Source organism: Paenibacillus tepidiphilus (assembly GCF_008635795.1).
Classification (GTDB): domain Bacteria; phylum Bacillota; class Bacilli; order Paenibacillales; family Paenibacillaceae; genus Paenibacillus_AQ; species Paenibacillus_AQ tepidiphilus.
In genome coordinates this window covers 173,014-284,698 of sequence record NZ_VWRQ01000007.1, presented here as the reverse complement: position 1 = coordinate 284,698, position 111,685 = coordinate 173,014, and the positions used below count along the sequence as shown (strand labels likewise).

92 protein-coding genes, 1 pseudogene and 1 riboswitch (1 of these 94 cut by a window edge) are annotated in these 111,685 nt (G+C 52.4%); of the genes and pseudogenes, 70 read left to right on the top strand and 23 right to left on the bottom strand.

Annotated features, from left to right (window positions below; genetic code table 11):
• Window positions 1–632: 632 nt before the first annotated feature.
• From sdhB to F1379_RS11925, 7 genes are all read left to right on the top strand, one after another.
• A complete protein-coding gene (gene sdhB / locus F1379_RS11955; RefSeq protein WP_150269783.1) occupies window positions 633–1,397 on the top strand; it encodes a succinate dehydrogenase iron-sulfur subunit in 765 nt (254 codons plus the stop codon).
• A gap of 833 nt (window positions 1,398–2,230) precedes the next feature.
• Window positions 2,231–3,034, top strand: coding sequence for a DUF3891 family protein (locus F1379_RS11950; RefSeq protein ID WP_162551136.1), 804 nt, complete (start codon window positions 2,231–2,233; stop codon window positions 3,032–3,034).
• A gap of 60 nt (window positions 3,035–3,094) precedes the next feature.
• Window positions 3,095–3,826 carry an ion channel gene (locus F1379_RS11945; RefSeq protein WP_239004645.1) on the top strand — a complete coding sequence of 244 codons (732 nt, stop codon included), beginning with the start codon at window positions 3,095–3,097 and terminating at the stop codon, window positions 3,824–3,826.
• 52 nt (window positions 3,827–3,878) lie between these two features.
• Window positions 3,879–4,787: a metallophosphoesterase gene (locus F1379_RS11940; protein WP_150269778.1), complete on the top strand. Its 909-nt coding sequence runs from the start codon at window positions 3,879–3,881 to the stop codon at window positions 4,785–4,787.
• A 35-nt stretch (window positions 4,788–4,822) separates the two neighbouring features.
• Window positions 4,823–5,365, top strand: a complete 543-nt coding sequence (locus F1379_RS11935) for a GNAT family N-acetyltransferase (RefSeq protein ID WP_150269776.1) — start codon at window positions 4,823–4,825, stop codon at window positions 5,363–5,365.
• A gap of 208 nt (window positions 5,366–5,573) precedes the next feature.
• A complete protein-coding gene (locus F1379_RS11930; RefSeq protein WP_162551135.1) occupies window positions 5,574–6,755 on the top strand; it encodes a copper amine oxidase N-terminal domain-containing protein in 1,182 nt (393 codons plus the stop codon).
• The gene (locus tag F1379_RS11925; RefSeq protein WP_150269772.1) at window positions 6,752–7,504 is read left to right on the top strand and encodes a nitroreductase family protein; all 753 of its coding nucleotides are present in this window, start codon (window positions 6,752–6,754) and stop codon (window positions 7,502–7,504) included. The genes F1379_RS11930 and F1379_RS11925 overlap by 4 nt, the downstream gene beginning before the upstream one ends.
• A 93-nt stretch (window positions 7,505–7,597) precedes the next feature.
• Here the strand turns inward: F1379_RS11925 and F1379_RS11920 are convergent, their stop codons facing one another.
• Window positions 7,598–8,407, bottom strand: a complete 810-nt coding sequence (locus F1379_RS11920) for a histidinol-phosphatase (RefSeq protein ID WP_150269769.1) — start codon at window positions 8,405–8,407, stop codon at window positions 7,598–7,600.
• 43 nt (window positions 8,408–8,450) lie between these two features.
• Window positions 8,451–9,350 carry a LysR family transcriptional regulator gene (locus F1379_RS11915; protein WP_150269767.1) on the bottom strand — a complete coding sequence of 300 codons (900 nt, stop codon included), beginning with the start codon at window positions 9,348–9,350 and terminating at the stop codon, window positions 8,451–8,453.
• A gap of 388 nt (window positions 9,351–9,738) precedes the next feature.
• Between F1379_RS11915 and F1379_RS11910 the strand changes: the two genes are divergently transcribed.
• The 5 genes from F1379_RS11910 (at window position 9,739) to F1379_RS11890 (ending at window position 14,656) form a co-directional block, all read left to right on the top strand.
• Window positions 9,739–10,194 carry a chemotaxis protein CheX gene (locus tag F1379_RS11910; protein ID WP_150269758.1) on the top strand — a complete coding sequence of 152 codons (456 nt, stop codon included), beginning with the start codon at window positions 9,739–9,741 and terminating at the stop codon, window positions 10,192–10,194.
• 29 nt (window positions 10,195–10,223) lie between these two features.
• On the top strand, window positions 10,224–11,000 hold the full coding sequence (locus F1379_RS11905; RefSeq protein WP_150269756.1) for an SDR family NAD(P)-dependent oxidoreductase: 777 nt from the start codon (window positions 10,224–10,226) through the stop codon (window positions 10,998–11,000).
• Between the two features lie 155 nt (window positions 11,001–11,155).
• On the top strand, window positions 11,156–12,694 hold the full coding sequence (locus tag F1379_RS11900) for a DEAD/DEAH box helicase (protein WP_150269754.1): 1,539 nt from the start codon (window positions 11,156–11,158) through the stop codon (window positions 12,692–12,694).
• Window positions 12,691–13,437 (top strand): ABC transporter ATP-binding protein, encoded by a 747-nt coding sequence (locus F1379_RS11895; protein WP_150269752.1) that lies wholly within the window; start codon window positions 12,691–12,693, stop codon window positions 13,435–13,437. Before F1379_RS11900 ends, F1379_RS11895 begins: the two co-directional genes overlap by 4 nt.
• Window position 13,438: 1 nt before the next feature.
• Window positions 13,439–14,656, top strand: coding sequence for an ABC transporter permease (locus F1379_RS11890; protein WP_150269750.1), 1,218 nt, complete (start codon window positions 13,439–13,441; stop codon window positions 14,654–14,656).
• A 330-nt stretch (window positions 14,657–14,986) separates the two neighbouring features.
• Here the strand turns inward: F1379_RS11890 and F1379_RS30305 are convergent, their stop codons facing one another.
• The 3 genes from F1379_RS30305 to F1379_RS11880 form a co-directional block, all read right to left on the bottom strand.
• Complete coding sequence (locus F1379_RS30305; protein WP_209443706.1) at window positions 14,987–15,097, bottom strand: YjcZ family sporulation protein; 111 nt, start codon at window positions 15,095–15,097, stop codon at window positions 14,987–14,989.
• A 1,225-nt stretch (window positions 15,098–16,322) separates the two neighbouring features.
• A complete protein-coding gene (locus F1379_RS11885; protein ID WP_150269748.1) occupies window positions 16,323–17,627 on the bottom strand; it encodes an aminotransferase class I/II-fold pyridoxal phosphate-dependent enzyme in 1,305 nt (434 codons plus the stop codon).
• Window positions 17,628–17,774: 147 nt separating this feature from the next.
• Window positions 17,775–18,389 carry a pyridoxamine 5'-phosphate oxidase family protein gene (locus tag F1379_RS11880; protein ID WP_150269746.1) on the bottom strand — a complete coding sequence of 205 codons (615 nt, stop codon included), beginning with the start codon at window positions 18,387–18,389 and terminating at the stop codon, window positions 17,775–17,777.
• A gap of 127 nt (window positions 18,390–18,516) precedes the next feature.
• On the opposite strand from F1379_RS11880, the gene F1379_RS11870 reads away from it, so the two are divergent.
• From F1379_RS11870 to F1379_RS11855, 4 genes are all read left to right on the top strand, one after another.
• Window positions 18,517–20,373 carry an aminotransferase-like domain-containing protein gene (locus F1379_RS11870; RefSeq protein ID WP_239004644.1) on the top strand — a complete coding sequence of 619 codons (1,857 nt, stop codon included), beginning with the start codon at window positions 18,517–18,519 and terminating at the stop codon, window positions 20,371–20,373.
• 75 nt (window positions 20,374–20,448) lie between these two features.
• Window positions 20,449–21,234, top strand: a complete 786-nt coding sequence (locus tag F1379_RS11865; RefSeq protein WP_150269744.1) for a helix-turn-helix domain-containing protein — start codon at window positions 20,449–20,451, stop codon at window positions 21,232–21,234.
• Window positions 21,235–21,414: 180 nt separating this feature from the next.
• The gene (gpmA, locus tag F1379_RS11860; RefSeq protein WP_150269742.1) at window positions 21,415–22,164 is read left to right on the top strand and encodes a 2,3-diphosphoglycerate-dependent phosphoglycerate mutase; all 750 of its coding nucleotides are present in this window, start codon (window positions 21,415–21,417) and stop codon (window positions 22,162–22,164) included.
• Between the two features lie 209 nt (window positions 22,165–22,373).
• The gene (locus F1379_RS11855; protein WP_150269740.1) at window positions 22,374–22,766 is read left to right on the top strand and encodes an RDD family protein; all 393 of its coding nucleotides are present in this window, start codon (window positions 22,374–22,376) and stop codon (window positions 22,764–22,766) included.
• A gap of 105 nt (window positions 22,767–22,871) precedes the next feature.
• On the opposite strand, the gene F1379_RS11850 is transcribed toward F1379_RS11855, so the two are convergent.
• The 3 genes from F1379_RS11850 to F1379_RS11840 all read right to left on the bottom strand — a co-directional run bounded on the left by F1379_RS11850 (window position 22,872) and on the right by F1379_RS11840 (window position 27,123).
• Window positions 22,872–24,926, bottom strand: a complete 2,055-nt coding sequence (locus tag F1379_RS11850) for a methyl-accepting chemotaxis protein (protein WP_150269738.1) — start codon at window positions 24,924–24,926, stop codon at window positions 22,872–22,874.
• A 222-nt stretch (window positions 24,927–25,148) separates the two neighbouring features.
• Window positions 25,149–25,940, bottom strand: coding sequence for an archaetidylserine decarboxylase (asd, locus tag F1379_RS11845; RefSeq protein WP_150269736.1), 792 nt, complete (start codon window positions 25,938–25,940; stop codon window positions 25,149–25,151).
• An 88-nt stretch (window positions 25,941–26,028) separates the two neighbouring features.
• Entirely contained in the window at window positions 26,029–27,123 is a 1,095-nt protein-coding gene (locus F1379_RS11840) for a YheC/YheD family endospore coat-associated protein (protein ID WP_150269734.1), read from the bottom strand.
• A gap of 783 nt (window positions 27,124–27,906) precedes the next feature.
• On the opposite strand from F1379_RS11840, the gene F1379_RS11835 reads away from it, so the two are divergent.
• The 5 genes from F1379_RS11835 to F1379_RS11815 all read left to right on the top strand — a co-directional run bounded on the left by F1379_RS11835 (window position 27,907) and on the right by F1379_RS11815 (window position 37,296).
• Window positions 27,907–33,723: a WIAG-tail domain gene (locus F1379_RS11835; RefSeq protein WP_150269732.1), complete on the top strand. Its 5,817-nt coding sequence runs from the start codon at window positions 27,907–27,909 to the stop codon at window positions 33,721–33,723.
• A gap of 210 nt (window positions 33,724–33,933) precedes the next feature.
• Window positions 33,934–34,782, top strand: a complete 849-nt coding sequence (locus tag F1379_RS11830) for a glycosyltransferase family 2 protein (protein WP_150269730.1) — start codon at window positions 33,934–33,936, stop codon at window positions 34,780–34,782.
• Window positions 34,779–35,783 carry a glycosyltransferase family 2 protein gene (locus F1379_RS11825; RefSeq protein WP_150269728.1) on the top strand — a complete coding sequence of 335 codons (1,005 nt, stop codon included), beginning with the start codon at window positions 34,779–34,781 and terminating at the stop codon, window positions 35,781–35,783. Before F1379_RS11830 ends, F1379_RS11825 begins: the two co-directional genes overlap by 4 nt.
• Entirely contained in the window at window positions 35,780–36,517 is a 738-nt protein-coding gene (locus F1379_RS11820) for a glycosyltransferase family 2 protein (protein ID WP_150269726.1), read from the top strand. Before F1379_RS11825 ends, F1379_RS11820 begins: the two co-directional genes overlap by 4 nt.
• A 47-nt stretch (window positions 36,518–36,564) precedes the next feature.
• Window positions 36,565–37,296 carry a sugar phosphate nucleotidyltransferase gene (locus tag F1379_RS11815; RefSeq protein ID WP_150269723.1) on the top strand — a complete coding sequence of 244 codons (732 nt, stop codon included), beginning with the start codon at window positions 36,565–36,567 and terminating at the stop codon, window positions 37,294–37,296.
• Window positions 37,297–37,348: 52 nt separating this feature from the next.
• Here the strand turns inward: F1379_RS11815 and F1379_RS11810 are convergent, their stop codons facing one another.
• Both F1379_RS11810 and F1379_RS11805 read right to left on the bottom strand, forming a co-directional pair.
• Window positions 37,349–38,245, bottom strand: a complete 897-nt coding sequence (locus F1379_RS11810; protein ID WP_150269721.1) for an AraC family transcriptional regulator — start codon at window positions 38,243–38,245, stop codon at window positions 37,349–37,351.
• Between the two features lie 67 nt (window positions 38,246–38,312).
• Entirely contained in the window at window positions 38,313–38,651 is a 339-nt protein-coding gene (locus F1379_RS11805) for a winged helix-turn-helix transcriptional regulator (RefSeq protein WP_150269719.1), read from the bottom strand.
• Between the two features lie 145 nt (window positions 38,652–38,796).
• Between F1379_RS11805 and F1379_RS11800 the strand changes: the two genes are divergently transcribed.
• Window positions 38,797–39,714: a DsbA family protein gene (locus tag F1379_RS11800; protein WP_150269717.1), complete on the top strand. Its 918-nt coding sequence runs from the start codon at window positions 38,797–38,799 to the stop codon at window positions 39,712–39,714.
• Window positions 39,715–39,894: 180 nt separating this feature from the next.
• Window positions 39,895–41,988, top strand: coding sequence for an alpha-L-rhamnosidase-related protein (locus tag F1379_RS11795; RefSeq protein WP_239004643.1), 2,094 nt, complete (start codon window positions 39,895–39,897; stop codon window positions 41,986–41,988).
• 152 nt (window positions 41,989–42,140) lie between these two features.
• On the opposite strand, the gene F1379_RS11790 is transcribed toward F1379_RS11795, so the two are convergent.
• Entirely contained in the window at window positions 42,141–42,671 is a 531-nt protein-coding gene (locus F1379_RS11790) for a GNAT family N-acetyltransferase (RefSeq protein ID WP_162551134.1), read from the bottom strand.
• Between the two features lie 213 nt (window positions 42,672–42,884).
• On the opposite strand from F1379_RS11790, the gene F1379_RS11785 reads away from it, so the two are divergent.
• From F1379_RS11785 to F1379_RS11735, 11 genes are all read left to right on the top strand, one after another.
• Complete coding sequence (locus tag F1379_RS11785; RefSeq protein ID WP_420850492.1) at window positions 42,885–43,178, top strand: nucleoside-diphosphate sugar epimerase; 294 nt, start codon at window positions 42,885–42,887, stop codon at window positions 43,176–43,178.
• Between the two features lie 30 nt (window positions 43,179–43,208).
• Window positions 43,209–43,550, top strand: coding sequence for an alpha-helical endospore appendage domain-containing protein (locus tag F1379_RS11780; RefSeq protein WP_150269708.1), 342 nt, complete (start codon window positions 43,209–43,211; stop codon window positions 43,548–43,550).
• The gene (locus F1379_RS11775) at window positions 43,547–43,849 is read left to right on the top strand and encodes a hypothetical protein (protein ID WP_239004642.1); all 303 of its coding nucleotides are present in this window, start codon (window positions 43,547–43,549) and stop codon (window positions 43,847–43,849) included. The genes F1379_RS11780 and F1379_RS11775 overlap by 4 nt, the downstream gene beginning before the upstream one ends.
• 4 nt (window positions 43,850–43,853) lie before the next feature.
• Window positions 43,854–44,264, top strand: coding sequence for a hypothetical protein (locus tag F1379_RS11770; RefSeq protein ID WP_150269706.1), 411 nt, complete (start codon window positions 43,854–43,856; stop codon window positions 44,262–44,264).
• Between the two features lie 210 nt (window positions 44,265–44,474).
• Window positions 44,475–44,996 (top strand): GNAT family N-acetyltransferase, encoded by a 522-nt coding sequence (locus F1379_RS11765; protein WP_150269704.1) that lies wholly within the window; start codon window positions 44,475–44,477, stop codon window positions 44,994–44,996.
• A gap of 136 nt (window positions 44,997–45,132) precedes the next feature.
• Window positions 45,133–45,231, top strand: a riboswitch (purine riboswitch).
• Window positions 45,232–45,303: 72 nt separating this feature from the next.
• The gene (locus F1379_RS11760) at window positions 45,304–46,641 is read left to right on the top strand and encodes a 5'-deoxyadenosine deaminase (RefSeq protein ID WP_150269702.1); all 1,338 of its coding nucleotides are present in this window, start codon (window positions 45,304–45,306) and stop codon (window positions 46,639–46,641) included.
• A gap of 391 nt (window positions 46,642–47,032) precedes the next feature.
• Window positions 47,033–47,620 carry an RNA polymerase sigma factor gene (locus tag F1379_RS11755; RefSeq protein WP_239004641.1) on the top strand — a complete coding sequence of 196 codons (588 nt, stop codon included), beginning with the start codon at window positions 47,033–47,035 and terminating at the stop codon, window positions 47,618–47,620.
• Window positions 47,620–48,828: a hypothetical protein gene (locus F1379_RS11750; RefSeq protein WP_150269700.1), complete on the top strand. Its 1,209-nt coding sequence runs from the start codon at window positions 47,620–47,622 to the stop codon at window positions 48,826–48,828. Before F1379_RS11755 ends, F1379_RS11750 begins: the two co-directional genes overlap by 1 nt.
• Before the next feature lie 740 nt (window positions 48,829–49,568).
• The gene (locus F1379_RS11745; RefSeq protein ID WP_338046146.1) at window positions 49,569–51,470 is read left to right on the top strand and encodes an LTA synthase family protein; all 1,902 of its coding nucleotides are present in this window, start codon (window positions 49,569–49,571) and stop codon (window positions 51,468–51,470) included.
• 9 nt (window positions 51,471–51,479) lie between these two features.
• Window positions 51,480–52,907 (top strand): glycan biosynthesis hexose transferase WsfD, encoded by a 1,428-nt coding sequence (gene wsfD / locus F1379_RS11740; protein WP_150269698.1) that lies wholly within the window; start codon window positions 51,480–51,482, stop codon window positions 52,905–52,907.
• Between the two features lie 170 nt (window positions 52,908–53,077).
• Complete coding sequence (locus F1379_RS11735; protein ID WP_150269696.1) at window positions 53,078–53,251, top strand: aspartyl-phosphate phosphatase Spo0E family protein; 174 nt, start codon at window positions 53,078–53,080, stop codon at window positions 53,249–53,251.
• Between the two features lie 559 nt (window positions 53,252–53,810).
• Here F1379_RS11735 and F1379_RS11730 read toward each other — a convergent pair.
• Window positions 53,811–54,575, bottom strand: a complete 765-nt coding sequence (locus tag F1379_RS11730; protein ID WP_150269694.1) for an AAA family ATPase — start codon at window positions 54,573–54,575, stop codon at window positions 53,811–53,813.
• Window positions 54,576–55,111: 536 nt separating this feature from the next.
• On the opposite strand from F1379_RS11730, the gene F1379_RS11725 reads away from it, so the two are divergent.
• The 11 genes from F1379_RS11725 (at window position 55,112) to F1379_RS11675 (ending at window position 66,662) form a co-directional block, all read left to right on the top strand.
• A complete protein-coding gene (locus tag F1379_RS11725; RefSeq protein WP_420850491.1) occupies window positions 55,112–56,209 on the top strand; it encodes a CgeB family protein in 1,098 nt (365 codons plus the stop codon).
• Window positions 56,210–56,241: 32 nt separating this feature from the next.
• Complete coding sequence (locus F1379_RS11720; protein ID WP_150269690.1) at window positions 56,242–57,375, top strand: CgeB family protein; 1,134 nt, start codon at window positions 56,242–56,244, stop codon at window positions 57,373–57,375.
• A gap of 444 nt (window positions 57,376–57,819) precedes the next feature.
• On the top strand, window positions 57,820–59,421 hold the full coding sequence (locus F1379_RS11715; RefSeq protein WP_162551133.1) for a glycosyltransferase family 4 protein: 1,602 nt from the start codon (window positions 57,820–57,822) through the stop codon (window positions 59,419–59,421).
• A gap of 161 nt (window positions 59,422–59,582) precedes the next feature.
• The gene (gene wecB, locus F1379_RS11710) at window positions 59,583–60,677 is read left to right on the top strand and encodes a non-hydrolyzing UDP-N-acetylglucosamine 2-epimerase (RefSeq protein ID WP_150269685.1); all 1,095 of its coding nucleotides are present in this window, start codon (window positions 59,583–59,585) and stop codon (window positions 60,675–60,677) included.
• Complete coding sequence (locus F1379_RS11705; protein ID WP_150269683.1) at window positions 60,667–61,653, top strand: polysaccharide biosynthesis protein; 987 nt, start codon at window positions 60,667–60,669, stop codon at window positions 61,651–61,653. Before wecB ends, F1379_RS11705 begins: the two co-directional genes overlap by 11 nt.
• On the top strand, window positions 61,650–62,489 hold the full coding sequence (locus tag F1379_RS11700; protein ID WP_150269681.1) for a dTDP-4-dehydrorhamnose reductase family protein: 840 nt from the start codon (window positions 61,650–61,652) through the stop codon (window positions 62,487–62,489). Before F1379_RS11705 ends, F1379_RS11700 begins: the two co-directional genes overlap by 4 nt.
• On the top strand, window positions 62,486–63,454 hold the full coding sequence (locus F1379_RS11695; protein WP_150269678.1) for an NAD-dependent epimerase/dehydratase family protein: 969 nt from the start codon (window positions 62,486–62,488) through the stop codon (window positions 63,452–63,454). The genes F1379_RS11700 and F1379_RS11695 overlap by 4 nt, the downstream gene beginning before the upstream one ends.
• Window positions 63,451–64,167 carry a glycosyltransferase gene (locus tag F1379_RS11690; protein WP_150269676.1) on the top strand — a complete coding sequence of 239 codons (717 nt, stop codon included), beginning with the start codon at window positions 63,451–63,453 and terminating at the stop codon, window positions 64,165–64,167. The genes F1379_RS11695 and F1379_RS11690 overlap by 4 nt, the downstream gene beginning before the upstream one ends.
• A gap of 135 nt (window positions 64,168–64,302) precedes the next feature.
• Entirely contained in the window at window positions 64,303–64,878 is a 576-nt protein-coding gene (locus tag F1379_RS11685; RefSeq protein ID WP_150269674.1) for a class I SAM-dependent methyltransferase, read from the top strand.
• Between the two features lie 27 nt (window positions 64,879–64,905).
• Entirely contained in the window at window positions 64,906–65,628 is a 723-nt protein-coding gene (locus F1379_RS11680) for a glycosyltransferase family 2 protein (RefSeq protein WP_150269672.1), read from the top strand.
• Complete coding sequence (locus tag F1379_RS11675) at window positions 65,625–66,662, top strand: glycosyltransferase family 4 protein (protein ID WP_150269670.1); 1,038 nt, start codon at window positions 65,625–65,627, stop codon at window positions 66,660–66,662. The genes F1379_RS11680 and F1379_RS11675 overlap by 4 nt, the downstream gene beginning before the upstream one ends.
• Before the next feature lie 71 nt (window positions 66,663–66,733).
• Here F1379_RS11675 and F1379_RS11670 read toward each other — a convergent pair whose 3' ends face one another.
• Window positions 66,734–67,807 (bottom strand): glycosyltransferase family 4 protein, encoded by a 1,074-nt coding sequence (locus tag F1379_RS11670; RefSeq protein WP_150269667.1) that lies wholly within the window; start codon window positions 67,805–67,807, stop codon window positions 66,734–66,736.
• A 209-nt stretch (window positions 67,808–68,016) separates the two neighbouring features.
• On the opposite strand from F1379_RS11670, the gene F1379_RS11665 reads away from it, so the two are divergent.
• The gene (locus F1379_RS11665) at window positions 68,017–68,952 is read left to right on the top strand and encodes a YhcN/YlaJ family sporulation lipoprotein (RefSeq protein WP_162551132.1); all 936 of its coding nucleotides are present in this window, start codon (window positions 68,017–68,019) and stop codon (window positions 68,950–68,952) included.
• 142 nt (window positions 68,953–69,094) lie between these two features.
• Here the strand turns inward: F1379_RS11665 and nagA are convergent, their stop codons facing one another.
• Genes nagA through F1379_RS11650 form a run of 3 tightly spaced genes read right to left on the bottom strand, consistent with a single transcriptional unit; the run spans window position 69,095 to window position 71,960 of the window.
• Window positions 69,095–70,297, bottom strand: coding sequence for an N-acetylglucosamine-6-phosphate deacetylase (gene nagA / locus F1379_RS11660; protein WP_150269663.1), 1,203 nt, complete (start codon window positions 70,295–70,297; stop codon window positions 69,095–69,097).
• On the bottom strand, window positions 70,285–71,013 hold the full coding sequence (nagB, locus tag F1379_RS11655; protein WP_150269661.1) for a glucosamine-6-phosphate deaminase: 729 nt from the start codon (window positions 71,011–71,013) through the stop codon (window positions 70,285–70,287). Before nagB ends, nagA begins: the two co-directional genes overlap by 13 nt.
• Complete coding sequence (locus F1379_RS11650) at window positions 71,010–71,960, bottom strand: MurR/RpiR family transcriptional regulator (protein ID WP_150269658.1); 951 nt, start codon at window positions 71,958–71,960, stop codon at window positions 71,010–71,012. The genes nagB and F1379_RS11650 overlap by 4 nt, the downstream gene beginning before the upstream one ends.
• Window positions 71,961–72,339: 379 nt before the next feature.
• Here F1379_RS11650 and F1379_RS11645 point away from each other — a divergent pair, with 379 nt between their 5' ends.
• Window positions 72,340–72,534 carry a helix-turn-helix domain-containing protein gene (locus tag F1379_RS11645; protein WP_150269656.1) on the top strand — a complete coding sequence of 65 codons (195 nt, stop codon included), beginning with the start codon at window positions 72,340–72,342 and terminating at the stop codon, window positions 72,532–72,534.
• Window positions 72,535–72,657: 123 nt separating this feature from the next.
• Here the strand turns inward: F1379_RS11645 and F1379_RS11640 are convergent, their stop codons facing one another.
• Window positions 72,658–74,394 (bottom strand): ATP-binding protein, encoded by a 1,737-nt coding sequence (locus F1379_RS11640; RefSeq protein WP_150269653.1) that lies wholly within the window; start codon window positions 74,392–74,394, stop codon window positions 72,658–72,660.
• The gene (locus F1379_RS11635) at window positions 74,369–75,481 is read right to left on the bottom strand and encodes an SIR2 family protein (RefSeq protein WP_150269651.1); all 1,113 of its coding nucleotides are present in this window, start codon (window positions 75,479–75,481) and stop codon (window positions 74,369–74,371) included. Before F1379_RS11635 ends, F1379_RS11640 begins: the two co-directional genes overlap by 26 nt.
• A gap of 298 nt (window positions 75,482–75,779) precedes the next feature.
• Between F1379_RS11635 and F1379_RS11630 the strand changes: the two genes are divergently transcribed.
• On the top strand, window positions 75,780–76,775 hold the full coding sequence (locus tag F1379_RS11630; protein WP_150269649.1) for a restriction endonuclease: 996 nt from the start codon (window positions 75,780–75,782) through the stop codon (window positions 76,773–76,775).
• Window positions 76,776–76,893: 118 nt separating this feature from the next.
• Here the strand turns inward: F1379_RS11630 and F1379_RS11625 are convergent, their stop codons facing one another.
• Entirely contained in the window at window positions 76,894–77,229 is a 336-nt protein-coding gene (locus F1379_RS11625) for a helix-turn-helix domain-containing protein (protein ID WP_150269647.1), read from the bottom strand.
• Between the two features lie 100 nt (window positions 77,230–77,329).
• Between F1379_RS11625 and F1379_RS11620 the strand changes: the two genes are divergently transcribed.
• The 4 genes from F1379_RS11620 to F1379_RS11605 all read left to right on the top strand — a co-directional run bounded on the left by F1379_RS11620 (window position 77,330) and on the right by F1379_RS11605 (window position 86,716).
• Window positions 77,330–77,512, top strand: coding sequence for a hypothetical protein (locus F1379_RS11620; RefSeq protein WP_150269645.1), 183 nt, complete (start codon window positions 77,330–77,332; stop codon window positions 77,510–77,512).
• Window positions 77,509–78,990 (top strand): recombinase family protein, encoded by a 1,482-nt coding sequence (locus F1379_RS11615; protein WP_150269643.1) that lies wholly within the window; start codon window positions 77,509–77,511, stop codon window positions 78,988–78,990. The genes F1379_RS11620 and F1379_RS11615 overlap by 4 nt, the downstream gene beginning before the upstream one ends.
• Window positions 78,968–80,566 carry a recombinase family protein gene (locus F1379_RS11610; RefSeq protein WP_162551131.1) on the top strand — a complete coding sequence of 533 codons (1,599 nt, stop codon included), beginning with the start codon at window positions 78,968–78,970 and terminating at the stop codon, window positions 80,564–80,566. Before F1379_RS11615 ends, F1379_RS11610 begins: the two co-directional genes overlap by 23 nt.
• 372 nt (window positions 80,567–80,938) lie before the next feature.
• Complete coding sequence (locus F1379_RS11605) at window positions 80,939–86,716, top strand: DUF4011 domain-containing protein (protein ID WP_150269640.1); 5,778 nt, start codon at window positions 80,939–80,941, stop codon at window positions 86,714–86,716.
• 131 nt (window positions 86,717–86,847) lie between these two features.
• On the opposite strand, the gene F1379_RS11600 is transcribed toward F1379_RS11605, so the two are convergent.
• On the bottom strand, window positions 86,848–87,612 hold the full coding sequence (locus F1379_RS11600; RefSeq protein WP_150269638.1) for a hypothetical protein: 765 nt from the start codon (window positions 87,610–87,612) through the stop codon (window positions 86,848–86,850).
• 378 nt (window positions 87,613–87,990) lie between these two features.
• Here F1379_RS11600 and F1379_RS11595 point away from each other — a divergent pair, with 378 nt between their 5' ends.
• From F1379_RS11595 to F1379_RS11570, 7 genes and pseudogenes are all read left to right on the top strand, one after another.
• Window positions 87,991–89,568 (top strand): recombinase family protein, encoded by a 1,578-nt coding sequence (locus tag F1379_RS11595; protein WP_150269636.1) that lies wholly within the window; start codon window positions 87,991–87,993, stop codon window positions 89,566–89,568.
• A gap of 164 nt (window positions 89,569–89,732) precedes the next feature.
• Entirely contained in the window at window positions 89,733–90,455 is a 723-nt protein-coding gene (locus F1379_RS11590) for a hypothetical protein (protein ID WP_150269634.1), read from the top strand.
• Window positions 90,445–91,098 (top strand): methyltransferase domain-containing protein, encoded by a 654-nt coding sequence (locus F1379_RS11585; RefSeq protein WP_162551130.1) that lies wholly within the window; start codon window positions 90,445–90,447, stop codon window positions 91,096–91,098. Before F1379_RS11590 ends, F1379_RS11585 begins: the two co-directional genes overlap by 11 nt.
• 190 nt (window positions 91,099–91,288) lie before the next feature.
• Window positions 91,289–92,173 carry a hypothetical protein gene (locus tag F1379_RS11580; protein ID WP_150269630.1) on the top strand — a complete coding sequence of 295 codons (885 nt, stop codon included), beginning with the start codon at window positions 91,289–91,291 and terminating at the stop codon, window positions 92,171–92,173.
• A 157-nt stretch (window positions 92,174–92,330) separates the two neighbouring features.
• Entirely contained in the window at window positions 92,331–93,470 is a 1,140-nt protein-coding gene (locus tag F1379_RS30300; protein WP_239004640.1) for a hypothetical protein, read from the top strand.
• A gap of 18 nt (window positions 93,471–93,488) precedes the next feature.
• Window positions 93,489–93,587: pseudogene (locus F1379_RS30295) on the top strand (LuxR C-terminal-related transcriptional regulator); the annotation flags it as partial.
• 216 nt (window positions 93,588–93,803) lie between these two features.
• Entirely contained in the window at window positions 93,804–94,565 is a 762-nt protein-coding gene (locus tag F1379_RS11570) for a SagB/ThcOx family dehydrogenase (RefSeq protein WP_150269628.1), read from the top strand.
• 218 nt (window positions 94,566–94,783) lie between these two features.
• On the opposite strand, the gene F1379_RS11565 is transcribed toward F1379_RS11570, so the two are convergent.
• The 3 genes from F1379_RS11565 to F1379_RS11555 all read right to left on the bottom strand — a co-directional run bounded on the left by F1379_RS11565 (window position 94,784) and on the right by F1379_RS11555 (window position 95,847).
• The gene (locus F1379_RS11565; protein WP_150269625.1) at window positions 94,784–95,173 is read right to left on the bottom strand and encodes a pepsin/retropepsin-like aspartic protease family protein; all 390 of its coding nucleotides are present in this window, start codon (window positions 95,171–95,173) and stop codon (window positions 94,784–94,786) included.
• Window positions 95,170–95,430 carry a hypothetical protein gene (locus F1379_RS11560; protein ID WP_150269623.1) on the bottom strand — a complete coding sequence of 87 codons (261 nt, stop codon included), beginning with the start codon at window positions 95,428–95,430 and terminating at the stop codon, window positions 95,170–95,172. Before F1379_RS11560 ends, F1379_RS11565 begins: the two co-directional genes overlap by 4 nt.
• 231 nt (window positions 95,431–95,661) lie before the next feature.
• Window positions 95,662–95,847, bottom strand: a complete 186-nt coding sequence (locus F1379_RS11555) for a hypothetical protein (RefSeq protein WP_150269621.1) — start codon at window positions 95,845–95,847, stop codon at window positions 95,662–95,664.
• A gap of 348 nt (window positions 95,848–96,195) precedes the next feature.
• On the opposite strand from F1379_RS11555, the gene F1379_RS11550 reads away from it, so the two are divergent.
• The 11 genes from F1379_RS11550 to F1379_RS11500 form a co-directional block, all read left to right on the top strand.
• Window positions 96,196–97,626: a spore germination protein gene (locus tag F1379_RS11550; protein WP_239004639.1), complete on the top strand. Its 1,431-nt coding sequence runs from the start codon at window positions 96,196–96,198 to the stop codon at window positions 97,624–97,626.
• Between the two features lie 12 nt (window positions 97,627–97,638).
• Window positions 97,639–98,721 (top strand): GerAB/ArcD/ProY family transporter, encoded by a 1,083-nt coding sequence (locus tag F1379_RS11545; protein ID WP_150269616.1) that lies wholly within the window; start codon window positions 97,639–97,641, stop codon window positions 98,719–98,721.
• On the top strand, window positions 98,714–99,814 hold the full coding sequence (locus F1379_RS11540) for a Ger(x)C family spore germination protein (protein WP_150269614.1): 1,101 nt from the start codon (window positions 98,714–98,716) through the stop codon (window positions 99,812–99,814). The genes F1379_RS11545 and F1379_RS11540 overlap by 8 nt, the downstream gene beginning before the upstream one ends.
• 165 nt (window positions 99,815–99,979) lie before the next feature.
• Window positions 99,980–100,570 (top strand): RNA polymerase sigma factor, encoded by a 591-nt coding sequence (locus F1379_RS11535; protein WP_162551129.1) that lies wholly within the window; start codon window positions 99,980–99,982, stop codon window positions 100,568–100,570.
• The gene (locus tag F1379_RS11530) at window positions 100,548–101,669 is read left to right on the top strand and encodes a DUF4179 domain-containing protein (protein ID WP_150269609.1); all 1,122 of its coding nucleotides are present in this window, start codon (window positions 100,548–100,550) and stop codon (window positions 101,667–101,669) included. The genes F1379_RS11535 and F1379_RS11530 overlap by 23 nt, the downstream gene beginning before the upstream one ends.
• A gap of 287 nt (window positions 101,670–101,956) precedes the next feature.
• Window positions 101,957–102,997: an ABC transporter substrate-binding protein gene (locus F1379_RS11525; protein WP_239004638.1), complete on the top strand. Its 1,041-nt coding sequence runs from the start codon at window positions 101,957–101,959 to the stop codon at window positions 102,995–102,997.
• Window positions 102,978–103,766, top strand: a complete 789-nt coding sequence (locus tag F1379_RS11520) for an ABC transporter ATP-binding protein (protein WP_150269607.1) — start codon at window positions 102,978–102,980, stop codon at window positions 103,764–103,766. Before F1379_RS11525 ends, F1379_RS11520 begins: the two co-directional genes overlap by 20 nt.
• The gene (locus F1379_RS11515; RefSeq protein WP_239004637.1) at window positions 103,763–104,509 is read left to right on the top strand and encodes an ABC transporter permease; all 747 of its coding nucleotides are present in this window, start codon (window positions 103,763–103,765) and stop codon (window positions 104,507–104,509) included. Before F1379_RS11520 ends, F1379_RS11515 begins: the two co-directional genes overlap by 4 nt.
• Window positions 104,510–105,020: 511 nt before the next feature.
• Window positions 105,021–107,552, top strand: coding sequence for an alpha-L-arabinofuranosidase C-terminal domain-containing protein (locus F1379_RS11510; RefSeq protein ID WP_150269603.1), 2,532 nt, complete (start codon window positions 105,021–105,023; stop codon window positions 107,550–107,552).
• A gap of 80 nt (window positions 107,553–107,632) precedes the next feature.
• Complete coding sequence (locus F1379_RS11505; protein WP_150269601.1) at window positions 107,633–109,072, top strand: ABC transporter substrate-binding protein; 1,440 nt, start codon at window positions 107,633–107,635, stop codon at window positions 109,070–109,072.
• 96 nt (window positions 109,073–109,168) lie between these two features.
• Window positions 109,169–111,685 carry the 5' portion of an extracellular solute-binding protein gene (locus F1379_RS11500; protein WP_162551128.1) on the top strand. 480 nt of this gene lie beyond the right edge of the window, so only the first 2,517 of its 2,997 coding nucleotides appear in the window; the start codon lies at window positions 109,169–109,171; its stop codon lies beyond the right edge, outside the window.

Genomic DNA, 111,685 nt, shown 5'->3' with positions numbered 1-111,685 from the left:
TGAAGACATGAAGGCTTGAATTTCAGCGCGCAGGATGGATTCTAGGTTATCTTTAACAAACTCAGTAACAAGATTTTCAAATAGATTATTTAGCAGGTTTTCGGGTACAATAGTCATCGAGTAGGGTCCCTTCTTGGTGGTGTCGTAATCCCGAGAATACCCTACTTTTTTGTTGCCTGACTAGGCTCCAAATCTTGGTACACAACTTATTTTACGCCATCCCAATAGGACGGTTTCTCCAATAATAGATGTACAAAATGCAATTAAAGTCCGGAATGTACAGATTTAGGCGTGTTTAGTTGTACAAAGTGCAACTATCCGGGATATCGGCTTGGCAGGCCGCCTTGATTGCGACGTGTGGCTGATGTGCAGACGCTTTGCCAACGCCGGTATAACGTAGCGGCTTATCCGAAGCGAAAGGCAATGTTACTTAAAGGATGAGATCGCCGGATGGTGCTACTGTGGAGGGCTGACTGTATTTCGTGCAATAGAATCGGTTAGTAACAAGCAGTTTTTGTACGAAGTAATTCTTGAAGCAATGCTCACAAAAACTAAGCCTATGCTTTCGAAGCAGTTTTGTACGAAGTAATCCTTGAAGCAACGCTCACAAAAACTTTTAGGAGGGAACAGATATGGCGGAAACTGCTGCAGCTCCCAAAAACGTAAAGTTTATCATCACCCGCCAGGACGCACCGGAAAGCGCACCTTATACGGAGGAGTTCGATCTGCCTTACCGGCCGGGGATGAATGTGATAAGCGCACTGATGGAAATCCAGCGCAATCCGGTGAACGCCAAAGGCGACGACACGGTTCCGGTATGCTGGGATTCGAACTGTCTGGAGGAAGTCTGCGGCGCCTGCTCAATGGTGATTAACGGCAAGCCGCGGCAGGCTTGTGCCGCGCTGATTGACCAGTTGGAGCAGCCGGTGCGAGTGGAACCGATGAAGACGTTCCCCGTCGTACGCGATCTGGTCATCGACCGCAGCCGTATGTTCAATGCGCTGAAGCGGGTTAAGGCCTGGATTCCGATCGACGGCACCTATGATCTGGGGCCAGGACCGCGTATGGCTGAGAAGAAGCGCCAGTGGGCTTACGAGCTGTCTAAATGCATGACCTGCGGCGTGTGCCTGGAGGCTTGTCCGAATGTGAACGAGAAGACCGACTTTATCGGTCCGGCTGCCATTTCCCAGGTGCGCCTGTTCAATGCCCATCCTACCGGCGAGATGAACGCCGACGACCGGCTGGAAGCGTTGATGCAGGACGGGGGCATCGACGGCTGCGGCAACTCGCAGAACTGCGTGCGGGCCTGCCCGAAGGGCATCCCGCTGACTACTTCGATTGCCGAGATCAACAAGCAAACGACCAAGCATATGTTCAAGCGCTGGCTCGGCGTTTAATTGCCTGAGCAGCAAGCAAAGTAGTATCCAGAGGCCATGCCCACCCGCATACGCGGCGGGGCATGGCTTTTGCTGCTGCGTGGCGAGCGCACTGCTGGCCACTCGGTGCCCGTGGCCAGCAACTCCGGGCACTGCCGCGCCGCCGCCCGGCGGGCTCCCCGCTGCCGCGCCGCCGCCCGGCGGGCTCCCCGCTGCCGCGCCGCCGCCCGGCGGGCTCCCCGCTGCCGCGCCGCCGCCCGGCGGGCTCCCCGCTGCCGCGCCGCCGCCCGGCGGGCTCCCCGCTGCCGCGCCGCCGCCCGGCGGGCTCCCCGCTGCCGCGCCGCCGCCCGGCGGGCTCCCCGCTGCCGCGCCGCTGCCCGGCGGGCTCCCCGCTGCCGCGCCGCCGCCCGCCGTGCTCCCCGCTGCCGCGCCGCGGTCAGCTGTGCCCGCCGCCGCCCGCTGGGCACACCGCGGCGCCCGCCGGTCTCACCGGGCGCACCGCGCCTCGGCCTGCCTGGCTTTCGCCCTCGCCCTCACCGGGCGCACCGCGCCTCGGCCTGCCTGGCTTTCGCCCTCGCCTTCACCGGGCGCGCCGCGCCTCGGCCTGCCTGGGCTACCGCCCTCGCACTCACCGGGCGACACTGCCCGCGCCTGTTTCTAGCCCGCGCCGAAACGGGTACATGTATGGAACATACTTTACATACATAGGCGGCTTATTCCTTAGCCGTGCCTGGAAGCACCGGCGCATAACGGTGCTCCGCTGAGGCCGGGAGCATCCAGGGCGCAAACATTTTTAGCGCAATATGTTATAATCTCCATATCCATTAGGCAGCCGCAATCAGGGAGGAATGGCAGTGATTTGTCGTGAGCAGGACGAAGCGTTTGTAATGGTGAAGCAGCATGAGCACGGAAGAATTGCCGGGGAAATCGCTGCAGCCTTCCGGCTGGAGCAGGTTCCGGCCGGCCACCGCCGGGAAGAGGTGCTGTGGGCCGTAGCCAACCATGACCGGGGCTGGATCGATCTGGACGAAACCCCTTTTTGGAACGATGCGGAGGGGGCGCCGTACAGCTTTATTGATTTTCCCGTGGTGCCCAAGCTGACCTTCTACCGCAGAGGGCTGAATGAAATCGAAGAGGTCACTGCTTATGGCGCTCTGCTGTGCAGCAAGCACTTCGAGCGTCTGATCGTCGTCTCCGGCGAAGACACACCGGAGCTGACCGCCTACCTGGAGGATGAGGAGCAGCGCCGGTCGCGTATTCAGCGCGAGCTGGAGCAGCGGCGCCCCATCGGCGAAGAGGAGCTCTACTACGATGCACGGCTGCTGCAGTTCTGCGACGATCTTTCGCTGTATCTTGTGCTGAACGAGCCGGGCAGTCCGGAAGCGGCGGAGCATCCATGGTTTAAGGACGGTTTCTCCGGCAGTGAAGAATTCGGCTTCACCATGGGGCGGGCGATTACGGCCAAGTGGAGGAACGGGCGCGAGCTGGAGCTGGACCCGTTTCCGTTCGCAGAGAGCGTGCAGGTGTCTGTGACACAGCGCCGGGTGCTGAAGCGGGAAATCGCCGCCAAGGGCATTGCGCAGGCTTATGCCGAGTCGCCGGAAGAACAAGTGATGTGTACTCTCACAGGACCGGTAGCACCGGAATCGGACCGGTAAGACAGACAGCTGCCGAACCGCGGCTGCCAGGCGCATGTGAAGAACAGGAGTGTATCCGCAATGGGCATGACTTGGTGGATGTGGATGTTGAATCTGGCGATTTTCGGCCTGATGGCGGCGTTGTTTTACCGTATGAAGATGAGCTGGGTCGGCAAAGGCGTACTGCTCGCTCCCCTGCTGATCTATGTCCTGGTATCCGTGGAGGATTTGCTGAACTGGATTGACCTGGGGGATATTGTACCCGGAGACAGGGGACTGCGCGGCCTGATTTTGCTGTTCGTGCTGGCCTCGGTGATCTTCTATATCCACTTCATTTTTCATGAAATCAAGGAATCGAACAACCGCGAGGTGCATATCAAGCAGACGCTGCTCCGGATCAGTATCGCGGCGATTACCTGCATTATTTTTTTTACAGTCGTATATACATCGATATATAAGCTGTTCGGCCAAACCTCCTTTCAAGGAGAAGGAATGGGCGATGATCTGCTGAGCCAGTTGATTACCTTCCTCTATTTCAGCGTGGCTACCTTTACAACGGTCGGCTATGGTGATATCGCTCCGATAGACAACACCTCCCGGCTGGTGGTTGTGATGCAGATCAGCTTCAGTTTTATTACAGTGGCTTATGCCTTATCCATGCTCGGCCTGTTCCGCAAAATCCTTGGCCCCGGCTCCGAGGAAGAGATTGAAGCGGAGATTGATGTGAACATCGAAACGAAGAGCAGTGACGGCAAGTCCGGGGATTGTCCAAAGGAACAAACTGAGCATGTGGAAATCTCGTCAAAAAAATAAAGCCGGCGCAACAACTGGACTTTAGATATACGTTTGAAAGGAGAATCTCCCTATGACCCATCCATCCTCCGGGGCTTCTCCCGATTCCGGCGCGGGGCAGTCCCCGCCGGCACCCGGTAACAGACGCAAGATCACCCGCCGCCAGTTCCTCGCCCGCGGTGCGGGCACGGTAATAGGTGCCGGTCTGCTGACCGGCGGATATGCCTGGCAGGGTGAGCCGAACTGGCTGGATATTACCCGGCTGGAGATGCCGATTAAGCAGCTGCCGTCCGCCTTTGCGGGCACGCGGCTCGTGCATTTCAGCGACGTGCATCTGGGCTTCAACAAGGATTCCCGGGATCTGGCCCGGCTGGTCAAGCATATCAAGGAAGCGGAGCCTGACCTCATTTGCTTCACGGGCGACATCGTCGACAGCTTTGCCGAGGATCTTGAAGAGAGCGTGCCGCTGCTGAAAGAACTGACCGCCAAGCTGGGGAAATTCGCGGTGCTCGGCAACCATGACTACAAGAATACCGAGCTTCTGACCCTGCTGCTGAACAAAGCCGGCTTCAATGTGCTGCGCAACCAGTCTGAGATTATAGAGCAGGGCGGTGCACGGATGGCCATTGCCGGTTTGGATGATATGCTGCACGGCAAGCCTGACCCGGAAGCGGCGCTCCGCGGTATTCCGGAAGGCACTTGTACCGTGCTGCTGATGCATGAGCCCGATTATGCCGATGTGGCGGAGCCCTACCCGTTCCATCTCCAGTTATCCGGACACAGCCACGGGGGTCAGATCCGCCTGCCTATTATCGGTGCCGCCTATACCCCATATGGGGCTCAAAAATACATAAACGGGTTATATTATACTTACCATCGCGCAATGCCGGTCTATGTCAACAGAGGCTTCGGTGAGACGTATATGCCATTCCGGCTGCTCTGCCGGCCGGAGCTGACGATACTTACATTGCGCCGGGACTAATCCTGTTTATCATCCCTCAGAAAAGAGGATAGCCAATGAGCACTTATGAGGCGGCAGCTTTTCCGGTCCGGCAGGGACCGAGGGTTGAACTGAAGCAGCTGCGGGCAGAAGAAGGCGGGCGGCTGATGGAGCTGTTCGCACAGCCCGAGGTCGCGCCGCATATTATGCTGCACCGCAAGAATGGGCCGCTGCGCAGCCAGTTGGATATGCTGGTCTACCGGATGCTGCAGGGTTCCGATCCCCGGGCGCTGCATAGCGGAATTTATGTGTGCGGCGGTCAGGAGATGATCGGAACAGTCTCGCTGCAAAGCTGGAACAGGCATGAACGGACTGCCGTGCTGGGTTACATGCTTGACCCGGTATGGTGGGGGCAGGGCCTCGCGACCGAAGCGGTCGGACTTCTGCTGGACTACGGACGGCGGGAGCTGGGCCTGATGCGGGTGGAGGGGCGCTGCCGCGGAGGCAATATCCGCTCCGAACGGGTGATGCTGAAGAACGGGCTGTCCCTGGAACGAATCCTGCCGATGCCGGGCAGCTCGGGCGATGTAATGAAAGTATTCACATTGTTACACAAATGAAATAAAGCCGTTATCAAACTCTAACAGTGTCCGGTTAAACTAAATACATGACCCCCTTTTGAAAATATAACTGCTGTTGGGACCCGAGCAATCGGGTCCATTTTTTTGCGCAGAAATCCGTTGTCCTTACAGGACGTAACAATGTTTATTGTAAAATATGGAATCCCGCTGTATGATCGGCTTCATTCGGACATTGGAGGGTGATGACATGAAATGGCCTGGACGGGGTTTATTCTATGGTTTGGTGCTACTAAGCTGGGTATTAACTTGTGCGGCCGGACCTGCCGGCGCCTCCCCGTCTTACCGTTACTTCATGAACGGAACGGAGATCTCCGGGGGGATTCGGAGCGGGGGCATGCATCTGGTACCGCTAAAATCCGCATTTGAGTCACTGGGTTACGAGGTGAGCTGGGAACAGAAGTCCCGTACGGCAACGCTGTACATTCCGGGCCAGACCATTGAGGTGAAGGCGGATCGGGGGCAAGTGAAGGTTAATGGACAAATGGTGCCGCTGGAGCGCAGCCATCTGGTGCTGAAGAAGGGAACATTGATGATCGCCGTCAAAGAGGCGGCACAGTTGACCGGCTCCCGTCTTACCGTAGAGGAGAACGAGCTCCGTCTTGAATCGGAGAACCGCTTTATTTACGGCAAGCAGGGTCAAGCCGCGTTCTGGATCGGCGGGAGCGGAGAAATTTACAGCAGGGCAGGAAGCGGCGAGCCGAGGCTAATCGGTAAGGTGAATGTGGAGCTGAAAGAGTGGCGTTATGCCAAGATGAGCATCCAGCCCATCGCACAGAGCGGTTCGTCTATCGTTACCGCTACCGCTTTTTCGGGCGAGCCGCTGATCTTCAGTGTAACGGTGAAGCTGTTCGTGCATAACAGTCAAGTTCTGCATTCTGCGGTATCGGGGGGAGATGGAAATCCGCGGACTGCAAAGCAGGGCGGGCTGTGGGTCTTTGCCGAAGGCGGCAGTATCCGGTATATTAATGATCGTGGCGCTGTCGTGCATAGCTATAATATCAACGAATGGCTTGGCCGGGACCATTATTCGCTGGAGGGGTTCGCCGGTGAGCGCCTGCTCCTGATCCGTGCGGAATCCAGTCAGCTGCTATGGGTGGTTGATCCGTTGGCGAAGCGCGGTGTGCTCCTGTATCAGACGATTCTGGGTTCAGAGGAGCAGGCCTCCATTGAAAAAAATACAGACACCGCAGATATGCACTACGGCGACAATCTGTATCTGCGCTCGGCTCAGGATGGTTTGCTGACCTTTTCGTATTTCAGTTATTTGCAGGGTGCACAGGAGAGCGTGCTGGCGGTTAGGATCGCCGATTTGCAGGAAGCACTGGCTGAACAGCCGGAAACAACCGACATAGGAGGGGGATTCCCATGAACGAGAATGAAGTGCTGAATACATTAATGAATCACCGTTCTTACCGAAAATATGCGGCGAAGCCGGTGGAGCCGGACAAGCTGCGCCGCATTGCCGAAGCAGCACAGGCAGCGCCTTCCTGGGTGAACGGGCAGCAGATGACGATTATATTCGTGCATCAGGAATCGCACAAGGAGCGGCTGGCAGCATTGAGCGGCAATCAGCGGCATGTAGCCGAAGCGCCGGTATTTCTGGTCTTCTGCCTTGATTTCTACCGTACCAGGCTGGCTTGCGAGCTGGAAGGCCAGCCGTATGAAGCGGCGCGCGACGTGGATGCGCTGCTGGTCGGCGCCACCGATGTCGGCATCGCCATGGGGAATGCTATTGCGGCTGCGGAGTCGCTCGGGCTCGGAATTATCCCGATCGGCGGCATACGCCGCAATACAGCGGCCGTCATTGAGCTGCTGGAGCTGCCGGAATATGTCTTCCCGGTCGCCGGCTTATGCGTCGGCTACCCGGGTGAGGAATTGCCAAAGAAGCCGCGCCTGCCGCTTGAAGCGGTCTGCCATGAGGAGCGGTATAACCGGGATACCCAGGGTTACATCGCAGAATACAATGCTGCCTTCCGCGAGTATCTGAAGGCTGTGGGGCAGACGGAGCGGGACTGGAGCGCGGTCATCGCCCATTTCTATTCGCTCAATCCGCAGTACGGCGACGCCGGGCAGACATTACCCCGGCAGGGCTTCACCTGCGATAATCTGCAGAAATAATACAAGCCGCAGTTATCTCCCCGGAACGTGGAAGGAGCTGTTCCAAGTGCCCTTAACATGGCATTTGGACAGCTCCTTCTTGTTGTCTTAAGGTTATATCGCTACAGTCTGCTTCTCTTGCTGCTTATAGTACACCCAATGCGTAAATCCGATCTCCTTCAGGCGGGCGGCTACAGCCTCACGCTGATCGGCGACACGGGAGGGCTTGTGCGCATCAGAGCCAAAGGTAACATCAACGCCATAATGCAGCGCGCGCTCCAGTATATCATCCGACGGGTACCAGCCGCCGCACAGCTTGGTGCCGCCGGAGGTGTTAATCTCAATGGCGACGCCGCATTCACCGATGACGCGCAGTGCTTCATCCACTTCGGCGGCGGCGGGAATCTCTGCGAATGCCGGGAAGTTGCCCTTCATGGCATCGATATGGCCGAGAATCTGGAACATGCCGCTGCGCGCCGACTGGGTAATCAGCCGGTAATACTCGGCCTTCACCCGCTGCTTCTCCTGCGGGCCGAGTCCTTTCCAGCGGCCTTTGTTAAAGATGCTGACCTCATCAACGCTATGTACAGAACCGATGATATAGTCAAAAGGATAGGCGGCCAGCGTGTCCCGGTACAGTCCTGCATGCGGCTCAAAGTAATCGGACTCGATGCCCAGCAGCACGTCGATGCGGCCGGCATATTCCCGCTTCAGGGACAGCACCTCGTCGACATAATGGGCCAGCTCGGCCTTGGCCATGGCGATATGGGGGAAGGCCTGCTCCTCGGGGCTGGCGAAATAAGGCGTATGGTCAGAAATGCCTATGACTTCAAGCCCGGCGGCCATGCCGGCTTCAATATAATCCCGGATACTTCCGTCGGCATGGCCGCAGCGGAAATGATGGGTATGCAGGTCGAAATTCATGGATGGTCACATCTCCTTTGGCCTTTGTGGGTTACGATTAAAATTATTTTCCTCTGAATTGTGTTTCGTTCATGCCTTTCAAATCGCTCAGGAACTGCCGCATGGCAGAGGTGACATATTTGCCGGCTTTGGTAATGACGCCGACGGGATGGCTGACTTCCAGCTCGGCAATGGGGATGATCTTCAGGGTCCCGCTGCGGACTTCGGACATGACCGACTGCCTGGATATCACAGCGGCCCCCAGGTCAAGCTCGACCATCCGCTTCACTTCCTCGCTGCTCGTCAGCTCCATGATGACCTGGGGCTGAATACCATGGTGTGCCATTACATCATCGGCGAAGCGGCGGCCCACGGTGTCCGGGGACAGCAGGATCAGCGGGATCTGTCCAAGCAATCCGACATCGCCGGAGACTGCCTCCGCCAGCGGATGCCTTGGTGATACGACAAGCTCAAAGGTGTCATAATACAGCACGGAGGTGGTCATTCCCGGGCTGTCGCCGATCAGGTAGCCGATGCCGACATCGACCAGGCCGTTCTCGACATGCTGGTATATTTGTGACGAAGACATCGAGGAAATCGATGTTTTGATATGCGGGAACTGGTCCTGAAAGTAAGATAAAACGCGCGGTAAAATTTGAATGGCAATGGAGGTGGTCGTACCTAGAACAATGTGCCCTTGGGGGTTCTCATCAAGATCTGCAAGGCGCTGCTTCAATTCTTCGACGATGCCCACAATCTGCTCCGCGTGAGTCAGGAACACCTGGCCCCTGTCGGTCAGGGTCACCGGCTGATTCCGGTCGACGAGCTGGGTTTTGAACTCCTCCTCCAGACTTTTAATTTGGGCCGATACCGCCGGCTGGGTCAAATTCAGCAGCTCACCCGCTTTGCGGAAGCTCATGGTTTTGGAAATAGTTATCAAGGTCTCAAGTTGGCTGATATTCATGGACTTCCCCCTTTGGTCCTGCCAAGATGGTCCCGCGTTCACGGCCATCTCGAAAGGGCGTCTTAAAATAAATAATGGTGTTTCGAACCGAATCATGACAGGATTTCCGTGAATATAAAAAATGACGGTATTGCTGGGGCGACTCAATTTAACAAGGCCGATCCTGCGGGATATTTCCGGAATAGCTTACGCCGGGTGTTGTTATTTTATTAAATTATAGGAGATTCCATCCGGCAGAGCAATGTTGGACAGGAAAGTCGCCGGGAGAATCCTTCGACAAAGGGCTTAATTTTTGGTGAATAATACCGATATATGAAGTATAATTAATCATTATTGATGGGACTTTAGGTTTACGACAAAAGGACGGTAGAGGAGGGACAGCACTTTCATGAAAGCAGAAGTCATCAATCCATTTCTAGAATCTGCACGAATTGTAATTGAGCAGGTGATACAGGTCTCGCCATCCACCGGTAATCTGGGTGTTAAGGACATTGAACTGATCGACAATCATATATGGATTCAAGTGGGAATGACCGGCCAGTTAAGCGGAGATATTATTTTTGGATTGGCCGAGCAGGTAGCGCTGAAGATGGTGTCGGCCATGATGGGCGGTTATGTGATTACGGAAATGGATGAAATGGGTCAGAGCGCAATCTCCGAGCTGGGCAATATGATCAGCGGCAATGCCAGCACCATTCTCTCCAATCAGGGCGTAGCGGTGGACATTACTCCGCCGAAGCTGGTGAAGACCGAAGGGATGTCTGTTCTGCCGCGCAAGGCGCTGAGCATTCCGCTCGTAATGGAAGGCATCGGAGAACTCGATATTCAGGTGATGATCTCTTAAACCGGACAGTCAGGAGCTGATGGTCATTCATGCAGTTACAAGATAAGGTCGTCGTCATTACGGGGGCTTCCAGCGGAATCGGGGCGCTGACCGCGCAGCTGCTCAGCAGACGCGGCGCAATTCCCGTACTGCTCGCCCGTTCGGAGGAGAAGCTGCAGCAGGTGGCAGCCGAACTTCCGGGCGTATTTGGACTGTACGTCTGCGATGTGCGGGACGAAGAGATGGTGAACCGGGTGTTTGCAGATATTCTGAGCGCCTATGGCAGAATCGACATCCTGCTCAACAATGCGGGGTACGGCAAATTTGCTGATTTCACGGAAATGGAGTCAGCGGAGTTCGACGATATGATGGACGTGAACTATATGGGGATCGTCCGCTGCACCAAGGCTGCCGTTCCGCATATGCTGGCGCGCGGCAGCGGCCAGATTGTCAACGTGGCCTCCATGGCCGGCAAGATCGGCTCTTCCCGGGCCGTCGCCTATACCGCCACGAAGCATGCGGTGCTGGGCTTCACCAATGCGCTCCGCCAGGAGCTTCGCAAGCGCGGCATTGTAGTCTCGGCCGTCAATCCGGGACCGATTGCCACCGATTTCTTCAAGATTGCCGATCCTTCCGGCAGCTATGAGAAGAATGTGGCCCGGATGATGATGACGCCGGAGCATGTGGCGGAGAAGATTGTGCAGCTGATGGAGAAGGGCAAGGAGGAAGTGGACCTGCCCCGGCTTGCGGCCATCGGCATCCGGCTGTACGGCTTATTCCCCCGGCTTGCCGATAAACTTACCTATAATGCGATGAACCGGAAATAGCGGGTCCCGCGGCATTCCGGCAGCGGAGAGCCGTTGCCGGGAAGCATTGCCCGGCGGACAGCGTTACCGGCACGGCCTTCCATTTGGTGGAGAGGCCTTTTTGGCATATAATGAAGATAATCTATTATTTCAAGCGAAAAGGATGAACTCTTGTTATGAATAAAGCTTCTTTTGCGGCCATCGGCATCCAGGACGATCTGGTTGCCAGGCTGTCGGAATTCGGCATTACCGCACCATCCCCGGTTCAGGAGCAGACCATTCCGCTGCTGCTCGCGGGAAGAGACGTGCTTGCCGCGTCCCAGACAGGCACCGGCAAAACCTTGGCCTACCTGCTGCCGCTGCTTCAGGGCATCGACCCGCAGCAGAAGGTGGTGCAGAAGCTGATCCTGGCGCCGACCCAGGAGCTGGCGATGCAAATCGTCCGCGAGGCCGAGCGCTACGGCGCCCACCGCGGCATCAAGACGCAGGCGCTGATCGGCGGGGCGGCGGTCAAGCGCCAGATCGAGAAGCTGCGCGAGCATCCGCAGCTGGTGGTCGGGACTCCCGGCCGCATACGGGAGCTGATCGGGCTGCGCAAGCTGAAGATGCATGAAGTCGGCACGATCGTTCTGGACGAGGCCGACCAGATGTTCCAGCTCAGCGGAGCGGGCGAGGTGGCGAAGATCGTAAGCAGCGCACTGCGTACACGCCAACTGGTTATGCTCTCAGCCACACTGGGCGAAGAGACCCGGAATCTGGCGGCCAGGGAGATGAAGAATCCGGCCGAGATCGGCATCGATCCGGGAGTGATGACCGCCGAAGGGCTGGAGCATATCTATGTGGTCACTGAAGAGCGGAACAAGATCGATATGCTGCGCCGGGTCATCCGCGCGTTCAACCCGAAGCGGGCGATTGTGTTCGTGAACGCTACCGAAGACATCGCCGAGGTAGAGGCCAAGCTGAATTTCCTGGGGCTTCCGGCCGCGGCATTGTACGGGGATGCCGACAAGGTAACACGCAGCCATGTGCTGAACCGCTTCCGTGACGGCAAGTTCCGCGTCCTGGTGGCCAGTGATGTGGCAGCCAGAGGGCTGGACATCGAGGATCTGGCGCTGGTGGTCAGCTACGATCCGGCATTCGACGCCGAGCATTATGTGCACCGGGCCGGACGGACCGGGCGGATGGGCCGGCGCGGCCTGTCAGTCTCGATCGTCACGGAGCAGCAGACGTTCATCATGCGCAAATTCGCGCGCGAGCTGGATATCCGGCTGGAGCAGCGCGAGCTGTTCGCCGGCAAGGCAGTCGCCGCGGATGAAGCGCGGGCAGACCGCGATGCCGGCAGGGGCCGGGAGAGCGGCGGAGGCCCGCGCCGCGATGGCCAGCCGCCGCACGGTGCCGGCAAGCCGGCGCGGATCTCCGGCGCGCAGCCGGAGCCTGGCAGCGCCCGGGACGGGCGGCGGGCGGAAGCTGCGCCCGGCGGTGAAGCGCGGCCGCAGCAGCGCCGCGGCGCGGGAGCTGCGCCGGCCGGACGCGGGCCGGCGGCAGCGGGCCGGGGAAGTGCGGCGCCAGGCGGACGCGGGGCAGCTGCGCCAGGCGGACGTGGGGCAGCTGCGCCGGGAGGCAAGAAGCGCAGCGCCGAGAGCGAGAAGATCCGCAAGAATAAAGGTGCGCCGAAATGGCTCAAGAACAAAACCACGGGAGGCGATGGCCGATGAACACAGCCCCGGTGCTGGAAATCTCCGACCTCAGCGGCGGCTATAGCCTGAATAAGCCAGTGCTTCACGATGTGGCGCTGACCGTACAGCCCGGCGAGATGGTCGGGCTGATCGGACTGAACGGGGCGGGCAAGAGCACGACCATGAAGCATATTCTCGGCCTGATGTCGCCGCATAAAGGTGAAATTATGGTGCAGGGCAAGACGCGCGCCAAGGACCCCGAGAGCTACCACAATGCCCTGAGCTTCGTGCCCGAGGCTCCGCTTCTGTACGAAGAAATGACGGTGCGCGAGCATGTGGAATTTACGGCCAGGTCCTACGGCGTCGACAGCGCCGACTATGAGACCCGCAGCCTGCAGCTCGCCAGATTGTTTAATATGGAAGACAAGATGGATACCCTGTCTGCCCATCTGTCCAAGGGCATGAAGCAAAAGGTAATGATCATGTGCGCCTTCGTGGCCCGGCCGGCGCTGTATGTCATCGACGAGCCTTTTCTCGGGCTTGACCCGCTGGGCATCCGTTCCTTGCTCGATTTCATGATGGACCTCAAGCAATCGGGAGCTTCGATTCTGCTCAGCTCCCACATTCTCTCCACCATTGAGAATTACTGCGACCGCTTCGTGCTGCTGCATCACGGCAGGGTCATTGCCCAGGGAACGCTGGCCGAGATGAATGCCGCAGCGGGCGGCCGGTCACTGAATCTGGAGCAGTTGTTCTACGAGCTGGTTCAGGGAGGGAAATGAGATGGACCTGAAGGAGCTCCGCCGCAAGCGGCGCAGCAGGTTCATGGGAAGCCTGCTGCCTTATATGGGCTACATTATTCAAAGCGGTGTAGCCATGGTATTTATTCTGGTGCTGATTATCTTCTCCGCCTGGTATACTTCACTGCTGCGCGATGTTCCGGAGGGCCTCCCGATCCGCTGGATCATGCTGGTGCTGCTCGCCCCGGCAGCGGTGCACAGCGGATTCCGGACCTATCTGCAGCAGCCGGACACGATCTTCCTGCTTCCGCAGGGCCACCGGATGCGCGAGTATTTCGCTCCGGCATGGGTGAGCGGGAATGTCTGGAAGCTGCTGCGGCTGCTGGTTGTGCTCATCACTTTGTGGCCGCTGTACATACGTTCAGAATCTGCACCCCGGGACCTGCTGGCCACCGCACTGGTGCTGGCGCTGGTCAAGCTGCTGGCCAGCTATGGGCTGTGGCGTGAGCTCGCGATGCAGTCCCGCACTGCCGCAAGCGGGTACCAGCTGTTGCGCTGGGCCGTCAGCACGCTGATGGTAGCAGCCTGGCTGTGGCAGACGCCGCTGAAGGCTCTCATCTTCATCGCATTGCTGGGTGCGGCGTATGCCGCTTCGCTGGCGGTGCCGAAACGGCTGTCCGTTCCATGGGAGCGGCTGATCGCCACGGAACGGAATCAGGGCGCGAGAGCGCTGATGGTGCTCGGCTGGTTCGTGGATGTGCCGGGACGGGAGCAACGGGTGTACCAGCGGCGTTATCTGGCCCGCTGGGGAGGGGGCCTTCCCTGGCGCAAAGAGAATGCCTACCGCTTCCTGCTGACCAAGAGCTTCGCACGGGGCGACATCTTCGGCATTGTGCTGCGGATCGCACTGCTTGCCCTGCTGCTGGTCTGGTGGAACCGGGCCAGCTATATCGGCAGCGGCATCTATGTATTGTTCATCTTTCTGCTTGGTATCCAGCTGTCGGCGCTGCGCAAGCTGCACAGCGAATCGTTCTGGCTGACGGTCTATCCCTTGCCGGAAGGCAGCAAGGGCCGCAGCAGTGTAGGGTTTATCAGCCGCTTCCATCTGGTGCTGGCCCTGGTGACCGGTTTGCCGCTGCTCTTCACGCTTAGTACACGGCTGCTGCCGGCCCTTGGCACGCTTGCTGCCGGACTATTGGTATGTTACCTGTTCCGCAATCATTTGCAGCGCAAAGAAGCCGCGCCGGACGAAGACCTGTAGCTTCCGCCGGAGCGACTGGTCACCGCTGATTGCGGCGGTGCAATGTAAAGACGCCTTGAGGAGAATTACTCCGTCAAGGCGTCTTTGTGTAAGGATAAGAAAGTATATCTTCCATGCTGTACTTTATTCTTAGCTTTCTCGCAGAAACGGTTACCGCCCAGTATAGGACGGTAACCGTTTCTACTTGTCCCGCTCTGGCGGGAGGGTGCCACTGTATACCAAGAAGTATGCCCTGCATACTTGCCGGATTGTAGGCTGCCCAGGGAATGCTGTCAACACTGGGAAGGGGAGAGAGCTATGTCAGCTCCCTCCCGGGAATTTCATTCCCGGTTAGACAAACAGTGAACGGCTGATGATGACAAGCAGAATGAAGAGAACCAGGATTGCACCCGTGCTTGTAAATCCGCCGTATCCGTATCCGCCTCTTACTTCTTCGCTCATGTTCATTCCCCTTTCTCGTGAGTGGTGTGCTGTACTTGAGTACACCGTATTGTATGTGCGGAGGGCTAAACGTGTATAGGCTGGTGCCGCACGAGGGGGCGAAAAAAACAAACTGGGCGCCGGAGCCGCCAACTGGCAGGATCATAGCCTATATGAACGAGGATATGTACCGGAGAATCGTTGCAGCAGAGATCAAAGTTAGAATGCATAACGTCACAGTTGGAAAATCGCCACCTAATTTCACTTGTTTGGAGAGAATTACAAGTCTTATTGGATAAACGCTACTTAATATGGGCCGAAATCGACTTCTACACTAAAACCGGACAAATTAAGTAGCGATAATCGAACTAGACTGCTGAAATCCGCAAAAATGGCAATATTAGTGTGCGAAAATCAAACTAGTGCATTGACCGCATCAAATTGTAGCTATGCACCATCTATTTGCGAGTAAGGCTGGAGACGTCCGCACCTACATCTCTTTCCCGTGAACAGGCCGACAAACAGCACAGTCCGGTTAATCAATCCTATTGTAGGCGAAAAATCGACCATAATGGGCTACCGTATAGGTAAATAGGGCAAACGTAGTTGAAAAATCGACCACAATGTCTTGCCGTGGAGGAAAACACACCCATTATAGTCGAAAAACCGACCACAATGGGCTGCAGTGAAGATAGACAGGGCAAACGTAGGCGAAAAACCGACCATAATTCACAAACCAAGCACACCTAACGAAAAGCAGGACAGTACCTTAAAGTTCTCATGTTGCTCTTGTTCAGGGTTAGTGAAAATCCCCACCTAATTTCACCTGTGCGCTAGTGTTTGCATCGCCGAATTGGCTGCTTAGAACGGTTCCAGCAAGAAGTGACTGCATGGGAAGTGAAACGAAACCAGGCTCAGAAATCAGTGCAATGGCACTTTATAACCGAGCAAACTAGAGGGGAATTAAAGCACTTATGTCCTGGAATTTGAATTGGTCAAGGTACTAGTATCAGAGCTCGACCGCCCAGCAGCAGGAGTGAAAAATAAAGGGAGTTACCCGCTATTATTGAAATATTCCCATTTCAATAAGGTAGAGGGAAACTCCCGTTACATTAAGCCATAATTAATTATGCCAATCGTCCCGATCTTATTCAAAGCTTCCATTCAAAGCTTCTATTCAAAGCTTCTAGTCAAAGCTTCTATTCAAAGCTTCTAGTCAAAGCTCCTATTCAAAACTCCTGGCCGCTTAAGCCTTCTCCAAGTCCCGGATACCGGCATATACCATGTCGAACAGGTCTTCAAGCTGTTCTTCCTCAATGCAGGAGAACGCAATGCGCAGGTCGGTCTCGCCGAGGGCGATGGTACCGAGGCCGTAGTTGTGGATCAGGTGAAGCCGCAGCGCTTCGGCGGATACGGTATGCAGCTTCAGGCACATGAAGTACCCGGAGTTGAATGGATAATACGTCCATACGTCGTCGCCGTATTTTCCGCTGTCCAGCAGGGCTTTCACTTTGTTCGCGCGGCCCTTCATGATCTGGAACTTCTCTTCCTTCTGGGCCGGGAAGTCCGGATTCTTGAGTGCATCCAGCACAAAGGTCTGGGACGGATGGGAGCCGCTGGAGATGGTGGCGCGGATAATGCCAAGCGTCTTCTGCTCAAGCGCGGCCAGCAGATCCTTGTCTTCCGAAGCGAAGGTTATGAAGCCGACGCGGAAGCCCCACACGAATTCCTCCTTGGTTGCGCCGTCCACCTTCACGGCAAGCACACGCGGATGGAGACCGGCCAGACGTCCGAACAGCGATTCCTTCAGCGAATTCTCGAAGAACAGACCGAAATAGGCGTCGTCGCTGACGACAACCACGTTGACGCCTTCTTCCGCAGCGCGGAGAATGGCGGCCACGATGGCCTCGCCTTCTTCAAGGCCCGGGGTGTAGCCGGTAGGGTTGTTCGGGAAGTTGAGCAGCACAACAGCTTTGCCGCCGCGGTCCTTCTGGGCCAGCAGCGCTTCCAGCAGCCCGTCGCTGTTGAATTTCATATCTTCGGTGAACAGCGGGTAGTTCACCAGCTCGCCGAGCCGGCGGATGCCGAAGGTCAGTTCGTAGTTCTCCCAGTTCTTGTCCGGATAGATGATCGCGTCGCCCGCTTCGACGAACAGATCGGCCACAATGCTGAGCCCGTGGGTCAGAGCGTTGGTCGCAACAGGATTGCCGAAGGATTTGCCTTCCAGGGACGGATTCTCGCGGAGCATCTTTTCCCGCCACACGGTACGCAGCTCCGGTTTGCCGGCAGGCGGCGCATAGCCGTATAAGTCTTTGGGGCTGTATGCGGAGAGCTTATCCTGAATTACGGCAAGATGCATTGGCATCCCGTTCTCCGTAGCGATTCCGATCGTCGCGTTGTATTTCTTCGCATGGGCCGTCGCTTCTGCGGATTGACTCAGGATACCCTCTTTCGGAAAATAAATCGCTTTGCCCAGGCTTGAGAGCATGTCATATACATGCGGGTTGCCTGCCTTGATGCTTTCGTTCAATTGACCAGCCAGTGGATTCATCAGTGGTTTCATCCTTCCGGGATTTATCTGGGATATACGTTAACATTGCCTAACATTATATCACCGCACTGCAGAGCCGTCACTGATCAAAGCCGCCTTTTTGAAAATTGTTTTGAGAAAATTTGCAGCACGGCAAAGCTGGACTTTTCAGCTGTGAAAAGGGCAATACCGCTTCATCATTTCAACCGTCTCCGCGTCGCGCTCCCCGCCCCGTTCCTCCAGCCTGCGGATAATGCCGGAGCGTGCCTCTTCCTGCAGATTCTGGCCGAACTTGAACTTGGCCGTCAGCTCGTCAGGCACGATGCGGACGACCGCCACCGCCTTGAGCGCCGGGCGGTAGCGCGGGTCCTCGGGGTCAATCGGCGCATAGCCGCCCTCAGGCTGCAGCTTCTGCATGAACAGCGACATGGCGGCCGCCTTTTCGGCCAGATCCAGTACCTTCTCGGCGCGGCCGAAGGCGGTGACGCTCTTGAAATACGCGGTGGCGGGACAGGCCATCTCCGGGTCGCTGAAATAGGAGGGAATCAGCGCGAACTCATCGGCCACGGTGAAGCAGACCTGCGGGCGCCCGGCGATGGCCTCCATTTTGCCGCCGGCATGGCTGCCGTGGAAATAGAAAATGCCGTCTTTATAAACAAAATTTAGCGGCGTTACCCGCGGATTGCCCAGCTCGTCGCCTGTGCCAAGGAAGCCGAAGCTCATTTTATCCAGAAACGCTGTAAGCTCCTGCTCATCTTCTACCTTAAATTCTTGTCTGCGCATGATGCAAACACGCCCTTTCCGTAAATTGCATTCAGCATAATCAATAAATTGACAAAGAAAAAGGACCGGTTTACATTATTTTTATTGGTCCACTTACTGAAACCTGCCGCAGGAGAGAAGGGGAAGGATGAACTTTACACTCGCGTTCGACCAGTATCTGGCGGTGTACCGCCGCAAATACCTGGCTCTGTACCATGCGCTTCGCGCGGCTATTCTCGACGGCACCCTGCCGGGCGGGACCCGGCTGCCTTCTACCCGCAAGCTTGCGGAATACTACCAGGTGTCGCGGGGCTCGGTCTCGCAGGTGTACGACATGCTGCTGGCCGACGGCTATATCCAGGCCGAGATCGGCCGGGGCACCTTTGTCTCGCCGCACAGCTTCTTTCCGGCCGCCGGGGCGGGAGAAGAAGCAAAGTTAGAGGAAGCCGGAGCATCCGGCGGCGGCCGCTGGAACACGCCCGCAGAAGAGGCCGGAGCGTCCGGTGACATAGGCGGGAAGACTGGGCCGGAGGGCGCAAGCGTACCCGGCGGAAGCGGCCGGCGCACAGCGCAACAGGCCGGGACGTCCCACGGCAGTGCCGGGTATCCGGTGACGCACGGCTGGAGCACGGCGCAACAGGGCGCCAGGATGTCCCTCGCCAGCGGCGGGTATCCGGAGACGCCCGGGCGGAGCACAGCGCAACAGGGCGCCGGGACGTCCCCCGGCAGCGGCGGGTATCCGGTGACGCCCGGGCGGAGCACAGCGCAACAGGGCGCCGGGACGTCCCCCGGCAGCGGCGGGTATCCGGAGACGCCCGGCCCAAGCGGAGCGGCGCCCGCCGCCATCCGGCTATCAGCCTGGGGAGAGCGGCTGATGCAGCGGCAAGCGCCGCTCCGCGAAGCAGCGGCGGAAGACCGCATCAGCTTCCGCGGTGCGGGGATGCCGATGGAGCATTTCCCGTATGCCGAGTGGCGGAGCGCGCTCCATTACGCGGCGGGCAAGGGCGGCGGGCTGCTGGCGAGCGGCAGCCCGGCCCAGGGCGATCCCGGCCTGCGGCAGGCGATCGCCGCGCACCTGCGGATTACGCGGGGCATCCGCGCCGAGGCCGGGCAGATTGCCGTGTTCAGCGGGTCGATGCAGGGCATCGTCCTGCTGACACAGCTGCTGCTGGATGCCGGCAGTCCGGCGGTCGTTGAGGACCCCGGCTTTCACGGCATCCGCCGCGCGGTGGAGAGCGCGGGCGGGCGCCTGCTGGCGGGCAAGGTGGACGAAAGCGGCCTCCAGCCGGAGGAATGGGAGGCGGGGCTGCTGTTCGTGACCCCGAGCCGCCAGTACCCCACCGGAGCGGTGCTGCCGCTGGAACGGCGGCGCCAGCTGCTGGAGTGGGCCGGCCGCCAGGGCGCTGTCATCGTCGAGGATGACTATGACAGCGAGTTCCGCTGGGCCGGCCGGCCGATTGAGCCGCTCAAGGCGCTGGACCGCGAGGAGCGGGTCGTCTATGTCGGCTCGTTCACGAACAGCATGTTCGCCGGGCTGCGCCTGGGCTACGCTGTGCTGCCGCCCGCGCTGGTGGCGCCGGTGACTGCCGCGAAGGCGCTCTATGAGCCGCAGCCTGCCGGCGCGCTGGAGCAGCGGGCTTTGGCGCGCTTCATGGCCACAGGCGGCTACAGCCGCCATCTGCGGCGGCTGACGCGTCTCTACGGTGAGCGCGCCCGCCTGCTGCGCAGCCTGCTGACAGAGCGGCTTGGCGGGCTGTTCGAGCCGCTGCCCGGTGATGCCGGGCTGCATATCTATGCCCGCTGGAAGCGCAGTGCGGCCGAATTCGCCGCCTTCTCGGCTGCCGCCGCAGCGCGGGGCGCCGATTTCCGCGATGCCGCGCTATACCGGATGAGCCCGGGGGAGGACGCAGTCTGCTTCTCGTTTGCCCATCTTCCGCCGGAGGCGCTGCAGGAAGGCATCAACCGGCTTCTTGCAGCCTGGAATGATGTACAAAATCGGACATGACAAGGTATGATGGAAAGAAAAGCAGGCAGGCTGTTTCAGCCTTATGCCAATCGGAAACATTCAGGAGGGAGCAATATGCTGCATGCATCGCCGTCCTCTTTTGTCATTCTGCCGTCCCTGGCCAAGATTTTTTGCGAGCCGGGCTGGAAATGGCAGAAAAGAGAGAAGCCGCTGCAAAATTATGATTTATTTTATGTCTGGAGCGGGGAAGGCACGGTTGTGCGCAGCGGGGAGCCTTTTCAGGTCAGCAAGGGCAGCTGCTTCCTGTTCCGTCCGGGTGATTACACCCATGCCACGCATAATCCGCAGAAGCCGCTGGTCATCTCCTATATTCATTTCGATGTGACTGAGCCGGTGACGGAAATTCCCCAGCCTTACCGCGTGCTGCAGGAGACGGTGGAGTTCGAGCATCTGCTCGCCCGCTACGTCCGTCTGTTCCTGGTCAAGACTTATGCTGCGGAAGAAGAAGGGCGGCTGATTCTCAAGCAGCTGATGATCCATCTGCTGCGGGAGGACCGCATGGTGCCCGTGGAACGGCATGTCAGCAACCAGCTGTCCGAGGTGATCCACGAGGTCGCCAACTATGTCAGCCAGCATCCGGGACTCGCGCACCGGGTGGAGGACCTGGCGGCGCGCGCCGGTCTGTCGCCCCGTTATTTCTCGATTAAATTCAAGGAGATTACCGGCTCCTCGGTGCAGTCCTATGTCATCCGCGCCCGGATCGAGCGGGCCCAGCATCTGCTGCTGTACGCGGGGATGAACGTGACCGAGGTGGCGGACGCACTGGGGTACCGCGACATTTTCTTTTTCAGCCGCCAGTTCAAGCAGCATACCGGCAAGAGTCCGTCGGAAATCCGATAGGCGCATAGCTGGCGCGAGGTTCAAGGTCCAGGGATTCCCGGGGACGCTTTCTGGGGAATAATAAGAAGTAGGCATGACGGCTCCCGCTCCTGCGGTGAGGCCGTTTCTTCTGTTTTATCGAAGAGTACATCCCACGTTGTTCGAAAGCCTCATTACATTCGGGAGAAGGAGAGAGAGAGCATGTACGAAATCGTGTTGATCCGCCATGGCGAGAGCGAATATAACCGGCAGAACCTGTTCACCGGCTGGAGCGACCCCGATCTGACGGAGAAAGGGGTGCAGGAGGCGAAGTCGGCCGGCAAGCTGCTGCGGGAAGCCGGGTACACGTTCGATCTGGCCTTTGCCTCTGTGCTGAAGCGTTCGATCAAGACGCTGAATCTGGTGCTGGAAGAGATGGATCTGCTGTGGATTCCGGTGCAGAAATCCTGGAAGCTCAACGAGCGCCATTACGGGGCGCTGCAGGGTCTCAGCAAGACGGAGACCGCGCTGAAATACGGCGAGGAGCAGCTGCATATCTGGCGGCGCAGCCTGTCGGTCCGCCCGCCGCTGCTGGAGCCGGACGATCCAAGGTATGCCCGTAACGACATACGCTATAAGGAGGTACGGCCCGGGGATATTCCGCGCGGCGAGAGCCTGGAGGATACGGTGCACCGGGTCGGAGACTTCTGGGGCAACCGGATCATGCCGCTGATCCGCAAGAAGGAGCGGGTGCTGATCTCGGCGCACGGCAACACCCTGCGGGCTTTGATCAAATATATGGAGGATATTCCGGAGGCCGAGCTGCTTAATCTGAATGTGCCCACCGGGGTTCCGCTGGTGTACAAGCTGGATGAGGACGTCAAGCCGCTGAGCCGGTTTTATCTGGGCGAGCCGGAGGAGGTACAGCAGAAGGCCCGCGAGGTGGCCAACCCGAGCAAGGTGACGGAGTAGGGCGTAAACCGGTGGTGGGCATATCACCGGGAAAGTCAATTTTGGTGCTGAGGGGTTTCTGGAAAGCTTAGGCTTTTGCAGAAACGCCTCTTTTTAATATGGAAGGTTTATGATATAATGGACGGCCCTTGCAAATAAATGGTGAAATCTCCTATTCCATAAGGTATGATGAAAGTTGCTATTGACGAGAACATGGGGGGGAGATTAACATGCAAGCGGGCTTTTGGATCAGATTTGGAGCGGCGCTGCTGGATGGCATTATCATTGGTATACCTTTGGGCGTTCTCAGTTACATCATGACCGGCGACACTGGCAATGACACGGTGAGCGATATATTTACGTTCTTATATTCAACGCTGCTGCCTGTATTCTGGCGCGGATATACGGTCGGGAAGCGGCTGTGCGGAATACAGATCCGAAGAGTCAGCGACCATTCTCCGCCGGGAATCGGAACCATGTTACTGCGCAATGTAGCGGCAGGTATCGTGTATGCCGTGACTTTGGGAATCGGCGTCATCGTCAGCGCGTTCATGGTCGGGCTGCGGGAAGACAAGAGGTCACTGCATGATTTTCTTGCGGGAACCGAAGTGGTCCAGAGTTAAATGCGTTCATGTCTAATTCTATATTCTGTACCCAAAAAGCCCCGCCTGTCCAGGACTCGCTGCCGAGTCTGCAGGCGGGGCTTCGCTGTGCGGGAAAGGCCGCTCTTACTCCGTCTTGAAGCGGGAGGAGGCTTCCGCCAGCTTGGCGGTCAGGCCGTCAATCGTTACGACCATCCCGGACAGCCGCTGGGCCATTCCGGACTGCTCCTGCATCGTTGCGCTGACTTCTTCGATGGAAGCGGAGACTTCTTCTCCGGAGGCCGACAGGTTCTGCGTGGACTCCAGCATCTCTTCCTTGTCCTGCTGCATTAGGGCCAGGTCTTCGGCCATGCTGCGGATTTGCTCCGTAATGTCGGCCACATGGCCATGAATCACAGTAAAAGCGCTGCGGGTCCGGCCCACAAATTCCTCCTGCCGGGCCGAGATTTCCCTGATCTCCTGCACGCTCCGGTAACTCTCCTGGGCAAAGGCCAGATTCTGGCCGATAATTTCGTTGATCTCCCCAGCCTGCCGGGCGCTTTGCTCGGCCAGCTTGCGGATCTCGGAGGCGACTACCGCGAAGCCGCGCCCGTATTCGCCGGCTCTGGCTGCTTCTATGGAGGCATTCAGCGCCAGCAGATTGGTCTGACCTGCGATGGCGTTGATCGCATCGGTGATCTGGGCGATGCTGTCCGAGCTGTGCTGCAGCTTTTGCGTGATGACCGAGATGTTCTGCACCTGCGCGTCATTGTCACCGCTGATCCGGGAGAGCTCCTCGACGACCCGGCTGCTGTCGTGGAAGACGGTAATAATATCGTCCGCCCGTTCCTTGACCGATTGGGCCCGCCCGTTCATTGAGACGAACTTCTCGCCAAAGCTGGCAAATTTATCGACAATCATCTCGGTGTCGCCCGCCTGCGATTCCATTGCTTTGGCGATTTCCGCCGCCCCGGAGGTGGTTTCGTCAATCGATTGGGCCGTTTGACCCGCAGAGCTTTCCAGTTCTCTGGTGCTTGCGCCGAGCACGGCAATGGAGGTGTTCATATCCGCGATCAGCGCGCGGTTGTGCCGGACCATCGTATTGAAGCTGTCCGCCAGCTGCTTGAATTCGCTTGTGTAGTTGCCCTTGGCCTCCACGCTGAGATCGCCGGAGGATATGATTTTGAACAGCCTGCTGAGCTGTACCAGCGGCCGCGTAATGGAGCGGGAGATGAGCAGACCGAGCGCAACGGACAGAAGAATAGCCACAACGGCGATACCGATGATTTTGAACAGCATGTCTTCAATCGGTTCCTGAATATCCTCGTAAGAATCAATGACCGCCACCACCCAATCCGCATCGGGGATTTTGTTGTAACGGAGATATTCGGTTTCCAGCTCAGCCTGGCCTACAATGATTTCGCCCCCGGTGTCCATTGCGAGCAGCGATTCCGTACCTTCCGGCTTGGCGCCCACCTGGGCCGCATCCTTGGAGTTGTACATCACCGTTCCGCTACGGCTCAGAATCTCAATATGTCCGGAATCGTTGATCTCGATGTTACCCAGCTTGTCCGTGAAAAAGTCCGAATTTACGTTGGTGGAATAAACCCCGATCACTTGGCCGTCATTATCTTTAACCGGATAAGAGAAGGCGATGATCAAATCGCCGGTACTTTTGGAGAGAATTGCATCGCTGATGAAGGGCTCCCCCTGAATTGCCTTCTGAAAATATTCACGGTCTGACCGGGATTCGCCGATGGTTTCGGGTTTGCTGCCCGCAACGATAGTCCCTTGGGAATCCAGCACGATCAGAGATTGGACGCCGTGCGAGCTTGCGGCAACCTCTGCCAGCTTGGCATTGACGAGCTGAGCGGGAGAGGAATTGCCCTGGAACATCCCACCCTCCGGCCCCGCGCCTTCCCCATTTGGCTCCAGCAGTACACGGAATAATTCCTCGGTGGACATAATGAATGCGGCCTGGCTTTCCAGCTGTACGGCAGTCCAGAGATTCTCGCCGATCCGGTCGGCGTTGGCGTTGATTTCATCCTTGCTTTTGTCCAGCATAAGGCCTGATCCAAGCTGGTAGACCGATATAGATATTGTCAGCACGATGGCAATGACGAGCAGAGCGATCAGTCCGGGAAGTTTAATCCGGAGCGAACTATTTTGTAATTGATGAATCCAGTCCTTCAGCTTATCCATCTGCAATCTTCCTCCTGATGTCACATATATCTTTTGTTTATCGGAGGGTTACATTGAAAAGTATAGAGGGAATATTAACCAAATTTAAATTTTGAAATATTGATCAGACATGTTCGAGCGGGGGCTTGTAATAGGAAAACATAGGGGAACATGGAGGGACATAAAAATAAGGCATTCCCGCCTTTCAGCAGTGAATGCCTTATCATCATGCCGGTTAACGTGTTAATCCAGACGCTTCATCGTTCCGAGCAGTTCGCCCATTCTCACCTTGGTGTCGCTGGTCAAATCCGGTCTTGGGGTGAACGTGCCGCTCTCCAGCAGCAGGACGACGGTTGAGCCAAATTCGAAATAGGCCAGGTCATCGCCGATATTCCAGCTCTCCGCCTGCTCATCGGAGTAACGGATACTGCTGACATTCATCGCGCCGACCTTTACCACCGCCGCCTCTCCGTCCGCACCGGCGATATAGGTAATCAGCCGCTCGTTGCGGCTCAGAACATTCTTCATATGGGTCATGCCGAATTCATTGACCGGATAAGCGCGTCCGCGGATATAATCACTCTCCACCTTGCGGCCGCTGATCGGGGCGTGAATCCGGTGATAGTCGGTAGGACTTAAATACAGCACGAAAAAGAAGCCCTTCTTGTAAGACTCCAGATGCGGAGAATGATTGAGCAGCTCTTCCAGCCGGTAATCCTGGCCCTTGACGTTCATAATGGTGCCGGAATCCAGCTCACCCATAGCGGTAATCCGTGCATCCACAGGGCTTGCGACCAGGCCGTCTCCGCCGGCGACCGGACGCATTCCCGGCTTCAGCCTCCGGCTGAAGAACTCGTTCAGCGAATGATATTGGCCGGGGTCCTTCTCCGCTTCGCCGGCCGGAATCTGATACATACGAATAAATGTGGGGATTAATTTACGGCTAAGTCTGCTATGGGAAAAAGCGCCCATCAACCGGGACAGCCATCTGTATGAGGACAGCTCGGTCATCAGCCGCAGCAAATGTTTAACCATGCCCATCTCCCTTCCATGATGCAGCACAAAGGTCCCGGACCCGGGACCTCTCCGCTCTGCATTATCTTGACATAGAAATGGAGACAAATCAATAACCGCTGTACAATGCCGGGTGATCGAGCAGCTGGCGGGCATAGCCCATCGGCCTGCGGTAGCTGTCCTTCCAGACCCCGTCCAGACCGGCTTTACGGAAGCCGTAGCGCTGGTCGCGGGCGTTGCATTCAATGAAGTAGATCCGTTTGTCTACGGTGACGCCGATATCCAGGCCGATGTCGGCCAGGCCGGGAAGGCTTAATGACAGCTCCCGGGCGACGGCGAGGCTGAGCGTGGCGACGGCGAGGCGCAGGCGCGCCGCTTCCGCGCTGCCGAAGGCTTCCTCCAGCGCCATTGCGGGCGGGAGTGCTTCGCCGCCGCGGGCGATATTGGAGACGAAGCTGCCCGCCGCCGCCAGCTTGGCGAACATGCCGGTAACCTGCCAGTCGCCGCCCCAGCCGCGCTGGACCGTTACGCGGAGATCGAAGGGGCGCCTGTCGATTTCGGCCAGCGGCACGCGTTCCTGGACGACATAAGATACTTTGGAGAGCCTGGCTTTGAGCGAAGCCGGCAGCGCGGCCTGCCTGACGCTGGCCTTAATCCAGCGCCTGCCGCCGGCCGGCCGGTAGCTCCACCTCCAGTGTCCCCCTCCGGCGCTGGTCAGCCGCATCACCCCTTGACCGACGCTTCCTCTGCTCGGCTTCAGAATCAGATCGGGGTATTCCTGCATCATTTCCTTCAGTCCGGAGTATCCCGATGCCGTAGCTGGGAGGAATTCCCTCAGCGCTTCATTTTGCTCCAGCAGCCCGTGGATCTGGTCCTTGCCGTAGCGGTTGCATGTATTGTAAACCATAAGGCCCTGCCGGATGAGGCGCTCCACGCCCCGGCTGTTCTGGTCGTAAATTGCCCGGTTGTGAATGACCGCCGGAGTGGGAACGACCACAGTGCGGTATCCCTCGGGATGTTTTAAGTAAGCTATGCAGAACCCGGATTCCGTATCGATATCGGACAGCTTCAGAAAGCAGGGGATCAGTCCGAAGGCTGCGGCGGCTTCCTCATAGTTGGCAAGTGACTCCTGTCCCGTCTGGAGCCGGGGGACACCCCGGTGCATAGCGGCGTTTAGCAGTATTCCAACGAGCTTGTGCCCCATGTTTTCTTCCTCCCGTTATCTTCTGACATTTCTGCACGGATGTTCCCCTTTCTTCCCCTAGTGTATGTTTGTACGGGGTTGCTAGGATGGACGAATGTGCGGCGGCAGATGCCCTTTTTTTGTGCTGACACAGGTACAGGCGAGACGGCAGGGGGATGCGGGAATGCCCTGTTGTGCCGGTACAGAGCCATCTGCCGCATATTGGACCATTAAAGGTGAGGGATGCTTGCGATTAGAGTGCTCTCTTGAGAGAGTACCCGGGATTCTGGAAATGTACGGGGGAACAGGGGATGGTTGAAGGAAACAGAACCGCCGGACTCCTGAATGTAGTCGAAAAATCGACCACAATATGCTGTCGCGAGGGTAAACGGGCAGGATGTAGGCGAAAAAACGACTACAATGTGCCTCTGCGAGGGTAAACGGCCGATTGCGAGATTGTAGTCGAAAAAACGACCACAATGTGCCTCTGCGAGGGTAAAAAGGCCAACTGTAGTCGAAAAAACGACCACAATGTGCCTCTGCGAGGGTAAACGGGCCAAATGTAGTCGAAAAAACGACCACAATGTGCTGTCGCGAGGGTAAACGGGCCAAATGTAGTCGAAATATCGACTACAATCCACTTTCGGGGGCTAACCAAGTAATCCGACTGAGGCGCAGCAGCTATTACTTTACTTTGTGGAGAGTGCTTGAGGGTGATTCGTGGGGCTTTGCCGGGGTGTCATTCGCCCACTATGCTGCATATGATGCCAAGGAGAAACATCAGATGGAAGGAGGAGACTGCTTGTGAAGGGCTCCAGAAAGAACAACCGCGGTTACAAAAAAAGACTCTATATTGTAGATAATCCGAGAACTGAAGAACTGAGCATGCTGGAAAGCAGTCCAAGGATACAAGGGGGGCAGACGTCCGCGGTTGGCATTACGCGGGAGGCGAAGGCATCTCCGGAACATACGCCTGCAGCAGAAACGTCTGCAGTGCAGAATTCTGCTGCACCGGCATCAGGCACCGAGGCTTCGGCCGCGCAAGCATCTGCAGTGCAAACGGAGGAGCAGGAGCAGACTTTGCTGATCAGCAGCACGGAAGTGGCGGAACCGCCGCTGCAGACCGATGTGTCCAAATTAGAGCGGCAGCAGGAGGAGGAAGCAGCTCTGGTTGTTCAGGCGGAGGCTGTGCTTCCCTTGGCAGCAGCGGCGGCGCAGCTTCTCCCGGAGAGGGAGCGTCTGCAGAAGGTCTACACCGACGATCTTTCGGATGCGGCTGTCACTGGGCAAAAAATCGCTCCCCGCACAATCGACGGCTCCAAGCTGAAATATGGTATCATCGGCAGTCCCTGGCTGCAGGATTATGCGGTGCAGGGCATCAATATCGCGGACAAGGCGATTACTTCTTCCAAGCTCGCTCCAGAGTCTGTACTGGGAGAGCACCTGGCAGAGGGCAGCATCAGTGGGGGTAAGCTGCTGGACCATTCTATCGGCGGCGAGAAGCTAAAGAACGGCAGCATCGGTCCGGAAAAGCTGGCAGACCGGATTATCGGCGGTGAGCAAATCGCTGACCGGGCCATTGGCAGCCGTCATCTTTCCGAGCTGGTGATTACGGGTGAACTGCTCGAGGATGGTGCAGTGACCGGTGAGAAGATATTGACCAGCAGCATCGACAGCCGCCATCTGGTCAACGGCAGCGTTGACCGCTCCAAGCTGGCGGATCACGCGGTTTCGGGCGAGAAGATCGCCGACGGTGAAATTGGCGGTGCGAAGCTGGCAGAGGGCGCCGTCGAAGGGCATCATCTCAGCGACGGGATCATTACGGCGAAGCATCTTGCGCCAGGAGCAATCGGCAGGGAGCAGCTGGCAAACCGGCTCATCGGGAAAGAGCAGATCGGCTCCGGCGTCATAGAAAGCGGACATCTGACCGACGGTGCGGTCGGCTCCCGGCAGCTCGGAGATAAGGCGGTGCGCAGCCATCATCTCAGCCCTGACAGTGTAAATGCCTCGCACATCGCCGACGGGGAAATTGTCAGCCGCCATCTGGCCGACCGCAGTATTTCTTTTGTCAAACTTGCGGAGGGTGCAGTGGGCACTGCACAACTGGTGGAACAGTCGATCACTTCCTCCAAAATCGCCGATCAAAGCATCCTGGGCACCAAGCTGGCGGATGAGGCGGTGATCAGCCGGCACATCGCGAAATCCGCAGTGCGCAGTCCACAAATTGCCATGCAGGCGGTCGGCCCGCTTCATCTGCAGCGTGAGGCTGTCGATCATTCCCATCTCGCTCCGCACTCGGTCGGCTCCGGCCATATCAAGGAGCAGGCTGTGCAAACGGGCCACCTCGCCTCCGGTGCGGTAACCGGCGAACAGCTCGCCGGGGAAGCGGTATTATCAGAGCATTTGCGTCCGCAGAGCGTGACCACTCCGAAGCTTGCGGATGGTGCGGTCAACACGGCAAAGCTCACTGCCGGGGCGGTAACATCCGCTATTATCAGCAAGGAAGCGGTAAATGGCGAGCATATTGCATTCTGTGCCGTGGAGGAGCGGCATCTGGCCGACTCCAGTGTCAGCGGACGGGTGCTGAAGGAAGCCGCAGTGGATGCGGAGCATCTGGCACCGGGCGCCGTGGAGCGCCGTCATCTGGGAGAGAACAGCGTGAGCGCTTTTGCACTGCAGGCCGGTTCGGTCTCTGAAGAAAAGCTGGCTGCGGGCTCGGTCAAGGAGATTCACCTCTCAGCAGGAGCTGTTCAGCCCCATCATTTGGCCGACTACGCCGTAACCTCACTTAAGCTATCTCCGGAGAGCGTCTCGACCGATAAACTCGGGGACCTGTCGGTGACATCCGGTAAGCTGGCCGACGGTAGTGTGGAATCTGCCAAACTTGCGTCTGCAGCAGTAACTGCCGAGCATCTGGCGGCCGGGGCCGTCGGACCGGATGCCCTTGCCGATACCTCCGTGCAAGGTAAGCATTTGCTGCCCGGAAGCGTCAGCGGCGCGCATATCCGGCCGATGACCATCGGTAACGGGCATATCCTACCGAATGCCGTCTCGTCAATTCAAATTCAGGATGGCAGCATCAGCGAAGCCAAGCTGGCGGATGAGGCTGTTTCCTCCCGTCATTTGCAGCAGGGTATCGTCAGCGGGACCCATCTGGCGGATGATGCAGTTTCAGGCCGCCATGTCCGCCCTGGCGAGATCACCCTCGATCATCTGGCCGAAGAGGTCCGAAGTGCGGATCTGCTGCCCGACGGCAGCCTGGGAAGCGAGAAACTGGCGGAAGATTCGGTAGGCTCCCTCCAGTTGGCTCCAGGCAGTGTAGACAGTGACCATCTGGCTCTGGAAGCGGTAGAGAACCGCCATATCAGCCCCGGCAGCATTTCGCTGAAGCATCTGGCACAAGATGCGCTGACCCCTGAACTGCTGCCTGACGGCAGTGTCGGCAGCAAGAAGCTGGCAGCCGGAGCAGTCGGCTCCTTCCATCTGGCTCCCAGCAGTGTATATGGCGGCCATCTGGTTCAGGAAGCGGTAGAGAGCCGCCATATCCGGCCGGGAAGCATAACGTTGAAGCATCTGGCGCAGGAAACTTTGACTCCCGCATTGCTGCCCGACGGAAGCCTAGGGGGCGAAAAGCTGGCGGGAGGAGCAGTCGGTCCCTTGCATCTGGCGGCTGGAAGTGTAAGCGGCGACCATCTGACTCAGGACGCGGTGGATGGCCGGCATATCCGTCCTGCCAGCATTACACTGAAGCATCTGGCTGAGGAGACACTGACTCCTGACCTGCTTCCGGACGGCAGTATTGACGGCGGAAAGCTGGCAGAGAACGCGGTCGGCCCCTTTCAATTGGCACCCGGCAGTGTATACGGTGACCATCTGACCCAGGAGGCGGTGGAGAGCCGGCATATCCGTCCCGGCAGTATTACGCTGAAGCACCTGGCTGAAGAGACGCTGACTCCCGATCTGCTGCCGGACGGCAGTCTTGGCAGTGAGAAGCTGGCGGAAGGTGCAGTCAACGCTGCCCAGTTGGCTTCCGGCAGTGTGCATGGCGATCATCTCACCCGGGAAGCGGTGGCAAGCCGCCATATCCGTCCTGGCAGCATCACACTGAAGCATCTGGCGCATGAGACACTGAGTGCCGAGCTGATTCCGGACGGAAGCCTTGGGGGCGAGAAGCTGGCAGCTGGCTCAGTCGGTCCCTTCCAGTTGGCGCCCGGCAGCGTGCACTGCGATCATCTGACCCAGGAAGCAGTGGAAAGCCGCCACATCCGTCCCGGCAGCATCACCTTGCAGCATCTGTCCGAAGAAGCACAGCCCCGCGAACTGCAGGACGGCAGCATCACCAGCGAAAAGCTGGCGGCCGGAGCGGTAGGCTCCAGCCAGTTGGCGGAAGGCGCGGTGGGCGCTGAGCAACTGGCATCTGGCAGCGTGCATGGCGATCATCTGACCCAGGAAGCGGTGGAGAGCCGTCACATCCGCCCCGGCAGCATCACCTTACAGCATCTGTCCGAAGAAGCGCAGCCCCGCAAATTACAGGACGGCAGCATCACCAGCGAGATGCTGGCGGCTGGAGCGGTAGGCTCCAGCCAGTTGGCTGAAGGAGCAGTGGGCGCTGAGCATCTGTCGCCGGGCAGCGTGCACGGCGATCATCTGACCCAGGAAGCGGTGGAGAGCCGTCACATCCGCCCCGGCAGCATCACCTTACAGCATCTGTCCGAAGAAGCGCAGCCCCGCGAATTACAGGACGGCAGCATCACCGGCGAGAAGCTGGCGGCCGGTGCGGTGGGCGCTGAGCAACTGGCAGCCGAAACGGTGGGCTCCAGCCATCTGGCGAAAGGCGCAGTAGGCGCTGAGCATCTGGCGCCCGGCAGTGTGCATGGCGATCATCTGACCCAGGAAACGGTGGAGAGCCGTCACATCCGTCCCGGCAGCATCACCTTGCAGCATCTGTCCGAGGAAGCGCAGCCCCGCGAACTGCAGGACGGCAGCATCACCGGCGAGAAGCTGGCGGCCGGTGCGGTAGGCTCCAGCCAGTTGGCTGAAGGAGCAGTCGGAGCTGAGCATCTGGCATCTGGCAGCGTGCACGGCGATCATCTGACTCAGGAAGCGGTGGAAAGCCGCCATATCCGCCCCGGCAGCATCACCTTGCAGCATCTGTCCGAAGAAGCACAGCCCCGCGAACTGCAGGACGGCAGCATCACCGGTGAGAAGCTGGCGACCGGAGCGGTAGGCCCCAGCCAGTTAGCTGAAGGCGCAGTAGGCGCTGAGCATCTGGCATCTGGCAGCGTGCACGGCGATCATCTGACCCAGGAAGCAGTGGAAAGCCGCCACATCCGGCCGGGCAGCATCACCTTGCAGCATCTGTCCGAAGAAGCACAGCCCCGCGAACTGCAGGACGGCAGCATCACCAGCGAGAAGCTGGCGGCTGGAGCAGTAGGCGCTGAGCATCTGTCGCCGGGCAGCGTGCACGGCGATCATCTGACCCAGGAAGCAGTGGAAAGCCGCCACATCCGGCCGGGCAGCATCACCTTACAGCATCTGTCCGAAGAAGCGCAGCCCCGCGAATTACAAGACGGCAGCATCACCAGCGAGAAGCTGGCGGCCGGAGCGATAGGCTCCAGCCAGTTGGCTGAAGGTGCAGTCGGCGCCAAGCACCTGTCGCCTGGCAGCATCACCTTACAGCATCTGTCCGAAGAAGCGCAGCCCCGCGAATTACAAGACGGCAGCATCACCAGCGAGAAGCTGGCGGCCGGAGCGGTAGGCGCCAAGCACCTGTCGCCCGGCAGCATCACCTTGCAGCATCTGTCCGAGGAAGCGCAGCCCCGCGAACTGCAGGACGGCAGCATCACCGGCGAGAAGCTGGCGGCCGGGGCTGTAGGTTCTGAGCAACTGGCAGCCGGAGCGGTAGGCTCCAGTCAGCTGGCAGAAGGCGCGGTAGGCGCCAAGCACCTGTCGCCCGGCAGCATCACCTTGCAGCATCTGTCCGAGGAAGCACAGCTCCGCGAACTGTCAGACGGCAGCATCTACAGCGAGCATCTGGCGGATGGTGCGGTAGAATCCCGGCATTTGCAGCCGGAGAGCATATACGGAGATCACTTGGTCGATGGCATTCTTGAAGAGCGGCACCTGCTTCCCGGCGTCATCGGGCTGACGCATTTGGCCGATGAGGTCCACGAGAAGCTGTCGGCAGGCGGCACGGGCACAGCTGAATTGGGGCCGGATAGCATTCAGGACCGTCATATCGCTCGTGAAGCCGTTCATGCACAGCATCTGGCCAGAGGAGCGGTACATCCGGAGCATCTGTCCTTCAGCCCGGTGCAGAGTGCCGGAAACCGCGGTGTATTGCAGCAGTTCGGCATGACCGCCTTTATGTTCAGCGGCAGCGCCGAGAGTGTGGACGTTACAGTATCCTTCGATGAGAATTTCGGGCATACGGGATATGTGCTTGTGGCGATGACCAACCAGCCGTTCTTCCATGCTTCCCTGAAGAACCGCTCCGGCGGCGAAGCAGTCATCCAGGTGAACCGCCTGCGGGAATCCCCGCATTTCTACGGGGTGCTGTCCTGGATAGCCCTCGGCTCGCCGCTGACGAAATCCTCCGCCGATCACCGTATCTTCGATTAACCTGCCGTTTGCATGCCAATCAGGCGCAGCCGCCCGCTGCGCCTGACTTTTTTGTTATAAGGAAATATACTGTGCCGGGGTGAAAGAAGCGGGGGCTATTGTCCTTATTTTATCGAAAAGTGAGACACCCGCCGTTACCCGGTTCAGTGAAATACATAGACTGTGATGTAACTCCCCGGACCCGGTAAAGACGCCCTGCAAGGAAGGTGGATGAGCTTGAAGCATAAACGAACATCCGCCCGCCGCACAGGCCGGCGGATCTTACGCGCAGCGCGGCGAAGTCCCCGTCCGAAACGGAGTGACATCGCGGTGTCCCCGGGCAATCATCCGGAGCCGTATGTCTCTGTCATCATTCCGGCAATGAACGAGGCCGGGACCATTGCCGGAGTCATTGCGGAGGCCCGGAAGGTTCATCCGCGCTGCGAGGTTATTGTAGTGGTCAACGGCTCGACTGACAAGACAGCGGACATCGCAACGGCAATGGGAGCGAAGGTGCTGTTGTTCCGGCAGGCGCTCGGGCATGATGTCGGCCGGAGTGTCGGTGCCGAAGCCGCCATAGGTGAAATTCTGTTATTTACGGATGGAGATTTGCCGGTAACTGCAGCCCAGCTGCGGCCGTTCGTGGCCGCCATAAGCAGCGGGGCTGATGTGGCGCTTAACGATTATTCCGGACCGGTCCGCAGCGCCCGGCCTCATCCGGTAGTGCTTTCCAAGCATGCGCTTAATTTGCTGCTCGGCCGCTCCGACTTGAAAGGCTGCACCTTGACGGCTGTCCCCCATGCCCTTAGCCGCGGTGCACTTGATGTTCTCGGGTCGTCTATCCTGTCCAAACCGCCGTTAGCCCATGCGCAGGCGGTAATGGCGGGGCTGCAGGTACAGACCGCGCAGCATGTTCCGGTCGGTAAGCTGAATGCCGTCCGCCGCAAACGGAGAGGAATCGATCCTCTGCAGGGAATAGTGGTGCAGGATCATCTCGAGGCGCTTGCCCGGGTGCTGGAACACCGCGGACCAAGAGCCGGCTTCAGCGACGGCACCCGGCGAAGGGAGATGGTAAGGTGACGATATCCGGTACGAAAGCTGCATCCGGCAGCGGTCGCAGGCTGTCGCTCGGCGTCAGTGCCGTCTCCCGCACAAGGGCGGTGGCCGGGTCCCGGGCCGCCTCCCGTCCGGCAGCCGGCAAGGCCAAGACAGCGGTCCGCCGCAGCGCTTCCTCCCGGCAGGGCCGCCGCAGCGGCGCAGGCAAGCCGGCTGCCGGACGTAAGCCGGGAGCCGGCAGCCCGGCCCGCCCGCTACCCGGACTCAAAGGCGCACTGTCTGTTATCATCACCGCCAGGAATGAGGCGGATACCCTGCCGGGTCTGCTGAAGCAGGTGGAACGCCTAAGCCCGGCGGAAATTATCGTGGTGCTTAACGGCTGTACCGATTACAGCTATGAGCGCTCACGGCTGTGCCGCAAGGCAATCATCGTGCACTGCCCGGAATCGGCCGGCCATGATGTGGGGCGGGCGCTCGGAGCCAAGCTGAGCCGGGGCGATATCCTGCTGTTTCTGGACGGAGACATGAATATGCCGGCAAGCAAGCTGGCCCCCTTTGCGCATGCCGTCGACGGCGGGGTGGATGTAGCGCTGAATGATCTGGACGGCCTCCTGCCGCCCTTCGGCCTCAGCGACAATGTGACCCGCTGCAAGCTGTATCTGAACGCCGTACTGGACCGGCAGGATCTCGGGGCCAGCTCGCTGACCGCCGTCCCGCATGCCTTGTCACGGCGCGCGCTGGAGTGCATCGGCTGCCGTGAGCTGATGGTCCCGCCTAAGGCGCATGCCCTCGCGCTTATGAAGGGGCTGCGGGTAGAGAAGGCGGGCGCGGTGAATGTAATCAAGCATAACCGGCTGCGTGAGAGCAATACGGGGGCCGGCAATGCAGTGGAGCAGCTGATTGCCGGCGATCATGCAGAGGCGCTGCATGAAGTGCTAAGGCAGCGTCAGCCCGCCGTCCCGCAGTCTCCCGCAGGGCAGCTGGAAGAGCGGCGGCGGCTCGCGGCATGGAGGAACCGCATATGACGATGACCAGCATTGTAATCCCCACCTACAACGGACTCGGCCTGCTGCGACCTTGTATAGAAGCGATTAGAGCCCATACCGCAGTCCCCTATGAAATCATCGTCGTCGACAACGCTTCGGAGGACGGAACAGACCTGTACTGCCGTTCCGATAATATTACATTTGTGTCGCTTCCCGAGAACCGCGGCTTTCCGGCGGCCTGCAATCTGGGGCTGCAGCTGGCTTCGGGCGATGAGCTGCTGCTGCTCAACAACGACGTCATCGTGGCGCCGGGCTGGCTGGATAATCTGAAGGCAGCGCTGTACAGCGCTCCGGAGGTTGGTATTGTCGGTCCGGTCACCAACTATGCCAGCGGGCTGCAGCGGGTGAAGACCCATTATACGGACCTGGCCGGTTTCTATGAGGAAGCGCGAAGAGCCAACGTGCAAGACCCGCGCAAATGGCGGCAGGCCCGCAGATTGGTTGGCCTGTGTTTTTTGTTCAAAAGAGAGCTGCTCGAGACGGTAGGCTTGCTCGATGAGCGCTTTTCGCCGGGACATTTCGAAGACGACGACTACTGCTACCGCGCCAGACTGCGCGGCTACCAGCTGCTCATTGCAGGAGACTGCCTCGTACATCATGAAGGCAGCGCCAGCTTCAAGGAGCATTATGCCGAAGTACTGTCCGAACTGCTGGAGCGCAACCGGAGATTGTACATCGAGAAATGGCAGATCGATCCGGCCCAGTTCATTTGAAGACTTGACCCGAAGGCTAAAGACACAGATAAAAAGGAGGAAAGTAAGTGAAAGGAGTCATATTGGCGGGCGGAACAGGAACAAGACTTTATCCGCTGACCCGGCTTATGAACAAACATTTGCTTCCGGTCGGCAAATATCCTATGGTGTGCTACGGCATCGACCGACTGCGCCGGGGGGGTATAACCGATATTCTCCTGGTCATCAGCAAGCAGTCCGCGGGGCAGTATACGGATTTTCTGGGAAGCGGGGCGGAATTCGGCGTATCCCTGACCTACAAAATCCAGGAAGCCGCCGGCGGCATTGCGGAAGCGTTGGAACTGGCGGAGGGCTTTATTCTCCCGGGTGAACGCTTTGTCGTGCTGCTGGGTGATAATCTCTTTATGGATGATCTGACGCCTTATGTGGAGAAATACATGCAACAGCCGCAAGGCACGGCCAAGGTGCTGCTGAAGCCGGTGGAGGACGCGCGCAGATACGGCGTTCCTGTATTCGACAGCGAGGACCCTTCCTTGATCACCTACATTGAAGAAAAGCCGGAGCATCCCCAAACGCAGTTCTGCGTTACCGGCATTTATATGTACGACGAAGCCGTATTCGATATTATCCGCCGGGTATCGCCTTCCCAGAGAGGCGAACTGGAAATTACCGACGTGAACAATCTGTATGCCAAGGACCGCAAATTGACCTATGACGTGCTTCAGGATTGGTGGAGCGACGCCGGAACCTTCCAGTCGCTGCAGGAAGCCGGTGAAAAGCTGAAGGATACGCTGCCTTAGGGCAGCGTTTTTTTGAGCATTATTACAGTTTGGCATCACTTTGTGGGGGAATCTACGATTTACCGCTTTTACGGTAATCCTTTGGACAGGTCCCCATAATTCTGCGGAACATCTGGCGGAAATGCGTCAAGTCACGGTAACCTGTGCTTTTTGCGATATTTTCGATGGTGTCTCCGGTTTCCAGCAGCAGCCGGCAGGCTAACTCGATCCGTTTATGCTGCAGGTAGCCGGAGAAGCCCATCCCGGTCAGCTGCTGAAACCTCCGGATGAAATGTCTGCGGCTTAAGCCGGCCTCCGCCGCCAACCGCTCAAGGGTCAGAGGTTCGGCGATATGCTGGTTGACGTAGTCAAGCAGTCCGGACATGTCCCGATGCATTCCACTTATTCCCGCTTTGCCGCTGTATTCGTCCGCCGCTTCCATCTGCCGGGAAATTTGCACCGTCAACTGCAGCAGAATGGAGAACATGCTTGTCTCATAACCCGCTTTTTGCTCTTCGAACTCCCGGTGAAGCTGCTCGAACGGCTCCCGGAAGCGCATCGCTTTATCCAGTAAGGCAATATGACTCCCCGGCTCACCGTCATAAATCGACCATAATCCGCCGCTGCTGCTGTAGGACGAGAGCCAGCTCTTCAGCATCCCGATAAACCCGGGCAGGATGCACAGGTTATAGACAATAAGGCTATTCTTGCCTGAAGTGTCGCCGGGGCGAAGGATATGAGAGGTACCGACCGGCAAAATATACAGGCAGCCTTTGGAGGTCCGTTCCATGCTGCTTCCGACGTAGTGATAACCTTCGCCCGACATTACATATACCATCTCCAGATACTCATGTTCATGTTCCCGGAGTTCAAAGCCTTCATTATAACGGTTTACGAACAAAGGGAGAGACCCCCGGAAATGCTCCGAGACCGGAGAGTGATGGACCGGGGCTTTTTTGGCTTTGTTCATAACTCGGCTATTCTTAACATCTCCGTCTGCTTCCATCAGGATCGCTTTCCCCTCTTAAATACATGCCTTATTTTCTTTCAATGGTGTGGATGTTCCTTTCTCCCCAGGCAACGATGGCCTCTATGAGCGGAACTAATTCCCTCCCTGATAAAGTTAGCGAGTATTCCACGCGCGGAGGGATCTCGTTGTACTGCTCTCTATGCACGATTCCGTTTTCAATAAGGTCTTTGAGGCAGTTGGTGAGCGTGGTGCCTGTAATGCCGTTAAGTCTCCTTTTTAATTCATTATACCGGATTCCTTCTCCCTCGCTTAAGTGAGCAAGAATAGGAAGGTTCCATTTGCCGCCGATCACATGAAAGGCAAACGTAGCCGGACAAAGCTGTTCTAAATTCAGCTCGTATTTCATACTAAATCCTCCAATAGTATATAAATTATACTAGGTATTAAAAATAATAGTACTTGTTCATAAGATTATACGCAATATAATCATACTATACAAAGGACAATAAATCATGTCACTTATAATAACCGTATAGGAGCTGAAATTACGCATGAGAGATTCTCATATGATGTGCGATATGGAGACCGGCATTTGTGGTGCTGCAGATGAAGAAGCCGTGCAGGAAATTGATCTGAACCCAGCCGGGAAGAATGTGACGCTTTATTATGTTACGGATCCGATTTGCTCTCATTGCTGGGCTTTGGAGCCTGTCCTGGGCCGTTTTATTCAGGAATATGGGCAGTACTTTCATTTGAAAATCATAATGGGAGGCTTGCTGCCGAGCTGGAAGGGCTTTTCGGATGGAGGCAACGGTATCCAGAAGCCGTCCGATGTTGCTGAGCATTGGCGCGAAGTGGGCAAGCATTCCCGTATGCCCATCGACGGATCGCTATGGCATACCCGTCCTATTCAATCCTCATTCCCGCCTTCGAGAGTGTTCAAGGTTATCCAGCACAGACATGAAGGCAGAGAAACGGATTTCTTACGACGCGCCCGGGAAGCGGTATTTGTATCTAATCAAAATATTGCTGAAGATGAAGTGCTGGCAACCATCGTTGACCAGCTCGGACTGGATGGCCGGCACATCGTTGAAGAAGCCGCGCTCGATTCCGCCCAGGATTTGCTGGAGGAGGATTTTCAGCTGTCCTCCCGCTTAGGCGTACGGGGATTTCCAACCGTTATAATGGTCAACGAGGACAATAAAGGTGTGAAGATCGTCGGGGCCAGACCTTTGGATTGCTATGTACAAGCCCTTCAACAAATTATAGCGCACGAGATTTCGCCGCAAGCGAAACCCCGTTTAGCCAAGTTAATTCAAGAAGAGCGCAAGCTTTTTTCTAAAGAGCTTGAAGTGATGTATGACATCGAAGCGCATGCTGTAAAAGCATTTATCGAATCGGAATTACCTGAACACTCCTACCGCATTCAAACCGTTATGAATGAGCTTTACGTCGAAACATCCAAATGATGAGCAAGGATCACAAGTGAATCAGAGATATACCTTTACGGAAGAATGAGCCTGCGCTGTCGGTTCATTCTTTTTTATCTAAAGTCACATTTCACGGTTGTATTTGTCACTATATCCACCCTTGGTTTTCACGTGAATGGTATACAATCAAACCAGCAAACGGCGAAGGGGGATTACACATTGGAACAGTTTACGAACAATCCGTCAGCAGCCTGGATCTGGTATCCGGGCGATTTCGAAATACGGCTTCATGAAAAAGTGTCCGTCAAGCGCAAGTCGCGGGGCGTGATGTACCCGGTCTTCTGGCGGCTGGACCGTCATTACTCGAACGTCAGCTTCCGGTATACCTACGATCTGCCGCAGGAGGAGCAAATCCGGATCACGGCGGAGGGCACCTTCTCGCTCTTTCTGGACGGCATGGAGAATTACCGTTCGAACGCTCCGGTGATTACACTTCCGGCCGGCCGCCATCAAATTACAGTATGTGTATTCAGCGATGCTGAAGCACCGGCCCTGCTGATTGAAGGTGAGCATGTGCGGACCGGCCCGGACTGGGAGGCAAGCTCCTATCAGAACGACTGGCTCCCGGCAGGGTCCTGGACATTCGATTCGCCTGAGAACCGTCCGTCGCAGTTCCGTCTGGCAGTTATACCGCAGGAGCCGGCCTCCATCGAGCTGCGGGATGGCTTTCCGCTGCTCGATTTTGGGCGGGAGACGTTTGGCTACCTTCGGTTTCATAATCTGGCAGGCGCCGGCTCTGTGAGAATCTATTACGGAGAATCCATTGTGGAGGCGCTTTCCCCGGGTGGATGTTACAGTCTGGACGAGCTCTTCGTGAACGGAACAGAGGTAGACGGCGAAGACGGCATCTTCACGCTGGATGACGCCAAGGCGTTCCGCTATGTCTGGATTCATGCCGATCCCGGCGTAAGCTGGAGCCAGGTTTCTATGCTCTATGAATATGTGCCGCTCGATTACCGGGGCTCCTTCGAATGCTCCAATCCGAAGCTGAACGAGATTTACGAGATGGGGCTGTACACCCTGCACCTCAACACGCGGGAATTCTTCCTTGACGGTATCAAACGGGACCACTGGGTGTGGTCCGGGGATGCCTACCAGGCTTTCCTGATGAATTATTACAGCTTCTTCGATCTGGATGTGACGCGCCGGACGCTTGTTGCGCTTAGGGGAAAGGACCCGTTCATCAAGCATGTTAATACCATTCTGGATTACTCCCTGTATTGGTTTATTTCCCTTTACGATTATTATCTGTACACCGGCGACGCCGGTTTCGTCAGGCAATATTACGACCGCGCCGTCTCGCTGATGGAATTCTGCCTGGAGCAGCGGAATACGGAAGGGTTCCTTGAAGGCCGTCCCGGAGACTGGGTATTCGTGGATTGGGCAGATTTCAAGAATACGGGGGCTGTAAGCACGATCCAATTGTTGCTGGCCCGCAGCCTTGATGCCATGGGCGCTTTTGCCGGACTGGCGGGGGATATTCCGGCTTCGGCTTCCTACCGCAAGCTTGCCGAAGAACTGAAGGCCAGAACGATGCAGCTGTTCTGGGACGAGGAGAAGGGCGGATTGCTCCATCACCGGGTGGATGGCGTTACACAGCCTGAACTGACGAAGCACGCCAGCATGTTCGCTATGACCTACGGCTATCTTACACCTGAACAACGTGAGCGCGTCATTCAGAGCGTTCTTCTGAACCCGGAGGTTCCGCAGATCCGCACGCCTTATATGATGTTCCATGAAATGGCGGTACTCTGTGAAGGGGGACAGCATGAACAGGTGCGGCAGCGGATTCTGTCTTACTGGGGCGGAATGATTGCACTGGGGGCAACGGCCTTCTGGGAAGAATACGATCCGTCGCTGGCGGACGACGCCCATTACAGTATGTACGGTATGCCCTTTGGTAAAAGCTTGTGCCATGCCTGGGGGGCGGGTCCGGTCTACCTGCTGGGCAAATACTTCCTTGGCGTTACTCCGGCCTCGCCGGGATATGGAACCTGCCGCATTGAGCCGAACCTCGGCGGCCTTGAGCACATGAAAGGGACGGTGCCAACCGGAACGGGGCAGGTCAATGTGGAGGTCGACTCCTCGAACATCCGCGTAGAGAGCACGAATGCTTCCGGAGTGCTTGCCTTCGACAGCAGCGAACAGCCTGTATGTAATTTCGGTAATATACTCCCAATTGGCGGGGACCGCTACGAAGTGGTAATTGAAGCGGGGAAGAGCTATTCCATTAGCTATAAGGCGGTTATTTGAGATTTTCTTATGTAATATGTGAAAAATAAACCCGGACCCTGCGGGAATTTACCGTCTGGTCCGGGTTGTTCATGTATAGGTTATAACCGGTTCAGCAGAGACCTATTCGAGCCTGCGATCACCTGTGAGGTCAACGCAAAATGCTGCCTGTCTTACCGGGCTTCCAGCTCCACAGCGGCCGGTGAGGGGATTCTCCACCAGTACAGCTCCTCCGTCTCCCGGTACAGCTCCGCTCCCAGCCCCTTCAGAACATTATGTGAGGCGAAATTGTCCTTCTCGGTGTCGGCGACAACCCATAAGGCGCGCGGATGCTGAAAGATCCATTCGCAGATCCGGCGAACGGCCTCCGTGGCGTAGCCTTGTCTTCTGTGGCTTTCGTCGATGACATAGCCGATAATGACTTCGCCTTGCTCGCTCGGGCTCCCTTTCAGAATCAGAAAGCCGATAATCCGCTGCTCCTCTCTGTGGACAATGGCCCAGTTGGTCAGCCAGAGGTAGTTACTCTCCTGCGCCAGCACCTTGTATAGTCTGACCCGCATGGCGTACCGCATTTCTTCATCCAGTGTGGTTCCGGTTACGTTTAGACCGAGCGATTGCTCCAGTCCGGCATAATCATAGGTAGCCAGGGACAGCTCACCTGAAGTTAAAGGGGTCAAATCCAGGCGAAAGCTTGACAGGTTCATCGCGTTCCTCCGATCACGGCAGGAGCCTTTTCCTGCTGTCTGTAGATAATCATTCAATTTCAGCCCCAGCATAATCCTGAGCTCTTTGGTCTGTCAATGTTCTTTGTTACCTTCTTCCAGTGTATGCGTTTATCCGATGCTTACGGCCGCTTCTTTCGCACCGGGCAGGCTATTGCCGCATATGCTGTAGCAGGGCGTTTGAGCAAAGGAGACATGAAGGTGCAGAATAAAATCACGAAAATCCTGCAGCACATGGCCCATACGCACGAACAGATGGCACGGATTCTCGACGCCGAGCGCCACGTTGCCGTCCGTATGTCGCAAATTGTCCATGATCTGCCGGATGCAGATCCTGATTTTGACGGAATCAGCGGGCTGATCGAAAGTTCAGGTCAGGTGAACAAGAACATCATCGCTTACTTGAACGCCATTGCCGATCTGGAAGAGGCTATGGCTGAAGGGGTGGGCAGGGTCGTCAAGGAACTGAACGGTCATGAAGAAGAGTAACGAAGCTACAACAAGAGCAGGAGGCGGAAGATGAGCAGAGAGAAGGCTTATCTGCAAATGCTGGAATCGTCCGCTGCCATTCAGTGGAACATCGCCATGATCCTTGAAGCCAAGGCGGTGGAAGCGGAAAAAGTAAAGCAATGGACGCAGAACCATGTTCACGCCAGAGTATTTGAGTCGCAGCAAGATCAATTGAAGGAGTCAATCTCCATCCACGAGGTGGTAGTCGAGCTGATGGAGGGGTTGACCAAGCTGGAGAACGGCCTGTACAGCAACCTCAAGGCGGTGCTTGGCAGCGGCGAGGAAGGCGGCGGGGAAGGCTTTGACGGCATGTCCGGCGACGGCTTCGACTTCGGAGAAGAGAGCAAATGAGCGGCGGGCTGAGCTCTGAACACGCCGTCAAGCTGGAGATGATCCGCTCCATTGCCCGCAGCCAGGCAGCGCTTGCGGCCATACTGGAGAGCATTGCCGAGATTACGGGGCAATCGGAGCTGACGGCCCGCAAGCTGAGCGACAATATCAGAATTCTGAGCCAATATCAAAGCGCCATGTGCCGGATGATGTCCGGTATTTCGCTGCATCAGCCCAAACGGGGAATTCCTGCTGCGCCATGGCTAAATGATGCGTGTGCGCACGGAACCTCCAGAGTACATGAAGTACGGGAGGAATAAGAGGATGAGAAAAAGAAGAATCGGAACGCGTTCGGCGCTGCGGGGGCGCAAACGCAAGCTGCTCCTGGCACGTAAAGCCAGAGTCAAGCGGGGCCTTGGCCGCAAACGCCGTTCGCGTAAGGTTGTATATTTCAGAACGGGAGTGCGGCGGGGCAAAAAAAGAATCCGCCGCAAGCTGATCCGCAGAGTGCAGGTCATTACCCCACCGGTACAGGTGGTGCCCGCAGTCGAGATTATTCCGCCGCCGCCCCCTCAAGTGCAGCAGGTGGTTCCGCTCCCCCCGGATTTGGGCGTCGCGCCCGAAACGCCGCCGGAGGACGCTTTTCAGCAGGGCTACACCGAAGCGTACAACGTGGGGTTCGACGCCGGATTCGCCAAGGGTTTCGAGGATGGGCATAAGCTGGAATTAGGTTGAAGCTTGACTAAACGTCCTGCAGGGGGCGGGGAAGACAGCGCGGGATTACCCGCTGACGGCTTTCCTGCTCCTTGAGCTTGATATGCATGCTATCCTTTGGGTCGACCGGTGACGTATCCGGCGGACTACCATACAGGCTCCGGAATGTGGTAGACTTCTCTTCAGATTCCCGTGAGCGGATTCAAAAGCCTATAGAGAGCAGGGATGGAGATGAGTGGTCAGGACATTCGCCAAGCGAATAGCGGAGAGATTGCCGAAATCATGGAGCTGGTATCCGCGTGTGTGGAGGTCATGCAGGCGGGAGGAAGCGATCAATGGGATGAGACGTATCCGAACAAGGAGATTATTGCTGCGGATATTGCTGCCGGCACCTTGTACGCCTATGTTATGGACGGGGCTATCGTCGGTATCCTGGTGCTGGACGAGCATCAGTCTGAACAATACCGGGAGATCCAGTGGCCGCAGAATGATGGAACCTATCTGGTGATGCACCGGCTGGCCGTTCATCCCAAAGCACAGGGGAAGGGGGTTGCCCGCAAGCTGATCGCATTCGCCGAGCAGCTGGCCCGGGAAGAAGGGTATACCGGCATCCGGCTGGACACCTACAGCAAGAATACGCCGGCGCTGGCGTTATATCCGGGCATGGGCTACGAGCTGCGCGGTGAGGTGAGATTCCCGGGAAGAACAGCTCCCTTTCCTGTATATGAGAAAATACTCGACTCAAATCAGTGATGGACAAGCATAAATCAGTTTAAATGTAATATAACATTACATACAAGTGTGGAACCAGAAGCTATTTTGCTAAAAAACATGAAATTGTGTCAGTTTTATTGACAAAAAACTTGTCTCTGTTTTATGATGGGGCTATTCAAATGAATAGTCCTTTTTTCGTATATCCTTAATAATCGGGTTAAGGGTCTCTACTGGGAACCGTAAATTTCCGGCTACGAAAATGTGTGCGCTGCGCATATTTTTGTGGTCTTTTTGCCGTTTGCGTCATGCCGCACAATCCATATTGAACGTTAAGGGGGAAGCAGAAATGGCGAATATTCTGATCAAGGACGCCGAGATTATCACGATGAACGGAAAGGAAGAGATTGTGTACGGGGATATCCGTATCCGGGACAGCCTGATTACCGAAATCGGCAGCGGACTTCAGCCGCTTGAAGACGAGAAGGTGCTGGAGGCCAGGAACCGTACCGTCATTCCGGGATTCGTGCAGACGCATATTCACCTCTGCCAGACCCTGTTCCGCGGCAAGGCCGATGATCTGGAGCTGATGGATTGGCTGCGCAAGCGGATCTGGCCGCTGGAGGCGGCGCATGATGAAGAATCGCTGTACTACTCCGCCATGCTGGGCATCGGCGAGCTGATTACCAGCGGTACAACCACGATTGTCGATATGGAGACGGTTCACCATACCGATTATGCCTTTCAGGCGCTGGCAAAGAGCGGCATCCGCGCCTTGTCCGGCAAAGTCATGATGGACCAGAAGAATCCGGAAGCGCCGGCGGCACTTCAGGAAGAGACCGCAGCCTCCCTGCAGGAGAGTGTGGATCTGCTGGAGAAATGGCATGGCTACGGGGACGGCCGGCTTCAATATGCGTTCAGCCCGCGTTTTGTGATTTCCTGTACGGAGCAGCTGCTGAAGGAAGTGCGGGACCTGTCGGCACGTTATAATGTCAAGGTCCATACCCATGCCTCCGAGAACCAGGGGGAGATTGAGATTGTGCAGGCGATGACGGGGATGCGCAATGTCGTGTACCTGGATCATCTGGGCCTGGCCAATGAACGGCTGATTCTGGCCCACTGCGTCTGGCTCGACGATGAAGAGAAGCGCATCCTGCGCGACCGCGGTGTCCATGTCAGCCATTGCCCGGGCTCCAACCTGAAGCTTGCTTCAGGAATCGCCGACACCCCGGGCATGCTGCACCAGCATGTGCATCTCAGCCTGGGGGCGGACGGTGCGCCCTGCAACAACAATCTCGACATGTTCAACGAGATGCGCCTGGCGGCTATTATCCAGAAGCCGCTGCACGGCCCGACGACAATGGATGCCCGCAGCGTGTTCCGCATGGCAACGATCGGCGGAGCCAAGGCTGTCGGCATGGAGGACCAGATCGGCAGCATCGAGGTCGGCAAGAAAGCCGATCTGGCGATTCTTAATCTGTGTAACTTTCATACGTTCCCTTCCTACGACGTCGATCCCATCTCACGCATCGTCTACTCCGCTACCCGCGCGGATGTGGAGACCACCATCGTGGACGGCGAAATCCTGATGGAGCGCGGGCTGCTGCGGACGGTCGACAAGGAGGTCGTGCTGCGGGAGGCCGACCGCTCGATCAAACGGCTGCTGGCGGTGTCGCAGCTGGCCTAACCGAGTATAGAACAGATTAATGCAGGCCCCCGGCCTCGGGTAGAGGACGGGGGCCTGCGTTTGTGTGTCCTGTGATTGGGCTAATCACGGGGTTATTGCATCATGTGCAATAGATCGGGCTAGATTTCAGCACCAAAGGCATTCTGCTGAACCTTTACATCAGAATATCCTGATTCACCCGATTTTCGGGAGATTTAAGACAATCAGATGTACAATATGCAGCAGATAGCGGTTAAAGTGGATTTTTAGTCTGATCCAATGCAGAGAATGCAATAGAATTAACGATGGAGAATAGCTCTTATACATATTCACAGCCGCTTTACCTGAAATTCCGTAATAAGGGAACCGCCCGGCTGTTTATGGGGTCGTATATAGTGAGGGGTGAAGCGGATTGGAAATTGAACTCGAATTCAAGGCTCTGCAGCAGGCGCAGACCCTGGACGAACAGCAGATGAGGCGGATTATGCAGAGGTACGGCGAGGAAATCTGGAATTATATCTATTATCTGACCGGAAACAGCGAGATGGCGGATGATCTGGCCCAGGAGGTCTTTGTTAAATGCTACTACCGGATTGGAACATACCGGGGCACCTCTACCTTTAAAGCGTGGTTATTTACCATTGCCCGCAATACGGTGTTCTCTTACCGCAAATCCAGATACTTCCGGTTGGGGCTTTGGGGCGGACAGCAACATCCCTTGAGCGCCTTTGACACTGATCAGCAGGAGAGGCTGATGGTGCAGGCCGGCGTATCTGCTTCGGCGGAGATGGAGTATATGGGCAACAGACAGGTGGCCGAGATTTGGGAGATCATTATGAAGCTGCCGCTCAAGCTGCGTGAGGTCCTGGTGCTGGATCTCAAGGCGGAGCTGTCGGTGCGGGAGATCGCCGGGCTGACCGCGCTGCCGGAGGGAACGGTCAAATCACGGCTGCACCGTGCGCGGCGCAAGGTGCAGGAACAGTTAAGGGGGCGCGAATAATGGAAGAGGAACGCAAGCCGCAGTGGTATGAGCTGGCCCGCAAAGGGCCGCAGGAGCAGCCGCATTTTACGGAAGCCCATGCCGATCAGGTTATGCGGCGGCTGAAGGATGGTTCAGCGGTAGCGGAACCGCCTAGGCCAAGACGCCGGGCCTGGATTGGCGCAGCCGCAGGAATTCTGCTCTTGGCCGGGGCGGGGGCGGTGTACTGGAACCAGGGCGGCTGGGCGGCGGAGCAGGGAAGCACCGCGGCTACACCCGCGCCCACAGCCCGGGTGGTGAAGGAAGCTACCATAGACGAGATGAAAGCCTCGGCGGAACAGATGATGGAGCAGTACATCGGCAGGACGCTCAATTTCCAGTCAATTGAACGGGGCGGGTACCAGCGGCAAGTCCGGCTGATTTACGATGGCGGGAGCAACGGGTTTGCCAGTTTCTGGGTCGTGACGGAGACGGGGGAGGTGACGACGGCGATGATGGACATTTCGCTTACTCCGGAAGAAGCCGGCGCGCAACTGCTCGCGATGGGAGCAGAGAAATTACGGGAGCTGGGGTACAAGGGCGAGTACAAGCCGGAGAGCGTGAGACGTGGCGTAAACTATACGGCCGCGAACGACGAACCGGTTCAGGTGATTGAATCGGTTGAGCTTTCCAATGGAGCTGCGAATATTGAATTTGTGAACGGTGTCTACTCGCATGCTGACTTTATGGTTGAGGAAGGAGATATCCGTCCGGAAACAATCCAGGCAGGTGTGGAGGCAATAAGTAGACTCAGTAATGCGCAGAACATGCGGTTTCATTTTGCGTTCCGCAATCTCAGCGGGAAGAAGAATTGGATTGGCCTGACATACGGAAATGATCAGAATATGCTGGCCGCTGTTACGTTCAATTATGCAACAAATGAATTAATCAGCGTATGGGATTCTGCACTGCAAGCTCCCGAGCCGGCTGATCCGGCGAAGCTTGCTGAACAGAAGGAGGCGCTGCTGGCTATGGATAAGGCGCCGCTGCAGAGCGCCGCAGCGGCCGTTGCCAATGGGCTGTTCGGGATCTCGCTGGAGAACTATATTCTGGTGAAGAATGAGTCTGCGCCGGGAACGGTCACCTTCGAGCGGAGCAATGAAGACGCGCCGGATATCCAGGCGTCCTATAATCTGGACGGTACCTTCTACAGCTTTACGAAGCTGGTGGACCCCGATGTGATCTATTAGAGTATTCTGTGGACGCCAGCCCGGCAGCCGGGCTGGCGTCCTTTTTCTATTCGGAGCCTGGGGCGTCCACTTTGAACTGGATATGAAGTATTGATATACTATTGAAATCCGTTATTTTACAGAAAGCAGGATTGCAGTTTACAAACTGCTGGATGTACTGTATGACTTTGTACGCCGAACGAGTGAGGATTCAGCGCTGGGACGAGACTGGGCGTATGACAGGCAGAAGGCCAGAAAGAAAAGTGGCAGGAAGAGTGCCAGAAAGAAGAATGGCAGGAATAGAGTGCGAGGAAGAAGAGAGCCGGCAGGCAGAATGACAGGTGGAAGAGAGCAGCAGGAAGTTTGCCAGCAGGAAGATAGCAGCAGGAAGTATGCCAGCAAGAAGAATGCCGGAGAAGAGCGCCAGCAGGAAGAATCCCCCCGCTAGTAGTAACGGGCGACCACCCGGGGAGAGCTCTAATTGCAGTTTGTACAACTAAATCAGCCGAATCAGTACTTTTTATGAGCTTAGCTGTACTTCGTACAACTATTTTCGGTAATTCCTGCTGCTTCTGGGTTTTCCCCGGACTTTAATTGCAGAGAATACAACTATACCGGTTATTCGGTGGTTTTTAGCGGAAATAGCTGTACGAAGTACAATTAAACGCATGCTATTCCCTTCCCCTGAGCACATGTGTTCAGGTGCCGGAGCTGCTTCAGCGCACAAATAATAGTAGATTCTATTGCAGGAGAGAGTGAAAATGATGAAAAAGACCTATGGGCAGTTAAGCGCACATTTCTACCTTGTCGCGGGCCTGCTGTGGCTTAAGCTGCTGCTTGTGCGTCTGCTGTTTTTTGAGCGGATCGCCTGGGAATGGATTGCGTATGATCTTGCTCCGGTCCTGCTGCTGCTGGGGCTGCTGACGCTGGTCACACCGGCGCGGGCGCGGACTGCGGTTTACTGGGTATTTAACGGGGTGCTGTCGGTGCTGCTGTTTGCGAGCAGCGTGTATTTCAACCATTTCGGCTCGGTGCCGACCTATCTTGCTTTTTATGAGCTGAATCAGGTGTTTCAGGTCAAGGAGAGTGTGGAATCGACAGTACAGGCGGTGGATTATCTGTTCTTTGCCGATCTGGCGGTGCTGGTGATCTATGCACTGCTCCGCAGATGGAGGGGAGGAACGGCTAACCGGGATATCCGGCGTAATCCGCCGCGCAGCGTACGAAGAGCTTTTTGGAGCGTTATTCTGGTCTCGGTTATCGGCGGAGGTGCCTTGTCGGTGTATTCGATCGGAAACGCCCGCGATATTACCAATGAGCTGGTTCAGGCAGAGAGTGCGGGGTTCCTTAACTATGAGGCGGTGGCGGCCATCAAAGCCCGCGAAGACAACGGCCTGATCGGGACCGGAGACATAAAGACGACGATAGCCGAAGTCAAGGCGCTTCAAGACTCCTACGCGTATAGCGCCAGCCCGGCGGGCACGCTTCCTGGTTATTTTGGTTCACAGAAGGGTAAAAATGTAATTGTGATTCAAATGGAGGCATTCCAGAACTTCCCTATTCTGCAGTCGCTGGACGGTCAAGAGCTGACGCCTGTGCTGAACGGGCTGATCGGAGAAAGCTTCTACTTCCCGCGCGTGTTTCAGCAGATCGGTCCGGGCAACACCTCCGATGCCGAGTTCATGAGTAATACCTCGATCTATCCGATCGGCTCGCTCGCGATGTCCACCGGCTTCAGTGACCGCACGCTGCCAAGTCTGCCCCGCCTGCTGAGAGAGAAGGGGTATGAAGCCTATACGTTTCATGTGAACAAGGCCGGATTCTGGAACCGCAATCAGATGTATCCGGCGCTGGGCTTTAACGGTTATTATGACAAGGGTTATTTTAAGAACGACCATTTCAATTCCTTCGGCGCTTCCGACGAACAGCTTTATATTACAGGAGTAGAGAAGCTGAGCGCCTTACAGCGCCAAGGCACCCCTTTCTATGCCCAGTTCGTCACTGTGTCCAGCCATCATCCGTTCCGTATTCCGGAGGAAGCCAAACGGATCACCTTGCCGGGTGAGCTGAAGGATACGATGCTCGGCGACTATCTGACAGCGATCAATTACACCGACTATGCCATTGGCACCCTGATTGAATCGCTGAAGCGCGAAGGGTTATGGGATAATACCGTGCTGGTGCTGTACGGAGACCATTTCGGCTTGCAGCCGAAGGATGTTCCGCCGGAGCAGGTTGAGGAAGCGCTAGGTATTCCGTACCACTCGCGGGTCAGCCGGTTCAACATTCCGTTCATTGTGCATGTGCCCGGGATGGCGGAAGGAATGACAGTGAACCAGACGGGCGGTCAGCTTGATTTTGTTCCGACTCTCGCAAATCTGCTCGGCCTGTCGCTGGAGAATGAGGACTTCACAGCCTTTGGCCAGGATCTGCTGAACATTGACCGCAATGTGGTGGGGATGCGTTATTATCTGCCGACGGGATCGTTCTTTAATAACGATATTATGTTCGTTCCCGGCGCCGGCTTTGACGACGGTGAGGCAGTATCGCTGTCAACGCTTGCGCCGGTTGAGGATTTCAGCCAGTATCGCAGCGATTATGATTACATTCTGAAGCTTATGAAATTGTCCGATGAATACGTGAAGCTGCTGCCGCAGCGGTAAGGGGATGCTATGAAGAAGCTGAAAAGACCGGAAATGCTGGCAATTCTAATAGGCCTTGGATTGATCCTGTATCTGCTGTTCCTGCAGCCGTTTGTGGGTGTAGCCGACAATGGTGATTTCCTGCGGATGATGAATACGGTGGGTCTGCACTATTACGACGAAGCAGAGAGCTATGCTGACCGCTTCTTCAGCTATAGTCACTCCAGGTTCTCCTATGAAAATCTGTTTCTCGGCTTCTATCCTTCCTCGCAGATTCTGCTGGTGCTGCTGCCGAGACTTGCGGCCGGAATCTTCCATGGCAGCTACTTCGACATCCGTTTGCTGGCGGCTGTGTACGGCCTGCTGCTGCTGGCGGCCACCTGGCTCATCGTAAAGCTGGGGGCCAAGGGCTCCTATGTAACGGGACTGGTGCTGGCGGCGGCCGTGCTGTTTGTCTTTTATGATATCGGGTATCTGGCATACTTCAATTCGCTGTTCGGCGAGCCGGTTTCAATGGTCTTTATGCTGCTTGCTTTTGCGCTTGGCTTACAGTTGACGGCTCAGGAGACGCCTGCGGTCAAGGGATTGACGCTGTTTATGATAGCGGTACTCTTCCTCGTCTGCTCCAAAATCCAAAATGCTCCCGTAGGCATTGCCTTCGCCCTGATCTTTCTGCGTCTGGCGAAGCTTGACGGAAAGGGGAAGTGGAAGAAGACGGCGCGCTGGTTCGCGGCCGCGATATTCCTCTTGTCCGTTATCCTGTATGTGACGGCACCGAAGGAGCTTAAGCATATCAATCTCTACCAGACGGTTTTCTTCGGGATTCTCAATGAATCCCCGGATGTGGAGGGAGATTTGCAGGATCTGGGCTTGCCGGAGCGGCTGAAGGTGCTGGCGGGAACCAATTATTTTCAGACGGATACGGCTATTAAACAGGATGATCCATCGCTGCAGGCCGATTTCTATGACCGGATCTCACACGGCGATGTGCTGCTGTTCTATCTGAAGCATCCCGCGCGGCTGGTGGGCAATATGGAATATGCGGCTGCGAACAGCATGGATATCCGTCCCTACTATCTGGGAAACTATGAGAAGGGCGAAGGCAAGCCTGCTGGCGCACTGACTTATGCATACAGCGGGTGGAGCCAGTTCAAACGGGAGCATGTCCCGGATACGCTGTGGTTCCTCGGTGTGTTCTATCTTCTCTATTATGCCGGGATATGCTATGAATACTTCCGGACGCGCGAAGCGCGCAGGCGGATTGCCGGAGAACTGCTGATGCTGCTGGGACTTATCGGCATCTTCTCGTTCCTGGTGCCGATTCTCGGCGACGGACGGGCGGATATCGGCAAGCATCTGTTCATGTTCAACGTGTCTTTTGATATGATGGCCGTGGTCATGCTGACCTGGGCAGTACACAAGCTGGTGAAGCTGGCGCGGTCTCTGAAGACCGGTTAACTGAGCGCGTTCCGGGAGCGTCCTGCCCCTTGGCGAAAATCCGTTACCTGGGCTTAATTTTGCTGATCATCAATTGACCCTTGGGCCTATTATGGAATACAATGTGTTTGGAACTTTAGTAAATTAATAGAAATCGGCTTGAAACAGCCTCAGCGAAGAAGGGGGCCAATATGGGGAATGAGGAATATAAAATCAGAATCGAGCAGGCCAGACAGGAGCTGAACCGCATGGCTCTGGAGCTTGGAATGCAGGATGCAAGAGTGCTGAGGCAGTCCATCAAGCTCGACGCGCTCATTAACGAGTACATTGATTTCCTTGCCGACAAGGACGACCAGCTCATTTAGAGAAGCTGTCGCAAGGGACGGATTAAAGACACTTTGGCTTATTCGCCGGAGTGTCTTTTTGTCGTGGGCGCAAGTTGGAAGGGCCGAGAGCATAGTGGTGAAAAGAAAAGAAGTGGACACACTGCTGCGATGCTGGCGAGGGTGCAAGGATTGAACGCACTGCTGCTTCTGCTGGGCGTGCAAATGTTATGGATAACCCTCTGCCTTTACTGGACGTGCAAGGATTGGACACAGTGCTGCCTCTGCTGGGCCAGATCGTTCTTGAGCTATAGCTCCCGGTTTATGCGGACCGTAGAGACGTTGTTTGGGCAAAATAGTGGTTGTGCCGGCTGTTACGGAGTCCGTAAGCGTTGGCAGGCAGGGGTTGCGCACTTTTCGTGGACTTATTTCAGGCTCTGCGGCAGCGGTCCTGCGTGGCGCTGCGACGACAGGCCTGCGGGACTTTGCGATAGCTGTCCTGCGAGCTCTGTTTAGTGGTTTACCTTCACAAACGAGGACACACAGCACAGCAGAAACGCTGCCTCCCGCACCCAAGCCGGTAAGCTACCGATTCCTTGGCCTACTCGCTGCCCAGCAGTTCACGCAGCATTCCGCTGCGGTCGTTCAGGAACGCCTTGGTGATGGCGTAATGATCCGTTTCCTCGTATTCCACGCTCCGGATGGCCTCTCCATCCAGCATGTAGATCTGCGCCCCGGGGTAGCCCAGCAGGATGGGCGAATGCGTAGCGATGATGAATTGCGACCGGCTCTCCACCAGCTCATGCATGCGCACCAGTAGGGACATTTGCCGCAGCGGCGAAAGAGCGGCCTCCGGCTCATCCAGCAGATACAGCCCCTGACCACCGAAACGGTGGACAAACGTCGCGAAGAACGATTCTCCGTGCGACTGCTCATGCAGCGATTTGCCTCCGTAGGAATTCTTCAGCGGCGGCCCGAAGGGCTCCTCGTCCAGTTGGTCAATATAAGTAGCCACGTTATAGAAGCTTTCCGCCCGCAGAAAAAAGCCGTCCTTCGGCCGCCGGACTCCCCGGGCCAGCCGCAGATATTCATGCAATCCGGAATGGGTGGCCTGCGTGCTGAAGCTGTAATTCAGTGTCCCGCCCTCCGGATTAAAGCCCCACGCCGCAGCGATTCCTTCCAGGAGTGTCGATTTGCCGGTTCCGTTCTCTCCGACCAGAAAGGTTACCGGATGCGTGAATTCAAGACGCCTGAGCTCCCGGACCGCAGGTAAGTGAAACGGGTATTGCCGGAAAGACGGGATTTGTCCGCGCAGCAGCTCCGCATGACGGAGATAGAGCTGCGCTTCCCCGGAATAGATGCTCACTTAAACCACTCTCCTATTCTTCGTGATTTGAGATTTTGGAGTATGAGATAGATATAGTTTCAGATGTAGCTTCACTTCTATTTTGCGTATCAGTTCTTTGGAAGTTTTAGATCTAGTTGCAGTTTTAGCTCTAATTGCGTTTTAGCTCTAATTGCAGTTTCTGCAACTATTTCCACAAGTATCGGCTGTTTAGTCACTATAGTTGTACTTTCTGCAACTAAAACCCTTGGATGTGCCGGAAAAATAGAATTTCCCCGCTTTTAGATGTACGGAATACAACTATCTCTTCCCCACCACTGATATAGAAGAGTTTAGTTGTACAAAGTGCAACTAACCTGCCAGTTTCCTTAAATGGATATTCTAAGCTTCTCTATAAGTCAGTTTACCTGAGTGGAGGGAATCTGCAAAGGTGCGGGCTGGTCCGGGCGAAGCATGGGGGGCATCTGCCAATTTTCAGCGGAATACAGACAGGTGTCCATGAGACGAATGCTGACTCCGCATATAGTACTACTGTCTTGAGAATACGACGGGGCAGGGTGAAAGCCGTGAATGCGAAAAAGCAAAGGAAGCATCCCCCGGATTACCGTGAAGGGTACCGGGAGGGATACCGCCTTGGATTATGCGAAGCAGTGAAACGCCTGAATTCACCGGAAGTGGAATCGCGCAGGGCCATCAAGATCATGTATGTTCCGCAAGGGTTTCAGGCTATAGACACCGGAATAACGGAGGCGCTCCAGCAGCTGGTGACTGAACTGGTGATCAGCGCGCCGGAGACGATGCTGGAGGTGGCTGCCCGGGAGATGCCGGATGCAGTGCTGGTCATGAACGGACTGCATGTATTTCCAAGCAACCATCTGGAGCAGATCAGCGAAATCCGCAAGCTGGGAATCCCGACAGCGATCTGGTTCGCCGATGATCCTTATTTTACAGAAGACACCTCCGAAATCTGCAAGTCTTACGACCATGTATTCACCCATGAACTGGGCTGCCTGGAGTTTTACCGGTCGCTTGGGGCCATCTCCGTGCACTATCTGCCGCTGTGCGTGAATCCGCAGATGTTCTATCCGCGCCGCACCGGTCCGCAATATCAATACGATATTGTGTTCATCGGCAATGCTTTCCGCAACCGGACCGAGCTGTTCGATGCGCTGACACCCTATCTGCTGGGCAAAAAAGTGCTGATCGCCGGCGGCTTCTGGGAACGCCTGTCCTGCTATGAGCAGCTGTCGCCGTTCATCAAGGACGGCTTCATTCCGCCGGAGGAAACCGCGAATTATTACAGCGGGGCGAAGCTGGTCATCAATATTCACCGTCCCTGGGAAGGCGGTATGGATAACCGCAACACCTTCCAGCTGCCCTCCCGCTCGATCAATCCGCGCACCTACGAAATCAGCGCCTGCGGCACCATGCAGCTGACCGATGTCCGCGAGGACCTGGGGAGCCTGTACCGTCCGGGTGTGGATCTGGAGACCTTTGCCTCCGGGGAGGAATTGCAGGAGAAGATTGATTACTACCTGAAGCACGAGCAGGAGCGCCGGAAGATTGCACTGCAAGGATTGAAGACGACATTAAGCAGGCATACGTTCACCTCGCGATTACCTTATTTGCTTAATGTGATCATGACCCGGACATGAAACCGGAAACCAGGATGAAGGAGCGAATTCTCATGGATAATCATTTTATTATGCCCGCGCCGCCCATTCTGCGGTCGCCTGCGGAAGAAGAGAAGCTGCGTGGACGCCTGACCGGATTTAAGGTCGGGTACGACGAAGGCTATTTGCGGGGAAGACTCGCCGTCCTCGACGGCCGTCCGGAAGAGCCGCTGCCGGTCCGCGACATTCATATCTTGTACGTGGCCTCGGGAAAAGGCTACCCGTACTCGCCGCTGGATGACGCCGTCATCTGCGCGCTGCAAAAGCTGGCCACCCGCGTCACCATTACCGATGTGCGCCAGAACCTGGTGGACCTGGCGATCACCCATTCCCCTGATCTGGTGCTGGTGCTGGATGGCCTTGATTTGCCGCTGGACCAGGTTGCGCTGCTGCGCAGCAGGGGTCACAAGACAGCCATCTGGCTGACGGACGATCCTTACTACACCGATTTCACGATGAAAATCGTCACCCATTACGACTATGTGTTCACACTTGAGCTGAATTGTGTGGAAATTTACCGCGGCCTTGGCTGCCAGAAGGTACACTACTTGCCTTTCGCCGCTCACAGGGAGCACTACCGCCCGACGATCACGCATTCCCCGATTCACCGCGACGTGAGCTTCATCGGCTCCGCCTACTGGAACCGGGTTGCCTTCTTCCGGGAAATTATGCCTGATTTGATGAGCTACAACACGGTTATCAACGGCATCTGGTGGGACCGTCTGCCCGAAGCTCCGCTCTATGGCGAGCGGATCGAAATCGGCAGATGGATGACGCCGCAGGAGACGGCGATCGCCTATAGCGGATCGAAGATTGTCATCAATCTCCACCGCTCCCATATCGACGAAGTGGTGAACAACAACGCACTGTCCATTCCCGCATCCTCGCCGAACCCCCGTACCTTTGAGATTGCGGCCAGCGGCACGCTGCAGCTCAGCGATGCCCGGAATGACCTTGGTTCCTTCTACAAGGTGGGAGAGGAGATCGACACCTTCACGACTCCGCTGGAGCTGATGGAGAAGATCCGCTTCTATCTGACCCATGAGGAGGAGCGGCGGGAGATGGCGCTGCGCGCCTTTGAACGGACGCTGAAGGACCACACCTATCTGAAGCGTGTCAACCAGCTGCTGACGATCATTTACAACTGAGCGTGTAGCACCGGCAGGCCGAATTTGTGCGGATAACGGGGGGACAGCTGTCGTGCCGGTAACTGTCCCCCCTCAATATACTGGAGTACCGGGCTTGGCGTTAGCCCGCAGGCCCTTGCTCCGGCTGGGCCGGGGCGGCGGACCGGAGCAAGTTTTACTGTGAAGATGTTCTTGTAGCTTATGCTCCGTAAAACTAAGCCTATGCTTTCGAAGCGAGTTTTACTGTGAAGATGTTCATGTAGCTTATGCTCCGTAAAACTAAGCCTATGCTTTCGAAGCAAGTTTTACTGTGAAGATGTTCTTGTAGCTTATGCTCCGTAAAACTAAGCCTATGCTTTCGAAGCGAGTTTTACTGCGAAGATGTTCTTGTAGCTTATGCTCCGTAAAACTTTCAGGGAGGTGAATGGTCGCTCGAGGCCCCTTGCCAGGGAGCGCCGAACCACCATGGCCGACAAAGCTACAATCGTCCTCTTTTCCCATGTCTCCAACACACGCAGCATCACGGGGGCGGAAAAGCTGCTGCTGTTCTTCGCACGGGAGCTTTCCCCTTATTTTGATTGCATTCTCGTTGCGCCCCAGGACGGCAAGCTGACCCGCCAGGCTAGAGCAGCCGGTCTTCAGGTGCAGCTGCTGCCGATACCGCTCGTCTACGGAATGTACACCCCTTATGCCGGTCTGGAAGCGGACATCCGTAAATTTCAGGAAAGCAAGGAATACCTTGAAATGACAGACTGGCTGGCTGGTGTGCGTCCCGCTTTTATTATCTGCAGCACATGTGTGCATGCACTGCCGGCTCTGGCAGCAAAATCGCTGAAAATTCCGGTAATCTGGAAAATATCGGAGACTATTGTAGGCAATGATTACACCCATCTCAGCACGGATTTGATCAACCGCAACAGTGATGAGATTCTGGCTATTTCGCATACGGCCGCGGCTTGCTTCCCGGAGTACATCCGCGAAGGCAAGGTCACCCAGCTTCCCCCCTCCTGGGATGACAAGGATTTGCTGGTTGAAGCCTGGAGCAAGCTGCGGGGCGACCGCCGGCGCGAACTGCATGTAGCTCCGGAGGAGCCGCTGATCGGTTATATTTCGTCCTTCATCAATAAGGAGAAGGGGCTGGAGCATTTCGTCAAAATGGCGGTCCTCGTCTCCGCACACCACCCGGGCGCCAAGTTTCTGGTCATCGGCACACCGGGCGACAAAAATTATTACGACCGCTGCCAGCGCAAGGTGAAGCTGGAAGGGCTAAGCGGAAAGTTTCATTTTGTCGGATATGAGGAGAGTCTGCCTGCCGCATATTGCGCGATGGATCTGCTGGTGGTTCCCAGCCTGATCCGCGAGGGCTTCGGCATGACGGCTCTGGAAGGCTTCGCCTTCGGCAAGCCTGTCGTCGCCTATGATTCCGGCGGGCTGCAGGAAATCCTGGTTGCCGCCGGCTGCGCCGAGCAGCTCGCGCCGGCGGCGGATATCGCCGCGCTGGCGGAGCGGGTGAACGCGCTGCTGGCGGAGCCGGGGCTCGCGGGCATGGTCGGGTCGCAGGCGCGGGAGCGCATCGCCGGGCTGTACGGGCCGGAGGCTTACCGCGCGCGCCTGCTCGGGCTTGCGGAGCGCTGGAGCCTCCGGTACTGCATCGTACCGGAGGTGCCGCAGGCGGCTCCGGCTCCGGTGCAGCTGGAGCTGGCGCCGCCTCCATATGCGGCGCCGGCAGAGCCCGCGCCCCCGGCGCCTGCGGAGCCGGAGGTCCCTGCCGCTGCCCCGGCACCGGAGCCCGCCGGTGCCGCAGCAGCCCCCGGCGGCGCCGAGCCCGCCGCCGTGCCGCCCCCGCCGCCAGCGCCCCCGCCGGGGCGGCGGCCGAAGCTGCGCCGCGCCCTGCGGCTGCGGCGCCTGAAGCTCCGGCGCGGCAAGCTGCGCCGGAGCAAGGCCCGGGCGCTCCGGCGCGGGCGCCCGAACCACAAGCGGCGGGCGCGCGAGGTGCGCCGCCGGCCGAAGCCGCGCCGCAGCGGGCGCAAGCGGCGCGGTGGAAGGCGGCGCCGCAAGGCGGGCTAGCGCCCGCGGCCGGCCTTTCCCGGCGGGGCAGCTGTGCGCCCCGCCGGGAAGGGAAGCTGCTGTGCGCAGGTCGCCCGCGAGCTGCCGCATAGGCGTAACTGCCCGTCCGCAGTCTGCTGCGGGCGGCAGGCCATCAATACAACAAGCAGGGGAGTGAAAGCATGAAGATCATGACGATACTCGGCACGCGGCCTGAAATTATCCGCCTGAGCGTCATCATTCCGCTGCTGGATCAGCATGCGGAGCGGCATGTGCTGGTGCATACCGGGCAGAACTTCACCGCCAGCCTCAGCGGCATTTTCTTCGCCGAGCTGGGGCTCCGGGCGCCGGATTATGTGCTGCAGGATAAGCAGGCGGGTCTTGGCGGGCAATTGGCTGCCATGTTCGGCGGTCTGGAAGGCATCCTCCTGAAGGAACAGCCGGACCGGATTCTGCTGCTCGGCGATACCAACAGTGCACTATGCGCCGTTCTGGCCGAGCGGATGGGGATTCCGGTCGTGCATATGGAGGCGGGCAACCGCTGCTACGATTTAAAGGTGCCCGAAGAGAAAAACCGCCGTGTCATCGACGCCGTTTCCACCATTAATATGCCATATACACAGCAGAGCAAGAGACATCTGCTCAGCGAGGGCTTCCCGAGCCAGCGCATCGTGCTGACCGGCAATCCGATTTACGAGGTCATGAACCATTATGAAGCGCAAATCGCCGCCAGCGACATTCTGGAGCGCCTGGAGCTGGGCGAGGGAAACTACTTCCTGGTTACGGCCCACCGTGCGGAGAATGTCGATGACCAGGACTCGCTGCTGCAGATTATGTCGGGCCTGAACAAGGTGGCGGAATACTCCGGACTCCGCCTGATCTGCAGCATTCATCCCCGCACCCGCTCCAAACTCAGTGAGCAATTACCGCTGAGCATGCATCCGCTGGTGGAATTTCACGAGCCCTTCGGATTCTTCGATTTCGTCCGTCTGGAGCGGCACGCCCTGTGCGCCATCACCGACAGCGGTACTGTTCAGGAAGAGTGCTGCCTGATGGGAGTGCCCACCGTGACGATCCGCCGGACGACCGAACGTCCGGAGACGGTGGATTGCGGCAGCAATGTCGTATCGGGAGTAGAGCAAGGCAGCATACTCCGCTGTGTCAAGCTGATGACGTCGGTAGGCCGGGAGTGGGAGGCACCGGAAGGCTACAAAGCCCCGGATGTCTCAGCAAAGGTAGTAAAATTTCTGCTTGGAGGGAACCTGCATGTTCAATAATAAACGGATTTTGGTCACAGGGGGCACCGGTTCCTGGGGGCATGAACTCATCCGGCAGCTGCTGCCGCAGAATCCTCAAGAAATTATCGTCTTCTCCCGCAGCGAGTCAGCCCAGGTGGCGATGAGCCGCGAATTCGAGGATAACCGGCTCAGCTTCGTGATCGGCGACATCCGCGATAAAGAAGCGCTGGTCGCTGCATGCCGCGGTGTGGACTACGTCTTCCATCTGGCTGCGCTGAAGCATGTGCCGGTCTGCGAAGATCAGCCGTATGAAGCGCTCAAGACCAATGTCGTCGGCACACAAAATGTGATTGAGGCGGCAATTGCGAACAATGTCGAGAAGGCGATCTACATCTCTACCGACAAGGCCGCGAATCCTTCCAACTTCTACGGCATGACCAAAGCCATCGGCGAGAAGCTGTTCGTCTACGCCAACCTGCTGGGCAGCCGCACCCGCTTCGTGACCGTACGCGGCGGCAATGTGCTCGGCACCAACGGCAGTGTGGTGCACCTGTTCATGAAGCAGATCCGCGACAAGGGCCAGGTGCGCATTACGGATATGAAGATGACGCGGTTCTTCTTCACCCTGCGCGATGCGATCACACTGCTCTTCAAGGCCTCCGAAGTAAGCCTGGGCGGGGAAATCTTCGTGATGACCATGCCGACCTGCCGTATCGTCGACCTGGCCGAGGTGCTGATCGAGGCTTCAGGCAGAGAGAATGTCAGCATCGTGGAGACGGGAATCCGTCCCGGGGAGAAAATTCACGAAATCCTGATGAGCGATTTCGAGAGCCTGACCACCGTGGTTTACGATGAACAGTACCTCGTTATCCTGCCGACACTGGATATGCCGGAGCTGCGGGACCACTACAAGGGCTATCCTCATGTATCCTTCAACAGCTTCAGCTCCGAGAATAATCTGATGGATCAGGAGGAGATCAAGGACATCCTGATCCGGGGAGGGTTCCTGAAGTGAAGCTGCTCATTCTCGGCGGAAACGGTATGGCGGGTCATATGCTGGCGGCTTACTTCCGCCGCCAGGGCAAGCATCACGTCTTCCACACCACCCGGGATAAGAGCGATCTTGGCGGGCTGTATGTGGATGCCGATGATATTGCCGGTGTGGAGAAGCTGGTAGAAATCGTTTCACCCCATGTCATCATCAATGCGCTGGGCGTGCTGAACCACTTCGCCGAGCGCGACCGGATCGGCGCGTATCATGTCAACGGCTTTCTGCCCCACCGGCTGCGCCGTGTGGCGGATGCTGTGCATGCCCGGCTGATTCATATCAGTACCGACTGCGTGTTCGAAGGAACACGCGGCGGTTACACTGAAGCGGACACCCCTGATGGAACTTCCGTGTATGCCATCACCAAGAGTCTTGGCGAGGTACGGGCACCCGGGCATGTGACCGTACGCACCTCCATTATCGGCCCGGAAATCCGCACGGGCGGCATCGGTCTGATGGAATGGTTTCTGTCTCAGAAGGGTCCCGTATCCGGCTACGAACGGGTCATGTGGAACGGCGTCACCACCCTGGAGCTGGCCAAGACCGTCGAGCGCCTGCTGGACCCGGAAATTTCCGGTCTGATCCATCTGGCGCATCCCGAGCCGCTCAGTAAATACGAATTGCTCCGGCATATGCAATATGCCTTTCATAAAACGGATGTTGAAATTATTCCAGAAGCGGAGCATGTGCAGGACCGTACCCTGGTAAGCACCAGGGCGGATGTCCGGTTCAAGCTGCCCTCCTATCCCGAAATGCTGACCGAGCTGGCGGAATGGATGAGAGATTCCGGGATGTCCACATGAGCGGGCGGAAGGTGCTCATTACCGGCGCCGCAGGCTTTACCGGCCGGCACGCCGTCCGTTATTTCCATGCAGCCGGTGCCGAAGTTACTGCCGTCGTGCGCCGGCTGCCTGAAGATCCGGACATCTTTGCCCCGGAAGTTGCGAAATATGTCTGCGACCTCAGCGACCAGGGGGCGGTACACGCAATGATTGAGGCAGTCCGTCCGGAGGAGGTATTGCATCTGGCCGGCCGCAATTCGGTACCGGAATCCTGGCGCGATCCGCTGCTTTATATGGAAACCAATGTTATGGCTACCCTGTATCTGCTTGAGGCACTCCGGAGCCAGCCGGCCGGCCGCATTCTGGTGGCCGGTTCCCGGCTTAAATACCGGCCGGGTGCGGAGGAAGGCCCGCCCCATCCGTACAGCCTGAGCAAAACGCTGGAGGAACTGGTCTCGCTGGCCTGGGGCACCTTGTTCAAGCAGCCGGTGCTGCTCGCCGAGCCGTGCAATCTGATCGGCCCCGGCCCTTCCACCGGCTTCTGCTCCCTGCTGGCCCGACACATCGTGCGCACGGAGACAGCGGAGTCCGAAGCGGAGCTGCAGCCGTTCCGGCTATCCTCCCGGCTGGCGCAGCGGGATTTCCTCGACGTACGCGATGCCGTCAGGGCCTATGATGTCATTCTCCGCAAGGGAGACACAGGCGTCGTATACCGGATCGATTCCGGGGCGCCGCACCGGCTGGGAGATATTGCGGCGGAGCTGCTGGCACATACATCCGCCGCAGTTCCGATGGACTGGGGACCGGAGGACAGCAGCCCGGATCATGATTCCGCCGTTTCCGCAGTCTCCGGCCGTGAGGATACCGCTTATCCGGCTGAGCACAGCGCAGCCGTGCTGGGCTGGAAGCCGGAGATTCCGCTGGTGCAGTCGCTCGCCGACATCCTGGATCATTACCGAGGCGCTGGGAAGGAAGGTTTAGTATGAGGCCGAAAGTATCCGTGATTATCCCGTTCTACAATTGCCCCTATATTGAGCAGGCGCTGCAAAGCGCCTTGGCTCAATCCTGGCCGGCCCATGAGATCATTGTTGTCGACGACGGCTCATGGCAGCATGTGGACCGGATTGTTCCCTATCTCTCCCGAATCCATTATCTGGGCAAAGCCAACGGGGGGACGGCAACGGCGCTCAATCACGCCATCCGCCACGCCTCCGGGGATTATATCGCTTGGCTCAGCTCGGACGATATGTTCTATTTCGACAAACTGAGCAATCAGGTCGCTTTTATGGAAGAGCACCGGCTTATGATCAGCTATACCAACTTCAATTTCATCAATAGCCAGTCCCAGGTAACAGAAATGAACGCTTCGCCGGCTTTTCCGAATATGCTGGAATATCTGCGGTGTTTCCTGCAGGGCAATCCCATCAACGGCTGTACGGTAATGTTCCGCACAGAAGTATTCGGCGCCATCGGGCTGTTCGACGAATCGCTGCCGTACACCCATGATTATGACCTCTGGTTCCGGGCGATTCTGAACGGATATGCTCCGGTGATGCTGAACCAGTCCTTAACTGCCTACCGCAGACATGAGGGGATGGGAACGCTCAAGCATTACGATGTAATTATGGCGGAGGCTGCTGCGACCAACGCCCGTTATCACACTGCGCTTCGTAATCTGATTGCCTCAATGGGCGGATAACAGAACCTGCGGCCTCCGCTTGATCCATCAGAAAGTATCTGCCCTGGCCCCCGCAAAGTACCGGGTCGGCATTCATGGGAAAGGCATCGCTTTGCGGGGGATTGTGACTTCATTCGGGTGTGGGAGGAATAGCGTATGTACCGGGAAATTGCAGTAAAAGATTTCATGCCACTCTTGCTGGAGCAACTGAAATTCGCCGACAGCATTCTGGACGTCGGCAGCGGCACCGGTACGCTGCTGGAACGCTATGAAGCCGGCGTCGTCCTTGGCCTGGAGATCCACAGACCCTATTTACAGCACCGCAAGTATACGGCGCCGCATATCATACCGGTACATGCCGACGCCAACCATATTGATAAGCTGTTCCTGCCGGGTACATTCTCGGCGGTCACACTGATCGATTCGATTGAGCATTTCACGATGCGGGAGGGGGCAGAGCTGCTGCGTAAAGCGGAGATCATCGCCTCTAGCCGTGTTGTGGTGTTTACACCGCGCGGATTCTTCCCTCAGGAGGGGAAGGATCATTTTCATTTGCACGGCGAGTTTTATCAGAGGCACTGCAGCGGCTGGGAGCCGGAGGATTTCCTGCAGCGGGGGTATGCTGTCACGGTCCTGAAGGGATACCATCATGCGGAGAACCCGGCCTTCCGGGAGGCGTTCGGTCCGGACCATCCGCCGCTCGATGCCTTGCTTGCCTGCAAAACGGTATAACTTACTCTCGGGAAAGGAGGTGGACGCATGGTTCAGCAGCCTAAGGTTTCCGTCGTAATTCCTTTTTACAATTGCTCCTATGTAGACTTGGCCGTAGAGAGCGTGCTTGCCCAGACCTATCCCCATATTGAAATTATTGTGGCCGATGACGGCTCGACCCAGTATGCCGATAAGCTGGCGCCTTACAGAGACCGGATCATCTATGTGCGCAAGGCCAACGGCGGAACCGGCTCGGCGCTCAATATGGGCGTCCGTGTGGCAAGCGGAGCCTATTTTGCCTGGTTAAGCGCAGATGACCTGTTTCACCCGGATAAAATTGCGCGTCAGATGGAATGTCTGCGGAATACGGGAACGACCTTTAATCATACGGCCTATTATTACATTAATGAGAACGGCGAACGGGTGTCTGAGCGAATCAGCGTCCCTTTCCGCAGCAGAAGTGAGCTCATTGAGACGATGATGCAGGGCTGTCCGGTCAATGGAAGCTCCGTTCTGATGGATATGAATATTTTTCACAGAGTCGGTCTCTTCAACGAACACTTCCTGTACACGCAGGATTACGATATGTGGCTGCGGATTTTACCCCATTACCACTGGTCTTATATTGAAGAGCCGCTGCTGGATTACCGGGTGCATCAGCAAATGGGCTCAGTCATTCACAATGCCGCGCAGAACAAGGAGATCAGTGTTGTGCAATCCAGACATGCCGGCGTTCTCGCTCAGCTGCTGAGAAAGGAGAGAGGGCAATGAGAGTGACATTCCCCATCCTGACGCTTTCGCGGGGAGGCGCTCAGCGCATGCTGGCCGAATTGGCCAACCGGCTGTTCAAGATCGGCCATGAGGTGACTGTGGTTCTGCCTGCCGGAGCGATTGTGGAGTATGCATTGGAGTGTCCGGTTGTCTTTTCAACTGGAGAAGAACTGTCGGAGGTTGATTTTCCTTACGCGGACATCATTGTCTCGAATTACTATACAACCGTACCCGTGGCCCAGCGGGCCAGCGAACAGGGGAAGGGGATTCATGTGCGGCTGGCTTTATGCTATGAGCCGACCTTTCTCCCCGATAACAACCAGTCCTATGCGTCGTACCATATGGTCAAACACCTGATGGTGCTGTCCCGCTGGCAGCAGGAGACGGTCCGACTCAACCACGGAATCAAGGGGAGAATTATTCCGATCGGCGTCAACGCCGATTTTCATAATATGCATCTGCGCGAACAGGTCCGCAGTCCGGTGGTATCGGCCATCATGCGCAAGCCGGAAGGGGGATTCTCCGGGCACCGGGAACAGGACTATCTCATGGAGCAGCTTGGCATCGTTAAAGCGCTGCATCCCGAAGTGAGTATCTTTCTGCTTACACCTCCGGGGGAATTCGCCACTTCGGCTGCGCTGCAGGCGCTGCGGTCCGATCCGCGCTTTCAGGTGCGCACGCCCTCGGGAGATGAGGAGCTGTGCTACCATTATAATGAAGCAGATATTTTTGTCAGCTCCAGTACCTATGACACCGGTTCTTTGCCGGGACTGGAGGCGATGCGCTGCGGCGCGGCGCTTGCCACACTCTATTCCGGGGGCAATCTGGAATACTGCAGACACGGCCAGAACTGCCTGATGTCCTACCGCCACGAGAACCGGCTGGCCGAAGATATCGTGAGGCTGGTCCGGGATAAAGACCTGCGGGTCCGGCTGGCACGGCAGGGCGAGAGCGATTCAGCCCGCTATACGTGGGAGCGCAGCATGCAGCTGTTTCAGAGCGAGTTGTTTGAAATTGTTTCAAAGCAAGCGTAATCCGGCAAGCATACCACAAAGAACCCTCGGAATCCCGCCTGCCGGCGGGCCCCGAGGGTTCTTTGCCGTGACTAGAAGATGGAGAAGGAATTCATCATTTCGCGGAACTGCGCAGCATAACGCTCCGAGCCGAAGCGTGCAATCATCAGCTCCCGGCCCTGCTCGCGGATCAGGCTGCGCAGCGGAAGGTTGTTCATCAGCTCCAGTCCCTCGCCTACGGCTGCTTCAATGTTGCCTAGGGGGTAGAACTTGCCGGATACATTATGTTCGATGAAGGAACGGACTCCGTCGGAATCGGTGCTCAGGACAGGACAGGTGCAGCAAATCGCCTCGGCGACGGCATAGCCGAAGCCTTCCGTAATTGAGGTGGACACCATAAAGCCTCCCGACCCGGCAATCGAGGAATAGTAGATTGGCATCACATGGTTGGGAATATTGGTGAACACACTCAGACGGTCGGCGAGCCCCAGCTCATGCAGCTCCTTGTGAAACAGCGCCTTCTGCTCCTCGGTGGCAAGCTCCGGATCATGAAACATCCAGAGATGAAGATCCGGCTTGTGGCGGCGGATTTCGTAAGCGATCTTGAGGTACTCACTCCAGTTCTTGTTGGTCTCCAGCCTTCCGACCCAGGCTATTACCGGATCGCACGGCGGTTCGCCGGGGATGAACCGGAAGGAGTTGACGTCAACAATATTGGGAATAATGTAACGGTGCATCCATGGACAAATAGTAATGTACAGTTCCAGCAAGTGATTGGTCGGAGGCATCAATACTGCGTTGCAGTAGGCGCGGAGATAGGGAACGGATTCAATGATGATATTTTGCGCGTCCTCCCGTTTGCCGAGACCCTGCGATTCATAAATGAGAATGCCGCCGTACCCGAGCTTACGCAGCCTTTCGAGCATCAAATAATCGGAGGTAACGACAATAGCGTCATAGGCATAAGCTTTCAGCATTGCCCGGATCTCTTCATCGCGGTTGGTAATAAACACAGGGAAAGACGTAATGTTCTGGTTGCCTGTGGCCGGCGGGAAAATATATAGTACATGACATTCGATTCCGCTGCGCTGCAGGCTCTCGCACCGCAGGTTATTCAGTGTCTCCACCCCGCCGCTGGGTACATAAAACGTAAATAAAACCCTCATGCTCACCCTCCTGACTTTACTCTGCGGAGAATACACCGGCATATCGCAGAATTGCGGCTTGCTGTTAATAGCATACGCGACTGTGACTGCGCATGTGACGATGCGGCGCTCACTGTGCCAAATCCTTTCTGCATAGCGCGGGCCGACAACGGTCAAGCTAAAGATTGTTAAAGCTGCATTCATTATAGAAGCAAATGGAGGATGTAATCATGGTGCGATCAAGAAGAATCACCCTGCCGCTCTCGGCGGCGCTGCTGCTGGGACTGGCCGGACTTACCGGCTGCGGCACGAACCAGGCGGCGGACGGAACGGTGCAGACGAACAATGTGCGCAATACACGCGAAGCCGGAGAGGGGCATATCAACACCAATGCTAACCGGGGCGGGACCATGGCCAACTCATACGAGAATATGGAGAGCAATGAAGCTTTGGCTGACCGCGTCGCCGCCCTGCCTGAGGTCAGAACTGCCAATGTCATGCTTGTCGGTAAAAACGCCTATGTAGCAGTTTCTCTGGAGAATGCCAGAGGCGGGATGCAGGCGCAGAGCATGGGCGGAACACGGCCTTACGGCATCGGTGATACCGACAATGATGGCCTGAGCGGCTCGGGCCGGCCGATGGGCGGCATAAACGGGCGGACGGATGCCCTCGGTAGAGGCATGGAGGCAGGAGTTCCGGGCAGAACTGGAACCGGAGGCTCCACGAACGGCATACGCAGCGGTCAGACCGGCACGGGTACGGTAGGCGGAACCGGGATGACGCAGCCGGAGCTGTATACCGGTAACGGGGGCAACGGTATCTTCACGCGTGGCAATAATATGGTCGACGGGACACAAATGAAGCGTGATATTGATGACAGTATGGGCCGGGATGCCGGAAGCCGGGGAATTGCTCCGTATTCCTATAACGCGACCTCGGATACTGACGCCAATGATGTCACTCAGGATATCAAGAACAAGGTTGCCGATGTGGTAAGACAGCATCACAACGGCATCGATAACGTGTATGTATCGGCCAATCCCGACTTTGTAGAACGGGCCAACTATTACGCCGAAGAATTCCGTGCCGGCCGTCCGCTCAAGGGCTTCGCCCGTGAGTTCGGAACGATGGTGGAGCGCATCTTCCCGACACGCAGCGGATATTAAGAGCAAATGCGCATCTGGGTTGCCGTAGCGTGGAAGCGATTCAGGCACTTTGCGGAGACCCAACGTATAATTTAGAAGTATGTTAACAAAAGAAACGCAGCCGCTTGTCGATTCAGGCGGCTGCGTTTCTTTTATTTTAAGTCTATTCAAAGCTGATTCTGCGTCCGCCGATCCAAACGCCGTCCAGGTTGAGCTGCTCGTCGAGCATGAGGATATCTCCGCGTTTCCCTGCTTCCAGGGAGCCGATAAGCTGCTCCATCCCCAGCGTTGCCGCCGGTGTCAGGCTTGCGGCGCGGGAGGCCTCCTCCAGCGTAAAGCCCGCCTTCTCGATTAAATAGCGGAAGCCTCTGATCATGGTCAGCGTGCTCCCGGCCAGCGCGTCCGGGTTATCTCTCAGGGTAGCGATACCTCCCTTGACCGTTACGGGTAAATCACCGATGGCGTAATCGCCGTCGTCAAGTCCCGCCGCCGACATTGCGTCCGTAATAAGCAGCAGCTGGCCGCGCTTGAGCCGGGAGACGATCGCAATGGCTGCCGGGTGAACATGAATGCCGTCGGCTATGATCTCTGCGCGGATCCGTTCATCGTACAGAACGGCGCCAGCCGCGCCTGGCTTGCGGTGATGCAGGGGCGTCATGGCATTGAACGTATGCACGGCCTGATTCAGTCCGGCTTCCGCGGCGGCGGTCACCTCTTCGAAGGTGGCGTCGGTATGGCCGAGCGCCGCCGTTATGCCGCTCTTGCGCAGCCACGCAATGGCCTCCAGGGCATGCTCGCGTTCGGGCGCCAGCGTCACCTGGCGGATCATCCCCGGATACCGGGCTTCCCAGTTCTCCAGCCAGGCCACGTTCGCCGGAACGATATGCTCCGGATTCTGCGCGCCCGGCCATTTCGGGCTGATAAACGGCCCTTCGAGGTGCACACCGGCCAGCTGCGCGTAAGGCATGGAAGCAGACCGGTAGTCAGCCACCTCCTGCAGCACGCGGTCGATGTCGGCTTTGGCTGCGGTCATCGTCGTCGCCAGCATGGTCGTTGTTCCGTGCGACGCATGGCAGCGGGTAATGGCGTCCAGGCCGCTGCGGTCACTGTACATGAAATCATAACCGGCTCCCCCGTGTACATGGACATCCACAAAGCCTGGAATATACAGGCCTTCGGGCGTATCGCCGGCTGAAGGCCAATCTGCGAAGGCGCCGGGAAGGTCTGCCGATTCTCCGGCATAATGGATCATCTGCTCCGAAACGGCGATGACTCCGTGTGAGATCAGCCCGGAAGGAGTCAGGACTTTGCCGTACAGGAGGCTGCCGGAAGCCTCAGTGTCAGTTGGCCGGATTATCGTATCCATTTGGCGGCTCCTTCATCCAGCAGAACGACCACGTTCGGGTGGCTCTGCAGCAGAGAAGCGGGGCATTGGGTCGTAATCGGCCCCTGCAGGGCGTTCTTGACCGCTTCGGCCTTGGCTTCGCCGCGCACCAGCAGCACGATCTGCCGCGCCTTCAGAATTCCGCCGATGCCCATCGTTACCGCCTGATGCGGAACATCCTCCGGCCGTTCGAAGAATCTGGCATTCGCTTCGCGCGTCTCCGGCAAGAGCTTCACCACATGCGTGCCGCTGGTCAGGCTGGCGTCCGGTTCGTTGAAGCCGATATGGCCGTTGCTGCCGATGCCCAGCAGCTGCAGGTCGACCGGCCCTTCTTCCTCCAGCATCCGGTCATAAGCGCTGCATTCTGCGGCGAGATCGGCGGCATCGCCCCGTGGCACATGGGTCCGGCTGAGCCCGATATCAATATGGCGGAACAGATGCTCGTTCATGAAGCTGCGATAGCTCTGCGGGTGGTCTGCCGGCAGCCCGACATATTCATCGAGATTGAAGGTGGTGGCTTTGGCGAAGCTGACCATGCCTTTGCGGTGCATTTCGGCAAGCTTGCCGTATACGCCGAGCGGCGAGCTTCCGGTAGCGAGACCCAGCACCGCCTTGGGGCTGGATTGCAGCAGGCTGGCGATCAGATTGGCTCCGGTCTGGGCGAAATCATCTTCATTGCGAAACGTCAGAACGTTCATGTATGGTCCTCCTTTTGTTCATTAAAGGGTGTCTCCGCCTTGCGGCCTTTCCGGGCTTGAAGCGGCAGGGCGGCATCCGGCGGGGCGGCCTTGTGGCGGTATTGCTGCACATTGCGGTAGGACTGCTCAAGCTTGGGAATAAAATCTTTAAACCGGGTGCTGACCATACCGGTGAACAAAATATCGACGATATGCAGCTGCGCGATCCGCGAAGCCATATCTCCCCGGCGCATCCCCTGCTCCAGTGAGGAGGAGAACAGCGGGATATCGGCGAGTGAAGCCAGGGTGCTGCTGCCATAAGAGGTCAGCGAGATGGTGGTTGCACCGCTCCTCCCGGCGCAGATCAGTGCATCGACCGTCTCCGGCGTTTCGCCGGAGTAAGAGACAGCAAACGCGACATCGCCTGCGGCGAGCGAGGAGGCTGAAGTGATCTGCATATGGGAGTCGGCGAACGCGGTACAATTGACGCCGATGCGCACAAGCTTCTGGTAGAAATCCTGGGCAACGATGGAGGACGTAGCCATCCCGTACAGATCGACCCGGCGCGCCCGGCAGAGGACGTCGATGGCAGCCTGCAGCCGCTCCAGATCAAGGAGAGAGGTGGTGTCCCGGATAGAGGCCAGATGATTCGCCTGCATCGCCTCTACAATGACCTGCAGCGGATTGCCGGCGACGATATCCTGGTAAGAGGAGCCCTCTGCTACGGAAGCATCGCCGTGGGCGATTTCGGCAGCCAGCTTGACCTTGAAATCGGGAAAGCCCCTGAAATGCAGCAGCTTGCAGAAGCGCGTCACAGCCGCGGGACTCACCCGGCACTGTTCGGCCAGCTCTGTAATTCCCATATGGACAATCTCGCCCGGGGAAGCGAGAATGCGTTCCGCGAGCTTCCGTTCGGTGGGCGACCATTTTGCCTGATTTTGCTCAAGGGCATGGAGAATTGGAGACATGGAAGTCAGCTTCTTTCATTTAAAAATGTGAAGTTGGGTGAAGGTGTGTAGTCGGAATATTGGAAATGTAAACACCGGGACGACTCTCTTTTAAAAATATATTTCATTTATATATTAATAAATAGGAAAATTATTTTCATACTCAGCATAAATCAAAACGCTCCCGGCTGCAAGACGGAGTTTTTGTTTTCTTAGTTGTATTTGAGTCGGTAGGAAACGGTGTTCCGTCGCTGGGAGCACCTCTCGCTCTCAGCCCCTGGCATCCGCCCATTTTAGGGCAGCAACCGCACAAATGATGTTCACAATACATAGTATGTTTTGACTGTATCCCTTTACCTTGTTATACCAAACAAACCCGAGCAAGGAGGGGTGACACCACATGAAGGGAAACGAACACCACAGCAAATTTCTGCTGACCCATCGCGAACGGGAAGTATTCGAGCTTCTCGTCCAGGACAAAACAACGCGCGATATCGCCGGCCTGCTGTTTATCAGCGAAAAGACGGTACGAAACCACATCTCCAATGAAATGTGGTTTGAAATACATCCTGTGATGAACGTTGGGAAGGCCTGATTTAGTTGGTTAATTAGTGAGTAACCATGGATATCAGGGATGTAGTAAGGGGAGAGAGGAAGCAGTTGCCAAGTTTTATTTGACAACTGCTAATTGTGTGAAATGACAGAGGATAAAGACGCCTTAGTCTTGAGTACTGTTCTGCCTTCTTAAATTTTGAACTGCCAGAGCAAGATTTTGTTTTTTGTCAGCTTCGCTCCACTCGTCCCAGAACTTTACTGAACCAGAGTTAGGTTGATATTCTGGTTTCTGAATTTTTATTCTGCTAGGCAATAAACAAGAATCTCCTACAACAATTGCTTCTCCAATTCCTAGTGTCGGGAGTTGGTCTTGAATGCCGCCAAGGTTTTCTGGAAGCAAGTTCGCGACTGCACTTTTATCAGACTGATTCGACAACCGCAGTGCAACGACATTATTACATTGACTCATTATCGTAGTGTTCAGTTCAGAAGGACGCTGACTAATAATGAGTAAGCTAACTCCATACTTTCGTCCTTCCTTGGCAATCCGTTCAAAATGCGTCAATGCCCGTACTTCAGCTGCATCAGCTGCCATACGGTTAGGCAAATACAAATGTGCTTCATCACAGACAAGCGCAATTGGATGTCTCGAGCTACTAGCCGACCATTGCTGAACTTGAAAAACTAGACGAGCTACTAAACTAAGTACGATTGGTAATATATCCGAAGGAACTTCGCTAAAATCAATTATTTTCACACCAGGAGTATGATTATCATTTGCTTTCATTAACTTTTCAACCAAATAGTCAAGGTAATTCACAGCAAGCTGTTCTTGTTTTAAAGCAAACAAAAATCCGTGTCTTCGATCACTTCGCTTAGATTGAAGTCGAGGTAAAAAGCGATTGAACTTTCCGTTGAAAGGACCATTGACTGGTCCATTTTTACCTTGAACTTTTTGCTCATTTAATTCAGTGATTGCATTCACTACATCATCTAAGCTATATGGAACGGGACTGTCGATTGTAAAAGTGTCAAGTTCTTTTTGCATACCTTCACTTTCTAGGATATCCTTTTTAGCACTTATTACTGCGTTGCTAAAAGCCATCGACTGATTTGGGGCATTTTCATCACTTCTGTCTAATATAAGAGCGAGCATATCTTCATAGCCCAGCAGCCAGTAGGGTAGGAAAAGCACATCCTCTTTCGGAATATCTAAGTCTCCTGGTCCCGCAATTCGATAACGAGTGATGTTAGGGTGAGCAGCCAAAGGTTCGTATTCTCCGTGCAAATCAAAAATAATCATGTTGGAATCTTTAAGACCAGCTACTTGCTCAATAATTCTGGCTACAGTCCACGATTTTCCTGAGCCTGTAGATCCAACGACCATGGCATGTCTTTGGAAAAAAGCGTTTCCGTCCAGTAAAGCGTGAGCATTAGCCGCCATTGTATATGCACCTAATGATAATGGGGTTTTCGATTTGGCGGTTTCATCTGCAATTAAGCCAGTGAATAGTGTCATATAATCGCCAAATAACAAAAAACAGTCTGCTCCAATTTCAGGGAGGTTTTCGACCGCCCGCGTAAATGACGGTCGTTCTCTTCCTGCACGTGGTCCTTTTAGAGTGCCTAGAGCAGTGATGGTAACATCATTGTTGACATTATTACCGTCTGTTGGAAAATGCTCATCTTGCTCATATTCGAGGCGAACCACTCGCTCAATGCGTCCGACCAAACGGGTGTTTGGATCAGAAGTATTCATGATAACATAGCCGTTCACATTGATTTTTCGAAGTTGATCTTCACTAGAAGTTGAAACATTTACACGATAGCTATCGACTTTGTTCACATATCCTACAAAATGGTCATTATTGATATTAAATAGATCTAGGTGTTGCTGCATACGATTCAGCCCCCCAAGCTTGATTTAAAAGTTCAGTAAACATCCAATGATTCGGTTCTTGCAGGATAAAGGGTTCAAATTTATCACTGATAATCTCGCTGTAATCCCCCACTTTTTGAACTGCTACGAAATTTTTTATTGCCCCTTTTTCAATCAACGCTTTTGCAGTAGTAGATAGTTCCATAGCTAATATAATTTTGGGGATAGAGTCATTTCGCAATAGCGGTTCAAAGCTACCTTGAATGTGCAAATCATTAAAACCAAATCCTAGGAACATCAGAGCATTACATCCACTCAATGCCTGCTTCATTTCAGAAAGTATCGTATAATATGGCTCCATGTGTGTCTCAAGATATTTCCCTGTTCCAGGGGTTACAATTGTTGGCGTAAGTCGAACCTGTTCTAGAAGTGGTATTAAATGTGTACCGACTCCTGGCACCTTCATAACGTCACCATTAGGAATTTTAAACCAACTCAGCGATCCATGGGGCTTATAAATTCGCAAATGAGGATGGGTGATATTATTCAGGTTCTTACCAGTTTTTACGGTCCGAATCATTTGCTCATTCAACTTGTCTATTGAGAGAGGAGAGCCGATTGACCCTTCGTTAAATCCATCCCAGATTCTCCAACCCGCTTTTGATGATGACCATTCGATTAAGTGATCATAATTTGTCGTTATTATGTGAATGACTTTCGTGTTGGAAGTTATGTATTTTAAAAAGTATCGAACAAATCCTGTCGGATCAGCATTGGTTGAAATATCCAGCAGCAATTTTTGCTCATCTGTTGAAATGCAACACCAAGTGTGTAGAATGATTTCTTGCAGAAGTTTATTGCTAACGGCCTCCCCCGAATTCTGAAGCACCTCCTCGAGACCTAAACCAATTGCTAGTTTGGATTTGATCTCAAACCATATGGTTCTTTCATTTTCATTCAATTTGTCCACTTGAACATTTGCTGATAAATAACTAGCCAGTTTTCCCATTCCTGAAATTCCAGCACCTGCAGATATACCACTTCCAACGATGAGTACAGGGTTTAATTTGAAAGTCTGATCAATAAAATCAGAATATTTATTTCTCATAGCAGTTCCCCTTGAGTTTACGACAAAAATTACCAGTCGTTCTAATAATCAAAAAGTTCGACATTTCTCACGAAAAACCTGCTGTATTACGGAGAATATTTGAATAAATGGAACCCTGTTGTTGGTTGAACTACTACTGTATTTGCAAATACTTTAGTTCTTTAACAAGGAACTCAGAGCTATACAGTAATCAATCGAAGTTTTAAAGCTAAGATTAAACAGGACTTATTATACATAGTGTAGAAATATTAAATGTTATAGTGGGATTTTCGTACGCGATAATTAGGAGGACAAGCGAGTGTCTAAATGGTGGATGGTTCGTGCAGGGGATAACAATGAACTAATACCCAAATGGGAATCAAAGAATGTTGTGTCAATCGGTTGGAATCAGTTGGGTGACCCAAAATCATATACATCAAGAGATGCCATGATACAAAAGGCCCACAAGGTTTATCATGAATCGAAACCTGGTTCCAGAATTCAATGGGCAAGTCAAGTTTGGAAGTTCAGTCGTGATATTAAAATTGGGGACCGAATCGTAACTTACACTAAGGACACTCGTGAATATTTAGTTGGGACTGTCACAAAGTCACATGACTATAATGAATCTGTTATAAGCGATTACTACCCGAACGTTATTAGTGTTAAATGGGAGGATAAGCGTGTTTCTCGTGATCTGCTATCGCAAGGAGCAAAGAATTCACTCGGGGGTATTTCTACTGTATTTCGTATCGATGATTGGGGAATGGAATTCAACAATCTGCTATTAGGTAATACATCTACATCTCATGATATAACCGATGATGGACAAGATGCTGAAACGAATAATGCTGAAGAATTCATTCAACAAGCAAAAACATTGATGGAAGATGCAATTGATAAGCTAGATCCTTGGCAAATGCAGGATCTAGTGGGTGGCCTATTATCAGCTATGGGATACCAAGTTAAGGTGAGTCCTAAAGGACCAGATGGTGGCGTCGATATCCTTGCTCATCGTGATGCATTTGGATTTGAGAAGCCAATCATTAAGGTGCAAGTGAAACATCGTAATTCTGCAAGTAATGGGGCTGAAATCCAACAATTACTTGGTACCACTCCTATGGATGCTAGTAGCATCTTCGTTTCGACTGGTGGGTATACTTCATCGGCAAGAACAGTGGCACAACAGAATGGCGTTAAACTGCTTGATCTTAGTGAATTAGTACAATTAATTTGTGAATGGTACGAAAAACTTCCAATTATTTCTCAACAATTAATCCCTTTACAGAAAATATATGTGCCTCTGAAGGTATAGTTTATCCATAATACAGAAAGCAAAAACAGCCTCATTCGGTATCAAGCCGAACGAGGCTGTTTCATTTATATGAAATTATTTTTCATTAAATTGAATAAAGATTTCATTATTACCTATACTACTTATTACCAAGCTTGTTAAACAACTTAATCCCATGCTCTAAATTGTTAGTGAAATATTCAAATGCCTCTGGTGATTCATTATGTAACTTTATGAGTAAGGAGTTGATTCGATTTAATTGCTGATCAGTTGCGGAATCCACTTCTGCGTCCGAGCTCCCAAGTCCCAAGTCTTTAAGTATTTTTTCGAGGATTGTTAATTGTATTGTTTCAGTTTTACCTGTCTCAAAATTACTAAGATAGCCTGTAGATACTCCAAGTTCTTGAGCGTAGTCGCTTAACCCAATATTTCTTTGAAGCCTCATAGTTCTGACCTGCTGCCCCAATGTCCTCATGGAACACCCCCTAGATATGATTATACGCGACAAAAACTGGAATTTAAAGGAGATAAGGAGAACTTAAGAATGGTAATTAACGAACATACAGGAGGATTTAATGAGAGAGGCTGACGTAAACAAAATAAAAATTACAAATATCACATATGTTCATGATCCAGAAGCTATGCAAAAATGGTTAGCCTTATATGTGAATATGTTTAAAGAGGCTTTGAACTCAGAAATAGCAAATTTGGGCGAGGATGAGCATACCCTTTTAGAGAAGGAGTTGAGGGATTTGTGAAAACTGTCCTGTACTGTCGCTCATCTATTGAATCTCAAGAAAACTCGATTTCCATGCAGAGGACCATATCTGAAGCTGTCGCTGCTCAGCGTTCATTGTTAATTGATGAAGAATATATTGATACAGCGGTCTCTGCACGTATAAATAAAATTAGTGACCGACCCAATCTTGCCCGATTACTTACTGACATTAAACGAGGTAATGTAAAAACTTTGATAGCCTACAAACGGGATCGTTTAGCACGTAATGTTGGACAGCATTTAGAAATTTACGAGATATTGAAGAAATATAACGTTCAGGTTATTTTTTCTGCTAGTAATGAACTCCCCCTGCAATACTCACCAGCAGGGGAGTTTTTTGAATTGATCATTGCTGGATTTAACGAGCGCGAGGTGAATCAGATCGCACATCGAATCAGAGATACTAAACTTGCGTTATTCTCTGATGGGAAAAATCATGGGGGAAAGTTGCCGTTTGGATACTTCCTAGATGCAGAAAAGATAATACAACCCGATCCAATAAAAGTAGAAAAAATTGAGATGATTTTCAATGAACTATTAGTCACTGAATGTCGGACATTCAGTGAATTTGTTAGGTATTTAGAGTCTAAGAGAATTATTGAAAAGCACAAAAGCAATTACAACAAAATTAAAAAGTATATCACCACGCCTGAATATATGGGCTTCCGTAGAGCGAAATTTAATGAGGATATTATAGAAATTGAACAAAAACGATTGAAAATTATAGATGAGGATAAATGGAATCAAGCTCAGATGATACTTAATACATTAATACAGAGTAGAGGTAAGCAAAAATCTGAAGTAAGTATGCTTGATGAACTTGTTTTCTGTGCGACGTGTAATGAACCGCTAAAAAGAAAGCTAATTTCAATGGCTGGAAAAGAATCTGTTATGTATTATTGCAGCGCTCATTATCGAAACAAGATTCCCCAACAATTCTTAGAGAAGTACGTTTTAGAAGAAGCAACTAAGTGGGCCCAAAATATAGCTTATTCTCAAAACAGCGTTATGCTCATGGATGTGATCAATCGAGTGAATGCAGAAAGTGCAGTCAGACTCTTAGAGTTAGAACAAAAAATGAAAATATTGAAAGATAACGTAATTGGATTTACGGAAAAGTGGATACTAAATAAAGATCCTCATACGCAGAGGGAAATGGTGACAGAGTATTCAAAATTAGTTCAATACGAGCACCAAAAGAAGTTGCTTTTGAGAACTCAGAATTATATAGGGGTGTTTCCAGCAAGAATCCAAGCTATATGGACACAGTTGAATGTTCAAGAAAAGCTCAACAAAATGAACAGTGTGGAGATAGCGGAAGTGTTAAAAGATATTGTAAGTAAAATTGAGATTGGTCCTCCTGATTTTTCGCCCCGAATTGAATTAAAACATCCATTTTTAAAATTAGTAAACATCAAGGATGGTGAAATTACAATTGAAATTAAAAACGTTGATTAGTCCTGGAATGAGGGGAGCCTTTTACGGAAGGCATTCAACAGACAAGCAGACGATGGATGCCCAGAGAAGCATGGCCTTAGATATTATTCAGAAATATGAATGTGAATTTGTTGGTGAGTATTTAGATACGGGAGTTTCGGCAAGGAAAAAGGAACTGAAAGAACGTAACGGTGTATCATATTTACTCGCCGATGCTCATTTAAATAAATATGACTTTGTAGTTATATCGCAGCATGACCGACTAGCAAGAAATCCAAGGGAACATCAGGAGATACGCTCAACTTTAAAAAAATATAAAATCCCCGTAATCATTGCGAGCACAGAAAGTCTTTATGATTCTGGGGATCTTTTAGTTGATCTAATCAAGGACGGCAACTCAAAATTTGAAGTAGATAATACCCGCGTTCGGACTAGAGATACTATGTATACATTTTTTAAACAAGGTAAGTGGTGTGGAGGTAAACCACCTTTTGGTTATCGCTATAATTCAGAAACAAAGCTTTTCGAAGCAGTTGAACACGAGCACTTGATAATTAAAGATATCTTTAACATGTATTTAGAATACTTTGGTTTTGAAAAGATTGCTCAGAAATTGCCTTCTAACTCTTATGATGGCTGTGAATGGACTGACCAGGCTGTTCGAGCTGTGGTCACTAATCCTTTTTATGCAGGATACTTAACACGGGGAAGAAAGAAAAAACGAGCAAATAATTCATTTAATGACCGATCGAAATGGGAGATGCTACACAGCGATAGAATTCCAGCAGTCATCTCATTAGAAAAGTGGGAGAGATGTTGGGAGCTATATAGTAAAAGGGTCAATGGTAAGGTTCCTCCACGGCGTTTTAAAACGAGCTTTTTGCTAAAGGATCTTCTTAAATGTGAAACTTGTGGATGTTATTTTGTAGGCAAAGATAAAACTACTACAGGGAAATCAGGTGAAAAATATGGAACTAAGTTTTACTGGTGTTCCTCTTGCGATTATAGATTTGAATTGAGCAAAGCACATGAAATAATTGATTTCCTTTTGATGAATTTACGACAACAACATGAAAATGTAATCATTCAGAAGGTTTTAATGAGCATAGAGGACGACATCATTAACTTGGGCAGAGAATGTGATGTACTTAGCCGAACAATTTCAAATTATAAGGATCAACTGATTAAGGTTAAGTCTGAAATTGATCAACAGTTTATTTTTCTCCATAGCATGGATGTAGAAGAGTTGGAAGAAGTCAGGGACAATGTAAAGACACTCATTCGGATATTGACACTGTCTAAACAAAGTTACGAACAAAAGATTAGTGTAGTTGATAAACAATTGATACAGCATCAAAATCAAATTAAACAAATGCGTAAATTACGACTTAATCAAGAAAGCGTTAAAAGCAAGCTGGATCAAATAAAGTTGGAGCAAGTAAAGAGACAACCGATAAAGCAACAAGAAAAGCATGAGCAAGATTCGAGAATGCTTCGTGGTTTATTATTCGAGTTTGTACAGGAGATTACCATTAATCCTATAGGGAATGTTAAAATCACAGCTCGACATGACTTACTATATACGGAAGTGAAGTGACTTGTTTCAGGAATGAAGCAAGTCTTTTTCTTGTTATATCTCGGTTCTTGGATTAATTGCTAGAATACTAGAGAAATAAAAAACTCGGTTTTTTATTAGCCATTCGATCCCGTAGCTTGTATAAAACCGAGTTTTTATAGGGCTCATCCCCCCTTAAACCTTACGGTATATAAGGCTTCTTAGTGTCTAAAGTTATAACCGAATAACTGTCCAAATAAGTAGCTCGGTTCTTAGGTAAAGATTAATTAGCCCTTCCTAGTTTTCTGTATTCTATTACTATGAGCTGCGTGGTACAATTTACCTAATTATCATAGGACTGGCTGAATGTATTGATGAAGTTCAGCTGATTTTATACCGAATAGGTGGATAAAAATGGACAATCAAATCGAACAGCAGTTATCAAACAGAATAGCGAACTGGAAAAAGAACCTCATCGATATGAGTAAGAGGAACACACTGCTTAATTTTAAGCCAAAGAAAACTAATAGTGTGAATTTCTTAGATGTCCCTTCAAAGTTATTTGAATCACTGGTGTGGGAAGAAAAACAATTGGACTGTAATAAATTAGTTACCCAATATACTCATCAAATTGAAAAAATCAAACTTATGCCAATTGAAGAACTTGAGAAGAAAAAACGTATTGCTGAAGAAATCCAAAATTATAATAGGATTTTAAATAAGCTTAGAACGGCTGCAAAGACACGAATGAACGAACAAGGAATAAATATTTCTTACTTATCATTTGGTCTTTTAAAATGGAAAGAAACACAGCTCTCATCTTCATCAGATTTCTTTGCGCCTTTACTGTTGGTGCCTGTAACCTTAAAAAGAACTAGTGCGAATGCCCCGTTTACAATAAATCAATTTGAAGATGAGATTGTGATCAATCCCTTCCTAGCACATATGTTGCAAGAGCAGCATGGTATTACCTTGCCTGAGCTCCCTGAAGATCCAGCAAGTATTAACGTTAATCAATTATGGGGAGAAATAAGAGAACTTATTATTAATCTTGAGGGCTGGGGCGTCGAAGAGGACGTTTATTTATCGTTGTTTTCCTTTAACAAGCTGGTTATGTACAAGGATATGGAGACTTATAAAGATATAATCGAAAGTCATCCACTGATCAGAGAAATTGCAGGTGTGCCTAATGAGGAAAGCAGAAAACAAACATTCGATCACACACGAATTCCAGATGAAACAAGTATGGATCGGGAGGTCCTTTCCCATCAAATATTCAATATACTCGATGCGGACTCAAGCCAGCAGCAAGCAATATTGGCTGCTAAAAATGAGATGAGCTTTGTTCTTCAGGGTCCACCAGGCACTGGGAAGAGCCAAACCATCTCCAATATAATTGCAGAGAACTTAGCAAACAACAAAAAGGTCCTATTTGTAAGTGAGAAAATGGCCGCACTAAATGTAGTGAAAAGTCGCCTTGAGAGTGAAGGATTAGGAGATTTTTGTATTGAGATGCATAGTCAAAAAGCCAATAAAAGACAGGTTTTAGATGAAATAAACCATGTGTTAAATGTTCAGGAATCAAATAAGAAAATATCCAAGGAAGTATACGGCCAAATAAATGTCATCAGGGAAAAACTAAATTCATATTCAGAAAAGGTTCATTTAGCCAGAGAACCGTATGATATGACAGTATACGAAATACACGGAATACTTTCTAGGTTGCATAACGTCCCTGAATTTACAGTGGACTTCAACATTAGCCCAACTACTGAGCTTGAATCAATTTACAGATTGTTGGCTGACCTAGAACGTTATCGGGCCTCTGTTTATAAATCTGATTTTCACCCATGGGAAGGCTACAACGACGAGAGCTTCTCGCTTGAAATGAAATCTAAAGTGAAAAAGTTTCTTGAAAAGATGAAAAATCAATTGGAATACACGACGGAAGTAGTATCAAATATACAATCATTTACTGGGCTACAGATTTCTACGTTAGATGAATTAAAAAAGGCAACCAACATATTGGACATGGCTAAGCATTCTCCACTGCCTCCAGTGGGGTGGTTTGATAATGGGAATATATCTCAGATCATTATAGATGCTAAAAATTATCAAGAGAGATTTTCAACATTTCTTGATGAAAAAAAGGAGTTAACGACAAAGGTCAATGAAGATATATTGGAGGAAAGCTGCCTTCAAGATTTTTATAACGAACTATATATTGAAAATGAACAGTTTATTTCGATGATTCCTGAAACAAAACTGAACGAAGTTTTGTTAACCCAAAGTGCATTAATAAATAGGATCGAAGATATCTTGCTTATTCTCTCCAATGCCTCTAATTATGCTGAAATAGCCTCTAGGCTTGGAATGCACGAGTTGGAAAGTGCTAAAGAACTAAACCAGTTGTTAAGTTATCTTTCTTTGCTAAACCAAAATGTAACTCCAACAGAGATCTGGTTCGATGTAAACCAACTAGCAAATATTTTAAATCAAGCCATGAAATTAAAGGGGCAATACTTAGAGATTGCTGAATTACGAGGCAATTTGTTATCAAAATATAAGCCATCATTTTTAGAGATTAATGCTGAAAAGGCTTTGATTGATTTAGAAGTTAAAGAGTCCCTAGTCGAACCATTTAGTAACACTCAAAGATCAGGAGCAGAGGAAGTAAATTTGTATGATCAAAAATCAAAGGTGAAAGGATTGCTTGGGGATTTTTTCAGTAAAACTCAATTATTTAACACATATAAATCAGAATTCGAGTCACTATTCGGAATAGAAATAACCAACCTCTCCTTGATTGATAATCTAGAAATTGTGATTCAGTTTATCGAGAAATCTCCCAAGCCACAGGAAAGTTGGTTTGACTTAAATAATTATCATGGTATACAAACGACTATTCGTGAGGGGAAAGAGTTGTTTGGGAAATATCAGATTGAATTTGATAAATCCACTAAATTATTTGAAGAGGAAGTGTATGACGAGCGCATTTACAATATTTTTGAACGGTGTGAGGGGCCATACCAGTCATTTTTCAGGGTCTTTAATGGTTCCTATAAAAAGGATTTAAAATGGCTGAGGGCTAATCTGAAATCCAATGAGAAATTAGATTTTGATACGTTTCAAAAATACGTTCGTAACATAAAACGAGTATTAGATTACAAGAAATCCATTGGGAAAATGGAATCTGATTTCCATTCACTACTGGGGTGGCATTACCAGTTGTCTGATACAAGTTGGTCTTCCATCGAACAAGCGCTATCCACTACAAGAGAGATTGTAGAATGGCATCAAGGACGTAACATGTCTATATTATTAAGAGAGCTGTTACTTAGACCTGCGGGTAAAGTGGAGTTATTGACGTCTTCTTTTGCCCAATTGAAACAGATAAGTACCGATTTAAAAAATATCATCAATCGAATTCAAAACGAGTATTCAAATTTAATTAGCGTATATGGTCCTGATGCTTCAAAGATAGATATAGAACAATTATTTACTAAACTTCGAATTGAATCGGAAAATGTGGAAGCCTATTTTGATTTTGTAGATAAATTTAATTACCATCTTCAGAATCCAATGAATCTGAGTTCGATTTCCTTGAAGCAAGATTTGAAAAATAATATTATGCTTAAGCAACAAACCAAAGAGCTGGACGAAAATTTCGAAAATAACGTCAGTATTCTGGGGAGTTCTTTTAAAGGTAATGATACGGAATGGGATAAAATTCTTAGGTTCATTGAAGAATTTCAATTGTTATTTAAAAGAAATATGCAGATTACAAATGAATTTAAATCAACAATGTTTAGTGTTGAGGAATTTTACGTTGATGTAACTCCCCTGGTACAATGTTTAAGCTGCATTGAGAAAGACTTTCCCTTGTATCGGGAGGCACTGCCAAAATTCTTTACGGGTTACGAAGGTTCAGAATTATATTGGCCTTATAATGAATTTGGAAAGACACTTAAGTTAATAAAACGCCAAGTTGAAGAGTGGCAATATGGATTCTCTAGACTTAGCTCATATTTTGTTTCCACTGATTTAACATTTGATGAGATTAAAAACACCTTAGAGATGGCAGTCCGCGTAAAAATTTTTAAAGAGATTATCGATAACGAACTGGAGAATCTTAAAGTTGTATTCGGTGATCGATTTACTGGGTACAACACGAATTGGGAACAAATCTTTGACGCACTAGCATGGACGGATGAATGGCACAACTTGTTTGCTAATATGGCGATGCCGTCTAAGTTGCTGAATTATGTTACTTCAGAAGGAAAAGGGAACAAACTCGACATCATGGAGTGGCTAGAACAGGCGGAAAAAGAATATGAAAAAAACATGAACCTTAAAAAAGATCTGCACTTATATTTTACGGTATCTGTTATCTTCAAAGAAATTGATTTCTCTGAGCTCAAATTTGAGGATCTTATTCAATTTTCGGAGATACGTATTGATTCGATTGATCTTTTGGAAGATTGGATCAGATATCGACGTCTTGAGGACCTTGCATCTAATTTAGGTCTCGGAAAATTTATGCTTGCAATAAAAAGTGAGAATATTGCAGATTTTACGTTTAAAGATTTATTCCAGAAGAGATTCTTTACTCTTTGGCTGGATCAAATATATAAAAATGAACCACTTTTATTTGACTTTGATGCAGATGCAATGAATACTGATGTGACCTCTTTCAGAAAATTGGATGAAAAAAGTAATCAGTTGAACGTCCTACGCATAAAGGAAAAATTAGAATCAAACCGAAATCACGCTATAAGTTCACTTGCGTTTCGTCGAGAACTTCAAATCATACAAGCGGAAATAGGAAAGAAGAAAAGGCACTATCCAATCAGAAAACTATTAAATCTGACAGCGCCTTTATTCATGGAGATAAAACCATGCTTACTAATGAGCCCGTTATCCGTAAGTCAATTTTTGGATGCCTCTGTAATTCAGTTCGATTTAGTGATTTTTGATGAAGCATCTCAGATATTCTCAGAGGACGCGATCGGAGCCATCGTACGTGGAAAACAGTTAATTGTTGTAGGTGATACTAAACAATTACCTCCAACGAACTTTTTCCATAGCAGTACGATTGAAGAAGATTTCGATGACGAACAAGAAGAGGATCAAGAAGTTTCATATGAAAGTATTCTGGATGAGTGCGCTCATGTACTCCCTCCGATTAATTTACGTTGGCATTACCGTAGTAAACATGAATCATTAATCACTTTTTCGAACGAAGCTTTTTATCACAATAACTTGATTACTTTCCCAAGTTCAGATAATGGACCTTATTTGGGAACAGAGTTCGTTTATGTTAAAGATGGTGTTTACGATCGAGGCGGAAATAAAACGAATAAAAAAGAAGCAGAACAAATTGCTAATTTAGTAATTGAGCATTTCAAAGAACACCCTAATCAATCGCTAGGAATAATTGCGTTCAGCGAGGCTCAAGCTTCTGCTATAGAGAATGAACTGACCACTTTAAGAAATGCAAATCCGTTATATGAACGTTTCTTTCAAGAAGGGGCTCATGAAGAGTTTTTTATCAAAAGTCTGGAGAATGTTCAAGGTGATGAACGCGATGTTATTTTCTTAAGTGTGGGCTATGCTAAGGCTGCTGATCAAACGTTGCATTATAATTTTGGACCACTGAGCAAAGCACGTGGAGAAAGACGGTTAAATGTAGCTGTTACACGTGCCAAATATCACATGAAACTAATTAGTTCTTTGAAGCCATCTGACTTATCTGATACAAAAGTAAGCGGAAATACTGGTTTGCGTTTGTTGAAAGATTATATGCAGACTGCTATGGACGGCAAGTTGCCGATCAGTATGACATCGCATGAAGAGAGGGAGTTTGACTCACCTTTTGAAGAGGATGTATTCAACGTTCTAACGGATATGGGATACAAAGTTAAAACTCAAGTTGGCTGCTCAGGCTATCGAATTGATTTAGCTATTGTTGATCCACTCAATGACAATAAGTTTCTGTTGGGCATAGAATGCGATGGAAAAGCTTATCACAGTTCAAAGGTCGCACGGGATAGAGATCGACTTCGTCAGCAAGTTTTGGAAGGGCTTGGGTGGAAAATATATAGGATTTGGTCACAAGAATGGTTCAAAAAGCGGAGATTTGAAATCAATCGACTTGAGAATTATTTAGAATCAATAAGGCACTTGGTTTAAAAAAATGTTTGATTAGAAAAATGGCGTGCAAACGTAATAAAAGTTTGCACGCCATTTTTCTGTTTTTTTTAACTCGAAAATGTGATCGCTGATTATAGGGCTAGGCTATCCCCTTTAATATTCGAGAAGGTTTACCTTTCGTCATCAGGATCTTTGAGGTAGGCGTTATTACTCGAACTTTCCTGAATCGACGGCACTTCTATAGGCAAAGACGCTTCCTTAACTGCCGTCTTCGGTGGCCTTCCTTTTTGTCTTTCCCCAGTAGATTTCGAATTGCTCAAATATTTCTCAATAACTTCCTGTTGGTGTTGAGCAATCAATTCTTGAATTTCTTTTTCATGACGTAATGTTGCAATTTCTAGCGTTTGTTTTAATCCGCTAAGCTCATAGGTCAACTTGTCGAATTCCTCCTGATTGAACTTTGAGATCAGAGCGTTCTGACGTTCGAGTTCAGATTGTAGATGGAATATTGTCTCTTTCTGCGCACTGCACAGTTCATCCAATTGCTTCCACGATTTATGAGTCTCTAATAATTCACGATTGACCTCAGTTAATTCCTTGTTCAGAAATTGTACTTGTTGTTCAAGTTCTTCAATAATTCCCTGCTTCTCTAGGGTAACCTTTGCAATCTCTGTTGAGGTGTAGTTGTTATCATCAATAACTTTTTTGATTAAAGAGGAAAATATTTCATTAATTCGTGAGGTGTGCTCTTGAAGGATCTCCAAGTCACTTAAATACTTCTTCGCACTGTCATGATGCTTGTACGTCTGAAGTTCATATAAGGTAACCACGCTTTCAAACCATTCCTTGCTGGATAATCCTGATATCGCAATCATAGAGGAGACTTTTTCTTTAATTTCTGGGTTCACCTTAACTCCAAATGTTTCTGATGCCATGTTAACCCCTCTCTATATGAAGATTAACTCGGGTTTACCTTGTAAGCCAGGTTAACTGAGTTAACTTCATATGTACTCTGGAATTTATTCGTTATCAGATTATATGGAGCAGCAGATGGCTTTATCACTTTGAACACATTAGAAAGCGAAATTAAATGGAATAGGACAATCTTAGTTCGTAATAGGCATAACCAGAGGTGATGTCTGTGCAGTTTAAGGTTGTTTTTAAATCCGTTGAAAAGGAAAAGTCACTTGAGAAAATTATTGAAGAATTAGTTGATGATACCATTCGCAAGGTGCTCACCAAACATCCTGGTATAAGCTATACTAGAGAGACTTCTAAGGACAGACAACCATGATGAATCAGGTGATTTGTAGATGATAAACCCTAATGTAACAGCCATATATGTACGTGTATCTACCACAAAAGACTCCCAAAAAGACAGCCCAGAGCACCAGAGGGGGCTCTGTGAAGAAAAAGCCAGAGTGCTTGACTTAGATGTACAGTATTCTTATGAAGATCGTGACACAGGAACATCCATCGTAGCAAGGGAAGAGATTCAGAAATTGATCCAGGATGCCAAATCCAAGTATTTTGGTACCATAATATTCGCTTCACTTTCACGCTTTTCAAGAGACACGCTTGACTCGCTTAACCTAAAGAGGATCTTGGTGGATGCTTTAGGCATCCGATTGATTTCTATTGAAGAGGGGTTTGATTCGCTAAAGGATAATGATGAGCTCAAGTTTCAGATCATTTCAGCAGTGAATCAAAAACTCAGCGAACAGATCAGTCTTTCATCGAAGCGCGGTATCAGGCAGTCCGCGCTAAAAGGGAATTTTACAGGAAGTATTGCTCCTTTTGGATATAGAAAAATCGTAAGTAGCGATAAAAAGACACTTGCGCCTGATGAAAATTATAGTTATATCGTCGAACTCATCTACCATTTATATGTATCCAGAAAGATGGGGGAAAAGGCAATTGTACAGTACCTTAACAAGGAAATGGAGATTCCTTCTCCGAAAGGTGGAGTTTGGGGGATTACGACAATTCAAAGAATTCTTACCAACGAAGTGTATACAGGGCAGAATGTCTTTGGTAAATACGAAGTGAAAAAGGTCTATAACGACATTAACAACATGTCTGACCGAAGCAAAAAACAAGTACAGAGGGAAAAGGGAAAATGGGAAAGATCAGCTGAACAAACTCATGAAGCCATAATTGACGATGAAACGTTCGAGCTTGCGCAGGAGATTCGCTTAAAACGTGGAGGAGGAAGGCGTGGAGGCGTCAGGAATAGAGTGAATGTGTTTGCTGGTATCATCTTTTGCAAGCACTGTGGAGCCTCTCTAGTGAGCTGTAAAGGGAAGTCGAGGAAGGACGGTCCAGAATACCGTTATTTGATCTGCTCCACCAGGAGACGGCAAGGAGAGACGGGCTGTGTCAACAATGCCTGGATTCCTTACAACAATTTTAGAGACACCGTCATCAATGAAGTGAGCAAGAAGTTGAAGCGAGTTATAAACGTTGAGACAGAAACCACGGAGAGTAAAGAAAGAATCTTGAAGAAGAAGTCGTCCATTGATATGGATAAGGATCTAAAGAGGTTGGAGAAGGCTATCCAAGGAAACCGTAAGCTATTGTTCGAATTGAGGAAACAGAATATGCTCGGGGAAATCGATGAAGAACAATATCAGTTTGAAAAGCAACAGTATGAACAGGAGATTGCTTCGCTTCAAACACAGCTAACCCAATCATCTCAAAATAAGGAAGTTCAGATCAATTTGGATAAGATCCATGATGAGATAAGATCAGCTCTTGAAACGCTTGTGAACCTTGAGTTTGATCGATTGGATGAAATGAGGATTATCTTGTCCAAACTGATTGACAAATTGGTTGTAAGTGTTGATGGGGAAGTGGAGATTTATACTCCGTTGGGACTAATAGAAAGTTGAAATGAGTTTTGAACATTATAAATATATTTTATTACAAATAATAGAGATAGAGGTTATTTTAAAAAAGGACACGTGAAAATATGTGTCTTTTTTGCATATTATGCTCATTCTTTTGGGAAATCACAGTGAAAAATGTTGTGAATTGTAAGGGGGATGGGATAAAATTGCATACAGTACATATAGATAGAGAATGGGGGAATACAATGTTCGGTATGGTAGAGAATTATTCGCAGATGTTAAATAGGATTGCAATATTTACGGGAATAACCACTTTTATCCTTGCTTTGATTCTAACGGAAACAACGCCCTTATTTCAAGATTTATTAATAAAATTTAAAGATGTACAAATAGAAATAATGGATACGAAAGTATCAATTGTTCACGCAGTAATTGCATTTCTTGCGCTACTTATTTCTAGAATTTTTAAACTTCACAATATTATTTCAGATATATTGAAAATTAGACATAAGTTCGATGTTCAATACATTTTAATGCCTATCGCTGGTGAAGTTGGTTTTGCTCTTAATGAAACAAAAATTAAAAATATGAATATTAAGAGAAAAGAATTGATGGTACAAGTATTTTATAAATACGCTAGCTCTACAAATCCCCAAATTGATAAACACTTAATAAATAAGGCGCTTGATAGTTGGTCTTGGTTTTGGGTTTTGGTCGAATCATTCTTTTTTGCATTAATTAGTTTAATTTTGTTTATACAGTATTCTGCTCCTGCTACGTCTTTTGTTGCAATTGCGTTACTACTAGATATTTTTTTCTGTTATTTACTGTATGGTAAGCTAAAGAAAGCTGCTTCAAACGAAATCAGGGCCATTTTAGCATTACCTGGTGCAGATGCAGATATCAGAGTGTTTCTTAATGCGCTATGATGTCAATGGCTTGATAATTAAATCAGAAAACACTGCGAAATCTGTAATGCAGCCGAGTAGAAGAGTTCTCGATTGGATAGAAAATATTCCACGTAATCATATTGTTTTAGATTATGGATGTGGAAAATTAAGATACACTTTACCACTCGCAAATAGGGTAAATCAAATCCATGGTGTGGATTCTACTTATCAACTTAATAAAACACAAACTATTAATGGTGAAATGACATCAGTATTTGAATATGTGGAAAAGAATCTCGATAATGTCACGGTACATGAAATAGGGGGGGACTCATGGAAGAAAATATATGTAGATTCTGCAATATGCACTAATGTATTGTCAGCTATCCCGTTTACTGAAGAAAGAATTAATGTGTTGAAAAACATTAAGGGACAACTCAAAAAGAACGGTAAGCTTTTAGTCACCACTCAATTCAGAAATTCATATTTCAAAAGTTATACTAATAGAGAAGATATTAAGGACTACAATAATGGATGGTTAATTCCTAGTCGCCAAGGAATTAGTTATTATGGGATAATTACATTGCAGGACCTAACAGTATTATGCCATGAAGCTGGATTTTTAAAGGTGTATGGAACTATACAAGGAGAAAACGCCATTGCCATTTGCATTAATGATTGAGCGAACTTTTTAGAGCATGCTTTAAAGTTGTGCATCTAAGCCTTCTCTTATCTTTCAGGGGAGGTTTTTTGTATTTTACGCTTTTCTAAAAATTCTTGTTATTGTCAGTTGTTCATTTAAAAGATGTTATTTTGCGGGATTAAGGTATAAAATTAGGTTTGAATTCCTTGAGTCAAAAGGAGGATTTAATATGCCTACTCCTTTAACGGAAAAAGAAGTAAATCGGTTGTATCAATTGCTAAATAAAGAACAACGAGAACTATTAGAACAATATTTGAAACAAAGTAAGAAAAGTAAATGGATTGAAAAACTAGCGCATAAAAAGGGAGTTATACTACGGTCAGATATGTCAATGAATGAAATATGGGACATATTGAATGACTGGGAATTAAAGGAGGTCCTTAACGGTGGGTACAGTCAACGTCCATACAGATGTGAGTGTGGAATGCCTTTAAGATTTTGTTATATTGTGCATCACCGCAAAGAAAATAAGACGTATCGACTTGGTGTTACATGTCTTGGGAATTACACAATGCTTTATCCAGAACTTATTAAAGATATAACAAATGGATTTCATAAAGTAGATCTGGAACGGGATGAGATACTAAAGAGGTATGAAAATGGATGGGATCTAACTGAAGATTATATTGAGTTAGCATTATCTGAGCAAATTCAAAAGCAGATTGACGTTGGTCTTCCTCTCTCCGACAACCAAATTCATAAAACTGAACATCAGTTTAAGGATGAGTTGCGAAGAATAAGATATAAATATGAACTTGAAAGGATGGCCCAATACAGAAAGGAAAGCATCAAATCTTTAAGCCACTCGGAATATCAAGGCGTTTCTCCAACTAGACGATCTTCTATAAATGAATATCTGATTACGTATGATCAAATCTTATTTAAACACTTAGGACAGCTAAAACAAACTAGAGAAAATGAGCATAAGATCGTGAATTCATCAATAAAAACTCAGTGGTCGACCGTACAAAATTCTGTGAAGAGCTTGAAGCATGGGGAAGAAATTAATTATTCCGACTTTTTATCAAGAATGTTAGCACGCTGTATTATTTGAAACTGTATTAAGTGATTAATGATAATAAGCAATTTTAATATACCTCTCTGGAGGACTGCGAATCCATAATTGGAATTGATTATAATTTAAAACGCAATAAAAGTTGGTTCAGTCTATATGCTTGTTTGTTATTTTGTTAAAAGAAAGAGGGATTTACGTGTTCCACACGATCCTTGATTTTTTGATTTGGATAAAGAATTGGTTGGATGCATTAAGTGATTCAACAAAACGAATCGCGGTATACATCGTGGCGTTTTTTGTAATAATATTTTTAATATCTTTTACTCTTACAGCTATTAAAGAGATCCTTATTTTAATAAAACAGATATTTATTTTTTTAATGAAACAGACTAGTGTTTTTTTTAATTCTTCAAAAAACATTATTAAATCATTCAATGAATCGGGAATAATACAACATAAAACATTATATTTGTTGCCTGATGGACTTGAATTATTTGTAGGTAAGAAATCAGGCTTACTTTTAAAAACAGGAATTTATATGCTAATACCGAAAAATTTAAAGGAGCGGTGGTTTGAAGGCTCAATTCAATTGAACAATAGAACTAATGAAGAAAATAAAGTTAGTCAAAATGGTGTTGAATTACAAATACTAGATGTTTTGATCATGCCTGAACAAGTAACAAAAGTTCTTTTTAAGATAAATAATCTAGAGGAAATAGGGAAAACTATACAACTATATAAACTTAAAGCTAGAAAAAAGGATGAAGAGTTTAATATACATAGTGAGCAAGAAAAAGAGTTAACTAAACGAATAAAGTTATTTGTCGATGATAATTTATTGTTATTTGAGCGATTTAATGAACAACAATTGATTAGAGAAATAAATTTTGGGAAAGAAAATCAAATAACATTTGAAGCGTTTTTCCAATCATTAGCATTATCAGAACTTAGAGAGGCAAAGAAAGTGACTTTGGATGTTGATTTTAGATATTTAAAACATGGCAACGAAAATGCTAAAGAAATTAAATTGAGTTCTAGTCTAGAAATCTCAAGCCAAAAGGAAACGAACATTCATAATATTATTCGGAATCAGATATCATTGCCAATAATTTTTAACTTTTTAGCATTTGGTGGATTCTTAATGTTTTTAATGCCATTGATTATCATTTTTAGTCTGCTGTTATTGTTTGTATACTCACGTATCTTATTTGTTTGCTCTGCTTTATTCCTGTTTATGATGTTGTGTTTAGCAATTAATATGAATAGCAAAATTGCTCAATTATATTGGGACATGAGCAATGATAAAGAAACAGAAATTATTTGTACTAAAGGGTAACCATTATAAATCGAGTGTGTTTCAAACCACATCTCCAACGTCATGCAAAAATTAAATGTAAAAGGCCGTTCACAAGCGGTTGTCGAGCTGATCAAGCTTGGGGAGCTGAAGATATAGCTGCCGTGCTCAAGGGGTGACCTGTGCAAGCCTTCTTTTATCCTGCGGGGTAAGGGGAGGTTTTTTGTTGTCCGGAGAAGAGTGCGTTGATTATAAGCCTTCTTATATCCTGCTGGATGAAGGGGATTTTTTGAGTGAATATTGTGATTACAATCACAAACTATTTTATATAACATGATAAATTTAAGTCACCAAAGTCATTCAGGAGGGTCCGTTATGGCAAGATACGAGCAGCAAAGGCAATTTCTTAAATCCAATTTTCATGAGTTCAAGCATATAAAAACAGACAAGATCAAGGGAGTGGCCCAACCACCTGTTGTTAAGCCTTTTGGTCCAGATTCGCAAATCATTGATTTGCCGAAAGTCAGCAGAGATGTTTTACGCAATGAAAATATGTTTGATTGCATAGATCAGAGAAGAAGTACGAGATTTTATTCTGCGGAAACGCTAAGTCTTGAGGAGCTGTCCTATTTATTATGGGCTACCCAGGGGATTACGGGAATGAACAAGAATGGGCTAACCTTACGGACAGTCCCCTGCAGCGGGGCTACGCACACTTTTGAAACCTATTTACTGATTATGAGGGTGGAGGGTGTTCAAGAGGGGGTTTACAGGTACCTGCCTTCCGAGCATAAGCTCTTATTTATGTTTGAACTGAAACAGATGGAACAGAAGGTTGACGCTATTACTTTAGACCAGCCGTTTGTCCCTAATTTCGCCAAGAAAGCCGCTGTACTGTTTGCGTGGAGCACAACGCCATATCGCTCCGAATGGAAGTATGATATTTCAGCCCACAAAAAAATCCTCATCGATGTGGGGCATGTATGCCAGAATCTTTATTTATCCAGTGAATCTATCGGTGCAGGGGCCTGCGCCATCGGTATCTATGATCAAAAGCTGATTGATGAGATTCTGGGATTAGACGGCGAAGAAGAGTTCGTAATCTATCTGGGTGCAGTCGGGAAGAAACGGGAATAGCTGCCTGCAGATGAACCTGCTGTCATGGCAATAGTTGTGGCTTCAAACATTTAAGCCTTCTTTTATCCTGCGGGGTAAGGGGAGGTTTTTTGTTGTCCGGAAGTTGCGGGGAAGTTTAAGTAAAACGTTCTGACATCATATGCAGAATTTGACAACGAATCAATGGTAAGCAAAAGAAAACCAAGCGATTGCAACTAATGAAGGATGCATCGTTTGGTCTAATTTGCAAACTCGATATTTAATGTTTCAAAGTCCACCTTACATTTGGCTCTCATCATAAAATCAATGCCTACAATTCCATCAAAGCCGTAAGGCTCTTGAATCGAACCAAGCTGAATTGGAAAATCAGTCAAAGCAATATGTTCAATGCAAAAGTCGGGAATCTGCTGCTCATAACAAATTTCGCTCGTTCCCCCTACTCCATACTTTCGCTTGGCTCTTCCATAAATAAAATCAATATGGATGCCTAATTCAGCTAATGCATCGGAATCGAAAACGGTTGCGGCACAGCCTGTATCAAATAGAACATTATGCAGAACAATTGATTTATCATGATGAGCTATAGTCAAGGAAACGACAGGCAAGCCATTCTGTAATTGTAGCTTCATATCCGTTGCCGTACCCCTGAGAAGAACTCCTCTACCACCTCAACATAGCTTCTACTCGTATGGAATACATACAGCTCACGGGCCGGATGAAGCTTATGCAGCTCTTTATAACCGCTCCAGGCTTCCTGTGGATTGTCGTAGTCTTGAATGACGGCCATATCCTCTAATTGACGTACCCGGTTGCTGGAGCTTGCCTTGATTGCCTCAACAAGCACAAAACGACCTGGGTGCAAATCAGTAATCTCTTCCCATTTCACCGTTTTCACCTCGCTTGGTTAATCATGCTTTTAGTATATCATAGTTGCTTAAGGATAATGGAAGCGAGTGATCAAGCTTGGGGAGCTGAAGATATAGCTGCCGTGCTCAAGGGGTGACCTGTGCAAGCCTTCTTTTATCCTGCGGGGTAAGGGGAGGTTTCTTTGTTGCGGAGCTCCGCCCATAAAAAACCGCCCCCGGAATCATCCGGGGAAGCGGCTATGTCAACGAAGTCAGTGGTATTTAACTGTCTTGATGCGGGCTTCTTCTTCGTAAGTCAGCGGGCTGCGGGTCGGCGGGTTATGCAAATGGCGTTCTACGCTGTACTCAATCTTCCAGTACTCTTCTTCATGGGAAGACATCCACGGCTGCCACATTCCGGTGACCCAGTTCTTCAGTTCTTTCAGTCCTGCCAGCATTTCCTTCATCCTCCTTGGACGATGGTCGGTTTAATGGGATTATGTTTGTTCGTCGTTTTTGGTTACGCTTTCATTATAACACAAAACGTAAACTTTAAAAGATGTGTCCGCACCAAAAAGACAGAAAAATCATAAATATTTTTCGTTAATCCTTTGTTTGTCTGTGATTAGGGGAATGGTGTCCTTCGTGGGAGGACATAAACGAAAAATCATTAGATCGCATTTGTAATGCATGAACATACTGGTTCAGAACGCATTGAGCGGGTGATTTCCGGTATGCAGCCGCATCATATTCAAGAAATTATTGGTTATACTAACACAATCTATCCGGGGAGTGGGGAGTTATTTATGCCAAAACAACAAGACCAGCAAGAGCGCCTGTCGCTCCGCCATATCCTGCAGGAGTTTGAAGAATGCGCAGATTTGACGCAGCGCGAATTTCCTGAGATTGGCGCATATATCGTTTATTTTTCCCATTCGGTGGACAACCTGCTGCTGATCAATCAGGTGCTGGACCCGTTGTCGTCGCTGAAGCGGAAGAAGGACCTGGAGCAACTGCTGTGCGAATCGCAATTCGTGCCGGTGACGGATTCCAAGACTGCGGTGAAGGGAATTCTGGGGGGCGGTGTGGCGATTTTTGCGGCAGACAGCGTCCACTTAATCGATGTATTCGGTCCCGAGGCGCGTTCGGTAACGGAATCGGAGACCGAGTCCATCATCGCGGGACCCCATGATGCTTTTGTCGAATCGGCCACTACCAACATCTCGCTGATCCGCCGCCGCATCCGCAGCTCGCATCTGAAGGTGATCCATTGCGCTGTCGGCGAAGTCAGCAAGACCGATGTATATATTCTTTATATGAAGGATATTGCCAACCTTGATTATGTCAAGGATCTGGAAGGACGGATTCGGCGGATCGAGACCGATGCGATCAATGACGGTGGAATGCTGTCCCAGTACATTGAAGACAAGCCGACTTCGGTATTCCCGCAATTTCTCACAACGGAACGGCCGGATGTGTCCTCCTCTAAGCTGGTGTCCGGTAAAATTCTAGTGCTCATTGACAACAGCCCGACGGTAATCAGCGCTCCGGCATCGTTCTTCGAGTTCTTCTCGTCCTCCGACGATTACTATGAGCGGTGGGTTCTTGGAACCGCCCTGCGGCTGGTGCGTTATGTTGCACTGCTTATCACTCTTATGCTTACTGCACTGTATGTCGCTGTGACCTCTTTTCATTATGAAATGATTCCGGAGTCGATGCTCCTGACCCTGGCCGAATCGCGCAACCGTGTGCCCTTTCCCCCTGTGTATGAGGCGCTGATGATGGAATTTACCATTGAGCTGCTGCGGGAGGCCGGAGCGCGCCTGCCGACCAAGGTCGGCCAGACCATCGGCATCGTAGGCGGTATCGTGATCGGGCAAGCGGCGGTGCAGGCCGGACTGACCAGCAATATTCTGATTATCTCCGTAGCCTCCTCCGCGATCGCTTCCTTTGTCATTCCAAGCTATCTGATGAGCGCTTCGCTGCGTGTGATCCGCTTCGGCGTTATTATCCTTGCCGGGGTCTGGGGCAACATGGGGCTGGTCTTTGGCATCGCGGTCATAGTTATTCATCTATGCGGTCTGAGCAGTCTGGGCTCCTCTTATCTCATTCCTGTGGCACCGATGCGGAGCAGAGATTGGAAGGATGTGTTTATCCGCGCGCCGTTCTTTGCACTGGTGACCCGGCCCACCCAGAACCAGACCTCCAATCCGATCCGACAAAAAAACAGAAAGTAGCGGGGATACACCATGACCGAAAAGATCCGGCCCTTTAATTTAGCCGTGCTTGTCTATATGAGCCAAGTCGGGATCGTAGTTTTTACACTGCCGAGAACGCTGGCTGATTATTTCGGCACCAACGGCTGGCTGTTCCTCATTCCCTGCTTCCTGCTGGTTTCCTTCAATATTTATCTGATCTCCTGTGTGTACAGGCTGGGCAAGGGGCGTTCAGTCTTTGACATTCTGGAGCAATCCGTGCCGAAGCTGCTGCTGTATCCGCTTTATGCAGCTCTGATTACGGTATGGATGCTGTTCGGCTGTGTCATCGGCAAGAAGTATGTGCTGCTGTTTCAAATGCTGGCCTTTCCGACGACCAATCCGATGGTATTTAAGCTGATGTTCGACCTGCTGGCCTTTATGCTGATCATCAAAGGAATTTATGCGATTTCCCGGGCAGCGACCATGTTCTTCTGGATTACTCTGTGGATGTATTTGCTGCTGCTGTGGGTGCTGCCGGACTTTAATTGGGTGCGGCTGACCCCGTTTATTTTGCAGGGCGGACATGATCAAATCAAGGGGGGGCTGGAGGTGTATGGCGCTTTTCTCGGCTATGAGATGTCGCTGCTGTTGTTTCCTTACATCAGTAAAGCCAAAGGCAGCATGGCGGCCATCCAGGCGGGAAATGCTTATCTGTCCTTTAGCTATATCAATCTGGGGCTGATCAGCTTCGGTATTTTCAGCCAGGACCAGCTCAAACAATTGCTGTATCCCTTGCTGGATATATTGGCGTATATCCAGTTTCCCTTTGTGGAGAGGCTGGAGAATCTGCTCTACGGATTTTTTCTGTTCCTCGTGCTGATCACCGCGGTGATGTATTGGTGGGGAGCGCTTGAGACGGCCCGAAGAATCCTTCCGCGGCTGAAGCAGCAGGTGCTCACCTTCATGCTGCTCGGCATCACTTATAGTATTTCCTTTATCCCCAAAACGATTGATGAGGTCAATACCTGGATTGGCTTCCTGGGCAATGTGACTATCGGCATCGCCTTCGGACTGCCGCTGCTGTTGATTACGCTGCTTCTTATTCAGAAGAAAGGAGAGAAGCGGGATGGTTAAGCGAATAGCGGCCATGCTGGCACTGGTGCTGCTGCTTACCGGCTGCAGCACGGACCAGCGGATTCTGGACCGGCTCGGGATGGTGCAGACTGCAGCGTTTGATTCTACCGAAGGTGGAAAACTGCTGGTAACGGCCAGCATTCCGGTCATCGATCCGAACACGGAGGAGCACAGGGAGATTCTGCAGGCGGAAACGGATAGCGTCAAGGAGGCGAGGCTGGTCTTCTCCAGACAGACCGATCTGCGTGTGGTCAGCGGACAAATGCGGGAGCTGCTGTTCGGCATGGACCTGGCAGAAAAGGGGCTGTGGAAATACGTCGAAACCCAGCTGCGTGACCCCTCTGTCGGATTCAGCGTGAAATTAACCATAGTGGACGGCAAAGCCGGCGAACTGCTTGCTGCGGAACACAAGCCTCATGCGGATACGGGACGGTATATTACCCATTTGCTTGAAAAGGAAGCGTCAGGCAACAATATACCGGCTACAACGCTGTATGAGTTCTCCAGAGATTATAACGATGACGGTATTGATGTCATTGCTCCGATTGTATCGGACGGAAGCGATAAAGTGCGCGTGAGCGGAATTGCATTGTTTGCGGGCGACCGCATGGTCATGAGAGTTCCGGTCAAAGAGGGACTGATCTTTGCGCTTTGCCGCGGCAAGCTGAAACGCGGGGAAGCCGCTTTAGACCTGGAGGGACAAAGCGGCAAGCGTGAAGTGGCCGTATTCAGTTCAGTTACCAGCAAACGCAAGGTGAAGGTACACCGCTTGCCGGACGGGCGCTTTAAAGTTGATTTATACGTATCCCTTCAAGGCTCCGTGCTGGATTATACCGGGCAGCGTACCTTGAAGGAGGAGGCAGACCGCCATGAGCTGGAGAAGGAGGTTGCCCTTTCCATTGAAGACAAGGCGGAGCAACTGATCCGGCAGATGCAGCAGAAGAAGACGGATGCGCTGGGGCTCGGGCAATATGTCCGCAACAGCCTGTCTTATAAGGCCTGGGAGGACATGGATTGGCGGGAAATGTACCCTGAGGTTGAGGTAAAGTGCCATGCCAAGGTCAAGATCAAGGATTACGGAAAATATATGTAGTGGTTTCACCCCGGGAACACCCATTACAATGTCTGCGCGAGACACTGTAATGGGTTTCTGTGTAATATTTCGTCTACTCATGTTACTTTTATGCTGCCAGACATGTCTAATATATGTCGACTGTTAAGGAAACACGGGAAGGCCCGGGCCTTCTGGGAGGGATCAATGAACATGGAAAATAGCCGGCCAGCAGATGTCGGATCGTCAAAAACTATAGAGCTGACGAAGCTCGCGGGTTTAGCCAGACAAGGAGATGCAGAAGCCTTTGTTGAGCTGATTCAGATGCTTAAAGGGCCGCTCTACAGAACCGCCAGAACGATTCTGAAAGGCGATGAGGAATGTGCGGATGCCCTACAGGAAACGATCCTAAAGGCCTACCAGTCGATCTGCTCGCTTAGAGATCTGCAATATGTCAAGACATGGCTGTACAGGATTCTTATTAATGAATGTAATACGATTATACGCATGAGAGTGCGTCAATCTCTGCCTGGTGCACTGCCCGAGACGGCTGCAGACAGCTCGGCTTACCGGGATGTAGAGCTAAGGGAAGCCATTGATCAACTGGAGGAGCCGCTGCGGCTGGTTGTGCTGCTCGTCTATTTGGAAGATATGAAGATTGCAGATGCTGCCGCGATTCTCGGGATTAGCGAAGGAGCGGTCAAGATGCGCCTGCAGCGGAGTAAGACCCGGCTGAGAAGCTGGTTGGAGCCGAATAGTGAAGGGAGAGGGACTCATGAAGCCAGACAATGTCGTTGATCGGCTGGAGATGCTCCGGCCGGAGAAGGACTTGAAGATAGACATCCCTGAGATCGTGGAGTTCAGGCTGGAGGAGACATTCGGGAGAATCCGGGCTGAAGCAGCGGCCTTACCGGTAAGCGCCGGGCGGGGTCGCAGGCTTGATCAGCGGACCCGCTCGGCCGGCCGCAGCAAGGCCCGGCGGCTGCTGCGCTGGGCAGCTGTCACTGCGGCCAGCTTGCTGCTGCTTGGAGCGGGAATGCTCGGGCTGGGTTACATCTCACCGGCATTCGCCGATTCCATGCGGACGGTTCCGGTGCTCGGAAGCCTGTTCTCCCAGTATGGGGACAAGGGCCTTCAGGCAGCGGAGGAACAGGGCCTGGTGCAGCCGCTCGAACTTACCGAGACGCGCGGGGATACCACAATCAGCGTCCGTAATGTGATCTATGACGGGACAAGAATTGTGTTAGAGGTTCACCGGGAGAGTGAAGGAAGCTTCTATAGCCAAGATTTGCGGGACCCCAGACAAGGAGAATTGACTTGGGTGGAGGCGCATTTACAGGATCAGGAGCTGTTGCCGTCCTGGAGGCCGGCTGGAGATGACTACGTGCTCGTAAGCATAAATCATTTGCTGCAATCGGAACAGTCCGACCAAGCTCCACTCCAGCTTTCATTGACGGTAGAAGGGTTTGAACAACCCTTCCATTTCGAAGTGCCTTTAGAGAAAATCGAAGCCAATATGACTGTCATCGAGAAGCCGGAAATGCCACAGGCATTGGAGCAGCGGGGATTTGTGGTGGACAAGGTTGTCGTGACGCCCGTAACGACACAGGTGTTCTACCATCTCCGGCCCAAGAGCGAGGATATCTCGAATACATTTGTGCATCCGGATGATTTCGATATGTCGGACGCGACGGATGATCAGGGACGCGTCTATCAGAGGCTTGGCGGTCTGGGTGAGCCGGAGACAGAGGAGGGCAGCAAGCAGCATCAGCTATTCGAGCCGCTTGATCCCGCGGCGGATGTCCTCAAGCTTACCTTCAATGTTGCAGGCGGCCCGGATGGGAAGCCGTATACTTCGATTGAAATGGAAGTGCCGCTGCCCGATCGGCAGCAGTAGATTTTATACCTTACAGGTTGAGCTGTCCCTTAGCCATAAATGGCTTTATGGGACAGCTTCTTTGTTTTTATCTAAATTTATAAATATACAAAATCGAGCGATGGGTGTAAAATTGCAGTACTTAAGGTTTCCGGGGGCGTATGCTACGGCCGTATCCCCCTTTGTGAATTAATGCGCAAGTCTCAAAAGGCGGGCAGCGGCAGGAAGCGTGAACCGGAAACGAAGGAGAGAGCTGCAGCTGCGGCGGCAGCGTACAATGTATGGAAGAGATGGAGGCAACGGGATTTATGAAGAGAAGAAACGGGAAACAACTGGTTATACTGGCCATGCTGCTTGCAGCACTGAGCTTGCTTGCGGTGGGCTGCGGAGCGGCCAACAATGCCGGCAATTCGGCGGCTAATGCGGGGAATTCCACCGGGTCCGGCACTACGGAAGCAGCCGGCGGAAGCGGCGGAAATGAAGAGCCCCCGGCAGAGCCGGCTGTGGTGACGCTCGGGCTGCTGCCGTCGATCGATGCCATTCCTTTTATCATTGCCCATGAACAGGGCCTCGACCTGAAGCATAATGTCAATCTGGATATCCAGAATTTCAAGAGCGCCAAGGACCGCGATGTGGCTTTCCAGGCCGGAAAGGTCGATGGCATCAGCGCCGATCTGGTGGCCATTTCGATTTATAACGAAGCGGATCTGAATGTGAAGATTACCAGTACGACCAAGGGGCATTTCAGTCTGCTGACCGGCAATGACGACATTCAGGAGGTCAAGGATCTGAAGGGCAAGACAGTCATTCTTTCCAAAAATACATCGACCCAATATACAATGGCTACGATGCTGAAGCAGGCCGGTCTGACCGAAGACGATATTACGATAACGGAAGTGCCGCAAATTCCAACCCGTCTGGAGCTGCTGAAGAATCAGAAGGCCGATGCCGCCGTGCTGCCCGAGCCTTACGTTACCATGGGCACGGAATCCGGTCTGCGCGTGCTGGGCAGCACCAACAGTGCGGGAATCAATCCGTTCGTGCTGGCCTTTCCGCAAAGCGTAATTGATGCTAAGGGACAAGCCATCCGCGATATGTATGCGGCTTATGATGAAGCCGTAGCTTACATGAAATCGCATGACCAGTCGGAATATATCGATCTGATCATTAAGGAAGTAGGCTATCCGGACACGCTGAAGGAGCAAATTACGGTTCCCGACTACCAGCCAGCTACACAGGTGGATGTGCAGCAGGTGGAGCAAGCCTTTGAATGGGCCCGGGAGAAAGGGCTGCTGACCCGAGATATTACGGCTGAAGAAGTGATTTCCGATGTCCAGTTTGGAAAGTAACGGACTCCAGATTAAAGAATTACAGGTCGCATACCATAACGGGCGGCAGGTCCTCGGCAACCTGAATCTGGTTCTGCCCGAATTCGGAATTTATACGGTTATCGGCCCTTCCGGCAGCGGCAAATCGACGCTGCTGCGGGCCATTGCCGGACTGCTGCCGGGTTATGGCGGGAAGCTGCACTTTAACGGCAAGCCCCTCCGAGACAAGAACACCCGGATCGGCCTTGTGCCGCAGAACTATGGTCTGCTGCCCTGGAAGACGGTTCACGACAATATTGACATCGCGCTCAAGATTGCCCGGGCGGGAGAAGGCGGCAAGGAGGCGCGTGAGACGCAGATTGCCAAATGGCTGACGGCCATGGGAATTGCCGGGCTGGCGGGCCGGTATCCGCTATCGCTCAGCGGCGGCCAGCAGCAACGGGTAGCCATCGCCCGCGCGTTCGCGATCCGGCCGGAAATTCTGCTGCTGGACGAACCGTTCTCGGCGCTTGACGCCATGACCCGCGAAGGACTGCAGCGGCTGTTCCTTGGCAACTGGCAGGAACAGCCGGCCACCGCCTTGTTCGTGACCCATGACGTGGAGGAGGCCATTCTGCTCGGCCAGCGTATTGTGGTCATGCCAGCAGGCAAGACGGATGCCGCAGAAGCGCCGGAAATTCTCGATAATTCCGCTGTCTTCGGCTTGAACTATGAGGACAAGCGGGACAGCGCCGCATATACGGAACAGAGCAGACGAATCCGCAGAATAATGCAGGAGAAATGGCAATGAAGCGGCGGCTGTGGCATATTGCAAGGCTGCTGCTTGTTTTTCTGGCCATGAATCTGATTTGGTACCTCCTCTACCTGCTGCTCCATCATCCGATCCTGCCGAGCCCCGGCCCGGTCTACCGGGCGATGTTTGAGCTGGAGGGCAGGGACGTCGCACTCAATGTCGGCTACAGTCTGCTGCGGATCTTCGAGGGCGTAGTGCTTGCGCTGGTAATCGGCCTGCTCATCGGCCTCCTGATGGGCCGCTCGCCGTTCTGGAACCGGGTGCTGGACCCGGTAGTCTATCTGACCTACCCTATTCCGAAGATCGCCCTGCTGCCGGTCGTCATGCTGTTCTTCGGCCTTGGCGAAACCTCCAAGGTGCTGATGATTACGCTGATCCTGCTGTTCCAGATTATTATCTCGGTCCGCGACGGCATCAAGGCCATTCCGGAGAGCACCTATGATGTACTGACCAGCATCGGGGCGACTACTGCCCAGAAGTTCTGGAATGTAACCTTGCCCGGAGCACTGTCTGTTATTCTGAGCACGATCCGCATTTCGCTCGGAACGGCGATTTCGGTGCTGTTCTTTACTGAAATCTACGGAACCGAGCACGGCATGGGCTTCTTCATAATGGATGCCTGGCTGCGTCTGGACTATTCCGAAATGTATGCCGGGATTCTGCTCTTCAGCTTCGTCGGGTTTGTGCTGTTCCTGCTCGTCGATCTGCTGGATCACAGGTTTATGAAGTGGCGTAAATAGAGCAGCATGTTTTACAATGAGCCCTCTTCCCCCCCGCCCGGCGGAAGAGGGCTTTTTGCGCTGCAGGAGTAAAATAACGCAAGCCTAGACGAAAAATACACAAAAAAAATACAGTTTAAATTTAATGAAGAAAAACATGGACTTGTAAAGTAAAAGGCGTTTTTTTGAAAAAAAATGCAGCGAAATGCCTGAAAAACCTCTTTTAATTTAAATCAATATGAAATTAAATGAATTTTAGCAATGCTTTTGTTTTAAAAAACACTATATTGTTAGTGGGGAATTTTCTGGAGACGTTTTTTTAGGTTCAGTAAAGTATAAAAAGGTTTAGTTTAATTCATTTACAAGTGAAATTTAATATGCTACTTTATCAATGGAAACGGATTCATTTAGGTTTTCCAGAATGGTTTCACATATATGCAAAGTAAGAGGGGCGATTGTTTTAGAAAAAAGAGCGTAAATCAAAGGGGGAGAAATTCTGAACAGATTTAAACGAAACATAGGGCTGCTGCTGGTGATCCTTCTCATTATAGTCGGCGGAGCGGTCTATTACGTAAGCGCTTCAAGGGAAGAACAGGCTGTACCACCCGCTGCTACACAGGCTGGGGAGCATGAGGAAGAGAAGAAGCAGGAGCAGCCTGTAACAGAACAGGGCTCGGGGCAGGCTTCAACCTATACGCTGACCGTGGATACGGAGCATCCGGGCGCACAGATTAGTCCGCTGCTGTATGGAGCTTTCTTCGAGGAGATTAATCATGCCGGCGACGGCGGCTTGTATGCGGAGCTGATTTCCAACCGTTCCTTTGAAGACAGCCCCGATACTCTATTCAATTGGTGGGTTGAAGAACAGGGCGGCAGTAAAGGCAGGGTCTCGCTGAGCGGTGAGCATCTGCTGAACGAAGTACAGACCCGGGCATTGGCCTTAACCGTGACGGCTGCTGCCGAAGGCGGCAGGGTGGCGGCGGTCAACAACGGTTATTGGGGAATTGCTCTCGAAAAAGGGGCTCAATACAAGCTTTCCTTCTATGCCAGACCGGAGCCGGGGCAGGCAATGCCGCTGAATATCTCGCTTGAAAGCCCGGACGGTAAGGAAGTGTATGCGTCGCAGGCGGTCAGCAGCGTAAAGGATGGCTGGAACCGGTATACCTACACCCTGGAATCTGCAGGGACAGCGGCCAATGCGCGCATTCTGTTCTCGGCTTCGGCGGAGGGAACGGTATATCTGGATATGGTGTCGCTGTTCCCGTCAACCTGGAAGGACCGCGAGAACGGGCTGAGAGTGGATTTGGCCGAGAAGGTGGAAGCGATGCAGCCGGCGTTTGTCCGTTTTCCGGGAGGCTGCTTTGTTGAAGGCAAGACCCCTAAAGACGCCTACCGCTGGAAGACAACCATCGGTCCGCTGGAGCAGCGCCCGGGGCATCAGGGGTATTGGGATTACCGCTCGACTGACGGTCTCGGGTTTCATGAATACCTGCAATGGGCCGAGGATCTGCAGGCGGAGCCGCTGTATGTTGCCTACATCGGAATCTCCCATGACGGCGATCCCATTGCGAAAGCCAATACGGTTCCGCTCAGCGACATCCAGCCGTGGATTCAGGATGTGCTTGATGCCATTGAATACGCGAACGGTCCTGTAACCAGCGAGTGGGGCGCCAAGCGGGCCGAGAACGGGCATCCCGAGCCGTTTCATCTGAAATATGTCGAGATCGGCAATGAGAATAACTTCCAGCTTGCTGAGTATGTCAAGCGATACGGATTGTTCTACGAAGCGATCAAAGCGAAATACCCGGACATGAACATTATCGCCAATGCGAACCTGGAAGGCGAGTCTATCGAAATGGTCGATGAGCATTACTACGAATCCTCGGAGTGGTTCATGGCCAACGCGAACCGGTATGACAGCTATGACCGCAGCGGACCTGGCATTTATGTAGGCGAGTATGCGGTGACCAAGGGTGCGGGCCAGGGCAATCTGAACGCGGCAATTGGTGAGGCTGCTTTTATGGCCGGGATGGAGCGCAATTCCGATATTGTCAAAATGTCTTCCTACGCACCGCTCCTCGTACATGAGAAGGACCGTACCTGGAATCCCGATGCGATTGTATTCAATTCGGCGGCCAGCTACGGTACACCGTCCTATCACGTGCAGCAGATGTTTGGCAGCAATAAAGGAGATGTTATACTTCCTGTAACAATGGAAGAAGATGGTGTCTCACACTCTGCACAAGCGTCTATACAAGGAGCTGTCGGCCTGGGCACCTGGGCAACACAGGTTGAATACGACGATGTAGAGGTCAAGAGCGGCAGCAAGCTGCTGCTGAAGGATGATTTCGCGGGTGACAGCGGAGAGTGGAAGCTGAACAGCGAGAACTGGCAGCATGAAGACGGACTGTTCAAACAAACCGGCAATGCTACCGATATTCGGGCGGTCGCGGGCGATCCTTCCTGGCAGGACTATACGCTTACCCTTAAGGCCAGAAAGACCGGCGGTGCAGAAGGAATGCTCATTATGTTCGGAGCCAGGGATGAAGGGACCTTCTACTGGTGGAATATCGGCGGCTGGGGGAATACCCAAAGTGCGATTGAGAAATCCGTCGGCGGTTCCCGGTCAGTCATCGGGCAATCGGTTCCGCTGAGTATCGCATCCGGCACGTGGTACGACATCCGCATTGAGCTGTCGGGCCCGACAATCCGTGCTTATCTAGACGGCGAGCTGGTGCATGAGATCAAGGATCAGGTCTCGGCCGGACCGCTCTTTTACACGGCGAGCCGCGATTTATCCTCACAGGATGTGATTGTGAAGGTTGTGAACAGCGGCGAACAGGCGCTTCAGGCGAACCTTGTCTTTGCCGGGATGTCCTCCAAGCCGCTGAGTGGAAGCGCTATCGTTCTTGCTTCCGCTGAGCTCACCGATGAGAACAGCTTCACTGAGCCTGATAAAGTGGCTCCTGTAAGCAGTGAAGTAACTGTAACAGACGGTAGTCTGGAGCATGTGTTTCCGAAATTTTCCGTGACGGTGTTTAGACTTAAGGAAGGAGGGAAATAGGAACACCGGGGAATCAGGAGGGCTGCTCGTTCACCATAGACTAATAACACAATTTTGTACATTAAGGGGAGGTTTGTTTGATGGGCCAAAAAAGGGGAAAAGTGATATGGCCGATGCTGTTGGCCACTGTAATGATGCTGTCAGCCTGCAGCAGCGCGCCTGCTACATCTTCAGTTACAAATTCCGCAAACAACGGGGGAACAAGCGATCAGCCGGCGGCAGCGACGAACAGCGCGGCGGAAGCCACTGCTGATCCGGCGGCCGGAGGCGGCACGGATACAGCTGCCAATGCGGCCAACGAGCTGCCGAGCAAAGATATTACCGGCGAAGTCACCGTATGGGCCTTCAATGAGACGGTCTTCGACGAGATCGGCGCCGCCTTCATGGCTGAGTATCCGGGCATTAAGCTGAACACGGTAGTCATGCCGTTCGGTGATCTGCATGATAAGCTGCAGACTACGATTGCCGCAGGCAGCGGCGCTCCCGATGTAGCCGAAGTCGAGATGTATCAGCTTAACCGGTATATGGCCGGACATGTGCTGGAGAATCTGCTGGAGGAGCCGTATAACGCCGGCAAATACAAGGATCTGGTCCATCCGTTCAACTGGGAACGCTGGATGACCCCGGACAGCTCCGAGCTGCTGGGTATGCCTTGGGACATGACTCCGGGCGTGTACTACTACCGCGCAGACATCTTCGAAGAGCTTGGCTTGCCGAGCGATCCGGCCGAGCTGGGCGAATATATGCAGGATGAAGAGAATTTCCTTAACCTGGTCCAAATATTGAAGGCCAACGGCAAGTATTTCATGGAGTGGAGCGACGGTCCGATTGTCTGGGCCGGCGATGAAGTCGGCTATTTCGATAAGGACATGAACTGGCTGCGCAACACAGAGAAGATGGTCAAGGTTCTGGACATCACCAAGCGCGGGCAGCAATTGGGCTGGGCGCCTCATCTCGGATACACCACCGATGAAGGCAAGCAGCTGGTGCTCAAGGGCGATCTCGTCGGCGTCGTATCGGGTTCCTTCGGGGCCCGCGGATTGCAGGAGACCTTCCCTGAGCTGGCCGGCAAATGGAAAGCGACCCGCCTGCCGGTCGGCATCAATGTCGGCATGGGCGGCTCCAGCTTCGTCATTCCTGCCCAAAGCAAGAACAAGGAAGCCGCATGGGCTTACATTCAGTGGAGTATGCGAAGCGAGAACGCCTGGAAGATCTGGACCAAGCATTCGATTCAACCGGGCTACAAGGATATCGCCAGTCTTGACTGGTATGCGAACACCAAAAATGAATATCTGGGCGGGCAAGAGGAATTCAAGCTGTATGAGCAGCTCAGCAACGATATTCCGATTAAGCATCTGACTCCGGTGGACAACAAAGGATGGGAAATCTTCATCACGGCGATCGGGGATGCTCTGGCGAAGAATACAGACTCGAAAACGGTCATCCAAAAAATCGGCGATGATGTCATGGCCCAGGCCTCCAAGGAAATTGCCGCCTTTAAACAAGCGATGCAGGAATAGCAGGGACAATGAAACCAGGGGGCAGCTTGCATTAGCCGGAGCTGTCCTCTTATCTTCTGTCCGAAGAGGCCCCTAAAGATGGGAGGAGACCAACGCGTGTTGCGCATACTGCGAAAATATAAAGTGAGTTTGTTGATCCTTGTACTTGCGGCGATCTCGCTGGTGTGGTGGAACGAGTCCAGGGGATTCGACACTGCGGCCATGGCAGGCATTCCCGAGTACACCGATATCGATGAGAGCTCCGTGCTGGAGCTGGACAGCGTCAATTCGAAGCTGGAGCCGTCCTATTCGAGCTACTACGAGGCAAGAGTGCAGGAAGGGGCGGCGGATGCCGCAGATTTCGCGCTGACCCTGCCGGCTGCGGATTTCTCCGCGGTCAGCCCGGCGGGAACGGAAGTGATGAACGGCCTTGGAGACAAGACAGAGCCGGCATTGGCGCTGAATAACGAAGAGAGCTGGGCAGAGTACCGCTTCACGGTACCGGCCGACGGCTTCTATCAGATGGGCATGGAGTATTACGCCCTTCCCGGCAAGCGCTCCTCGATTATCCGCAGCCTTAAGGTTGACGGGGAGTACCTGTTCTCGCAGGTGAAGAAAATGGAGTTTCAGCGGATGTGGCAGGAAAGCGGGGAGCCATGGCGCGATAATCAGGGCAATGAATTCAACCCGAAGCGCGAGGAGGTCAGCGGCTGGCAATACCGGGAGTTTCGCGATGCCGAAGCGCGTACGGGCGAGCCCTTCCGCTTCTATTTGACCAAGGGCGAGCATACGCTGCGGCTTGAGGCCATCCGTGAGCCTGCGGCCATCCGGGAAATTCGGGTGTTCTCGCCGCAGACCCTGCCAACCTATGCAGAATTGCAGCAGCAGTATGAGACACTCGGCTACAAGCCTGTGCAGGACCAATCCATCAAGATTCAGGCGGAAACGGCGACGCTGCGCTCTGATCCGACCCTGAAGCGGATCGAAGACCGCGAGCCGCTCACCGAGCCGTTCGACAAGAACGCGATTGTGCTGAACAGCTTCGGCGGCGTAGGCTGGCGAACCGGCGGACAATGGTCCGAATGGAGCTTCGAGGTTCCGGAGAGCGGGCTTTATAATATCGGAATCCGTTACGGGCAATGGTTCCTGAACGGCATTCCCGTTGAACGGCGTCTTATGATCGACGGCGAAGTGCCGTTCCAGGAGATGAACGCGCTGAAGTTCCCTTATAAGGCGGAGTGGCAGGTCAATAAGCTCGGCAATGAAGAGGGCGCCTACTACTTCTACCTGGAGAAGGGCAAACACACGCTGCGCATGGAGGTTCAGGTATCCAGTGTCGGTCCGCTGATCGAATCGGTCCTGAACACGACACAGAAGATGTCGCTGCTTGCGCGCGAGATTACCCAGGTTACCGGCACGAATCCAGACCCGAACGGCGACTGGAAGCTGGAGCAGAATATTACCAACCTGGTGCCGAGGCTGCACATTATGGCGCGGACGCTGGACGAGGTCGTGCAGGGAATGTATGACTTCGGCGTGGAGCAGGGAAGCTCGGAGCTGAGCACGCTCTATGAAGCGCGCGACCGCTTCCTGGAGATGGCTGAGAACACATCATCCATCCCGGCCCGTCTCACGCAGTTTACCGATCTGCAGTCATCGCTGGGCATCTGGGTCAATGGCCTCATGAAGCAGAGCATTGTCATGGACTATATCGAAGTGAAATCGGAGGACCGGCCGTGGCCCAAAGCTGCAGCACCGTGGTACACGCGGGTCGGGACGATGAGCTACGACTTCTTCAGCTCGTTCACCAAGGATTACAGCGGCATCGGCAACACCTATGAGGATGACAAGGTGCTTGATGTATGGATCTCGCGCGGCCGCGACTGGGCAGAGATTATCAAGCAGATGGTTGATGAGGATTTCACACCGAATACGGGAATCAAGGTCAATGTGAATGTAATACCGACCGTTGCCGCAGACCAGAAGCAGATTCTGCTGCTGGCCAGTACGGCCGGACTTGCACCCGATGTGGCGCTGGGCGTCGAGGGCGAAGTCCCGATTGATTTCGCCGTCCGTAACTCACTCGTTAATCTGAACCAGTTCACGGATTATACGGAAGTGGCAGGACGTTTCAGAGAAGGTGCGCTGATTCCGTATAAATACGGCGGCGGCGATTATGCGCTGCCGGAGAACCAGAACTTCAGCATGCTCTTTTACCGGAAGGATATTATGGAGCAGCTCGGCATAAGCGAAGATGACATTCCCGACACGTGGGAAGAAGTTATGCAGTTGATTCCTGTGCTGCAGCAGAATGGTATGGACTTCTACTACCCGCATGCTCCGAATAATCCGTCGCTTGCGATCAACGAATTCGCGCCGTTCCTGTTCCAGTACGGGGGCGATTTCTATAAGAACAACGGCACGCAATCCGATCTGGATTCGCCGGAGGCGCTGACCGCCATGAAGACATGGACCGGCCTCTTTACGAATTACAAGCTGCAGAAGCAGGCGGATTTCTATAACCGGTTCCGTTCGGGCGAAATGCCGATCGGGGTAGCCGACTATTCCACCTATATTCTGCTGTCCACCGCTGCTCCGGAGCTGACGGGCTGGTGGGGCATGAAGCCGATGCCG

Coding starts and splice junctions, on each gene's coding strand:
- F1379_RS11530 (WP_150269609.1), top strand. CDS start 100,548: ATGAAGCCAGACAATGTCGTTGATCGGCTGGAGATGCTCCGGCCGGAG.
- F1379_RS11895 (WP_150269752.1), top strand. CDS start 12,691: ATGAACACAGCCCCGGTGCTGGAAATCTCCGACCTCAGCGGCGGCTAT.
- F1379_RS11850 (WP_150269738.1), bottom strand. CDS start 24,926: ATGGATAAGCTGAAGGACTGGATTCATCAATTACAAAATAGTTCGCTC.
- F1379_RS11735 (WP_150269696.1), top strand. CDS start 53,078: ATGGGGAATGAGGAATATAAAATCAGAATCGAGCAGGCCAGACAGGAG.
- F1379_RS11565 (WP_150269625.1), bottom strand. CDS start 95,173: ATGAAGCTACAATTACAGAATGGCTTGCCTGTCGTTTCCTTGACTATA.
- F1379_RS11750 (WP_150269700.1), top strand. CDS start 47,620: ATGGAAGAGGAACGCAAGCCGCAGTGGTATGAGCTGGCCCGCAAAGGG.
- F1379_RS11715 (WP_162551133.1), top strand. CDS start 57,820: ATGGCCGACAAAGCTACAATCGTCCTCTTTTCCCATGTCTCCAACACA.
- F1379_RS11780 (WP_150269708.1), top strand. CDS start 43,209: ATGAGCAGAGAGAAGGCTTATCTGCAAATGCTGGAATCGTCCGCTGCC.
- F1379_RS11790 (WP_162551134.1), bottom strand. CDS start 42,671: ATGAACCTGTCAAGCTTTCGCCTGGATTTGACCCCTTTAACTTCAGGT.
- F1379_RS11555 (WP_150269621.1), bottom strand. CDS start 95,847: ATGCTGGCAGGACTGAAAGAACTGAAGAACTGGGTCACCGGAATGTGG.
- F1379_RS11885 (WP_150269748.1), bottom strand. CDS start 17,627: ATGAATCCACTGGCTGGTCAATTGAACGAAAGCATCAAGGCAGGCAAC.
- F1379_RS11640 (WP_150269653.1), bottom strand. CDS start 74,394: ATGCAGCAACACCTAGATCTATTTAATATCAATAATGACCATTTTGTA.
- F1379_RS30305 (WP_209443706.1), bottom strand. CDS start 15,097: ATGAGCGAAGAAGTAAGAGGCGGATACGGATACGGCGGATTTACAAGC.
- F1379_RS11855 (WP_150269740.1), top strand. CDS start 22,374: ATGCAAGCGGGCTTTTGGATCAGATTTGGAGCGGCGCTGCTGGATGGC.
- F1379_RS11915 (WP_150269767.1), bottom strand. CDS start 9,350: ATGAATATCAGCCAACTTGAGACCTTGATAACTATTTCCAAAACCATG.
- F1379_RS11905 (WP_150269756.1), top strand. CDS start 10,224: ATGCAGTTACAAGATAAGGTCGTCGTCATTACGGGGGCTTCCAGCGGA.
- F1379_RS11765 (WP_150269704.1), top strand. CDS start 44,475: ATGAGTGGTCAGGACATTCGCCAAGCGAATAGCGGAGAGATTGCCGAA.
- F1379_RS11620 (WP_150269645.1), top strand. CDS start 77,330: ATGAGAGAGGCTGACGTAAACAAAATAAAAATTACAAATATCACATAT.
- F1379_RS11775 (WP_239004642.1), top strand. CDS start 43,547: ATGAGCGGCGGGCTGAGCTCTGAACACGCCGTCAAGCTGGAGATGATC.
- F1379_RS11820 (WP_150269726.1), top strand. CDS start 35,780: ATGACGATGACCAGCATTGTAATCCCCACCTACAACGGACTCGGCCTG.
- F1379_RS11720 (WP_150269690.1), top strand. CDS start 56,242: ATGGATAATCATTTTATTATGCCCGCGCCGCCCATTCTGCGGTCGCCT.
- F1379_RS11625 (WP_150269647.1), bottom strand. CDS start 77,229: ATGAGGACATTGGGGCAGCAGGTCAGAACTATGAGGCTTCAAAGAAAT.
- F1379_RS11745 (WP_338046146.1), top strand. CDS start 49,569: ATGATGAAAAAGACCTATGGGCAGTTAAGCGCACATTTCTACCTTGTC.
- F1379_RS11580 (WP_150269630.1), top strand. CDS start 91,289: ATGCCTACTCCTTTAACGGAAAAAGAAGTAAATCGGTTGTATCAATTG.
- F1379_RS11690 (WP_150269676.1), top strand. CDS start 63,451: ATGAGGCCGAAAGTATCCGTGATTATCCCGTTCTACAATTGCCCCTAT.
- F1379_RS11680 (WP_150269672.1), top strand. CDS start 64,906: ATGGTTCAGCAGCCTAAGGTTTCCGTCGTAATTCCTTTTTACAATTGC.
- F1379_RS11930 (WP_162551135.1), top strand. CDS start 5,574: ATGAAATGGCCTGGACGGGGTTTATTCTATGGTTTGGTGCTACTAAGC.
- F1379_RS11535 (WP_162551129.1), top strand. CDS start 99,980: ATGAACATGGAAAATAGCCGGCCAGCAGATGTCGGATCGTCAAAAACT.
- nagB (WP_150269661.1), bottom strand. CDS start 71,013: ATGAACGTTCTGACGTTTCGCAATGAAGATGATTTCGCCCAGACCGGA.
- F1379_RS11650 (WP_150269658.1), bottom strand. CDS start 71,960: ATGTCTCCAATTCTCCATGCCCTTGAGCAAAATCAGGCAAAATGGTCG.
- F1379_RS11695 (WP_150269678.1), top strand. CDS start 62,486: ATGAGCGGGCGGAAGGTGCTCATTACCGGCGCCGCAGGCTTTACCGGC.
- wsfD (WP_150269698.1), top strand. CDS start 51,480: ATGAAGAAGCTGAAAAGACCGGAAATGCTGGCAATTCTAATAGGCCTT.
- F1379_RS11645 (WP_150269656.1), top strand. CDS start 72,340: ATGAAGGGAAACGAACACCACAGCAAATTTCTGCTGACCCATCGCGAA.
- gpmA (WP_150269742.1), top strand. CDS start 21,415: ATGTACGAAATCGTGTTGATCCGCCATGGCGAGAGCGAATATAACCGG.
- F1379_RS11830 (WP_150269730.1), top strand. CDS start 33,934: ATGAGCTTGAAGCATAAACGAACATCCGCCCGCCGCACAGGCCGGCGG.
- F1379_RS11810 (WP_150269721.1), bottom strand. CDS start 38,245: ATGAACAAAGCCAAAAAAGCCCCGGTCCATCACTCTCCGGTCTCGGAG.
- F1379_RS11525 (WP_239004638.1), top strand. CDS start 101,957: ATGAAGAGAAGAAACGGGAAACAACTGGTTATACTGGCCATGCTGCTT.
- F1379_RS11605 (WP_150269640.1), top strand. CDS start 80,939: ATGGACAATCAAATCGAACAGCAGTTATCAAACAGAATAGCGAACTGG.
- F1379_RS11760 (WP_150269702.1), top strand. CDS start 45,304: ATGGCGAATATTCTGATCAAGGACGCCGAGATTATCACGATGAACGGA.
- F1379_RS11545 (WP_150269616.1), top strand. CDS start 97,639: ATGACCGAAAAGATCCGGCCCTTTAATTTAGCCGTGCTTGTCTATATG.
- F1379_RS11935 (WP_150269776.1), top strand. CDS start 4,823: ATGAGCACTTATGAGGCGGCAGCTTTTCCGGTCCGGCAGGGACCGAGG.
- sdhB (WP_150269783.1), top strand. CDS start 633: ATGGCGGAAACTGCTGCAGCTCCCAAAAACGTAAAGTTTATCATCACC.
- F1379_RS11515 (WP_239004637.1), top strand. CDS start 103,763: ATGAAGCGGCGGCTGTGGCATATTGCAAGGCTGCTGCTTGTTTTTCTG.
- F1379_RS11785 (WP_420850492.1), top strand. CDS start 42,885: ATGAAGGTGCAGAATAAAATCACGAAAATCCTGCAGCACATGGCCCAT.
- F1379_RS11870 (WP_239004644.1), top strand. CDS start 18,517: ATGAACTTTACACTCGCGTTCGACCAGTATCTGGCGGTGTACCGCCGC.
- F1379_RS11800 (WP_150269717.1), top strand. CDS start 38,797: ATGAGAGATTCTCATATGATGTGCGATATGGAGACCGGCATTTGTGGT.
- F1379_RS11595 (WP_150269636.1), top strand. CDS start 87,991: ATGATAAACCCTAATGTAACAGCCATATATGTACGTGTATCTACCACA.
- F1379_RS11920 (WP_150269769.1), bottom strand. CDS start 8,407: ATGAATTTCGACCTGCATACCCATCATTTCCGCTGCGGCCATGCCGAC.
- F1379_RS11670 (WP_150269667.1), bottom strand. CDS start 67,807: ATGAGGGTTTTATTTACGTTTTATGTACCCAGCGGCGGGGTGGAGACA.
- F1379_RS11890 (WP_150269750.1), top strand. CDS start 13,439: ATGGACCTGAAGGAGCTCCGCCGCAAGCGGCGCAGCAGGTTCATGGGA.
- F1379_RS11685 (WP_150269674.1), top strand. CDS start 64,303: ATGTACCGGGAAATTGCAGTAAAAGATTTCATGCCACTCTTGCTGGAG.
- F1379_RS11635 (WP_150269651.1), bottom strand. CDS start 75,481: ATGAGAAATAAATATTCTGATTTTATTGATCAGACTTTCAAATTAAAC.
- F1379_RS11675 (WP_150269670.1), top strand. CDS start 65,625: ATGAGAGTGACATTCCCCATCCTGACGCTTTCGCGGGGAGGCGCTCAG.
- F1379_RS11665 (WP_162551132.1), top strand. CDS start 68,017: ATGGTGCGATCAAGAAGAATCACCCTGCCGCTCTCGGCGGCGCTGCTG.
- wecB (WP_150269685.1), top strand. CDS start 59,583: ATGAAGATCATGACGATACTCGGCACGCGGCCTGAAATTATCCGCCTG.
- F1379_RS11600 (WP_150269638.1), bottom strand. CDS start 87,612: ATGGCATCAGAAACATTTGGAGTTAAGGTGAACCCAGAAATTAAAGAA.
- F1379_RS11520 (WP_150269607.1), top strand. CDS start 102,978: ATGTCCAGTTTGGAAAGTAACGGACTCCAGATTAAAGAATTACAGGTC.
- F1379_RS11910 (WP_150269758.1), top strand. CDS start 9,739: ATGAAAGCAGAAGTCATCAATCCATTTCTAGAATCTGCACGAATTGTA.
- F1379_RS11770 (WP_150269706.1), top strand. CDS start 43,854: ATGAGAAAAAGAAGAATCGGAACGCGTTCGGCGCTGCGGGGGCGCAAA.
- nagA (WP_150269663.1), bottom strand. CDS start 70,297: ATGGATACGATAATCCGGCCAACTGACACTGAGGCTTCCGGCAGCCTC.
- F1379_RS11840 (WP_150269734.1), bottom strand. CDS start 27,123: ATGGGGCACAAGCTCGTTGGAATACTGCTAAACGCCGCTATGCACCGG.
- F1379_RS11900 (WP_150269754.1), top strand. CDS start 11,156: ATGAATAAAGCTTCTTTTGCGGCCATCGGCATCCAGGACGATCTGGTT.
- F1379_RS11550 (WP_239004639.1), top strand. CDS start 96,196: ATGCCAAAACAACAAGACCAGCAAGAGCGCCTGTCGCTCCGCCATATC.
- F1379_RS11505 (WP_150269601.1), top strand. CDS start 107,633: ATGGGCCAAAAAAGGGGAAAAGTGATATGGCCGATGCTGTTGGCCACT.
- F1379_RS11570 (WP_150269628.1), top strand. CDS start 93,804: ATGGCAAGATACGAGCAGCAAAGGCAATTTCTTAAATCCAATTTTCAT.
- F1379_RS11925 (WP_150269772.1), top strand. CDS start 6,752: ATGAACGAGAATGAAGTGCTGAATACATTAATGAATCACCGTTCTTAC.
- F1379_RS11880 (WP_150269746.1), bottom strand. CDS start 18,389: ATGCGCAGACAAGAATTTAAGGTAGAAGATGAGCAGGAGCTTACAGCG.
- F1379_RS11540 (WP_150269614.1), top strand. CDS start 98,714: ATGGTTAAGCGAATAGCGGCCATGCTGGCACTGGTGCTGCTGCTTACC.
- F1379_RS11945 (WP_239004645.1), top strand. CDS start 3,095: ATGGGCATGACTTGGTGGATGTGGATGTTGAATCTGGCGATTTTCGGC.
- F1379_RS11940 (WP_150269778.1), top strand. CDS start 3,879: ATGACCCATCCATCCTCCGGGGCTTCTCCCGATTCCGGCGCGGGGCAG.
- F1379_RS11805 (WP_150269719.1), bottom strand. CDS start 38,651: ATGAAATACGAGCTGAATTTAGAACAGCTTTGTCCGGCTACGTTTGCC.
- F1379_RS11585 (WP_162551130.1), top strand. CDS start 90,445: ATGCGCTATGATGTCAATGGCTTGATAATTAAATCAGAAAACACTGCG.
- asd (WP_150269736.1), bottom strand. CDS start 25,940: ATGGTTAAACATTTGCTGCGGCTGATGACCGAGCTGTCCTCATACAGA.
- F1379_RS11865 (WP_150269744.1), top strand. CDS start 20,449: ATGCTGCATGCATCGCCGTCCTCTTTTGTCATTCTGCCGTCCCTGGCC.
- F1379_RS11705 (WP_150269683.1), top strand. CDS start 60,667: ATGTTCAATAATAAACGGATTTTGGTCACAGGGGGCACCGGTTCCTGG.